The 115,343-nt window shown below is 48.9% G+C and carries 102 protein-coding genes (1 of these 102 only partly in view); 55 read left to right on the top strand and 47 right to left on the bottom strand.

The genetic code is table 11. The features are described from left to right. Together FW767_RS00690 and FW767_RS00685 are read left to right on the top strand one after the other, a co-directional pair. On the top strand, positions 1-142 hold the 3' portion of the coding sequence (locus FW767_RS00690; protein ID WP_121698036.1) for a toxin-antitoxin system protein. 116 nt of this gene lie to the left of the window's left edge; the window shows 142 of its 258 coding nt (coding positions 117-258); its start codon lies off the left edge, out of view; its stop codon occupies positions 140-142. Next, a complete protein-coding gene (locus FW767_RS00685) occupies positions 139-414 on the top strand; it encodes a type II toxin-antitoxin system YafQ family toxin (RefSeq protein WP_121698037.1) in 276 nt (91 codons plus the stop codon). The genes FW767_RS00690 and FW767_RS00685 overlap by 4 nt, the downstream gene beginning before the upstream one ends. A gap of 39 nt (positions 415-453) precedes the next feature. Here the strand turns inward: FW767_RS00685 and FW767_RS00680 are convergent, their stop codons facing one another. The 3 genes from FW767_RS00680 to FW767_RS00670 all read right to left on the bottom strand — a co-directional run bounded on the left by FW767_RS00680 (position 454) and on the right by FW767_RS00670 (position 3,511). After that, positions 454-1,455 carry a glycoside hydrolase family 43 protein gene (locus tag FW767_RS00680; RefSeq protein ID WP_121698038.1) on the bottom strand — a complete coding sequence of 334 codons (1,002 nt, stop codon included), beginning with the start codon at positions 1,453-1,455 and terminating at the stop codon, positions 454-456. A 235-nt stretch (positions 1,456-1,690) separates the two neighbouring features. Then, positions 1,691-2,464, bottom strand: a complete 774-nt coding sequence (locus FW767_RS00675; protein WP_121698039.1) for a CPBP family intramembrane glutamic endopeptidase — start codon at positions 2,462-2,464, stop codon at positions 1,691-1,693. Between the two features lie 372 nt (positions 2,465-2,836). Continuing rightward, a complete protein-coding gene (locus FW767_RS00670; RefSeq protein ID WP_121698040.1) occupies positions 2,837-3,511 on the bottom strand; it encodes a queuosine precursor transporter in 675 nt (224 codons plus the stop codon). Positions 3,512-3,625: 114 nt separating this feature from the next. Between FW767_RS00670 and porU the strand changes: the two genes are divergently transcribed. The 15 genes from porU (at position 3,626) to FW767_RS00595 (ending at position 21,890) form a co-directional block, all read left to right on the top strand. Next, the gene (gene porU / locus FW767_RS00665; RefSeq protein WP_121698041.1) at positions 3,626-7,000 is read left to right on the top strand and encodes a type IX secretion system sortase PorU; all 3,375 of its coding nucleotides are present in this window, start codon (positions 3,626-3,628) and stop codon (positions 6,998-7,000) included. Between the two features lie 199 nt (positions 7,001-7,199). Then, on the top strand, positions 7,200-8,804 hold the full coding sequence (locus FW767_RS00660) for a tetratricopeptide repeat protein (RefSeq protein ID WP_121698042.1): 1,605 nt from the start codon (positions 7,200-7,202) through the stop codon (positions 8,802-8,804). Positions 8,805-8,941: 137 nt separating this feature from the next. Continuing rightward, positions 8,942-9,313 (top strand): DUF3244 domain-containing protein, encoded by a 372-nt coding sequence (locus tag FW767_RS00655; protein WP_121698043.1) that lies wholly within the window; start codon positions 8,942-8,944, stop codon positions 9,311-9,313. A gap of 25 nt (positions 9,314-9,338) precedes the next feature. Continuing rightward, positions 9,339-10,298 (top strand): UDP-glucuronic acid decarboxylase family protein, encoded by a 960-nt coding sequence (locus tag FW767_RS00650; RefSeq protein ID WP_121698044.1) that lies wholly within the window; start codon positions 9,339-9,341, stop codon positions 10,296-10,298. Between the two features lie 24 nt (positions 10,299-10,322). Continuing rightward, positions 10,323-11,600: a radical SAM/SPASM domain-containing protein gene (locus FW767_RS00645; RefSeq protein WP_121698045.1), complete on the top strand. Its 1,278-nt coding sequence runs from the start codon at positions 10,323-10,325 to the stop codon at positions 11,598-11,600. Further along, entirely contained in the window at positions 11,593-13,695 is a 2,103-nt protein-coding gene (locus FW767_RS00640; protein ID WP_147438680.1) for an outer membrane beta-barrel protein, read from the top strand. The genes FW767_RS00645 and FW767_RS00640 overlap by 8 nt, the downstream gene beginning before the upstream one ends. Before the next feature lie 35 nt (positions 13,696-13,730). Beyond that, entirely contained in the window at positions 13,731-13,991 is a 261-nt protein-coding gene (locus FW767_RS00635) for a hypothetical protein (RefSeq protein WP_121698047.1), read from the top strand. Positions 13,992-14,078: 87 nt separating this feature from the next. Continuing rightward, positions 14,079-16,166 (top strand): TonB-dependent receptor, encoded by a 2,088-nt coding sequence (locus FW767_RS00630; RefSeq protein ID WP_147438681.1) that lies wholly within the window; start codon positions 14,079-14,081, stop codon positions 16,164-16,166. 320 nt (positions 16,167-16,486) lie between these two features. Continuing rightward, a complete protein-coding gene (locus FW767_RS00625; RefSeq protein ID WP_205523755.1) occupies positions 16,487-16,774 on the top strand; it encodes a hypothetical protein in 288 nt (95 codons plus the stop codon). A gap of 262 nt (positions 16,775-17,036) precedes the next feature. Further along, on the top strand, positions 17,037-17,339 hold the full coding sequence (locus tag FW767_RS00620) for an FtsB family cell division protein (protein ID WP_121698049.1): 303 nt from the start codon (positions 17,037-17,039) through the stop codon (positions 17,337-17,339). Then, positions 17,336-17,689, top strand: a complete 354-nt coding sequence (locus FW767_RS00615; RefSeq protein WP_121698050.1) for a hypothetical protein — start codon at positions 17,336-17,338, stop codon at positions 17,687-17,689. The genes FW767_RS00620 and FW767_RS00615 overlap by 4 nt, the downstream gene beginning before the upstream one ends. A gap of 108 nt (positions 17,690-17,797) precedes the next feature. Then, entirely contained in the window at positions 17,798-18,529 is a 732-nt protein-coding gene (locus FW767_RS00610; protein ID WP_121698051.1) for a type III pantothenate kinase, read from the top strand. Next, positions 18,516-19,760 (top strand): hypothetical protein, encoded by a 1,245-nt coding sequence (locus FW767_RS00605; RefSeq protein WP_121698052.1) that lies wholly within the window; start codon positions 18,516-18,518, stop codon positions 19,758-19,760. Before FW767_RS00610 ends, FW767_RS00605 begins: the two co-directional genes overlap by 14 nt. Before the next feature lie 18 nt (positions 19,761-19,778). Then, entirely contained in the window at positions 19,779-20,588 is an 810-nt protein-coding gene (gene lptC, locus FW767_RS00600) for an LPS export ABC transporter periplasmic protein LptC (protein ID WP_121698053.1), read from the top strand. A 9-nt stretch (positions 20,589-20,597) separates the two neighbouring features. Next, the gene (locus FW767_RS00595) at positions 20,598-21,890 is read left to right on the top strand and encodes a hemolysin family protein (protein WP_121698054.1); all 1,293 of its coding nucleotides are present in this window, start codon (positions 20,598-20,600) and stop codon (positions 21,888-21,890) included. Between the two features lie 88 nt (positions 21,891-21,978). Here FW767_RS00595 and FW767_RS00590 read toward each other — a convergent pair whose 3' ends face one another. From FW767_RS00590 to FW767_RS00535, 12 genes are all read right to left on the bottom strand, one after another. Next, positions 21,979-22,518, bottom strand: coding sequence for a 2-oxoacid:acceptor oxidoreductase family protein (locus FW767_RS00590; RefSeq protein ID WP_121698055.1), 540 nt, complete (start codon positions 22,516-22,518; stop codon positions 21,979-21,981). Next, entirely contained in the window at positions 22,515-23,285 is a 771-nt protein-coding gene (locus FW767_RS00585; protein WP_121698056.1) for a thiamine pyrophosphate-dependent enzyme, read from the bottom strand. Before FW767_RS00585 ends, FW767_RS00590 begins: the two co-directional genes overlap by 4 nt. Before the next feature lie 25 nt (positions 23,286-23,310). Beyond that, the gene (locus tag FW767_RS00580) at positions 23,311-24,402 is read right to left on the bottom strand and encodes a 3-methyl-2-oxobutanoate dehydrogenase subunit VorB (protein ID WP_121698057.1); all 1,092 of its coding nucleotides are present in this window, start codon (positions 24,400-24,402) and stop codon (positions 23,311-23,313) included. Positions 24,403-24,423: 21 nt separating this feature from the next. Then, positions 24,424-24,654, bottom strand: coding sequence for a 4Fe-4S binding protein (locus FW767_RS00575; RefSeq protein ID WP_121698058.1), 231 nt, complete (start codon positions 24,652-24,654; stop codon positions 24,424-24,426). A 229-nt stretch (positions 24,655-24,883) separates the two neighbouring features. Further along, the gene (locus FW767_RS00570; RefSeq protein WP_147438682.1) at positions 24,884-26,680 is read right to left on the bottom strand and encodes a T9SS type A sorting domain-containing protein; all 1,797 of its coding nucleotides are present in this window, start codon (positions 26,678-26,680) and stop codon (positions 24,884-24,886) included. Between the two features lie 519 nt (positions 26,681-27,199). Next, positions 27,200-27,961, bottom strand: coding sequence for a hypothetical protein (locus tag FW767_RS00565; RefSeq protein ID WP_121698060.1), 762 nt, complete (start codon positions 27,959-27,961; stop codon positions 27,200-27,202). 3 nt (positions 27,962-27,964) lie between these two features. Further along, positions 27,965-28,927 (bottom strand): DUF1848 domain-containing protein, encoded by a 963-nt coding sequence (locus FW767_RS00560; RefSeq protein WP_121698083.1) that lies wholly within the window; start codon positions 28,925-28,927, stop codon positions 27,965-27,967. A gap of 265 nt (positions 28,928-29,192) precedes the next feature. Continuing rightward, positions 29,193-29,414, bottom strand: coding sequence for a DUF2795 domain-containing protein (locus FW767_RS00555; protein ID WP_121698061.1), 222 nt, complete (start codon positions 29,412-29,414; stop codon positions 29,193-29,195). Between the two features lie 45 nt (positions 29,415-29,459). Beyond that, entirely contained in the window at positions 29,460-30,023 is a 564-nt protein-coding gene (locus tag FW767_RS00550) for a cob(I)yrinic acid a,c-diamide adenosyltransferase (RefSeq protein WP_121698062.1), read from the bottom strand. A gap of 173 nt (positions 30,024-30,196) precedes the next feature. Next, a complete protein-coding gene (gene xerA, locus FW767_RS00545) occupies positions 30,197-31,114 on the bottom strand; it encodes a site-specific tyrosine recombinase/integron integrase (RefSeq protein WP_121698063.1) in 918 nt (305 codons plus the stop codon). A gap of 3 nt (positions 31,115-31,117) precedes the next feature. After that, complete coding sequence (locus FW767_RS00540; protein ID WP_147438683.1) at positions 31,118-31,837, bottom strand: O-methyltransferase; 720 nt, start codon at positions 31,835-31,837, stop codon at positions 31,118-31,120. Then, positions 31,834-34,341: a glycosyltransferase family protein gene (locus tag FW767_RS00535; RefSeq protein WP_121698065.1), complete on the bottom strand. Its 2,508-nt coding sequence runs from the start codon at positions 34,339-34,341 to the stop codon at positions 31,834-31,836. Before FW767_RS00535 ends, FW767_RS00540 begins: the two co-directional genes overlap by 4 nt. Before the next feature lie 116 nt (positions 34,342-34,457). On the opposite strand from FW767_RS00535, the gene FW767_RS00530 reads away from it, so the two are divergent. Beyond that, positions 34,458-34,796 carry a hypothetical protein gene (locus FW767_RS00530; RefSeq protein WP_121698066.1) on the top strand — a complete coding sequence of 113 codons (339 nt, stop codon included), beginning with the start codon at positions 34,458-34,460 and terminating at the stop codon, positions 34,794-34,796. A 52-nt stretch (positions 34,797-34,848) separates the two neighbouring features. Next, a complete protein-coding gene (locus FW767_RS00525; RefSeq protein WP_121698067.1) occupies positions 34,849-37,161 on the top strand; it encodes a TonB-dependent receptor in 2,313 nt (770 codons plus the stop codon). 8 nt (positions 37,162-37,169) lie between these two features. On the opposite strand, the gene FW767_RS00520 is transcribed toward FW767_RS00525, so the two are convergent. Next, on the bottom strand, positions 37,170-38,246 hold the full coding sequence (locus FW767_RS00520; protein ID WP_121698068.1) for a DUF4421 domain-containing protein: 1,077 nt from the start codon (positions 38,244-38,246) through the stop codon (positions 37,170-37,172). 113 nt (positions 38,247-38,359) lie between these two features. Continuing rightward, positions 38,360-39,418, bottom strand: coding sequence for a linear amide C-N hydrolase (locus tag FW767_RS00515; protein WP_121698069.1), 1,059 nt, complete (start codon positions 39,416-39,418; stop codon positions 38,360-38,362). A 144-nt stretch (positions 39,419-39,562) separates the two neighbouring features. Between FW767_RS00515 and FW767_RS13430 the strand changes: the two genes are divergently transcribed. From FW767_RS13430 to FW767_RS00500, 3 genes are all read left to right on the top strand, one after another. Next, on the top strand, positions 39,563-41,383 hold the full coding sequence (locus FW767_RS13430; protein ID WP_121698070.1) for a Na/Pi cotransporter family protein: 1,821 nt from the start codon (positions 39,563-39,565) through the stop codon (positions 41,381-41,383). A gap of 149 nt (positions 41,384-41,532) precedes the next feature. Continuing rightward, positions 41,533-41,997 (top strand): response regulator transcription factor, encoded by a 465-nt coding sequence (locus FW767_RS00505; protein ID WP_121698071.1) that lies wholly within the window; start codon positions 41,533-41,535, stop codon positions 41,995-41,997. 9 nt (positions 41,998-42,006) lie between these two features. Next, a complete protein-coding gene (locus tag FW767_RS00500) occupies positions 42,007-42,615 on the top strand; it encodes a ribonuclease HII (RefSeq protein WP_121698072.1) in 609 nt (202 codons plus the stop codon). A 48-nt stretch (positions 42,616-42,663) separates the two neighbouring features. Here FW767_RS00500 and FW767_RS00495 read toward each other — a convergent pair whose 3' ends face one another. Further along, entirely contained in the window at positions 42,664-44,097 is a 1,434-nt protein-coding gene (locus FW767_RS00495; protein WP_121698073.1) for an alpha-amylase family glycosyl hydrolase, read from the bottom strand. A gap of 90 nt (positions 44,098-44,187) precedes the next feature. Here FW767_RS00495 and FW767_RS00490 point away from each other — a divergent pair, with 90 nt between their 5' ends. From FW767_RS00490 to FW767_RS00470, 5 genes are all read left to right on the top strand, one after another. Then, the gene (locus FW767_RS00490) at positions 44,188-46,581 is read left to right on the top strand and encodes a TIM-barrel domain-containing protein (protein WP_121698074.1); all 2,394 of its coding nucleotides are present in this window, start codon (positions 44,188-44,190) and stop codon (positions 46,579-46,581) included. Positions 46,582-47,000: 419 nt separating this feature from the next. Further along, positions 47,001-48,005 carry an ATP-binding protein gene (locus tag FW767_RS00485; RefSeq protein ID WP_205523754.1) on the top strand — a complete coding sequence of 335 codons (1,005 nt, stop codon included), beginning with the start codon at positions 47,001-47,003 and terminating at the stop codon, positions 48,003-48,005. A 331-nt stretch (positions 48,006-48,336) separates the two neighbouring features. After that, positions 48,337-49,497 carry a DKNYY domain-containing protein gene (locus FW767_RS00480; RefSeq protein ID WP_205523753.1) on the top strand — a complete coding sequence of 387 codons (1,161 nt, stop codon included), beginning with the start codon at positions 48,337-48,339 and terminating at the stop codon, positions 49,495-49,497. Next, the gene (locus FW767_RS00475; protein WP_121698428.1) at positions 49,490-49,930 is read left to right on the top strand and encodes a hypothetical protein; all 441 of its coding nucleotides are present in this window, start codon (positions 49,490-49,492) and stop codon (positions 49,928-49,930) included. The genes FW767_RS00480 and FW767_RS00475 overlap by 8 nt, the downstream gene beginning before the upstream one ends. A 26-nt stretch (positions 49,931-49,956) precedes the next feature. Further along, positions 49,957-50,160 (top strand): hypothetical protein, encoded by a 204-nt coding sequence (locus tag FW767_RS00470; protein WP_147438709.1) that lies wholly within the window; start codon positions 49,957-49,959, stop codon positions 50,158-50,160. Between the two features lie 50 nt (positions 50,161-50,210). On the opposite strand, the gene FW767_RS00465 is transcribed toward FW767_RS00470, so the two are convergent. From FW767_RS00465 to FW767_RS00445, 5 genes are read right to left on the bottom strand one after another with little or no spacing between them, the layout of a single operon-like run. Then, a complete protein-coding gene (locus FW767_RS00465; protein WP_121698427.1) occupies positions 50,211-50,690 on the bottom strand; it encodes a PH domain-containing protein in 480 nt (159 codons plus the stop codon). Between the two features lie 40 nt (positions 50,691-50,730). Then, the gene (locus tag FW767_RS00460) at positions 50,731-51,078 is read right to left on the bottom strand and encodes a GntR family transcriptional regulator (protein WP_121698426.1); all 348 of its coding nucleotides are present in this window, start codon (positions 51,076-51,078) and stop codon (positions 50,731-50,733) included. A gap of 8 nt (positions 51,079-51,086) precedes the next feature. Beyond that, complete coding sequence (locus FW767_RS00455) at positions 51,087-51,872, bottom strand: hypothetical protein (RefSeq protein ID WP_147438708.1); 786 nt, start codon at positions 51,870-51,872, stop codon at positions 51,087-51,089. Next, on the bottom strand, positions 51,856-52,710 hold the full coding sequence (locus FW767_RS00450) for an ATP-binding cassette domain-containing protein (protein WP_121698424.1): 855 nt from the start codon (positions 52,708-52,710) through the stop codon (positions 51,856-51,858). The genes FW767_RS00455 and FW767_RS00450 overlap by 17 nt, the downstream gene beginning before the upstream one ends. A 10-nt stretch (positions 52,711-52,720) precedes the next feature. After that, entirely contained in the window at positions 52,721-53,578 is an 858-nt protein-coding gene (locus FW767_RS00445) for a TraB/GumN family protein (RefSeq protein WP_205523752.1), read from the bottom strand. 233 nt (positions 53,579-53,811) lie between these two features. Here FW767_RS00445 and FW767_RS00440 point away from each other — a divergent pair, with 233 nt between their 5' ends. The 11 genes from FW767_RS00440 (at position 53,812) to pfkA (ending at position 64,960) form a co-directional block, all read left to right on the top strand. Beyond that, positions 53,812-54,366, top strand: coding sequence for a DJ-1 family glyoxalase III (locus FW767_RS00440; protein ID WP_121698422.1), 555 nt, complete (start codon positions 53,812-53,814; stop codon positions 54,364-54,366). A gap of 27 nt (positions 54,367-54,393) precedes the next feature. Continuing rightward, on the top strand, positions 54,394-55,584 hold the full coding sequence (locus FW767_RS00435; protein ID WP_121698421.1) for a glycosyltransferase: 1,191 nt from the start codon (positions 54,394-54,396) through the stop codon (positions 55,582-55,584). 2 nt (positions 55,585-55,586) lie between these two features. Next, positions 55,587-56,588 (top strand): radical SAM protein, encoded by a 1,002-nt coding sequence (locus FW767_RS00430; RefSeq protein WP_121698420.1) that lies wholly within the window; start codon positions 55,587-55,589, stop codon positions 56,586-56,588. A gap of 7 nt (positions 56,589-56,595) precedes the next feature. Beyond that, positions 56,596-57,687 (top strand): glycosyltransferase family 4 protein, encoded by a 1,092-nt coding sequence (locus FW767_RS00425; protein WP_121698419.1) that lies wholly within the window; start codon positions 56,596-56,598, stop codon positions 57,685-57,687. Between the two features lie 41 nt (positions 57,688-57,728). After that, a complete protein-coding gene (locus tag FW767_RS00420) occupies positions 57,729-58,121 on the top strand; it encodes a hypothetical protein (RefSeq protein WP_121698418.1) in 393 nt (130 codons plus the stop codon). Positions 58,122-58,143: 22 nt separating this feature from the next. Further along, positions 58,144-58,596 carry a hypothetical protein gene (locus FW767_RS00415; RefSeq protein WP_121698417.1) on the top strand — a complete coding sequence of 151 codons (453 nt, stop codon included), beginning with the start codon at positions 58,144-58,146 and terminating at the stop codon, positions 58,594-58,596. Between the two features lie 27 nt (positions 58,597-58,623). Continuing rightward, entirely contained in the window at positions 58,624-58,974 is a 351-nt protein-coding gene (locus FW767_RS00410; RefSeq protein WP_121698416.1) for a translation initiation factor, read from the top strand. 13 nt (positions 58,975-58,987) lie between these two features. Then, positions 58,988-62,275 (top strand): UvrD-helicase domain-containing protein, encoded by a 3,288-nt coding sequence (locus FW767_RS00405; RefSeq protein ID WP_121698415.1) that lies wholly within the window; start codon positions 58,988-58,990, stop codon positions 62,273-62,275. A gap of 56 nt (positions 62,276-62,331) precedes the next feature. Then, complete coding sequence (locus tag FW767_RS00400) at positions 62,332-63,333, top strand: lysylphosphatidylglycerol synthase transmembrane domain-containing protein (protein ID WP_205523751.1); 1,002 nt, start codon at positions 62,332-62,334, stop codon at positions 63,331-63,333. A gap of 19 nt (positions 63,334-63,352) precedes the next feature. Continuing rightward, a complete protein-coding gene (locus tag FW767_RS00395) occupies positions 63,353-63,886 on the top strand; it encodes a hypothetical protein (protein ID WP_147438707.1) in 534 nt (177 codons plus the stop codon). A 93-nt stretch (positions 63,887-63,979) separates the two neighbouring features. Beyond that, complete coding sequence (pfkA, locus tag FW767_RS00390; RefSeq protein ID WP_121698412.1) at positions 63,980-64,960, top strand: 6-phosphofructokinase; 981 nt, start codon at positions 63,980-63,982, stop codon at positions 64,958-64,960. 67 nt (positions 64,961-65,027) lie between these two features. Here pfkA and queG read toward each other — a convergent pair whose 3' ends face one another. Genes queG through FW767_RS00355 form a run of 7 tightly spaced genes read right to left on the bottom strand, consistent with a single transcriptional unit; the run spans position 65,028 to position 72,835 of the window. Continuing rightward, entirely contained in the window at positions 65,028-65,963 is a 936-nt protein-coding gene (queG, locus tag FW767_RS00385; protein ID WP_121698411.1) for a tRNA epoxyqueuosine(34) reductase QueG, read from the bottom strand. Further along, positions 65,938-66,555: a polysaccharide deacetylase family protein gene (locus tag FW767_RS00380; protein ID WP_150980256.1), complete on the bottom strand. Its 618-nt coding sequence runs from the start codon at positions 66,553-66,555 to the stop codon at positions 65,938-65,940. The genes queG and FW767_RS00380 overlap by 26 nt, the downstream gene beginning before the upstream one ends. A gap of 22 nt (positions 66,556-66,577) precedes the next feature. Further along, on the bottom strand, positions 66,578-70,039 hold the full coding sequence (locus tag FW767_RS00375) for a glycosyltransferase family 117 protein (protein ID WP_121698409.1): 3,462 nt from the start codon (positions 70,037-70,039) through the stop codon (positions 66,578-66,580). A 16-nt stretch (positions 70,040-70,055) separates the two neighbouring features. Further along, positions 70,056-70,865, bottom strand: a complete 810-nt coding sequence (locus tag FW767_RS00370; protein WP_147438705.1) for a hypothetical protein — start codon at positions 70,863-70,865, stop codon at positions 70,056-70,058. A gap of 13 nt (positions 70,866-70,878) precedes the next feature. Beyond that, the gene (locus tag FW767_RS00365) at positions 70,879-71,331 is read right to left on the bottom strand and encodes an ExbD/TolR family protein (RefSeq protein WP_121698407.1); all 453 of its coding nucleotides are present in this window, start codon (positions 71,329-71,331) and stop codon (positions 70,879-70,881) included. Positions 71,332-71,344: 13 nt separating this feature from the next. Continuing rightward, entirely contained in the window at positions 71,345-72,073 is a 729-nt protein-coding gene (locus FW767_RS00360) for a MotA/TolQ/ExbB proton channel family protein (RefSeq protein WP_121698406.1), read from the bottom strand. Positions 72,074-72,121: 48 nt separating this feature from the next. Then, positions 72,122-72,835: a pyridoxine 5'-phosphate synthase gene (locus tag FW767_RS00355; protein WP_121698405.1), complete on the bottom strand. Its 714-nt coding sequence runs from the start codon at positions 72,833-72,835 to the stop codon at positions 72,122-72,124. A 146-nt stretch (positions 72,836-72,981) separates the two neighbouring features. Between FW767_RS00355 and FW767_RS00350 the strand changes: the two genes are divergently transcribed. The 10 genes from FW767_RS00350 to FW767_RS00305 all read left to right on the top strand — a co-directional run bounded on the left by FW767_RS00350 (position 72,982) and on the right by FW767_RS00305 (position 85,671). Continuing rightward, positions 72,982-73,521 carry a hypothetical protein gene (locus tag FW767_RS00350; RefSeq protein WP_121698404.1) on the top strand — a complete coding sequence of 180 codons (540 nt, stop codon included), beginning with the start codon at positions 72,982-72,984 and terminating at the stop codon, positions 73,519-73,521. A gap of 4 nt (positions 73,522-73,525) precedes the next feature. Continuing rightward, positions 73,526-74,389 (top strand): NAD kinase, encoded by an 864-nt coding sequence (locus FW767_RS00345; RefSeq protein WP_205523750.1) that lies wholly within the window; start codon positions 73,526-73,528, stop codon positions 74,387-74,389. A gap of 2 nt (positions 74,390-74,391) precedes the next feature. Then, positions 74,392-75,102: a M48 family metallopeptidase gene (locus tag FW767_RS00340; RefSeq protein WP_121698402.1), complete on the top strand. Its 711-nt coding sequence runs from the start codon at positions 74,392-74,394 to the stop codon at positions 75,100-75,102. Positions 75,103-75,207: 105 nt separating this feature from the next. Then, the gene (rsmA, locus tag FW767_RS00335; RefSeq protein ID WP_121698401.1) at positions 75,208-76,005 is read left to right on the top strand and encodes a 16S rRNA (adenine(1518)-N(6)/adenine(1519)-N(6))-dimethyltransferase RsmA; all 798 of its coding nucleotides are present in this window, start codon (positions 75,208-75,210) and stop codon (positions 76,003-76,005) included. Then, the gene (mgtE, locus tag FW767_RS00330) at positions 76,002-77,372 is read left to right on the top strand and encodes a magnesium transporter (protein WP_121698400.1); all 1,371 of its coding nucleotides are present in this window, start codon (positions 76,002-76,004) and stop codon (positions 77,370-77,372) included. Before rsmA ends, mgtE begins: the two co-directional genes overlap by 4 nt. 97 nt (positions 77,373-77,469) lie before the next feature. After that, on the top strand, positions 77,470-78,039 hold the full coding sequence (locus FW767_RS00325) for an FKBP-type peptidyl-prolyl cis-trans isomerase (protein ID WP_121698399.1): 570 nt from the start codon (positions 77,470-77,472) through the stop codon (positions 78,037-78,039). A gap of 430 nt (positions 78,040-78,469) precedes the next feature. Continuing rightward, positions 78,470-78,985, top strand: coding sequence for a sigma-70 family RNA polymerase sigma factor (locus FW767_RS00320; RefSeq protein WP_121698398.1), 516 nt, complete (start codon positions 78,470-78,472; stop codon positions 78,983-78,985). 48 nt (positions 78,986-79,033) lie between these two features. Continuing rightward, entirely contained in the window at positions 79,034-80,266 is a 1,233-nt protein-coding gene (locus FW767_RS00315; RefSeq protein WP_121698397.1) for a DUF4959 domain-containing protein, read from the top strand. Positions 80,267-80,303: 37 nt separating this feature from the next. Continuing rightward, positions 80,304-83,612, top strand: a complete 3,309-nt coding sequence (locus FW767_RS00310; protein ID WP_121698396.1) for a SusC/RagA family TonB-linked outer membrane protein — start codon at positions 80,304-80,306, stop codon at positions 83,610-83,612. Between the two features lie 22 nt (positions 83,613-83,634). Beyond that, a complete protein-coding gene (locus FW767_RS00305; RefSeq protein ID WP_121698395.1) occupies positions 83,635-85,671 on the top strand; it encodes a RagB/SusD family nutrient uptake outer membrane protein in 2,037 nt (678 codons plus the stop codon). 820 nt (positions 85,672-86,491) lie between these two features. Here the strand turns inward: FW767_RS00305 and FW767_RS00300 are convergent. Beyond that, a complete protein-coding gene (locus tag FW767_RS00300) occupies positions 86,492-87,178 on the bottom strand; it encodes a tetratricopeptide repeat protein (RefSeq protein ID WP_121698394.1) in 687 nt (228 codons plus the stop codon). Between the two features lie 209 nt (positions 87,179-87,387). Between FW767_RS00300 and lysS the strand changes: the two genes are divergently transcribed. Genes lysS through FW767_RS00285 form a run of 3 tightly spaced genes read left to right on the top strand, consistent with a single transcriptional unit; the run spans position 87,388 to position 91,522 of the window. After that, entirely contained in the window at positions 87,388-89,118 is a 1,731-nt protein-coding gene (gene lysS / locus FW767_RS00295) for a lysine--tRNA ligase (protein WP_121698393.1), read from the top strand. Further along, positions 89,115-90,119 carry an NAD(P)H-dependent glycerol-3-phosphate dehydrogenase gene (locus FW767_RS00290; RefSeq protein WP_235897904.1) on the top strand — a complete coding sequence of 335 codons (1,005 nt, stop codon included), beginning with the start codon at positions 89,115-89,117 and terminating at the stop codon, positions 90,117-90,119. The genes lysS and FW767_RS00290 overlap by 4 nt, the downstream gene beginning before the upstream one ends. 53 nt (positions 90,120-90,172) lie before the next feature. Continuing rightward, complete coding sequence (locus FW767_RS00285; protein WP_121698392.1) at positions 90,173-91,522, top strand: glucose-6-phosphate isomerase; 1,350 nt, start codon at positions 90,173-90,175, stop codon at positions 91,520-91,522. A gap of 83 nt (positions 91,523-91,605) precedes the next feature. Here FW767_RS00285 and FW767_RS00280 read toward each other — a convergent pair whose 3' ends face one another. From FW767_RS00280 to FW767_RS00240, 9 genes are all read right to left on the bottom strand, one after another. Beyond that, a complete protein-coding gene (locus FW767_RS00280) occupies positions 91,606-92,727 on the bottom strand; it encodes an esterase (RefSeq protein WP_121698391.1) in 1,122 nt (373 codons plus the stop codon). Positions 92,728-92,795: 68 nt separating this feature from the next. Further along, entirely contained in the window at positions 92,796-93,419 is a 624-nt protein-coding gene (locus FW767_RS00275) for a GIN domain-containing protein (protein WP_147438704.1), read from the bottom strand. 49 nt (positions 93,420-93,468) lie between these two features. Next, complete coding sequence (locus tag FW767_RS00270) at positions 93,469-93,666, bottom strand: hypothetical protein (RefSeq protein WP_121698389.1); 198 nt, start codon at positions 93,664-93,666, stop codon at positions 93,469-93,471. 6 nt (positions 93,667-93,672) lie between these two features. Beyond that, positions 93,673-95,865: a peptidase domain-containing ABC transporter gene (locus FW767_RS00265; RefSeq protein WP_121698435.1), complete on the bottom strand. Its 2,193-nt coding sequence runs from the start codon at positions 95,863-95,865 to the stop codon at positions 93,673-93,675. Then, positions 95,862-98,465 carry an outer membrane beta-barrel protein gene (locus FW767_RS00260; RefSeq protein WP_205523749.1) on the bottom strand — a complete coding sequence of 868 codons (2,604 nt, stop codon included), beginning with the start codon at positions 98,463-98,465 and terminating at the stop codon, positions 95,862-95,864. Before FW767_RS00260 ends, FW767_RS00265 begins: the two co-directional genes overlap by 4 nt. A gap of 524 nt (positions 98,466-98,989) precedes the next feature. Further along, complete coding sequence (locus FW767_RS00255; protein ID WP_121698387.1) at positions 98,990-99,442, bottom strand: hypothetical protein; 453 nt, start codon at positions 99,440-99,442, stop codon at positions 98,990-98,992. Between the two features lies 1 nt (position 99,443). Beyond that, positions 99,444-100,721: a radical SAM/SPASM domain-containing protein gene (locus FW767_RS00250; RefSeq protein ID WP_121698386.1), complete on the bottom strand. Its 1,278-nt coding sequence runs from the start codon at positions 100,719-100,721 to the stop codon at positions 99,444-99,446. A 39-nt stretch (positions 100,722-100,760) separates the two neighbouring features. Then, positions 100,761-101,129, bottom strand: coding sequence for a hypothetical protein (locus FW767_RS13080; RefSeq protein WP_121698385.1), 369 nt, complete (start codon positions 101,127-101,129; stop codon positions 100,761-100,763). A gap of 164 nt (positions 101,130-101,293) precedes the next feature. Continuing rightward, positions 101,294-103,063, bottom strand: a complete 1,770-nt coding sequence (locus tag FW767_RS00240) for a tetratricopeptide repeat protein (RefSeq protein ID WP_121698384.1) — start codon at positions 103,061-103,063, stop codon at positions 101,294-101,296. 183 nt (positions 103,064-103,246) lie between these two features. On the opposite strand from FW767_RS00240, the gene FW767_RS00235 reads away from it, so the two are divergent. Next, the gene (locus FW767_RS00235) at positions 103,247-103,900 is read left to right on the top strand and encodes a CatA-like O-acetyltransferase (protein WP_121698383.1); all 654 of its coding nucleotides are present in this window, start codon (positions 103,247-103,249) and stop codon (positions 103,898-103,900) included. Further along, on the top strand, positions 103,897-104,268 hold the full coding sequence (locus FW767_RS00230) for a DMT family protein (RefSeq protein ID WP_121698382.1): 372 nt from the start codon (positions 103,897-103,899) through the stop codon (positions 104,266-104,268). Before FW767_RS00235 ends, FW767_RS00230 begins: the two co-directional genes overlap by 4 nt. Before the next feature lie 27 nt (positions 104,269-104,295). On the opposite strand, the gene FW767_RS00225 is transcribed toward FW767_RS00230, so the two are convergent. The 6 genes from FW767_RS00225 to FW767_RS00200 all read right to left on the bottom strand — a co-directional run bounded on the left by FW767_RS00225 (position 104,296) and on the right by FW767_RS00200 (position 109,929). Further along, positions 104,296-106,512, bottom strand: coding sequence for a glycoside hydrolase family 3 C-terminal domain-containing protein (locus FW767_RS00225; protein ID WP_148464268.1), 2,217 nt, complete (start codon positions 106,510-106,512; stop codon positions 104,296-104,298). Between the two features lie 193 nt (positions 106,513-106,705). Next, the gene (locus tag FW767_RS00220) at positions 106,706-107,398 is read right to left on the bottom strand and encodes an MIP/aquaporin family protein (RefSeq protein ID WP_121698381.1); all 693 of its coding nucleotides are present in this window, start codon (positions 107,396-107,398) and stop codon (positions 106,706-106,708) included. 68 nt (positions 107,399-107,466) lie between these two features. Next, the gene (locus tag FW767_RS00215) at positions 107,467-108,144 is read right to left on the bottom strand and encodes a DUF2461 domain-containing protein (RefSeq protein WP_121698380.1); all 678 of its coding nucleotides are present in this window, start codon (positions 108,142-108,144) and stop codon (positions 107,467-107,469) included. A 5-nt stretch (positions 108,145-108,149) separates the two neighbouring features. Further along, positions 108,150-108,470 (bottom strand): DUF4834 family protein, encoded by a 321-nt coding sequence (locus FW767_RS00210; protein ID WP_121698379.1) that lies wholly within the window; start codon positions 108,468-108,470, stop codon positions 108,150-108,152. A 48-nt stretch (positions 108,471-108,518) separates the two neighbouring features. Further along, positions 108,519-109,229 (bottom strand): CDP-diacylglycerol--serine O-phosphatidyltransferase, encoded by a 711-nt coding sequence (gene pssA / locus FW767_RS00205; RefSeq protein WP_121698378.1) that lies wholly within the window; start codon positions 109,227-109,229, stop codon positions 108,519-108,521. 28 nt (positions 109,230-109,257) lie between these two features. Then, on the bottom strand, positions 109,258-109,929 hold the full coding sequence (locus FW767_RS00200; RefSeq protein WP_121698377.1) for a phosphatidylserine decarboxylase family protein: 672 nt from the start codon (positions 109,927-109,929) through the stop codon (positions 109,258-109,260). Positions 109,930-110,204: 275 nt separating this feature from the next. Between FW767_RS00200 and FW767_RS00195 the strand changes: the two genes are divergently transcribed. Both FW767_RS00195 and FW767_RS00190 read left to right on the top strand, forming a co-directional pair. Next, positions 110,205-112,931, top strand: coding sequence for a carboxypeptidase-like regulatory domain-containing protein (locus FW767_RS00195; protein ID WP_440137106.1), 2,727 nt, complete (start codon positions 110,205-110,207; stop codon positions 112,929-112,931). A gap of 21 nt (positions 112,932-112,952) precedes the next feature. Beyond that, complete coding sequence (locus tag FW767_RS00190; RefSeq protein ID WP_121698375.1) at positions 112,953-115,043, top strand: hypothetical protein; 2,091 nt, start codon at positions 112,953-112,955, stop codon at positions 115,041-115,043. On the opposite strand, the gene FW767_RS13075 is transcribed toward FW767_RS00190, so the two are convergent. Next, a partial coding sequence (locus FW767_RS13075) for a hypothetical protein (RefSeq protein WP_205523748.1) occupies positions 115,021-115,343 on the bottom strand: 323 nt, incomplete at its 5' end. The genes FW767_RS00190 and FW767_RS13075 overlap by 23 nt on opposite strands.

Raw genomic sequence — 115,343 nt, 5'->3', positions numbered from 1 at the left:
TCTGCTTATCGATGCCGCCTATCATACTCCTAACAAGGCAACACTTAAAGCGATGGAAGAGGTGCGTTCGGGAATGCTGCGCGATACTCCGGCTTTGGATATGTCTTCTATTGAAGCTATGGAGAAGTCGATGGGCCTATGAAGAAGCTAAGGCCGACTACACGGTACAAGAAGGATTACAAACGTTTCCGAAATAATCGGAGGAAGCTGGAAAAGTTGTTTAAGATACTTAAACTGTTACAGAATGAGGAACCGATACCTGCAGAAAATTATCCTCATATGCTTGCCGGTAACTATGCCGGCTATATGGAGTGCCATATAGAGAGCGATTTTTTGTTGATATGGTTTGACCCTGATACAGATAGTATTGATCTGGTGCGTCTTGGCTCACATTCCGAACTTTTTGAAAATTAATCATTGAGCGCGTAACCGTAATTTTTGTGACTATAACAGTCATTTACAGCCGCGGGGAACGGGACTGACGATGAGTCTGTCGCCCGATATGTCCACGTCGAAGAGATGGGGCACGCGGTGATAATATCCGTTTATGTTTTTATGGCTGTGTACCGACATCATCCACTTGCCGTCGAGGGTCTTGAAGAGCATTCCATGACCGAAGTCAGGGGGTGTCACCGGTTCTTGCTGCTGTATCCACGGACCGTCGAGAGTGCCTGACTCGGAGTAGGCCACGCCTTGTGTGTATTTGTCATATATCCAGCTTGTCCACAACATACCCAAGCGTCCTGTGCCGGTTCTGAACAGCCACGGTCCGTCGGTGACCTTGCTCGGGCTCTCTTTGCCGTCTATAATCTCGCGGCTCCACGGTGAGTCAAACGCCCGGAACAGAATCTCGCCCTCGCCTATTGTGCCGCTAAGATCGTCTTTCAGTCTTATGCGCTCTATAGTGCCGTTCCAGTTCTGTAGCCATTCACCGCAATATATCATATAAGGCTTGCCGTCGGTGTCAACCCAGAATGTGCCGTCGAGAGTCGGCCGGTCGGCCGGAAGATACGTCTTGTCAGCCATGGGGCGGTACGGTCCGTCGGGGGTGTCGCTTACAAGTACATGGCAGGCTCTGCGTTCTATTTTGTTGCCACGGTATTCATCGATTATTACATCGGGATTGGTAAACGTGGCGAAGTAATAGTATTTCCCCTTATATTCATGCAGTTCGGCAGCCCATATGGCGGGATGTGGACCCATCCACGATGCGGGGTCTGTATCGGCTACGTCGTACGGGCCGCTCCATCGGTCAAGATCTTTGCTCTTCCAAAGTTTCCCTCCCGTACCGGTCATGTAGTACATCCGGGTCGTGCTGTCGGCAAGAATTGCGGGGTCGCTCAGCACTATCGAATCGCGTGGCACATTGTGACATACTTCTTTCTGTCCTGCATTGATACATAGCGGAGCTATGACCGCTAACAGACCCGTTATCAATATGTTTTTTAGAACCATTACTTCAAAAAATTGTGATGATGACAAATTTAGCCGTTTCACAATAGATTGACAAGCAAGTTTAAACCAAAAAACATAGAAAACAGCTCATGTTACTAACGGAGTACAGCTTATATCGCCGAAAATGTGTAACGTTGAGTATTATAGTAAAGAAATGCCGTTGTGAGGGCACATATGCCCACAAGGACATAGCATTTGAATTATGAGCTTAGATACAACTCATAAGGAGTGACATCTAAAATTGCCAGATCGGATATTTGAAAATTCTGGTGGCGTTATGCCTCTTATACCATATTGTTAAGGTAATCGCCAAGAGAATGCTGATTACTCGTACTATATTTGAAATCAAGCCTCCGGCGGCAACCTCTGTCCCTTCCATTGTAAATATCACCCAAGCGCCATTCATCAATATATGTAACCCGACCGGAACCCACAGATTGAAATTCCATTCAACATACATCCAACTGAAATAAATTGCGCCTAAAAAGGTTATACCAAAGGCTGCGAGTGCAGAAATGGCATCGTGTCCTTGATAAAGATGCACGGAGCCGAAATAGAGCGCCGGCAATATAACGGCCCAAAAGAATCCTGTCTTTGCATATCGGAAAAGCATACCGAACATAAACGCCCTGAATACAAACTCCTCTTTAAAACCGGGAAGTATACTTTTTCGTAAGATCAAAGAGAGTGTGGTGTCTGTATTGAAAGAGCCAAAAAAAAGGAAAATTATATATAGGGGCAGCACACATAGAAACGCAATTCCAAGTCCTTTGGCAATGTTGCCGTTTAATCCGAGAAAAGCGAATATCTCTTTTGGTTTTATGATAATGGCTGTAAGTAGAAGACCCGCAAGAATAACGATTAAATCGCGACCAAGTTTATTGAGCAGAGAAGATTGAATATCCAATAACGCTGTTACTTTCCATGCATTATTCCAAACAAGTACGAGAAGGACACTTGCGATAATTGAGTATATTATCTTTGCCGTTTTTGACGATAATGAAATCATTTCCAATGAGATTGGTTTACTTATTCAACTTACAAAAGTAGTTGATTTTTTTAGTATTTCAAATGTTTTGACTATCTTTAACGCCATGAAAAGGTTACTCACAGACCATTCTAACCCCCGCTCGATATAACTTCAAAAAAGATGATGAAAATGGCACAGCTTGGGATTTACCTCATGTTATAAATGGTCGGTGTAAAGAACTGCCGGACTATAAAAACTTTATAAAGGAGTATAAGGAAGCGCGTACGGAAGTCAAAGACTGGGCTGACGTGGCGCCTTTGATGGATATGTGCAAAGCATATGTGGATTATGTTACGGCTAAATAATTGTCATAACCCATACCGGCTTTATGATGTGCAGTAGACGAGCCCTTTACCAGAGCGAGAAGGTCACGCCTTCGTCGTAGGTGTCGAGCGACTCGATGCGTTTGAGGCGCTTTACGAGCATTATGGTTACCGGGAGTATAAGCACTTCATAGAGAGTTTTCAATAGAGCCTGAACTACGATAAGATGCGCTATCTCACTCCATGACAGAATGCCGCCGAAGGCAATCGGGAAAAATATTATCGAGTCGGTGCCCTCGCCCCAAAGTGTGCTTACTATGGCACGCAGCGAGAAGTTGCGTCCGCCCGATGCTACTTTCATTCGGCTCATGACCCATGCGTTGACCATAGACCCGCATATAAATGCGAGAAACGATCCGGCAAGTATGCGCGGAACATTGCCGTATACGGCCTGCATAGCCTCCTGTCCGCCCCACGATGATGCTCCCGGCAGTATGATGGCAAGTTGAAGCATAAGCGTTACGAAGAGGTTCATAATGAAGCCGAGCCATATGACGAGGCGCGCCTTTCTGAAGCCGTATACCTCCACGAGACAGTCATTGATTATGTAACTGACGGGAAAGACGACCATACCTGCCGTCACAGTCAGCGGACCGAGCGCCACTGTCTTGATTTCGACCAGATTGGCCACTATGAGACACACACAGAAGAGCACTGTGAGTACCAAAAAAGGTAATGTGAATTTTGTTGAGTTTTTAGTCATGTTTCTTGTTTTTTACGAGGTAGCAAGCACTCAGTGTTGTTTTCGGGTGCAAATTTAATCAAAATTTCTCAGCCGGCGAAAAAATATACTTACTTGCAGCTACGTTATAAGGTTATGATACTCCGACACGGTGCGATACATGCGGCTTTTGTCGCGGTGTGTCTTGTCGCGGCCTTATGGCTTGCGCCGGGACTTTATGCCTTTTCGCCCGACACCTACGCCGCCCGCTCCGTATTGTCTTCAGGACGTTGGGTGAAAATAAAGGTCAGTAATTCCGGACTGCACCTTATAACCCGTGACCGGCTTCGGCAATGGGGCTTCTCCGACCCCGCAAAGGTAGCGGTATATGGCTATGGAGGCTTTCCGATAAGCGACAGGCTCACTCTTGCGGGATACACTGACGATGTGCCGCCGGCTCTCACCGAAATGACTCCGGAGGGCATTGTGTTTTATGCCGCGGCAGGCATGAAATGGAAGGCTGACTATAACGGACGCATCGACCGTGAACGCAATTACTATTCTGACGAAGGATATTATTTTATAACCGAGACCGATTTGCATCCTGAACGTACCGTTGCTACCGGTTTGCCCGGAGTCGACGGCGAGGCCGCCACTACATTTGCCGCTCCGTTGCTTCACGAACGCGAATTGGTGTCTGGTGGCAATACGGGCCATACTCTGCTCGGCGAGGACTTCTCGCGCAACAGGTCGCAGACGTTCTCTTTCGCACTTCCCGATAACGCCGGCGGTGAGTTATGGCTCAATTGCGCATTTGCCACCAAGACAGTGGGGGGCTCGTCGTCGGTAAGATTCTCTGCTAACGGCACTGCGCTTCCGGTGACCGAAGCGGCTGTGATACCCTCTACACCCAACGATCTTGAGAGTCACTACACTCTGCGTGAAATCGACGCTACTGCTGAAGTAGCCGGCGAACGTCTTGACCTTACCGTGACATTTACTCCCGAGGCTTCTGTAAGACTCGCGCGCCTCGACTATATCACCGTCAACTATCGACGTCGGCTGAGACTTCGTGACGGATACCTGTCTTTCAGCTCTTCGACGCCTCGCATGTCACTTGAAGGGGTCGGCGAGGGCACCCTTCTGTGGGATGTCACCGATGCCGCATCGGTAAAGCCTATCCGCTACTACGCTGACGGTTCACGCGCTTTGTGGACGGCCACCGAGTCAGGCCGCCGCGATTATGTGGCATGGTTACCCGGCGCTCCTTTACCGGCTCCGGAGTATGTCGGTGAAGTGACTCCACAGGATCTTCACGGCACATCCGTTCCCGACATGGTTATTTTCACTGTCAGCGAGTTTCTGCCACAAGCCCGGCGGCTTGCCGAGCTGCACCGCGACAATTCTGATGATCCGCTTGACGTGAACGTTGTCACCGACAGGGAGGTCTACAATGAATTTTCGTCAGGTACGCCTGACTTCGGAGCTATGCGCCGTATGCTTAAAATGTACTATGACCGTGGCGGCGCCAAACTGCGCTATGCGCTTCTGTTAGGACGCGGCATCCATGACCACCGCCGCCTGACTTCGGCCTCGGCCGTGGACTATCCGGTGCTGCCCCTATGGCAGACCGTCGAAGGCGATAATGACTATATATCCTACACCGGCGACGACATGCTCACCTTGCTTGCCGACGGTGCCGGAGCAGCGCCCGGGCGCGACAGGCTGTGCATAGCAGTAGGGCGCATACCCGCCACATCGCCGCATGAAGCCGACGCTGCAGTGGACAAGATAGCCGCTTATATGTCCGATAAAGACAACGGTGACTGGAAACATCATGTCGTGTTGGCAGCTGATGACGGTGACAACGGTACTCACCTTTTGCAGATGGACTCCGTATACCGTGCCATGCGCGCCGGCGACAGCGCCGACAGGAGGCTGTATACAAAGGTATACGTCGACGCGTTCAATATCGTCGACCGCGTGGCCCGTGATGCACGCGACCGCATGTTCAGGCGGCTGCGGCAGGGAGCCTTGTGGTGGTGGTATACGGGGCATGCCAACACTTTCAGCTGGACTTCCGAAGGGTTGCTTGACAAGGCCGATCTCGATGATCCCGGTTTCCGTTATCCTCCGGTGCTTTATGCCGCTACGTGCAGTTTCCTGCATTGGGACACTCCTGAAATATCCGGCGCCGAACAGCTTTTCTTTAACCCCGACGGCGTAATTGCCGCTGTAGCCGCTACTCGGCCGGTGTATGCCGCACGCAATCTGTCGCTTTCTCTCGCCGTGGCCTCTTTGATGTCTGCTGCCGGTCATGACGGGCTGTCGATGCCTATAGGCGAGATACTCCGTCAGGCTAAAAACACTCTGCTCAACAACGACACCAACAAACTCCGTTACGTGCTCCTCGGCGATCCGGCACTGCGTGTAGCCGAACCTAAGCTTCACGCCGTTATCGACTCGATAGGCGGAGAGGTGCCCGATGCCGAGGCTCCTCCGGTGGTCGGCGCTCTGTCGCGTGTTACTGTGAGCGGTCGTGTCACTGATGCTGCCGGAGCTACCGTCAGGGATTTCGACGGTAAACTTCGCGCAACTCTGTATGATGCCGAGCGCAGTACAGCCGGACAAGGCCACGATGGTGCGCCGAGGCTTATATTTGAGGAGCAGGGCGACCGCTTATACGTATGTCGCACCGAGGTAAGCGGCGGCACTTTCTCATTTGACATAGCCATGCCTTCCGACATAGCCGGCAACTGCCGTCCGCCGGCGTTATCGTTGTATGCATCGGCCGCCGACGGCCGTGATGCCGCCGGTGTATGCCGCGACTTTTATGTATACGGCTATGATGACTCCGCTGCCGCCGACCGTGAGCCTCCGGTCATCACCTCTTTTTATCTTAACAGTGAGGCCTTCCGTTCCGGTCAGGCTGTCAACGAGTCGCCTGTTGTCATCGCCACTATAGCCGATAATGTAGGCATCAATATGTCAGGTGCCGGTATCGGTCATCAGCTGACTCTCATTCTTGACGGTTCTGTGCGACTGCCTGAGCCATATATGTACTATACCCCCGGTGACAATCCTGCTTCAGGCACGCTGCAATATCCCCTTGAAGGCCTGTCTGACGGATCACACACCCTGCTCCTGCGTGTGTGGGACACCTCAGGCAATCACTCCGAGGCGGTCATTGACTTCACGGTTGTCCGCGGGCTTGCTCCCGATCTGCTTGACCTCAGGGTCGATGTCAATCCGGCCGTCGACCGCGTCAACTTCTACATCAGCCATGACCGCCCCGACTCGCGCGTCAATGTCGCCATAACCATATATGACGTGGCCGGGCGCCTTGTGTGGTCTACCGTACAGGCCGGACGTAGCGACATGTTCACCACCGCTCCGGTCACATGGCCTCTTACCGACATGGCCGGCCGTTCAGTAGTCGGCGGCATATATATATGCCGCGCCTCCATAGCTTGCCGTGACGGCAGTTCTTCGCGTGCCGCTACCTGTAAAATAGCCGTATCTCCCCGTTGACGGTTCTGCGTCTTCACGCCGGCATTACCTGTCGTTTGACTACATTTTTTTACATTGAATTATGATTATGGATGCAATCTGTGAGTAAAAAGTGGACATTTAGATAAAAATGGAGTAAAAACAGAGAATTGGCGTATTGACAGTATAGTTAGTTTGTTTTTATCATTATCTTTGTAGCAACCTAAACGCACCAATCCGCATGAAAACTCTGCACACAGTCATACTGTCGGTTATCCTGCTGTCCCTCGCCGCCTCATGCAGCCGGCGCCACCGGGCCGTGCACCGCGAGATCGACCGCATAAGCGCCATAGCAGACGTCGACCCCGACAGTGCCCTGCGCCTGCTCGACTCCATGGCCCCCACGCTCGCCGCTGATGACAATCTGCTCATGCACCATCGGCTTATCCTTGTCAAAGCCCGCGACAAAGCCGACATGCCGTTTACCACCGACAGCCTCATCCGTCCCGTTGTTGACTACTATCGCGACCGGGGACCGAGCGACACCCTCCTGCCGCTCGCGCTTTACTACGGCGGACGCGCCTACACCGAGCTCGGCGACGCCCCTCGCGCCCTTGACTACTTCCGTCAGGCCCTCGAAGCCCTTCCCGACTCGGTCAACCCGCGCCTCCGCGGCTACATCCATGCCCAATCCGCCGGCATATACTATCGTCAAAATATGTTAGATAGAGCTCTCGCCGAAAACAAAAAAGCACTTGCCATATCAACATCACTGCACGACACAATTGCCATGGGATATGATTTAAAAGATATTGCGTATGCTTATATGTGTATTGGCTTCCCGGACAGTGCCATGCATTTCCTTGATCTTGCTTTTGAACTTTCTGCAACCGGCACCCCTGAGTGGCAGAACTTCATGCGCGGACAAATGGCCTCTCACTATTATATGACGGGCAATATTCAAAAAGCAGATTCTTTGATTCGCAACACGCTACAAGACACCATATCTCTTCCATTCAAAGATTCTATATACACCATCGCTACCGACATATTTATATCAGAGGAGGATTACACCTCTGTAGCACCTTATCTGAACTGGCTAAGCGACAGCGGCTCAGTATACGCCAAGCGTAATGCGGCACGTTGCTTGGCGCTTATTGAAGCTCGAAAATCATCATCAGACAGTATTCATGTCTATATAAATGACTTGTTGAAATATACCGACAGCATAGTCATGGTCGAAAATGCCGATGCCGTCATACGCATGAATGCCGTCTACGATTATTCAGTACGTGAACGCGAGAATCAAGAATTAAAAAACCGCACACTCACTCTTGAACGAAACCTATTGATAGCTTCGACCCTTGCGGTCGTTCTCATCCTTATATGCCTATTCAGTATAAGAAAAATGCGTACCAACAAAAAGGAACTCGAAAATTTAAATCTTAAATTCAGACTACTCCAAGAAAAAAACGCCGACAACTCCACTTCTCGATTCTCTTCCGACCAAGCATTAAAAAATGACGCTGCAGCAATCAACTTTATTGAAAAAATAAATCACAGTCAATACAAATTCAATGAAGTAGAATGGGAAGCCCTAATCAATGCGTTCGTCACTCACTCACCTCAATTCTCCTACATATTCTTCCAGAATAGAATATTGTCGGTTACAGAACAGCGCATAAGCATGCTCACAAAACTGAATGTACCCAACAAGACCATTGCTAAAATTCTATATAAAAGTGAGTGTACAATATCTTCAGCCAAATCTCGCTTATACAAAAAACTGAAAAACACCACCACGGCATCGGCCGCAGATCTAAACAATCTAATCGGCTTGTTATGAGTATGTTGCTCGGTGTTTGCAAACTTTTTGCAAACAAATTTGCTCATACTGAAACGCATTTGCGAACTTTTTGCAAATGATATCATTCAAATTTTTTCTTCCAAGAGTATTACATTTGCCAATAAACCAAAATCATCATGAAAAAAATTTCTACCGTTTTAATAGGACTATTTCTGTCAGCCACCGCTATAGCTGCCGGAAATACGATTGAAGTAGGCCGCACTGAATATACCAATCATCCGGGTCCTGTTCGTAAATCCGTCACCATTATACCGCAGGTAAGCTACGATGGCTCCATTTTCGCCGTAGATATACCCGTGGCCCTTGAGGAAATCTTTATCACAATATATAATGAATATGGCGATGTCGTTTACTCCTCTGCGTTGCCAAGCTCTGCGTCGCGAAGCCATACCTTCACCGTCACATCGCTTACCGACGGCGACCTCTACACTATCGACGTCACTATAGGCTCCGTAATCTGGACCGGCGACTTCATCTACGAGCCATAGAGATGCCCCCTTTCTCCCAGTTAATATGAAACGCAAACTCTCACTCGTCTTCGGCGGAGCCGGCTTCATCGGCTCTCACCTCTGCCACAGGCTTCTGTCGCTTGGACATGAGGTCATAGCCGCCGACAACCTGTCGACCGGCAGAGTTGAGAATCTCGCCGAAGTCGCGGCTATGCCTAATTTCCGCTTTATTCGGTATGACATAACCTGCGCGTTGCCTACGGCGCTCAGTTCATTAGGCTCCGTTGACGAGATTTACAACCTTGCATGCCCTGCCTCACCCCGTCAGTACCAAAGCGACCCTGTAAAAACACTGATGACATCGGTCGCCGGCTCGCTCAATCTTCTACAACTCGCTCGTACAACAGGTGCCCGTATACTGCTTGCTTCAACAAGCGAAGTCTACGGCGACCCGCTCGTGTCGTCACAAAACGAAAACTACTTCGGAAATGTAAACACTACCGGACCCCGAAGCTGCTATGACGAAGGCAAGCGTGCTGCCGAGACGCTGTTTAACGACTATCGGCGCATGTACGGTGTTGATACCCGTATTATACGCATATTCAACACCTATGGCCCCCGCATGAGCGCCGATGACGGACGCGTAATACCCGCTTTCATCACACAAGCGCTTAAAGGGCTGCCGCTTACCGTAAACGGCGACGGCTCGCAGACCCGCTCGTTCATGTACATCGACGACTTGATTGACGCCATAATACTGATGATGGCCAATTATATAACACACAGCCCCGTAAATATAGGCAACCCTGTGGAAACAACTATCATCGAACTTGCCGACATCATAAAACGCCTTACTGACTCAACCTCGGAAATCGGTTACCGACCTATGCCGCAGGATGATCCGCGCCGACGATGCCCCGACATTGCCCGTGCCCGTGATGCTCTCGGAGGCTGGCTCCCCACAGTAAATCTTGACGACGGACTCACCGCCACTATCAACTACTTCAAGACTTCAATAATCTAACCGTAACCTAAATACCTTAACCATATGAAACCAAGCAAATACAACTACTATCTACCGTGGGAAGACGGCCGCACACTATTCTTCAACGGACTGACGAAGCGCTTCTTTTTTATTTCAGACTACAATAAAGACTCTACTTGCAATCTGATTCAAAATCCTGACACAGACAATGCCGAATACACCTCTTTTTATGAAAAAATGGAGAATTACGGTTTCATCGTTAATGATAGTGATGACGAAGTTAAAACCATAAAATCGTTATATGACAGTCTGCGGATGCCGAAACATTATATGCTGATGATATATCCAACGTATAGTTGCAATCTAAGATGTTGGTATTGTATCCAAGAACATAGAAAAGTGTTTATGTCGGCCGATACTAAAAATCGATTGAAAGAACACATCAAAACATATATTGAAGAAAACGATATCAATGAATTGTATCTGTCTTGGTTTGGAGGAGAACCGCTATTATGCTATGACAGCATAATAGATATAAACTCTTACGCCAAAGATATATGCCAAAGTAAAAACGTACATTTTTCATCAGGAATAACCACTAACGCAACTCTGCTTACACCCCAACGCATAAAACGATTAAGTGAACTTGGCGTGGAATTTTATCAGATAACAATTGACGGATGTCGAGAAAAACATGAAAGTGTAAAATTCATGGAAGGAACATCTTCATTTGACCGAACACTTAACAACATAAAAGAGATTTTAAACATCGCTCCCCGTACAGAGTGTGTATTGCGAATAAATTATGATGAAAAAACGCTTGATGCCAAAAGCGTAATGAAAGATTTGGAACGATATTTTTCGCCTGAAATAAAATCCAAGCTATCAATTACCGCCAAGAAAATATGGCAGGTAGAAGAGACATCACTCCCCCCATACTATCTGTCAAAATTCAATAAAGCGCTCAATGACGGCGGCTACAATGTTCATCACTATTTCTTTGGCATGTGTTATGTGAATCATCATAATTTCTACACCATTTACCCTGACGGCTCGGTTGGCAAATGCGATAATGACCATATGGATGAAGCGCGGGGATATCTTGATGAGAAAGGAAATATTGTATGGAACAGTACCTATGCTTTTACTGACTTTGATCATTTTGAATCGGCCACAGAGTGTAGTACATGCAGGCATTTTCCTATGTGTTGGGGGCCATGTCCGAAAGTGCTTGAACGAATGCTTGCCGATGGCAACGGTATAACTTGCAATCAAACACTTCGTGATGAAAAAATCATATCGGATATTTATGATTATATTAAAGCCAATGAAAATGTTTAGATATTTTAATATTCTTACAGTGCTGATGACGATTTTGATGTCAGCGCCCGAACTATGCGCACAGGATAGTCTTCATCATGAACTTGGTGAAGTGGTTGTAAATGCAACTACAGTCAGCACCAGAGGCAATAAAACTACTTACCGGATAACGCGACAGATGCGAAAAGGTACCGTAAGTACAGCCGAAATGATTGGGCGGCTTCCAAGTTTCAACTTCAATCCCGCTACAAAAGAGGTGCGTTACAATAACTCCACAAGTATCGTGGTTCTTGTGGATGGCATCGAAAAACCGATAACCAACGTGTTTGACTTGGAGCACATTCGTTTTGACAGAATGGTATTGACCGATCGTCCGCAAGGTAAATATCAGGGTGCTGAAGTTCTGATAGAATTTTTTACAAAAGAAGATTACGAAGGCTATGAAGGACAGATAGGCTCGCTTGTCATGGGCCGCTTCAACGACAACGAAGACGAAACTATCGGCTGTGAAAACAGTTGGGTTTATGGTACTTTCACAAAAAACCGCTGGACAGTCTTTGCACGCGCCGCACATAATTGGGACGCTACCGTTACCGACCGGTGGGCTTCCACGCAATATCTTATAAACGGAATGACAGAAAATATATCGCCGGTAAAGGGCGGTCCACGCAATTGGGCCGGGTATCGCGGAAGTCTGTCGGCCTACGCAAGCGCTGACTACATGATTGACAGCAAAAGTTCTTTTTCAATAGTATATGCATATGACAACACCAACTCAAGAGACTATTTTAATCAGCATATCAAACAGACATTTGATAACTCATCTGCGGCCAAAGAGTTTATGCGGGACAATCGTACCCGTGCGACAGGCAACAGTCACGCCACGGCTGTATTTTACCGCAACAGCCGCCACCGTGTAAACTTTGATGTTGACTTCAACTACCGCTTCATGCCCTCCACAAGCCTTAACACAGTTACAGAGCCTGATATCAATATAAAAAATGACTTCCGCGACCGCATGAATTTCACCCGATTCAGAGCATCGGGAAATACACAGTTGAAAGATGGCCTCATAACTCTGACATTCGGCTATGAGAATACATGGAAAGACTACAATAGGCGACGCAACGAAAATAACGAGCTTTTGAGCACCAACAGTTATATGCGCAATAAACTTTATGCAGGAGTAGGCATGTCTGTAGGCAGGTTCAATTTCAATATCACCCCGTGGATTGAACAGGTCCATGCCAAAACCGACGGTAAATCGGAGGACACCTACCCGCTGGGGGGTAGCGCAATGGCTTTTTACCGGATTACTCCGGCAAATTGGATACGCTTTAACTACAGTTGCGGTACAAGCTACCCGGATCAAGCCCAGTCAAGCGAATGGGGCTACTTCACATCGCCACTCATATGGGAAGAGGGCAATCCGTTTCTTAAAACCAATGTCACCCACTCGTTGAATCTATGGCTCGACATGTGGCGTTGCTTCAACATACAATGCGGCATGTATTACAGCCCCAACAGTTATGGACTGATTTACGGGACAAAAAACGGCATGACTCCTGCGGGAGTTTCCGGCCCATACATTACTGCTATATACGAAAATTACAAGCATAAGACATACTGGACCTCTGCTTCAGTCACAAAACGGTTATGGAAAGACTTTGTGTATAAAGCCGATATCCGCTATAGTTATATGCAAGCCTACACTTCATTATATCACAATCGCGCCCATTCAATCGACTTCAGCACATCGCTTACATACTACAATACACGCCACAATTTCACAGCGCAGGTTGTATACGCCTATATACACGCCAACAGCGTAACTCCACAGTCAACAACAAAAAGCGGTTTTGAGAATCCTCAGATATCAATTACAAAAAGCTTTCTGAAAAGACGATTGACAATTGGACTTACCTATGCATGCTTCTTTCAATTTGCCGGAGGAAATAACACCGAAACTATTCTGGACACTCCCGGCATGAAAAGCGTATCGCTTGACAAGAACTTCAACCGCAGCAAAAACAGAGCATGGATTACCCTGTCCTACCGCTTCAGCGGCGGCAAGTCGGTAAGACAATACAACCGTGACCTTTCCAACGAAAGATAAATATCCCTTTTTGTTTAACTACTAACCTTAACCAAATGAAACCAAGTAAATACAACTACTATCTATCGTGGGAAGACGGCCGCACGCTATTCTTCAACGGATTAACTCAACGTTTTTTCTTTGTTGAACTCGCAAATAGTGACGAATTTAAAAAAGTTATTGAACAGCCCCATAATTATACCGAAAAGTATAATTCCTTTATTGAGCGAATGCAAGCATCTCCCGATATGCATGGGTGCATGTCCGAATATCGTGGACAAATCGCTCAAAGAGCACGGCAGATTAAAGTGCTATAAAGCTGATGCAGATGCGGATGCTGAAAATCATATAATTAATTTTGTCAATCGTACTCTTGCTTAATCATGAAAAATATAATTAAATTAATGTTCTTAATAACTGCTCTGTTGCTAAACAGCGTAGTATATGCATCTGAAAATGATTCGCTGTCTGTCAACCTCAAAGACGTAGTTGTCGAGGCAAGCAATATAAAGCAAGTCGGGAACAAACAGCTCATAACCATTACCCGTAATATGCGCAAAGGCAAGACGTCGACGGCTCAGATGCTCGGCGACCTGCCCAACTTCTATTACAATCCCGCCGACAGAACTGTCACGTTCAATAACTCGTCCAATATAGTGGTGCTTGTCGACAGCATCGAGAAGCCGACATCCGACGTGTTAAACCTGCAGCACATACGGTTTGACCGCATGGAAGTTGTACATAATCCCACCGGAAAATATCAAGGCTACGATGTGCTTATAAACTTCCATACCAAAGAAAACTACGAAGGCTACGAAGGGTATGTATTTCACAACAATATGCTCCATTTCAACAAGTATAATAACTCGACCCTTAATGTCGACAACGAGAACGCATCGTTTGCCTACACTAAAAACAAATGGAACATATATGCACGAGGCAACTATTACTGGGGCACGGGCTGTTATGATATCTGGACCGATAAAAAATACCTGTTCAGCGGACTTGAAGAAAAAGTGATTCCCAATCCCGACGGATCAAGAAATACCACCGGATATGAATGGAAGGCTGCCGGATATGTATCGGTCGATTACACGATTGACCCCAAAAGCTCTATTTCCGCCGTCTATACATATAATGGTGACGGAAACCGCAGCTATTATGACCGCCATATACAGCGGCGGCTCCCGTCGGCCAATATAGACGACATCGTACATCGCGACGAACGCACCTACAGGAAGGGCGAGGAGCACTCGTTAGGACTGTTTTACCGCAACACACGCGGTCGGGTAAAATTCGATACCGACTTCAACTACCGCTACCTCCCCTCGTCGTTCCGCAACTCCGTCGCCGACGACGGCACCATCGATGTCCACAACCGATTTCGCGACCGGATGAACCTCACCCGACTCCGCCTGTCGGCATACATCGAGTCTAAGGATGAAAGCCTGATTTTCGAATGGGGCTATGAAAATAACTGGAAAAAATATGAACGTATCGGCTACGAGAACAACGAGCGTCTAAACACAAACAGTTACCTGCGCAACCGTTTCTATTTGGGCTTCGGATATTTCCGCGACAAGATAAATATACAGATTGCACCGTGGATTGAAGCCGTTCACCTTAAGAGCAACGGCGAGTCTAAAAACCAATTCCCCGTAGGAGCCACAGCCATGTTTTTCTACAGACTCACCCGGCAAAACTGGATGCGCCTGACCTATACCTGCTCCACATCATATCCCAATCAGGGACAATCATGTGAATGGGGATACTTCTCTGAACCGTATGTATGGAACGGCGGTAATCCGTTTCTCAAGTCAAGTGTAAACCATAACGTAAGTTATTGGATCGACCTCTTCAGTTGCTTCAACTTCCAATGCGGTTATACATTCAATCCCGATAAATTCACAACTGTCGGCGAGGTGCGCGAAGGCATCTTGCCCTCGGGACAGCATGGCAAATACGTGGCTTTCACCGCTCAGAACTCACGTTTCAACAAAGTGTGGACATCCGTGTCGTTCACCAAACGCTTCAAACGCGATTTTCTTTACAAAGCCGATGCCGGCATATCTCACACCAAAGCTTCATGGGGAGACTTCTCCAACAGCGGAAACGGCTATACATTCCGCACATCGCTGAACTACTACAATACCCCCGTGCGCATGAATTTCAATGTCGTTTATGAATACAATCGCGTGTTGATACCGGCACCACAGTCCCTAACAAAGACCGGAGTGGAGTGGCCTGCAATAAGCATAAGCAAATACTGGCTGAAAAACAATGCGCTTGAAACTTCGCTGAGCTATGGCGGCTTCTTCCGCATGTTCAACGGCGACTCTCGCACATGGCTCAAAAATCCCGCACTCGAAAGCTATAAACTTGACCACGGCACCGCACGACAAGGCCAGCGACTCACCATAAGCCTGACCTACCGCTTCAGCGGCGGCAAGTCGGTAAGGCAATACAACCGAAGTCTGTCGACAGAACAATGATGTGTCTGATGCTTGACTCGTGCTCTGTCATGGATAAATTTGGCAGGGCCCCGGTTTAATCGTATCCTTCATACTCTTATGCCATTTAACCGAAAATCATCGGCATAGTGACAGCCACAGCCCGTTCCACAGCCCGACATGCCCATCGTAGACGGCCTCTCTCGATATGGGTTGCCTCTTACAAATGTGTCGCGTGAGTATCCATAAAGGCGGAGCCGGGAAGAAGCATATGCTCCGCCAAGTTTTTTATAAATAATTGTATTGATTGTCATGAATAGTTGTATCTTTGTATACTATAAATCCTTTTATATGAAAAAGTGATGACACATCATGAAAAAAGTAGTCAAATTACCCCCCCCCTATCTGTCGGGGCGCTGATATTCAATGAGTTAAAGCGTCAAGGGCATTCTGCCTCATGGCTTGCAGAAAAAATACACTGCGATCGTACAAACATATACAAGATATGCAGCCGCAATGCCATCGACTGCGAGCTTCTGTGCCGTATTTCGATTGCTCTTAATTATGATTTCTTCCGGTATTTCAGCATTCGATGCGGTTTTATCGGGCCTGATGAGGAGCCTGAGGACGGCGAAAAGGGAGTCATGTAGACATTACGGCTACGCTGTTTTTTGCAATAGATACTGTCGGTTTATTATTTTTGCGGATAAATCAATAAACACAAGAGTGATAGTATGCCGTCGTGTTGTGCGTTGACGCATGTCCGACGGCTTTGTTATTCAACGAGCGTTTTTTTCACTCAGATAAGATTTATGGATTTTGCAACGTTTGACTGTGTATTAGATACTCTCGCTCGGCAAAAGCAAATAAAATTTGCTTTTGCGCTCGACTTATTCGTATCTTTGCATTGTTATGAGTCAATCGTTCAACAATATCCTGACATGGTGTCGTCGCTACATATCGGTGACGTTCATAATCGTCATGGCGTTTATACTTATCGTGCTGTTTTTTAATGACAATTCAATACTGAAGTCGATAGAGTATAACCGCCAGATAACCGAACTTAAGCGTGAGATAAAGGCCAATCAGGATACACTCGATTATTATAAGGCTCTTAACCACAGCCTCGACACCGATCCCGAGACAATGGAGCGCATAGTCAGGGAGCAGTATCATATGCAGCGTGAAAACGAAGATGTATATATAATAGAATGAAAAGAATATGGACATGGATCATCACCTTGGGGATGATTCTTATAGCGATAGGAGTACTGATGCCTATTATGGGCTATGGAATGGAGCTGTGTCGGTGGATTTACGGCGCCGGCGCCGTATTGAGCCTGATAGGTCGTATAATGACGCCTTACAGAGGTCATAATATGAGAGTGAAGCGTCTTCACCGCATAGAGATATGGTCATCTGTGTTTTTCTGTGCGGCTACGTTCTTTATGTTTTACCAGACGGCAGGTGCGCGTGACTGGCTGGCCTTTACGCTTGCCGGCGGTGCGGTGCTCGTCTATACGTCTATTATGATTCCGCGAGCTGAAAAGAACCGTAGTAATTGAAAAATAGGTTAAAAAACGCACGAAACGGCCGCTAAAGCCGCGTTAAAGTCGAAAATAGTGAGGATTTAAGTTATTAATTCACGCGGAATTAGTAATTTTGTTGCCGCAATGGGTTACAATTTAGTTATAGACCAAGGCAATTCGGCTGCAAAACTCGCCGTGTTTCAAGGCGATGAATTTGTAAAGCAGTGGCGTTACGATGTGCTTGATCCTTCGCGTCTGGAGGAGATAGCCGCATTGTATAAGCCTGACGTGGCCATATATTGTTCGGTGGCATGCCGGGGTGAGGAACTCATCGTCACTTTGCGCGGCTTGTGTCGTAAAGTATATGAGATGACGTCGCTGTTGCCCCTTCCGATTACTATAGGATATACGACTCCGGTGTCGCTCGGGCGCGACCGCATAGCGGCTGTAGCCGGGGCCCGGGCCATTTATCCCGGACGCAATGTGCTGGTGGTGGATGCCGGTACTGCGGTGACTTATGATGTGCTTACCGCCGATGGTGAATTTAAAGGCGGCAATATCGCGCCCGGTCTGTGGATGCGGGCCGAGGCTCTCAACAAATTCACCAGCCATCTGCCGTATGTCGATACCGATACTCCCGGCGAGGTGCCTCTGTGGGGTACCGATACACGGCTGGCGATAAAGTGTGGCGTCGTGCGTGGTATAGTGGGTGAGATAGAGTACTACAGTTCGCTCATGCCGGCCGACTCGATCGTCATGCTTACCGGTGGCGATGCCTTGCGCTTGGCGGAGTTTGTGGAGTCGCAGGTGGAGGTCGACCCGTTGCTCGTATGTAAAGGATTAAACAGCATATTATTATATAATGAACAGAACTAAACGAATAATAGGTATATTGTCGGCGGTCATCATCGCCTGTGGAAGTGTTTTTGCCCAAGGCCCGATGACACCTTATTCGCGTTACGGCTACGGTATACTTAATGATAATGCTACTTCGGCGCAGCGTGCCATGGGTGGAGTGGGCTATGCCATGAGCTCCGGCCGTCAGATCAATGTCATGAACCCTGCAAGTTATGCGGCTATGGACTCGCTTACATTTTTATTTGATATGGGCATCACCGGTACTGCGTTATGGAGTACTGAGGGAGAGGAATCAGGTAAGGATTTCGGCGGCGGTCTTGATTATGTCACAATCCAGTTCCCGATATGCAAGAATGTGGGCATGAGCGCCGGTCTGCTTCCCTATACTTCGGTAGGATACTCGTTCGGCTCGAAAATAGACAACGGTTCAAGCTCACGCTCCGGTAACGGCGGACTTAATCAGGTGTATGTCGGTGTCGGTGCAAGTCCTTTGAAAGGCCTGTCGGTAGGAGCCAACATCAGTTATCTTTTCGGTACAAATATCAACGACACATATGTCGTAACCTCAGCCGGCTCTACAACATTGTTTGAGCGTGTGGTTCAGGTGCGCGACTATCACCTGCAGTTCGGTATACAGTATGCCTACAACATCAATCGTGACAATAAACTTACAGCCGGTCTTACATTCTCGCCCAAAAAGACTCTGCTCGGTCATGCATGGGGTGTTAATTATGACGTGTCGTCCGACACGGAGCCTGACACAATAGGCTACATGTCTATGCGCAATAACTTCTCGCTGCCTGACACATGGGGTTTCGGCTTGAACTATCAGTGGCGCGACCGTCTTATGCTTGAGGCCGACTTTACCTATCAGAACTGGAAAGACGCCAAATATACTCTCGTAGAGGATCCTGACCGCATGCAGGAGTTCAACAACCGGTGGAAGTTTGCGTTGGGCGGTCAGTTTACCCCGCGTCCCCGCGGTAATTACGCACAGCGTATCAATTACCGTCTCGGAGGATACTACAGCAACGACTATCTGAAGATAGGCGACAACAGTCTCCGCGAATACGGACTTTCGTTAGGTTTCGGTCTGCCTGCTCCGGGTTCAAAGACGGTCATAAATCTCGGTTTTGAATGGAAGCACCGTCAGGCCAATCCCAATCCGCTAATTAAGGAAAACTATTTCAACATCACGCTCGGTATAAACTTCAACGAACTTTGGTTCTATCAGCCCAAGATACATTAATCACCCTTGGCGTAGCTTATGAAGCGTAATATCGGTACATTGTTTTCAGGATTGCATGTGCTGCCGTCGGTCATATTGGCGGTTGCGATAGTCATTACGGCCTGTACCGAAGAGAAGACCGATGTCATACACCGTGAGGTTGACGGCAATTCTGTGCCTACGATGACAACCTATAATGTGGTGACCCTTATATCGGACTCGGGAGTCACACGTTATCGTATCACGGCACCTCTGTGGCTCGTATTTGACGAGGCCGAGGAGCCTCAGTGGCGGTTTCCGGAGGGGATGTTTCTGGAGAAGTTTGATGACAAATTTTCCGCCGAGGCTACCATAGTCTGCGACTCGGCCACTTATTTCAAAAATAAAGGCCTGTGGCGTCTTGACGGTGACGTAAATGTACTGAATACGCTTAATGAGAAGTTTTTGTCGCAGCAGATATTCTGGGATCAACGGTCGCGTAAGGTCTATTCTGATTCATTCATACATATTGAAAAAAGCGACCGTATCATTGAGGGCTACGGCTTCAATTCCAACGAGCGTATGACAACTTACTCTATTAACAAGCCCTCGGGCATATTTCCGGTGTCTGACTTCAAAGGACGTCGCGATTCCACGGCCGGTGCCGATAGTGTAAGGCCGGTCAGCGAAACTCCGGCACCTGTTGCAGCCGGTAAGGCAACTGAAGCTAAGTCTGTGCCCGTGAATAGTGCCCGTCCGCTTCGCAAGGCTGGTGCCAAGCCATTGCGTCCTCAGTCGCCTAAACTTGAGAAGAACGTGATGCTGGATCAGGCTACCTTGCGTACCGATACGTTTGTTAAAAAGAAGTAAACAAGGCTTATGGATGCATTGACGCTTAACTGGCTTATTATCGCAGTAGTATCGCTGGCGTTTTCTGCTCTGTTCTCGGGAGTGGAGATAGCTTATATCTCCTCCAACCGTGTCAAAGTGGAGATAGATGTCAAGCGGGGAGGTTTTATCGGACACATAGTCAATCTTTATTACAAGTATCAGGACCTGTTTATATCCACTATTCTTGTAGGCAACAATATCATGCTCGTAGTGTACGGCATGGGGGCGGCGGCGCTGTTGTCGCCTTGGCTTGAGAGTATATATCCCAACGAGATTTTTGTGCTTGTCATGCAGACACTTATCTCGACCGCCGTGATACTTATAACGGGTGAGTTTTTCCCAAAAGCCATATTCAGGATTAATCCCAACTCGTCGCTCAGGTATTTCGCACTGCCTATATTTTTCTTCTGGGTCGTGCTTTATCCCATATCCATATTTACGGCATGGCTGTCAAAGGCTTTGATGAGGCTGTGCGGCATAAAGGATGCCAACCGTTCGCTCGGAGTTCTCAGCATAGGTGAACTTAACCAGTATATACAGACTACCATTGACGATACAGCCGCTCAGGACAAGGTTGAGAATGAGGTCAAGATATTTCACAACGCCATAGACTTCTCGTCGACACACCTGCGTGACTGCATGACCCCGCGCAACGAGGTTGTGGCTGTCAATATAGACACTACCACGCGTGAGATGCTTTCGCAGCTTTTTACCTCGTCAGGGCGCTCAAAGATTTTGGTGTATAGCGAGGACATAGACAACGTGCTCGGTTATATTCACGTGAGCGAGCTGTTCAGGCCCGATTCTGACTGGAAAGCGGAGATAAAGCCGGTGATATTTGCTCCGGAGACATTGCTGGCCAATAAAATGATGCGTCGTCTGCTTGCTGAAAAAAGGTCCATGGCTGTGGTCGTGGATGAATTTGGGGGTACTGCCGGACTTGTGTCACTTGAGGATCTTGTGGAGGAGATATTCGGCGACATACAGGACGAGCACGACAACCGCCGTCTTACGGCACGTCAGATTGAACCCGGAGTATTTGAATTCTCGGGCCGGTGTGAGATAGGAGATTTGCGCGACAACTTCAATATCGACATTCCCGAGTCGGACGAGTATCAGACGCTTGCCGGTTTTATACTCAATAATCTCGGTGAGATACCGTCGCAAGGTTCGGTGGTTGACATCGAGGGTATGACTTTTACCATTCTTAAAAAGTCGGCCACTCGCCTTGAACTTATACGTATGGAGTTTTCCGCTGATGCGGACGATAAAAAGGACTGAACCTCTGTCCGATGGATATAATAAACATGGCGCCGCGATTGTCGCGGCGCCATGTTTATATACCTATTTTGTATGAGGCTGGATAGGCTTACTTGGCGGCGAGTGCTTGTCCGCGGCGTATGGCCTCCTCGTTGAGCGGCATAAGGTGGTGATGTCGCTCGGGGAGAGTCTTTTTGAGCCCGCGGAGCACAGCATCCATCGGCACGATGTCGCGCAGACCGAGCAGCGCACCGAGCACAATCATATTGTATATCTTCGAATTACCCATTTCGAGTGAGGCGTCCATTGCTTTTATCTCGTGTACGGTGATGTCACTGCGGGTGGGGCGGTGATGCACGCCGTAGGAGTCGTAGATGAGTATGCCACCGGGTTTTACTTTGTGTTCAAACTTGTCGAGACTCTGCTGATTGAGTACTACCGCCACGTCATAGCTGTCAAGTACGGGCGAGCTTACCGGACTGTCGCTAATTATTACGGTGACATTGGCGGTACCGCCGCGTTGTTCTGGACCATAAGCCGGCATCCAAGTGACTTCAAGCTCATTCATAAGGGCAGCGTAGGCGAGTATTTTGCCCATTGACAACACGCCTTGTCCTCCAAATCCCGCTATTATAATTTCCTCTTTCATTGGTCTGTTGTGTTTTTAAGATCGCCCAGCGGATAGTGGGCAAACATGTTTTCTTCCATCCATTTGTTGGACTCGGCAGGAGTCATTTTCCATCCTGAACTGCATGTGCTCACTACCTCCACCACTGACGTGCCGAGGCCTGCCATCGAATTTTGAAATGCCTTTTTGAGGGCGGCTTTGGTCTTGCGCACGTTGGCGGGAGTGTGTACCGACTGACGGGTCACATAGCAGGTGCCTTCGAGCATGGCGAATATTGGGCCTATCTTCAACGGGTAGCCGTTGAGGTCTATACGTCGGCCGTAAGGGGTGGTCGATGTGACCATGCCTTCAAGAGTCGTCGGAGCCATCTGTCCGCCGGTCATACCGTAAATGCCGTTGTTTATAAACACGATGACTATGTTCTCGCCGCGGTTGGCGGCGTGTATTGACTCGCAGGTTCCTATCGCGGCAAGGTCGCCGTCGCCCTGATAGGTAAACACCATGCGGTCGGGCTGCAGTCGCTTGACCGCGGTGGCTATTGCTGGTGCGCGTCCGTGAGCGGCCTCTATCCAGTCGATGTCGACATAGTTGTAGGCAAACACGGCACATCCTACAGGGGCTATGCCTATGGTGCGTTCCTGCAGTCCGAGCTCTTCCACTATCTCGGCAATGAGTTTGTGTACAACTCCGTGGCTGCATCCGGGACAATAGTGCATTGTATTGTCGGTAAGCAGTGCAGGGCGGCAATACACTTTATTTTCGGGACGTATTATATCGTTGTTATCCATAATCTTCTTCTGTTAGCGGGTTAGATTAAGATGCAGACTCGGGAAAGCGGTCGATGAATGCGTCAAGTACTTCCTGAGGATTGGGCACTATACCGCCGAGGCGTCCGAAGTGATGCACCGGCACACTGTCGTGACAGGCGAGGCGTACATCCTCGATCATCTGGCCGGCATTGATCTCGACAACGAGTATGCCTTTTACTTTTGCGGCAAGGCGCTTTACTTCATCAACGGGGAAGGGCCATAGTGTTATAGGCCGGAGCAACCCGAGTTTTATGCCTGCGGCACGGGCATCCTCGACGGCTTTATGACATATGCGCGCTATGGAGCCGAACGCCACGATGAGGTAGTCGGCATCGTCGGTGTCATAGGCCTGAAAGCGCACTTCGTTTTCTTCGATTATGCGGTATTTGGCCTGAAGGCGGTTGTTTATGACCTCCATTGCCGACGGTTCGAGCTCAAGAGTGGTCATGATGTTGCGCCCGCGGTGGTGCGGCTTGCCGGTGACTGCCCAAGGGCACTGCTCGGCTATCTGCTCGGGTGTGCGACGGGGTCTCTGTTCGGGGAGCACCACTTTTTCCATCATCTGGCCCACGATGCCGTCGGCGAGTATGATGGCAGGCGTGCGGTATTTGAAGGCAAGGTCAAAACCGAGGCCTACGAAGTCGGCCATTTCCTGAACCGATGAGGGCGCGAGGGTTATGAGCTTGTAGTCGCCGTGGCCGCCGCCTTTGACAGCTTGGAAGTAGTCGGCCTGCGAGGGCTGTATGGTGCCCAGTCCGGGTCCTCCACGCATGACATTTATTATGAGTGCCGGAAGTTCGCCGGCAGCTATGTAGCTTATGCCTTCCTGCTTCAGACTTACTCCGGGTGACGACGACGAAGTGAACACGGCACGGCCGCAGGCGGCTCCTCCGTACACCATGTTGATGGCGGCTACTTCACTCTCTGCCTGCAGCACAACCATACCGGTGGTGTCCCACGGCATGAGTTCTTCAAGGGTTTCGAGTATTTCGCTCTGTGGGGTTATGGGGTAGCCGAAGTATCCGTCGGCGCCGTATCTTATGGCAGCGTGGGCTATTGCTTCGTTACCCTTCATCAGTTTTATCTCTTCTTTCATAACAGGCAATTTAAAAAGTTGTTACTTGACGATTACTCGATATACTTCTATGCAACCGTCGGGGCACACAACCGCACAGTTGCTACACCCTATACACGAGTCGGGCCGGGCCATGTAGGCGAAGTGATATCCCCGGTCGTTGACCTCTTTTGACTGAAGCGCGAGAGTGTCGGTAGGACATGCCACCACACACAGGTCGCAACCCTTGCATCGCTCTTCATTTACCACTACGGCACCTTTTACTTTTGCCATAATCTGATTGTATTATCGTATATTTAAAAACGTTGAACAAGCAAATATAAGAATTAATTCCCACGTGTAACACCTTTTAACAAAACCTTAACCTATGGCACACAAATGCTTAAAATGTGCCATAACACCGCTTTCGCTGATAAATTAAACAGAAAAAAGGCTCTTTATATCGATATTTTAACAAAACGCAACATAAAAACGGGAAAAGGCAGCAGAGTGTATGTCCAGCTTATCGTGTCACTATAATCTTGACAGAAGTCAGGCTACCGTTTGTTCTTATTATATAGATGCCCGGAGCCATGTCGCTTATATCGAAATGCGTGCCGCGGCCGGTACGTGATGCCACAGCATGTCCGCCGAGGTCATACATTGTGAATCCGTCAATCTCCCGGTCGGCGATTATGCTTCCCGCGCAGTAACGTATCACTGCAGTGTCGGCTTGGGTCGCCTCGATGCCTGTAGAGCGCGAATCCACGTCGACGTTATACAAGCCGAGGGCGGCGTTTGGTGCATAAAGAAGCAGCATGCCTCCTTTGCCGTCAGTGGATCCGGGAAGATATTTTACGTCGCAGCCTTGGAATGCGTTGGTTGACATGCCTTTGTCGTCGCACAGACGCCACACCGTCCTGTGCTCTCTGAAATTGGAGGTATAGGATGGTGTAGCCATTATCTGCATGACGGTATTATCCTTTTCTTTAGCCACACCGTAGGCAATGAATCTGTTTCCGGATATCTCAAACATTGATATACCGGCACTGCCGTGAGCCGTAGGCGGTACTGCATCGCCACTGTCATCAAACGAACTTATAACCTCACATTCTCCGCCGTCGATAAAACGACAGAGCATGACCGACATCGTGGGTCCGGCAGGGGCCGTACGCCCCGTGTGCATGTAGAAGTACTCGTCGTCGACCGGATATACGCGCGCCAAGCCGAAACCGTTGAAGTCATTCAGGTCGGGAGTAAGCCATTTTATATCGGGCATAGAGGCCTTGGCGTGCTTTACCGAGCTGCCTTTTATGTTCCATCGGTGTACGGTGAAGCCCGTTGCTTTGGTGTCCACGTAGAAGTTTTCGGGTATGCTCCATAACGTGTATTCTCCGGAGGCTATGCTGCCGTCGACGGTGAAGAAGCCTCCTTGGTCGAAACCCTCGGGCATTGTCAGTGTTTTTATTTCGCGGGCGGTCACCTCGTCGGTGTCGGCTGTTATGCCGTCAAGGTCTATGGTGTAGATTGTCACTCGCCTCGGCGCTCCGTTATTGAGGCGCGATGTCGTGAAGTATATGGTGCCGTCGGCATCCTCGCGTATCCACGGCATCACCTCTTTTGCCGGATAGTCGCCTCCTCCGGGAGCGCGTACGAGCAGCAGTTTGTGCTCTTTCCCGGTCTTGAGGTCGTAACGTTCGAGCCACACTCGCGTCTTGTCGAGTACCCAGCCCGAGGTTGACAGACTGCCGCGGTTTATGTAGATGATGCCGTTGCGTACTACCGCACCGTGATTGTAGGTCTCGTTTATTTGTGCGTTGTTGCTGTTGGGGTGGTCGATTGATTTGAATATGTTGTTGCCGAGATTAAACGACCGCAGCCATAGTGAGGTGATGTTTATGTCGGTGTCTGTGTCGGGTTTGAAGGTTTCGTGTGCCGTTTCGTCCTTTAGAGTCAGGTCGGGTATATTCTCTTTTGCCGTACCGGTAAAGTCGAAGTATGTCCATTTGTCTTTTTGGGGTGCATATGAGCCTGTGGCGAAGTTGATGACGCGCCAATAGTATCTGCCCGATGTGAGGTGCGAGGGTTTCAGGGTCATTGTATGGCGCAGCCGATTGTCGCTTGCTTGTATCATCTTTGCGGTTGTGGCGCGGCTGAAATCGGGGTATAGCGACAATTGAAGCGATATCTGTCCGTCTTCACCATAGCATGTGAAAACATAGCTGCCGTTTGTGCTCGGACTCATGTTGGCTTGAGTTATTGCTGCATTGGACAGTAATGACATGACTATAGATAGTACAAGGAATGAAAGTTTTTTCATAAAGGATTGGTTATTCGTTGGTTAAATTAAATCTACTTCTGAATTGCGAGCAATAATATACAAATATATTCAAATGAATTAACTAATGCAAATAAATAAGTAAATATTTTTAAAGCCATTAACAATGCCTACTCTCAACTGGCAAGTGCAAAATTAGGGATTTGTCGGAAGAAAGCATTTTTAGGAGAGTCGAAATTAAGTTTCTTGCGAGGTCTTCGGATGATTTTGTGTTGGACTTTACGAATGAAAATAGACAAGTTTATTTTGCAGTGAAAGGATATAAAAAGCGATTGACAAGTTTATTTTGTTGCTTGCCAATCGCCTGTATTTAAGTTATTTATATCTTAAAATCGAGGAGGTTTTAGATCAATACTCCTCCTCGTTGAAGAATGGCTTTAACGCTGTATTTCAGTTATTTAACCCTTGCTAACCGACCTAAATACAAACATATTATGCCATTTGAGGTCATAAAACGCCTGTCCGGAATATTCCCATACAAACAAATCGGGGCATAGGTTGTCAGTAATACGAGCTGACAAAGATATATATCTGGCAACTATAAGGCTTATCCCAATCATCAGTGTGCTTCTCTAATTTGTATACCAATGAATACCCTTGAAGTTTGTCGCCAAACTCTTTTATTCTCTTACCGCGTGTTGCTTCCTGATAATAAGGGCTCACACATACGATTATGTTATTATGGGATTTATCTTCGTTTAACACCGATAAAACAGCATTGCCATCAAAATCATCTAAGTCTATTACATTGGAAAAAAGATGAATGACGGTTGTGGATTCCGGATTGATGTCATCTTTATTTATTTGGTTATCCTTTTTACAAACGGCTGATATTTTTGATTCACTAAAGAACGCATTTACATGGCCGATGCATCGTTGTAGATTTGTGCGTGAAGGTTCAATGAGGATAAAACCTTTGATGTGGTCATTATCAACATACCTCGAAGCCATATAATCTGACAAAACCATTTCAGCAATGCCTTGACCGCAGCCATAATCAATGACAGTAATGCCGCCTTCGTACCAAACTTTAGATGGTATCTTCTCGTATGCATGAAGCAATTTGGCTTGATGAATTTCGCCATACTTGGCTATGTAGGCATTTAGTTGACGAATATTAGTAAGGAGACCTGCTCCGTGCTCTAATTCGTCAATAAGCTTTTGCTGCTCTGTTTTTGAAAGCGAGGCAAACCACTCCTTTGCCTTTAGCAATACATTGGCAAAGGTTTGTGCAGATTTTCGAATGTTTGGTGTGTAGTTCATAGTTCAGATTATTAAGTCAGTAAGAGGATTTGTGGCGAATTCCTTATAATTTGCAAATGCCGAGGCAGAAGATGTGTTGGCATAGCAGTAGAGGCATCCGTGCGGGCAGGTGTTGTATGCGCCGATGTCTTTTGAGAGGATACAGCCGCATGCCTTTCGCTGCCCATTGTCAGTCTTGGCGTTATAAAGGAAGTTTTGCAAAATGGCATCATGAGGTGTAAGACGGCTTATCAATTCAGGGTCGATGCAGCGATTGTGCCCTATTCCATATTCTGAAAGGTCAATGCGTTCGGCGCACGTCGCGAGTCTGAGATTCCAGTTATCATGGTTCTTCGTCGAAAGTCGCGATGCGAATTCGCACATAGACTCTTCATCCCATTCGCGATAATTGATACAGCTTTGCCTTAGATTTCGCGATACTTTTTTATATGACTCAATGTCAGCGAAACTGAAAACGAGTTTTTCTGTATAGCCGGTCAAGGCATTGGCGATATGTGCGATTTTCTCAAGAAGAGTGTCAATATTGATTTTATCTGTGAGAATGAGTGGGTCAAAACGCCATACCACGGCTCCTCGGCCGAGAGCTTCAACTGCACGACGGAATGTTTCTATCCTCTGTGACAACGGAGGGACATTCTGCTCCAGCCCTTCAGCCTCGTAATCATTAAGCGTAAAATGGATATAACAGCCAATCCCTCGCTCCTTAAGCATAGGCAGATATGGCAACAGCGGAGCAGGATTCTTCGACCAGAAAACAATAAAACGTGTATTCTCGAATGAAACATAACTATCCTGCCCCGAGAAAGGATTCCGCCACCTGACATAACCCTTTTCAAGTCGACGGAAAAACCAGTCGGCATAAAATGCCGGAATGTCGGTACCCCTGCTCGCCGACACTATCACTGGTGACTGAGCTGAGACTTCTGTTCCGTTATCATCGCGTATGAATATGGCCTTATGTTTCATCATCTTAAAATTTCTAATGCACAAAGATACAATTCAATATGGGCAAGAATCCGACACATCGAAATTAAAAAGTTTTAAGACAGATGATATTCCTCCTCTATTGAGAATGTGCATAATTGCAATTAATTATATACAAACAAAAGTACTTTTCTCCTCAATTATACAAACAAATTTTGCCGTCTGAGACTATAAAACACCAGCCATACAAACAAATTACAACTGTTTATATGGCTGGTATCTAGTGTCTTATGTGAATTTCAGAAGCTCAATACTCCTCCTCGTTGAAGAAGAAGTCTTCTTTGCTGGGGTAGTCGGGCCATATGTCCTCCATGCATTCGTAGGTTTCGCCTTCGTCTTCCATTTCCTGAAGGTTTTCGATTACTTCAAGCGGAGCGCCCGAACGCATCGCATAGTCGATAAGTTCTTCTTTTGTGGCGGGCCAAGGTGCATCCTCGAGCTTTGATGCCAATTCCAATGTCCAATACATGATTATGAGCGTGTTTTTAGTTTATAATGTTGTCTTGAATTCTAATTAACAATCTTTGTCCCACAATATTTCATCAAACTGGTTGGCAACATTGTTAAAACGTGCAAAAACAAAGAGGAAGTCGCTGAGACGGTTGACGAATTTGAGCACATTGGGGTCGACATATGTGGTGTCGGCGAGGGCTACTATGCGGCGTTCGCAGCGGCGGCACATGGTGCGGCATACATGGGCTACAGCCGAACGGTGGGTGCCGCCGGGGAGTACGAAAGTATTAAGACGCGGCAACTCGGCATCCATTATGTCAATGTAGTGTTCGAGACGCTCTATGTCATCATGTGAAAGACCGCGGCACTCGGTTATGGCGTTGGTCGGATTGGGAGTGGCGAGATAAGAGCCTATATTGAAAAGTTTGTTCTGGATGCGGCGCAGAAGGTCAACATATTCAGGCTGCAGATTAGGGATTGCCACAAGTACGCCTATATTGGCGTTGAGTTCATCGACCGAGCCGTAAGCCTCGATGCGGATGTCGGTTTTCTTTACGCGAACGCCGCCCACGAGTGAAGTGGCGCCTGTGTCGCCTGTACAAGTGTAAACTTTGCTTTTTGTCATAATGCTGATCGGTTTAGTAAATGGGCGACAAAGATATAGAAAAAAAATGATTTCTACAACGAATTTTTAAGTTGCTGCTGGTCAGGACAAAATATGGTATTGTTTTTGATAACCGCTGCATTGTCGGGATGAGCGGTCAGGCGTCGTGTGCCATGGTGTGAGTGTCGGGGCGTTTAGCCGCGCATGTTTCGTGGATGATGGAGCAGAATCTCCTGCCGCAGCAGCCGTCGGTCCATGTGGAGGTATATCTCTGTGGTGGCTATCGATTCATGGCCGAGCATCTGCTGGATGGCTCTTAGATTGGCTCCGCCCTCAAGCAGATGTGTGGCAAACGAGTGCCGCAGCGAGTGGGGGCTTATGGTCTTTCTTATTCCGGCAAGTTCACAAAGCTTCTTGATGATGTAAAAAATCATGACTCTTGTCAGGTGACGTCCGCGGCGGTTCAGAAACAAGTAGCCCTCCTCGCCGGGCTTTATGTCAAGATCCGCCCGCTCTTCCAGATATAACCGTATTTCGCTGACCGCCACTTCCGACATGGGTACCATGCGCTCCTTTCCGCCTTTTCCTCTGACGATAATGTACTGTTCGTCAAGAAACACGTGTGCCATGTCAAGATTCACCAGCTCGCTTACTCGCAATCCGCACCCGTAAAGGGTCTCCATTATGGCCCGGTTGCGCTGTCCTTCGGGTGCTGACATGTCGATGCAGCTTATCATCTGGTCTATTTCGTTAACGGTCAGTATTTCGGGCAGATGGCGTCCCATGCGCGGCGTCTCGAGCAGTATCGTCGGATTTTCCTCAATGTAACCTTCGATTATCAGAAAACGGAAAAATGACTTTAGGCCCGATATGATACGTGCCTGTGATGACGGAGCTATGCCCAAGTCGTGAAGTTCGGCCACGAGATTATGCAGAGAGTCAAGGGTGATGTCGCGTAGTAATTCGGGCTCTTTACCGACATATTTTTTCAGTTTGTTCACGTCGTCGATGTAAGACTCGCGTGTATTGTCGGAGAGCCCTTTTTCGAGCATCAGATATGCTCCGTAGGCATCAGTCAGTTTGTCCCAGTCGGTTAAGACACGTGTTGTCATACGTCAATACCATAGAAGAAAGCTCTGCCTTGGCAAATGGCTGTATCCCACGATTACCGCGATATTGCCGTTGGTGAAGGTCATGCCGTGGTCAAGAGCGCCGTCAAGCGATGAAAGCAGGTCGGCGATCAGCCGCGATTTGGTGAGGTTGCGCAGTATGACCGTGCCGTTGCGTCCGAGCATGTCGAGCACAAAACTGTGAAGCCTGTCTTTCTCATCTTCGCTGTCAATGGAGTTGATGAGTATAAACGGACTTTTATCGTCGCTTAGCATGTCAAAATATGTCGATGTCGCTTCCGCAATGCTTCCGCACGGTGTTATGCGGTTGCCATAACGGTGTGTCACCTTATCATAAACGTCAGGATGAGCCGAAAGGCCGGGATATATTACGAGCCCGGAGCCTGATGACACGTCAAGCAGTGCCGTCGTCGATACTCCGTAAGAGGTGCCTATCTGCAGTATAGCCGCCGGATTGAAGAAGTTTGCGATGCGAAACAGCAGTTTGGCGTTTTTCATTGATATCACCCGCGGATGTCTTGCTATGTTGCGGGCAAGGTTGAGCGACATATGCCGCCTGAGCATAATCTCGGAGTACGCATAATATGGCAACCGCTCGTGCAGCACCCGCGTGATGAAGCGGTAGGCAAACGGCGAGTGTATGCCGAAGCCTTTGCTCCGCTTGTAGCGGCTCAGCGAGTTCATGTACAATCTTAACGGTTTCATTTTCGGGAGCGTTTCATGGGGAAGAAATAAAGAGCCATGGCTCCAAGTACCGACAGATATATAAGTATTATGGCTATATATGCTATTGTCGTGGTAGAGCTTATGGAGCCGGGTTCGAACCGCATGTCCACCACATGCTTGCCTGCAGGAACCTTTATGGCGCGCAGCAGATAATCCACTCTTGCCACAGGCACTTCTTTGCCGTCGACCGAGGCTTTCCAGCCCCATGGGAAGTAGACTTCCGAAAACACCGCCACTCCTCCGCGCGCAGTGTTGACGCTGTAGGTGAGCCGGTTGGGAGCGTATGTCGTCTCATATATGGTGTCGCCCGGCTCTTTCGGAGCTACTGATGTGCCGAGCATATCCTTAAACTTGTTGTCGCTGACGGCTGTAGTCGCCGGGTTTATGCTGTCAAGCGCACCCAGTTCATCATCGGCGCCGTCTACATATATTATGCGGTCCACGAGCCATGCGTTGCCCAGTGCGTCAGGATTGACAAAAGCTTTGTCGTCGCCTGTCACGATGTATTTGGCATTGAGCATATTGAGCACGTTCATGTCGGCTTGGCTTACGTTGCCCGACTGGAAGTTGCCGAGGTGACGGTCTATCATGTCCTGATAACGTGTCAGTTTGGCCGCATGATATCCGCCTATAGCCTTATGGCGATAAGATGGGGCGGCCTCGGCAAACCGCGGTATATCCATCACCCTGTAGTTCATAGCGGTGTCGGCGAGTATCTGACGGTCGGCGGCAGTGAGGGGGAACGGCTCGTCATGAGTAAGCCGCTGCGCCACAAAACTGTCGGTATCGAGGTAGCGTTTGTTGACCGAATACAGGTCGCCGAGTATTATGACCGTAATCAATACAAACATCACTTTCAGGTCAATCTTCTTGGTGAAGAAGAGGAATATACAACATGCTCCGGCAGCTACGATGAGGAAGCTGCGCAACGCGTCGTCAGAGACCATCGACATTCTTACGCTCTGTATGGCCGAGAACAGTTGTGGATACTGCTGTGCTATGCCGCCCACCACATAGGCCTCGTGTTCCTGAGCGCTAAGATATGAGCCGAATACCGAAGGCGCGGCTATGCCGAGGGCACATATGGCAAGACATAGTCCGAACGATATGAATATGGGGGTTTTGAACCGTTGCCACTCGTTGCGGTGGTCTACAAGCTCTTTAAGAGCAAGCATGGCGAGCAGAGGTATTGTGAACTCAGCCACCACGAGTATACTTGCCACCGTACGAAATTTGTTGTACATAGGCATGTGGTCTATCATCAGGTCGGTGAGCCACATCATGTTGTGTCCCCAAGAAAGCGCTATTGACAGTATGGTGACGATAAGCAGCATCCATTTTATAGGACCTTTGACTATTATGCAGCCCAAGATAAACAGAGCCATTATAAGCGCGCCCACATATACAGGGCCGTTGGTCATAGGCTGGTCGCCGAAGTATTGAGGCAGCTGCTGCAGATAGGCCGCCGTATCGCCGCTTATGGCTCCCGACTTCTGCAACTCTTCTGCCGCATCCGTTTCCGACAGGGCAAGCAGTTTGTTGCCACCTTTCTCGGGCTTTATTGTTGCTCCGCCTTTGACGTTGGGTATGAGCAGCGAGAAGGTCTCGCTCTTTCCATAGCTCCAAGCCGTTATGTAGTCCTTGTTCAAGCCTCCTGCGGAATTGACGCTTGCTCCGTTGCCGCCGTCGGACAATTCGCTGTGCGTGCCGCGCATGCTCTCCTTGGAATACTTGTATGTATTATAAAGGTTGGGGCTGTTGGCCGCCACAGCGAGTACCGCCGCCACAGCGAGCACTGCGTTGGCCTTCCACCAGCGTCGTCCTTTTCCTTGGCGAAACAGTATTATGCCGTAAGCTATGAAGAAGCCGGCCACTACCATGAGAAAGTAGTATGACATCTGGATATGGTTGCCCGATATCTGGAGCATGGCAAAGAGTGCGGCGGTAGCGCCTCCCGCAAGATACTTGCCTCTGTAGCACAGCACCATGCCGGCTATGGTGGGCGGTATGTAGGCGAGAGTTATGAACTTCCATATATGGCCTGCCCCTATGATTATTATGAAGTACGATGAAAAGCCGTATGCTATGGCTCCCGGAAGGGCCAGATACCACCTGACTTTCATAGACATCAGCAGTATGAAGAAGCCCGCCATCATCATGAACAGCAACCCGGCCGGTGACGGAAGCCACAGGCGGAAGAGGTCGCCGGCAAACCGTATGAGGCTGTTGGACGAGTAGGACGGGGTTATCTGGAAAGTGGGCATGCCTGAAAAAAGGGAGTTGGTCCACCATGATGTCTCGCCGGTTTCGGCTTTGTATTGGTTTACCTCATGGCTGAGCGCTATGCCCTGCTGTACGTCGTGTTGCATAAGGCCGTTGCCTTCAAACACGTCGGGATAGAAGTATACCAGCGACACAGCCGCCATTATTAGAACCGAGATGACACAGGCAAGTGCCGACTTGCTTTTCAGAAATTTCTTCATAGTCGTTGAATTATACGGCAAATTTAACGAAAAATCCCGTGATTATGCCCTTTCGTGCACAAATATGCTCCCATAAGGCTTGTTTGAGGAAAAATCCTTAACTTTGCAGCGTGAAAATGAGAGTGAACCGCTTGCTCAGTACGCTTCTATTATGCGTGTTTGTGAACTTCGTGTTCTCAAACACCGTGTTCATGCACTCTCATATCTCTGACGACGGCCGCACGGTCACCCACTCACATCCTTACATGCCGTCGGGCCATCACGCCCATTCGTCCGTATCGCTCGACCTTGTGGCTCAGTTCAATGCCTCGGCCGCATCGATGGAAAGCACATCGGCGGTTGTTGTGGACGGCGCGTATGTGCAGTGTAGTGAACTTGTATGTCGCGACATACAATCTTTCAGCCTTGCATGTGCCGGTGCATACACTCTCCGGGGTCCTCCCGTGATTGAATAGATACCTCTCCCCGTTTTGTAGACATCTATTCATCAACTTTTCACACAAAATCATGTTCAAAAAACTTTTTGTGGCGGCCTGTGCTGTGGCGCAGGGCTGCCTCGGCATGATTGCGGCTACCTCAGGAGCTGCAGTCACAGATGCCAATATAAGCGGCCATGTGGTCGATGCAGAGACAGGCGAACACATGCCTTTCTATTATGTCAGGATACTTGACACAAAATTAGCGACACTTACCGATGCCTCGGGGCATTATGTGTTTCGCGACCTTGCTCCGGGCGACTATACCCTTGAAGCCGTCTTCACAGGATATAAGACCGTGACACTTGACGTGCGTGTAGTCAAGGACCGTACCGTAGAGGCTAACTTCAGCGTGGTCCCCGATGCGTTTATGCTCGATCAGGTAGTGGTGACCTCGTCCAAGAGCGAGGTGAGGCGACGGGAGAGCCCGGCATTGGTCAATGTCATTACGGGTAAGTTGTTTGAAACGGTCGGAGCATGCTCGCTTGCCGACGGTCTTAACTTCCAGCCCGGTGTACGTGTCGAAAACGATTGCCAGAACTGCGGCTTCACACAGGTGCGCATAAACGGTCTTGACGGGCACTACTCGCAGATACTGATGAACTCAAGGCCTGTGTTTTCGGCATTGACCGGTGTTTACGGGCTTGAACAGATACCTGCCAATATGATTGAGCGCGTCGAGGTGATGCGTGGCGGAGGCTCCGCGCTGTTTGGCTCTTCGGCGATAGGCGGTACTATCAACATCATCACGAAGGACCCTATGACCAACTCGGCCCGCGTGGCCCACACCTTGTCGTCGATAGGCCTTTCGGGGGCGCTTGACAACAACACGACGCTTAATGCCTCGGTTGTGACCGATAACAACAAGGCCGGTATATTCATATACGGACAGTCGCGGTACCGCGACGGCTATGACGATAACTCCGACGGGTTCACCGAGATAGCGCAACTGAAAACACGCACCGTCGGAGCACGTGCTTTTGTGCGTCCGTCCGACATAAGCCGCCTGTCACTTGAGTACCACAACACGAGTGAGTACCGTCGCGGCGGCGACAATCTGGACCAGCCGCCCCATATGGCCATGATCGCGGAGCAGGCTGACCATGACATCCATGCCGTTGAAGCCACTTTTGACATATGGCCCGCTAACCGCCGTGATCATGTGTCTGTATTCGGGGCCATGCAGAATACCCGTCGTCAGAGCTATTACGGATCCGATATGGATCCTGACGCTTACGGACGTACCTCCGACATCGTTGTCACTTCGGGAGCGCAATGGACTCATCCTTTCGACCGGTTCATATTCATGCCTTCGGAACTTGTGGCCGGTGTGGAGTACTCGTTCAATCGCCTTCATGACGTCACTTTGGGCTATGATCATGACATACTGCAGAAAGTACATATATACAGCGGATATCTTCAGAACGAGTGGCGCAACAGCAGGTGGGGCTTTCTTGTAGGTGCACGTGTCGACAAGCACTCGCTTATCAGTGACCCGGTCATCTCACCGAGAGTCAATATACGTTACAATCCTGACGACAACCTTAACTTCAGGCTGTCGTATTCGACAGGCTTCCGCTCGCCTCAGGCCTACGATGAGGACTTTCATGTGGCTATTGTGGGCGGTGAGCGTGTGGTGACGGTGCTTGCCGCCGGACTTAAAGAAGAGAGTTCCCGCAGTGTCAGTGCATCGGCTGATCTGTATCATCGTTTCGGCAATGTTCAGACCAATCTGCTTGTAGAGGGTTTTTATACAGACCTGCGCGATGTCTTTGCTCTGCGTCAGCTTGAGGAGCCCGATGCCGCCGGCAATGCCGTACTTGAACGTTACAACGGTTCGGGCGCTCGTGTGGCGGGTGTCAATGTCGAGGCTAAGGCGTTCTTTTCAAGCCGTTTCGATCTGCAGTGCGGGCTTACGTGGCAACGTAGCCGCTACAAGCATCCCGAGGTGTGGAGCGACAATCCTGATGTGCCGGGTGAAAAACGCATGTTCCGTACACCGGACCTGTATGGCTATCTTACAGCCAATGTCGAGATAGTTCGTCAGCTCAAGGCCACGTTGTCAGCTACTTATACCGGACCGATGACCGTACAGCATCTCGCCGGTTCGGGCACACTTGTCGATGTGGCCGTGCGAACACCTGATTTTTTCGACGCTTCGCTGAAACTGACCTATACATTCAAGATATTAAACCGAGTCACGTTCGATGTATCGGCAGGAGTGAGCAACATATTTAATTCATATCAGGACGATTTCGATATAGGTCCGACACGTGACTCTGGCTATATATACGGTCCGGCTTTGCCGCGCTGCATCAATGCCGGAATCTCGGTTTCGCTCTGACCGTTGTGTCAGAACCGGGCGCCTACTACGAGACTGAGCGATTCGATGGAGTTCATGAATGTGTATGAACTGCCGAAATAAATGTTGCCGTCAAAGCGTCCGGTCAGCGAGGCGAAGAGGCTTCGGTGATTATAGACAACCGAAAACAAGCCGGTGACGTTGGTCGAAAACATGTCCTTTTTACCGTCGGTTGAATTTTCATAGGTGTGTCGGTAGCCTATGGCCGGGAGCACCGTGGCGTTGACAAGCCAGCGCCGCGGGTGCAACACCCAGTTGTAGGCGTATCCGCATATGATATTATAGTCTTTGTAGTGGAAAGTATAGCGGTCATGCTTTCCCGGCAGGTATGTGAGCATGTCCGATGGCAGAGCCGAGAAGTCGAGGTCTATGTTCTGCTTGTTGAAGTTTAGCCCCACTATAAGTGAACCGGCGCTTTTGAGCTGATACTTCGAGTAGCAGTAGGCTGCCGCCTGTGAGTACTTCCTGTGGTTGAAGAAGTAGTACATGTTGGCGCTGGTGGTCTCCTGTTTGACACTGTTGAAGTCAAACGAGTGACCTTGCAGGTTGAAATCGCCGAATTTTGTTATGCGTACTCCTCCATCGGTCGATGTGTAGTTTATCGAAGCGGCAAACAGCGCGCTTGTGAAACTGTAGTCCCAGTTTTTGCGTGAGGCTACGGGATTTCCGAACAGGTCGTTGGCATTGAAGGTATGGCCTACGTTCACTGCCATGAAACCGATTGACGCTCCTATGTCGCTGTATATCTCCGATATCATGTGCAGGCGTGTGTTGCCGGTAAACTGCATGAAGTAGCTTTCAGCCCAGTTATAGCTTTTACCGGTGATTTTCCAGTTCTTCCCGGTCGATACCACGTAGGTCGAGTCGTAGGAATTGAACGTGCGGTCGCCCCAGTCGTAGACTTTCAGGCAGAAGCGTGCGAATCGCGGGTAATTGATTGACGGGTCATGCAGCTTGAAACCGTTGTCAACCAGTTGCTTTATCCAGTTGCCGGAATGTTTTGGCCCTGATACGGGCATGATGCTGTCGGCCTCGGTCGCGCCAAGGGCGAGTGAAGCCGACGACATCAACAGTATTATTACAACGCGCAGTATGTGCACTTAAATCAATTGAGTGATAGTGATAGTACCCATGGCGGCTGTGCCGCATGGCAAACGGTATGCAAAGTAAATAAATTTATTTAATACATGGGTGTAAAAGGCGCATGTTTTACTAATAATGGAGTAATATCGCCTATTGCATCCGTAGTTTTTGAGGTGTCGAAACGCAGTACCGGGGCGCCTTTGCGCAGATCGCACTTTTTAAGGTCTATGTAATATATGCCTAAGTTGGTGGCTATGTCGAAGTAGTAGCGGCAGTCGCGCAGGTCCGCATAAGAACGCCATTGGGTCGATGATACATTGGCTTCGGTCTGTACCGTATAAAGATAAGGCACCGATACGTTGGCCATTATACTGCGGATTATGGCCAGACCCGTATTCAGGTCGTTGGTCTTCTCAACATGCTCTTGGAAGAAGTATCCGCGCACGAAGCGGTCGGGACTCTTCACAGTGCCCGGAAGCATGTTGGCTCCACCCACTTTCTGCCAATAATCGTTGATCGCTGTCATTGAAGGAAACTGCGGATCGTTGGTCATGGCCGGCATGTCCTGCCCCTCATAAACTTTTACGGTGCCGTGGTCAAACTCGAGTATGGCGCACCGGCCTTGCGCGTCGGTTATGCCCCAATGGAGTGTTGACACTGTGCCGCCGTCAAAAGTGGCTCCCGATATGCTGAAATTGTGTTCTTTGAGTACTTTGACCACTTCGGGGGTAGTGGCGTTCATGTCGAGGAGCCATCCGACAAACATGGACAGCGACATTCCCGGGCGTCCTGCCGTCTGTTCGTTGGCATATACGGTGCCTTTGCAGAACAGTCCGTTGATCACGAGTCCCTTTTCGTTCATGCCTTCGGTTATGCCGCCGTCATATCCCACGGCATATACGGCGCCGTATTTTGATGTCCATGTGACCGCTCCGGGTTTGTCATCGCCTTTCTTGAACATGCCGCGCGGATATACATACAAGTTGGTGGGTATAGGCGTTTTCCAGTCAAGTGAACGTCCTACTATGCGGAGCACATCTTCACCTGAAGCGGATGTAGTGTCGCCTACATATAATATACGTGAACAGGCATCGGACTTTGACGCCCCGAAGAGAACCGCCGATACAAGCAGACATGATAATACTTTAAATCTCATAACATAAAAAATTTACGATTTTTAATTTGAAACGCCTTTTGTCGCGGTTATGTTCATCATTAAAATATATTGACAATATTTATAAAATGCAAAAGATTTGTTATAACTTTGTCTCCGTAAAACGGACTCCATTTTACCACAGTAATGAACTATACATTTTTCGACTTTTTAGCTCTCCTTGGCTCTGTGTGCTTGTTCCTTTACGGTATGAAGGTAATGAGCGAAGGGCTGCAGAAAGCCGCGGGCGACCGTCTGCGCAACATCCTGTCGGCAATGACCCGTAACCGCTTTACGGGAACTCTCACCGGAATTGCCATTACAGCACTTATTCAGAGTTCATCGGCTTCCACCGTGATGGTGGTAAGTTTTGTCAACGCCGGCCTTATGACGCTCGGCCAGTCAATGGCAGTCATATTCGGCGCCAATGTAGGCACGACGTTCACCGCTTGGATTATAGCGCTGTTCGGCTTCAAGGTCGATACGTCGGTCTTCATATTGCCGCTTATAGCATGTTCAGTGCCGTTGCTTTTCAGCAAGAGGAGCCGTACAAAGTCCATCGGTGAGTTTCTTATAGGATTTTCGTTCCTGTTCATGGGGCTCAACATGATAAGCAACTATGTTCCCGACCTGCAGAGCAATCCCGATATGTTTGCGTTTCTTGAACGCTATGCCTCGATGGGCTATCTTTCGGTATTGCTTTTTCTTTTTGTCGGCATAATAGTGACGGCTATCATACAGTCGTCGGCAGCTACGTTTGCCATCGTGCTTATCATGTGTACAAAGGGGTGGATTACGTTTGACCTCGGATGTGCCGTGGTTCTCGGCAGCAACATCGGTACCACGATAACCCCGCTGCTTGCTTCAATGAGCGGAAATGTGGCCGCAAAACGTACGGCCATGGGGCATTTGCTTTTCAATATGCTGGGTGTGCTGTGGACGATGTGTGTATTCTATCCGTTTGTCAATCTTAATGTTTGGATTACCGAAGCCATGGGGCAGGGCAATCCCGAGTCATTGTTTGCTTTTGTCAATAATCTGGAAGCCACTGATCCGCAGCTTTACAACAGCCTGTTTGACGGGAGTCTGCCCGGCGAACATCCCGTGCTCGCCCGTATAGCCACCATGCAGTTCAGTGTGTCGTTCGGTATGTCGATGTTTCACACTGTGTTCAATCTCATAAACCTGTCTATAATGATATGGCTTACGGGAGTATATGTGAAGATTGTCGAAAAACTTGTGCCTGTCAAGCACAAGGAGGATGAGGAGTTTCAGCTCAAGTTTATATCCGGAGGTCTGTTGAGTGCCTCGGAGCTGAATATAGCTCAGGCCGAGAAGGAGATGACGGTATACGCGCAGCGTGTCAACCGCATGATATCTATGGCGGAGTCGCTTATACATGCCAAAGAGAAGAGCGAGGAGTTCTCGCAACTGTTCTCGCGGCTTGAAAAATATGAGGAGATTTCCGACCGTATGGAGATTGAGATAGCCAACTATCTCAACCGGTGTGCAGAAGGACGCCTGTCTAATGAAGGTAAGCTTCATATAGCAGCCATGCTCAACATTGTCAGTGAAATCGAGAGTATAGCAGACAGCTGTTTCGGATGCGCCAAGATATTGCTTCGCAAGCAGGAGAGCAGTGTGGAGTTTGACGAGCTGATTTACCGCAATATCGACACCATGTTCGGTTATGTAAAGGAGGCTATGGCCGACATGCTCATACTCCTCGGCGATGTAGAGAAGGTGCGCGAGGTCGACATAATACGATCTTACAACAAAGAGCGTGAAATCAACAATCTGCGCAATCAGTTGCGCTCCAACAATGTGGAGAACATCAACAACCGCGTATACGAGTATCAGTCGGGTATCTACTATATGGACATCATAAATGACCTTGAGAAGATGGGCGACTATATAATAAATGTAGTCGATACCATACGCGATCATTTCCGCCGTCATGCTATCTGATATCTTTACAAAGGAGTGGCAATGATGTTGCCGTTGTTACGATATCATTGAAGAACGGTTAAATATCCTTGTGGTGCTACAATCATGTTACCGGAGTTTGATTTAGTTAAAGGCTGTATCTATTTTTGTGTTATTAACATAGCACATTTATGACGGCTCAAGGCCCTCATGTGGATTCATTCATGAAGAAAATGCCTAAGACTATATCACATTCTCGCAAAACGGAAGTATTGCAGGACACACCCAAGCGGATTTTCATTGCCGATGAAGACCCGTTGATATGTGAGTTGATACGTTACAATCTTGAAGCGGACGGTTTTATCGTATCTGTGTTCAACAATGCAGATGACGCACTGGACGCCGATTTCACATTGTACGACCTCTTTCTCATAGACATAACGATGGACGGATTGAGTGGAATAAAGGTGGCGCAGTATCTTAAACAGAACAAGGCCACGTCACGTACTCCTCTTATATTCTGTGCGAGTCTTAGCGATGAAAGCGAAGTTATAGACGGACTTGACAACGGTGCCGACGATTACATACTGAAGCCGTTTTCCATGAAAGAGCTTAGGTCGAGAATTAATACATTGTTGCATCGCAACGTATATTAGTGAGCATAGATGACACCGATAGCACTTCCTGCATGTTATATAGCCGGACGCAATGAAGCGGGTTGCGACGAGGCCGGGCGAGGATGTCTTGCCGGACCTGTATATGCTGCCGCCGTTATATTGCCCGATGACTTCCGACATCCTTTTCTCAATGACTCCAAGCAGCTTACAGAGCGTCGACGCGACATACTGCGTCCGATAATAGAGGCCGAGGCTGTAGCTTGGGCCGTAGGCGTGGTAGATGCCGCCGAAATTGATGAGATAAACATATTGCGTGCCTCCATACTCGCCATGCACCGCGCTGTAGAGGCGCTGTCCGATGTGCCCGGGGCCATAGTTGTGGACGGAAACCGGTTCACTCCTTACAAAGACATTCCTTATGAGACTTTTGTGAAAGGCGACGGACGCTACGGCAATATAGCGGCCGCTTCAGTACTTGCCAAAACCCACCGCGACGAGTTTATGCGCCGCATACACGAGGAGTATCCGCAATATAGATGGAATGTCAACAAGGGCTATCCGACCAAGGATCACCGTGAGGCCATAGCCGATTACGGACCTTCGCCTTATCACCGTATGTCATTCAGGTTGCTTGATACACAACTCACCCTCTTCTGACCATAGCCGAAAGAGGGTGAGCCGTTTTATGGAGCGTGTTATACGTGACTATCTGTTTACGTAGACTTTGTATTCGCCCGGCATGAGCGACGAGGGAAATGCTTCAGTCGCACCGGTAAAGAAGTTTATAGTGGTTTCGTTGGGTGCGGGAGCGTTGCCGGTGTATTTTACTTCGGCATTTTCATTGCCGAGATTGACAAATACATATACACATGTATTGTCGACGGCGCGGCTGAATATGTACAGATTGTTGTCGGTTGTTGGATAGCGAACCATTTCACCCCCGTTTATACCTGCCTGCAGAGCGGGCTGTGTATGTTTCAGGTGATTGAGTTTCTTGTAAAATTCGAAGTAGCTGTTGCGGGGTTCCCATGTGGGGGGAGTGTCCTTTTTGAAAAACTCGAGGGCGCGGTTGAGGCCCGTCTCTTGGCCGGTATAGATGAGCGGCATGCCCGGAAGCGTGTAGCTGAGCACTGCAAACGCGTCGGTTAGATTGCCGAGACGCTCCTGTTCGGTGCCCTCCCATGAGTTGAGGTCATGGTTGGTTATCATATTCATCAGGTAGGTGTCGCGTGGATATTCGAGGTCCTGCAAGGAAAGCAGCGAGTCTATGTCCACGGCATGTTTTTTAGGGAACGTGCGCATGTTGCCTTGTGCGTCCTTGAATGTATATTGGCCTGCGGTGGCGGCTATTTCGCTGAAGAGGTCTTTCATAGGCCAGTTGTAGCCCATGTTGAAGCCGTTTTTCTGTAGCTCGGGTTTGCTTGCTTCGGCAAGCATGAATACTTCCTTTACGGAGTCGAGTTGCGGACGGGTCTTGTCCCAGAAGTCGGTGGGCACTTCGCCGGCCACGTCGCACCGGAAACCGTCGACATCGGCCTCTGTGAGCCAGAATTTGAACGCGTCGACCATAGCGGCACGCATATCATTGTTGTCGTAGTCGAGTTTGTAGACGTCGGTCCAGTCATAGGGTCCGTACATCTCGCCCGCTTCATTTTTTGCATACCATTCGGGATGTTCGCTGACCCAAGCGTTGTCGCGGCCTGTATGGTTGGGCACCCAGTCGAGTATGACTTTCATGCCGAGGTCATGGGCTTTTTTTACGGTGTTTTTAAATTGTTCTATAGTGCCGAACTCAGGATTAAATGCCTTGTAGTCGCGCACGGCATAGTAGCTGCCGAGCTCCCCTTTTTTACCGTCCTGTGATATAGGATATACGGGCATGAACCACAATATGTCGACGCCGAGTTCTTTTAGGCGTGGAAGCTCCCTGTCAAATGCCGTTATTGTGCCGCTGTCGGTGTATTGGCGCAGATTGACTTCGTAGATTACCGCGTTGCGGCTCCATTCGGGCTGTTTTACGGTGGTAAAGGTGCTGTCGGCGGAAGCCTGAGCTTTTTCTGACTTTTTCTTCTGTGTGCATGCAGCCGCTATGAAAGTGAACACACCGGCGGCAAGGAATAGAAACAAAATTTTTTTCATCTTTAAATCGCTTGATTATATGGTTAACATCACAAAGATACATTAAAATTCGTATATTTGCATGTCTCTATTAATTAAAGCCATAAATCGATGAATGTAAAAATGAAAATCACGGCAGCCATATTGCCGGTGATGATGCTGGCAGTTGCAGTCACGTCAAGGGCGGCTGTCACGGTTGACAGTGACAACTGTACGGTCACGGCAATTGCCGCCGACGGCCGTAGAGTTACGGTAAGAGCCGTTGACGATTTTATAATCCATGTGACAAATACCGCGCCGGGAGAAACCGCCGCCGTAACACAGGCCGTAGTGATGCCGCGAAATAAATGTGAAGGTACATTATCTTTAGGTCCTGAATCGGCAGTCATGACGCTTCCTTCAGGGCTGACGGCTACCGTCGATGCTGAAAGCGGTGCGGTGGTATTCGGCGCTGAAAGCGGTATCCTGCTTAGCGACGACGGTATGCGCGAAACCGCCGGCAACGAGCGTGTGCTTACTCTTGTGCCCGGTATGCCCGGACGCTTTTACGGTGCCGGCGAGCGCGGTCACAGCCTTGCGCTCGACGGTGACACTTTGGTTATGTACAATCGGCAGAACTACGGATATACCGAGGGCGATCCGCGTATAAGCCAGATGAACATATGCGTGCCCATGTTTGTAAGCTCACAAGGTTACGGGGTATTTTTTGATGATTATGCCGCCGCCCGGTTGACACTCGGCGATACGATAACTTACTCGACCGAGAATAAAGCTCCGGTTTCATATTATATGATTTACGGCGGCGGTACGATGGCGGGAGTCACCGACCGATACTCGGCTCTGACGGGTCGTCAGCCGCTGCCGCCGTTCTGGTCGCTCGGCTATATAACGTCAAAGTACGGTTACAAGACCGAATCCGAGACTCGCGGGGTAATCGACACGCTTAAAACAGCCGGATATCCTGTCGACGGTGTGGTGCTCGACTTGTACTGGTACGGCAAGGAGACCGACATGGGGCGGCTTGAATGGAACAAGGAGCAGTGGCCGCAACATGCAAAGATGCTTGCCGACCTTAAAAAAGATGGTGTGAACACTGTCATAATATCGCAGCCTTATATTAATAAAATCGGGGCTATCGACAATTATAACCTGCTTGCATCGCAGGGTATGTTGACAAAGAATGCGGAGGGAAATATAAACGACGTCACCACATGGGTGGGCGAGGCCGGTATGTTTGACGTGGCCAATCCCGATACCCGCCGCTGGCTTCGCGAGCGTTATCGTAAGCTGACCGACGAAGGTGTGGCCGGCTGGTGGGGCGACCTCGGTGAGCCGGAGGTGCATCCCGAGACCATCGTGCATGCCAACGGTGAAACCGCCCGTGAGTACCACAACGTATACGGCAATGTGTGGAGCTCGATAATATATGACCTGTTCCGCGACGAGTATCCCGACACACGTCTTATGACGCTCATGCGTGGCGGCACTGCCGGATTGCAGCGTTACAGTGTGTTTCCGTGGTCAACCGATGTGTCGCGTTCATGGGGCGGTCTTCAGCCTCAGGTGAAGATTATGCTTAACTCCGGACTGAGCGGTCTCGGCTACATGTCGCATGACGTAGGCGGGTTTGCCATTGACGAAACAGCTCCGATTGATCCGGAACTTTATGTGCGTTGGGTGCAGCTCGGCGCATTCTCTCCCGTACTGCGCACTCACGCCCAGCGTTTCGCCGAGCCGTACTGCTATCCCGAACAAGCCGATATTCTGCTTGATCTCGTCAAGACCCGTTACCGTTGGTTGCCTTACAACTACACTTTGGCTTATGAAAACTCGGCCAAAGGCTACCCGCTTGTGCGTCCGCTGAACTTTAACGTGGCGGCCGACTCGCTTCTTGACAATGTCACCGACCAATATCTGTGGGGCGACGAGGTCATGGTGGCTCCGGTGCTTGAAAAGGGGGCAACGTCGCGCAGTGTCATAATACCTTCCGGCGAGTGGGTCGACTACAACAATCCGTCAGCCACATATGTCGGTCCTGACACAATCGTCTACGAGGCTCCGCTTGACGTACTGCCGCTCTTTGTGCGAGCCGGCGCTTTCATACCGCAGGCTGATTATGCTATGGAAAATACCGGCGATTACGATGTCTCGCGCTATGCCGTGCTGTACTATCCGCGCGGCGACGTCGACAGCGAGTATATAATGTATGAGGACGACAGGATGTCGCCGTCATCGTTGGCAAGTGAACAGTATGTGCTGATTTCATTTGCCGGAAGTTCCGATAGCGGCCGCACCTTGATTGAGATAAATGCCGATGGAGCATATGCCGGAGCGCCCGATGTGCGTGAGTTTACATTTGTGCTGCCCGGTATGGCCGGGGCTTACAGCGGTCTGTTTGTCGACGGCAAGCGTCAAAGTTTCATGGACGATGAAAAAGATTGCATTTTTAAAATTAGATATGCTGCATCTAAACCATTGAAAATAGAACTGTTAAAGAAAAAATAAAAATATTTTTCAAAAAAAACGTCGGGACATATGAACCATTTATGCGCCCCGACGTTTTATAGGTACATAGCAAAATTACTTTTTCCATTGCAAGAAATGTGATAATGATTGGTTTATTATCAGGCAAGGCGATACCGGGATGGCATCGCCTCGCTTATTTTATGTGTATGCCCGAGCCGCAGACTCGGATGGCGCCGGCGATGCCACATACCCGGAACCCCGGCAGGAAATAGTGAATCAGTGGCAAAACCCGGTTGAAGTGTAAAATGCAACAGGCATGTAGGGGCGCCAGTAGTACGGCGCCCGCGAATCCGGATGGCCATACGGGTTGTAGCCTGACGCCGTACTACTGGCGTCCCTGCAACAAACATAGTCGTTGTTTAACAACCGTATTTTTACATTGGTCCGAAATAATGTCGATGATTCGCGATCAGTCATTTGGCATCCAGTCGCAGAAATCCATTCCTGACACCAACATCGATATGCTTAACCGTGATGCATTGACCGACTTCCGAGGCGAAGTGCGTCATTGGGGCTTGGTTTCACATCTTGACAGCGTGAGCGATGAGGATTTTTGTAAAGGTGTCGGAATCACCGACCATTCCGGCCAACTGACTTACGGCGGTCTGATAATGCTTGGCAAGAGTCCTTACACCTTCAACTTCGTTCCGACATTCTGCGCCGATTATGTCGAGATACCCGGTACGGGTCTGGAGGCAATGACTAAAAACTATACTTACCGCATCCCGGAACAGCAGAATCTTTGGGAAGCGAGCCGCGTTATTCTTCGTCGCCTCCGCACACTCGTCAATACTCCGATGGTTGGTATCAACGAGCGAGGACAGTCGGTAGAAGATTTCTCCGAGTATGACATACTACGCGAGGCAATGGCGAATCAGATGGCTCATGCCGACCACTTCAGCCCACGACGGAGTTGCATCCATGTTTTTGACGACCGCATCGAATTCCTAAATCCCGGCGGTATGCCGATGCCATTGGATGTAATGGAAAGCTCGTTTGAATCCCAGCCTCGCAATCCGGTGATAGCAAAACTATTCCGTCTTGCACATCTCTCAGAAAATCTCGGCTACGGACTCCGTAAGCTCAAGCGTTGGCAAGAAGTAACCAATCGCCCCATGCATATCGAGACAACAATTAATTCCGTCAAAGTAACTTTTGACCTACAAACCCGCGAAGCGGAAAAGACGGATGTCGCTAAAAATGTCGCTAAAAATTTAACCGAGCGGCAGCAGCAAATCATAGCTCTCATCAGCGAGAACCCGCAGACCACAAGAGCAGAAATAGCCTTCACAATCGGTGTTGCCACGAAAACAATCGAGCGCGAACTCGCCGCTCTATCCGATATAGTCCAGTATGTCGGTTCCAAGAAAGGTGGCCACTGGGAATTACAATACAATATATAACAAATATAACAATTATGCCAATTAAGGATTTCTATAACTCTCTACATTCAGATATGAAATCTATTCTTGAAAAAGCACTTTAAGAAGATGATTTGAATGATGTCGCTATTGCGCATTCATTCATGAGTGATTTTGGAGTAAGCATTTTTATGGTGGCTGCCGAGGAATGCGGATTTTCTTGCCCTATTATCACAGGGTCACGAATTTTTGTTGTAGCTTTGCATATGGCAACACTCTATAAGATACTGATTCTATGTGTTGGTTTTGCTCTCTCCAACAACCTCAGGGCGCAAAGTCGGTTGCTCATATTAACCTTAAAAGTCTGCAAGCTATGAAGAAATCAATCGTTCTTATCGCAGTAACTTTTGTATTGCTTACTTTCGTGTCATGCTCAATAGGATATAAAAACGACGGTAAAGAAGTGACATGGCACACATGGAACGAAGGTAGCGGGCACAATTCACAAAAGGTTGATGCCGACCCCGAAACATTTGAGATATTGAACGATGATTATGGCCGTGATAAAACATACGCATTTTATCGGGGGGATATCATAAGAGGAGCGGACTGCCAATCATTTAGAGTCTTGGAAAAAGGATTTGCTGTCGATAAATTTAACGTATATGATGAGGGGGTGTTGATGAAAGGAGCCGACCCGACCTCTTTCAAGATTCATTCTTATGAGTTGACCGAGGACAAAAAGGACTTTTATAACAATGGCAAAGCGCTAAATGTCAGAGATAAATCATCATTCGAAATTTTGAAAGATAAATCAGGTGAAAATACAAGTTGGGGAAAAGATAAGAATAATGGATATTATTTGAATGGAACGGTTATTCCAAATATTGATTATGCCACATTTCATCCCATAGACGCTGAAAGGCCGATTCAATCAGGGTGCTATGCCGCTGATAAATATAGAGTATTTTTTATGGGGAAGGAGATTCCGGAGGCTGATCCGGCGACATTCAAAGAGGTGGATTTCTATATAGGACAGGATAAGCATAGAGCCTACCAAAGAGAAATGCCTACACAGATAAAAGATTACACTAAGCTTTCTCAAATAGGAAGATTGATGTATTCTGACGGAATAAATATTTATGATTTAGACTTTCATATACTGCAGGATGCTGATGTCGCAACGTTCGAGCATATTTCCGACAACTGGTATAAGGATGAGTCACACGTATGGTGGAGTAATAAATTGGTTAACGGTGCAGATCCAAAGACATTCCGACCGGTACCGGTCTCATCATATTATTCCGGAAATAAAGGAACTATGGGAGGCGATTTCAATTATGGAAAAGATGACAAGCATGTATTTTGGAACGATTCTATAATTCCCGGTGCCGATGCAGCCAGTTTTGAAAAGGTAGATTTCCCGGATGGTGACAGTTGGACTGTATTCGATCGTAACCGTGTGTATAAAGGCAAAGATTCTCCGAAACTCAGGGAATATCTGAAAAAGAAATACGGCAAATTATATGAATAAGTGGCAGAAGATTGCAGGTATTATAGCTTTTGGAGCGATTGGCATTTGTTTTGGATGCAATCGTTCCATAGATTATACTGATGGCGAAAGGGTTGTATATTCCGATTTGCCAAAAGAAGTTCAGGACACGCTCATTTGGTGGGGAGAACATACGATAATTTCAATAGATGATACTGTCTATGTTGAACTGCCAGATATAATCTGTTATAAGTCGGATTATTCATTTCTACGCTCAACTTTCGGCCCTTGGATAATATCGCGCAGAATAAAGCGCAATTCTGACGGAAGAGAGTGGCGTTTTTCAGGGCGTATAAACATCCCGACACCAATTGTTGCGATTGGTGACACAATATATATTCCTTCGGAATACAATCTTGTTGTTAGTGCGGGAGTTGACAGTAATGCGGTTTTTATACGGCAGATTCTTAGATGAATCATAATTGAGATGTTTATACGTTCATGGAGCATATCAATTATTTTGCATCTCGGAACCGGGGGGCGGTATTGGGGCTGCGGCTGTTCCGTGGCGGGCAGAAAGTGTCATGCCGGCTCCGCTATGGTTCGGAAGATTCCAGAGATATAGACTATGTCGACAGCGACCATACTAACGGATTTCTTGGCTTTCTGTTTTTTGCAGTGCTTCTGATTATAATAGCCAAATAAATAATTTCAAATTTAATCCACGAAGGAAATACATTGACGGGTTGGATTGGTTATTTGATGTGGTTGTTGATGTAGTCGATGATGGATTGGGGGTTGCTGCATCCGAGCATGTAGCGGTGTCCGTCTTTGAGCGTGACGAGAAAGCAGTCCGATGCCCGGCCATAGTAGGCGAAGTACTTTCCGAGGTCGCGTTCGCTGAACCAGCCCCAGTAGCCAAACCATCCGCCACTGCCGCATATGCGCCGTTCACCCATGGTAGGTGGACATGGAACAACCGATGCTATGTTGTCCAAGGCTATGCTTTTGACTTTAAGCGGCCGGTTGATGCACAACTCACGGTCATTGACCGATATAGACAGCGGCATATAAAACAGTGCTGCCGAAAAAATGATGAGAAGCAGTCCTGCGAGAGTCCATACAAACCACATGTTGCCACGGTTCAGGTTTATCAACATCACCGCACCAATTACGATTAGTGCGATGATGTTGATGACTATCGAGTAAGTGCTTATTTTAACTTGCTGTTTCATTATGTACGGCTAATTATGTACTACTATTGTCATTTTTGACTTAATGGGAGCGGGCTATAAGGTCGTCCCATGTAAGGCCGAGCAGGTCCATCTCTTTCATTATTTCCGGTAAGGTCTCTTCAAAAAATTCAGCCCGTCGTTCGGTCAATATTATGTCGCGTGACTCCGGAGCCACGTAGTAGCCCATACCGCGCCGCTGGTATATCACTCCGAGCGCCTGCATGTCGTCATAGGCTTTCAGTACCGTGCGGCTGTTGACCACCATTGTGACCGACAATTCTTTTATAGAGGGAATACGGGCATCAGGCAACCATTCTCCGGCCATGATCTTGCCGTAACAATAGTCGATGATCTGCTTATATATGGGTTTGTTGTTAGAAAAATCCATAGTTCCCTTTACATTTGTCGGTTTTTGATGCTTTGGCAAGTCTTGTATAATGCAAAGATACAATAAATCAATATAACTACACTCACGATAGTCATGTAAGGTGTCATACCGTTAATAACCGCATTAGTTAATGCCGTAGTGTCGAGTTTGTCCACGCCGTACATTCCGTCCTTGAAGCCGATCTTGAATGCCATGTAAGCGCCGTAGACAGCTCCAGTAATACCTAATACGGTATTGTAGACAAATGTCCATACGATACCCATGACCACTCGGTTGTTTTTTAGTGCCATTACAGACCAAAGACATGTAATGGCCGGGGCGCAATATTGAATCAAGGATAACCCGTAGGTCTTCGAAATGAACATATTCTGTGACTTGGATATGAGCTGAATGATATATTCAAGTGATCGGTCCACAGGCAGTATGAAGTACATGAGCAGCATAGGCAGCAATATAAGGAGAGGTATCGCTACAAGCCCGTAAAAGAGTATGAAGGTGCACTTTTCGGTTGCCGTGGCCGGAAGTACAGTCTCTGTCTCAAGACCTTTGCGGCAGGCAAATGTTATGGGGCCGAAAGCTATCATGGCATTTATGGCCATGACTATGGGTGCGGTCAGCAGTTCAAAGCTTTCATAATTGGTGGCTATGACTATGCATATCGAAAAAAATACGGCTATCAATGGGTATACCAATATCTGTATGCGAAGCCGGGGATAATAGAAGCGGGCCACGGCCACGAAACGCCGCCATGAGAAGGAGCCGTTGACGGGTATGGAGTTAATCATGCTGTTCATTGTCGTTGTTGTTTAGCAGTTGGAGGAGGCGTGGGCGCGACGAAGCGTTCATTATGGCGTTATACAACAGTATATAGTCTATGTCGGAGTCCTCGCCGTCAGTATTTTCGACTATGGAGTGGAACATGTTGATACGAGTCTCGCCATATATCGGATTGACCGCCGGTATGGACGATACGGTGAATGTGACTCTCGATGTTATTTCGTTGGCATTCATGGCCATTAGCATGTGGCTGCGCGAAAGTACAATCACTCCGTCAAAGAGGTTTGTGAAGTCGTTGACCGTGTGGGTGGATATTATCACGGTCTGCTCTTCGTTCACGTTGGAGGCAATCATAGACTGAAGCGCTTGTTTGGCCGATATGTCCAGACCGTTGGCGGGCTCGTCAAGAAGTAGTATATCGGTTCTTAATGCCAGAGCATAGGCCACCTGTGACTTGTGGCGGTTGCCGAGTGACATTTTTGCTATAGGTTCATCGCCCGTAAGACCGAACGACTTGAGGTTTTCTTGAAGCTGCACGGGGTCAAACCCGGGATAAAACACGGCATGTATACGCGACATCTCATTGATGGTCTTGGCCGGGAAAGGCATGTTGTCACCGAGGAAAAACATGCGCGAGAGTTCTGAGGGCAGACGTCGCGAGGCGTCCTCACCGTCTATAAGGCACTCTCCCGATGAGGGATAGAGCAGGCCGGCCATCACATGAAGCAAGGTAGTCTTGCCGGCTCCGTTCTCGCCGAGGAGAAGGTGGATGCCGGGCCCTATGGACGCCGAGACATCTGTCAGGGCCTCGGCGCCCTTGCGGTAGCGGTAGGTTAGGTTATTTAGAACTATCATTATTGTATGCTTATTTTACAGGTGTTACTGTATAGCCTGCTTTCTGCAGTTCCTTGATGAGGCCTGTGTCACCGATGAGGTGCCCGGCTCCTACTGCTATGAACACACTTTCGGAGGGAAGTATGGATGACAGCTGCTTGAGCCAGTCGGCGTTACGGTCGTCGATGAGCATCCTGCGGGTCTTTTCGTCCATACCGAGGTCCGGGTCGAGAAACATTTTTTCGATTGTATTTATGTCGGCGCTCATGTAGGCATCGGCGAGTTTGTGGGCCTTGTCAGAGGCTTCGCCGTCTTTTCTTACGCTTTCCATCAGGTCCGATGCCTGCTCGGCCATTGAGCCGCCCATAAGCATGCTCATCTGCTGTTCGAGGGTTTCGAAGCCTTTTATGCTCTTGCCGAGTTCGCGTCCTTTTAACTGTATGGTGTTGTCAAGCTGCTCCTGTCCGTTGAATTCTGGGAAGGCAACCATGCTCTGAAGCATGCCGAGCTGAGTGTCGATCATGCGGGGCTTGAACATGGCGAGCTGGTCGAGTTTGAGCATGCCGTTGGTGTACTTGCCGAGTACGGCGTTTACAGAGTCGATCTGTTGGGCGGTGAGCAGTTTGGTGACTGTACTGTCGGCCGGAGCCATGGCTGCGCTCATGATAACCTGCTGGGCAGAGGGCGATGTCATCTCCGACATGTCTATCTCGCCATATACGGCGTCTACTCCGGCGATAGCGTCTTTAAGCCCGGCGGTGGTGTCGATTAACGACACGGGCGCTATGTGATGGGTGCCGAACAGGTAGGAGTCGCCTTTTGCGTCCTTACCGGAGATTTTCCACAGGAGTTGAGAGTTTGCTGCACCTGCTGACAGCAGGAGTGCCATTGCAAATAATACTTTTTTCATCATCATTAATATATTAGGATTATAAATTGTTTTTTCTGATGCGGTGTTGTAGTCATGTGCAACACTATCATGCTGCAAAGGTATAATAAAATTTTAATATCAAAAAAATAATTATAGGAAATTTTATAAATATTTGTCGAGGACTATTGTGTTATATAATTTAATTGTCTAATTTTGAGAAACAACTAACCTAAACAAACACCTTTATTGAAATGAAAACATCTTATTTGTTTCTTGCCGAGGGCTTCGAGGATATAGAGGCTCTGGCAACGGTCGACATCATGCGTCGTGCCGGAATGGAAGTATATACGGTGTCGGTTACATCCGACAACAAGGTAAAGAGCGCTCACGGGGTTACAGTGACCGCTGACAAGACTGTCGATGAAATAGACGCTTACGATGCCGAGTGGCTTATAGTGCCGGGAGGCATGCCCGGGTCTACTAACGTGGCCGCCTCGGGAAAGGTGTGTGACATGCTTGGCAAGCAGTGGGTTAAAGGTGGACGCATAGCCGCCATATGTGCCGCTCCGGCTGTCGTGCTCGGGCCGCTCGGTATACTTCGCGGGCAGGAGGCCACCTGCTATCCTTCATTCAAGGATCAGCTTGTGGATAACGGCGGCAAATATGTCGACAACAGGGTGGTTATAAGCGGCAATCTTATAACGGCCAACGGTCCGTCATCGGCTTTTGTCTTCGGATTTGCCATCGTAGCCGAGACGCTTGGCGATGATGTGGCGTCGTCTGTGGCCTCGGGCATGTTGGTATAATCGGGTATTTGGACTATTTTTGTGCCGATGAAAAAACGGATTTTGCTTGTCAATAAGTTTTATTATCGGCGCGGCGGTGACTGCGTTTACACGCTTGCTCTCGAGCGGCTGTTGCTCAGTCACGGTCATGATGTGGCCGTATGGTCCATGAGCCACAGCCTTAATCTGCAGTCAGACTATGCATCTTTGTTTGCTCCCGGAGTCGGTTTTGACGGTCCGTGGCGTGGGCGTCTACAAGCCATGGCTCGCACGTTGGGATATGCCGGTGCGAAACGCTCGTTTGCCGCTATGCTGGACGCTTTCCGCCCCGATGTCGTGCACCTCAACAATATACATTCCTATCTGTCGCCCGTAATTGCGGAAGTAGCTGCCCGGCGTGGCATAAAAACGGTGTGGACGCTTCATGACTACAAGCTCGTGTGTCCGTCGTATTCCTGCCTGTGCAGGGGCGAGATATGCGAATCCTGCTTTGCCGACAGGACCGCTGTCATGCGGCGCCGTTGCATGAAAGGCTCTTTGGTCGCGAGCGCTGCCGCTTTCATCGAGGCGCTGAAGTGGAACCGGCAACGCCTTACGGAGTCGGTCGACCGTTTCATATGTCCGAGCCGGTTTATGTACACCAAGATGCTTGGTTGCGGATTTTCTGCCGACAAACTGGCTGTCATCAACAACTTCGTGCCGTATGATGCGGCCGCCATGCTGCCGGTATGCGATGATGCCGCACGTGAGGACTACTGCTGCTACGTAGGCCGGCTGTCGCCTGAAAAAGGGGTGGTAAGGCTTCTTGAAGTGTTGTCGCGTATGGACTTACGCCTGCATCTGATTGGTGACGGACCTTTGGCCGACGCTCTGCGAGGGCGTTATGCCTCTTGTGGCAATATACGTTTTTTAGGCAATTGCGATGCTGCGGAGGTGGCACGGCAACTGTCACATGCCAAGTTTTCGGTGATGCCATCCGAGTGGTACGAAAACTGTCCTCTGAGTGTCATCGAGTCGTTATGTGCCGGCACTCCTGTCGTGGGGGCGAAAATAGGGGGCATTCCCGAGCTAATCGATGACGGCGACGGACTGTGCTTCAATCCCGGTGACGAAACCGCCCTTTCAGCCGCAGTCATGGAGGCTTCCTCACGGCATTGGAATTATGACGCCATAGGGCGCCGCGCTTTCTCGCGTTTTTCCGCCCAAAGACACTATAATTCATTAACGGACATTTATTGATTATGAAAGTTCACGGTCCTACCGACGCGTCGGTCATACTTACTTACCGATGTCCTATGCGGTGCCAGATGTGCAACATATGGAAATACCCTACCGACAGCGCCGATGAGATAAAGGCTTCCGATCTTGTGTCGCTGCCGCGGCTTAAATTTATCAATCTTACGGGTGGTGAGCCGTTTATACGCGAGGACCTGCCGGAAATAATCGAGGAGTGTTACCGCCACACCGGACGCATTGTCATATCGACTTCCGGGTGGTACGATGACCGGGTCTTGGCGATTGCGCGGCAGTTTCCCGACATAGGCATCAGGGTGTCCATCGAAGGAATGGCGGAGACCAATGACGAATTGCGCGGCCGCGCAGGTGGCTTTGACAAGGGCGTAAGACTGCTTCGAGCGCTTAAGGATACGGGGTTGCGTGACATAGGCTTCGGCTGCACTGTGTCGGACCGTAACTCGGGCGATATGCTGAGGCTTTATGATTTGTCGCGTGAGCTGGGGCTCGAATTTGCCACAGCCGCCTTTCACAACTCCTATTACTTTCACAAGTATGACAACGTCATAACCGACCGCCGGCGTGTAACCGGCGACTTTCATACTCTTATCGGACGGCAGCTGAAGGAGTACAGTCCCAAGTCATGGTTCAGGGCTTATTTCAACATGGGGCTTATAAGATATATCGAAGGCAAGTCGCGGCTGTTGCCGTGCGAAGCCGGTTCGGTTAACTTTTTTATTGATCCGAAGGGTGACATATATCCGTGCAACGGACTTGAAGAGCGACTGTGGAAAGAACCGATGGGCAATATACGCGCCGGAGGCTTCGACGCGGTGTGGCGCAGTGAACGTGCCGCAGCCGTGCGTGACAAAGTAAGACACTGCCCCAAAAACTGTTGGATGGTCGGTACTGCCGCTCCGTCGATGAAGAGGCACATAATGGCGCCGGCGCTCTGGGTGATTGAAAACAAACTGCGTGTCATGGCAGGACTGAAACCGACAATAAAATAAGTATACGATGAGGATTGCTGTTACGGGCACACGGGGTTTTCCCGGCATTGCGGGCGGAGTGGAGACCCACTGCGAGGAGCTTTACCCGCGTATTGCCGCCATGGGCCATGAGGTCATTGTCATGCGACGTACTCCGTACGTTACAGACAAGAACCGCATTAAAGAGTACAAAGGCGTGAAGCTGGTCGATATATATGCCCCTCGCAGAAAGTGTTTTGAAGCTGTGGTGCACACATTCTTGTCGGTGTTGGCAGCCAAAAAGATGGGTGCCGAACTGCTTCACATACATGCCGTAGGACCGTCTTTGCTGGTGCCTTTAGCCCGACTGGCAGGGCTAAAAGTGGTCATGACCGATCACGGACCCGACTATAACCGGGCCAAATGGGGCCGTATGGCCCGATGGATGCTCCGGAGCGGAGAACGTTTGGGCATCCGGTACAGCCATAGCGTTATAGCCATATCGGAACTCATTGCCGAATTGATACGTAGTGATTACGGGCGAGAAGATATAGAGGTGATATTTAACGGGGTCAACAGCCCGTGTAGGGTGACGGATACACGGTTTTTAGATAAAACAGGAGTCAGCCCGGGCCGATATATACTGGCTGTGGGGCGCTTTGTGAAGGAAAAAGGATTTCATGACCTTGTGGAGGCTTACCGGCTATTGGGTGACTGCGGCATGAAACTGGTAATAGCCGGCGACTGTGATCATGAAGATGATTATTCTGCCAGTCTGAAGAAAACTGCGGCCGATGCCGGTGCTGTGCTTACCGGATATATAAAAGGACGAGAACTTGCGGAGGTCATGTCGGGCGCGGCGCTTTTTGTATTGCCCTCCTATCATGAGGGACTGCCAATAGCTCTCCTTGAGGCTATGAGTTACGGCCTTGATGTGGCGGTCAGTGATATCGGAGCCAACCGGCTGGCTGAACTCTCGCCTGACGATTTTTTTGCCGTCGGCGATGTCGAGGAGATGGCCCGGGTGATAGAACGCAAGCTGCGTGACAGGTCTGTGCGCTCTTATGACATGTCGCGTTATGACTGGAATGCCATAGCCCGGCGAGTGGAAAATGTATATCACGGTCTATTGCATCAATGAAAATATTTTACGATATTTGTGTTTATATATAAAAACACTATATGAACAAAGTATTGTCGATAGCGGCTGTATCATGTTTGTGCATGTCGTGCGGAAATCTGTCACCGGAGGCGAAAAAAATGACGGGGGACTACTACAATACCCAGATATCGTCAGAGTTGCCTGTATTTGAGCTGAACGGCGACGGTACATGTATAGTGCGCAACATACATCCCGATGTGCTGATGATGGAGGTAGCCGGCACATGGAACGTTGAGAACGACTCGCTTGTAATAGTCAATGACCTCGCCAGCATAAAGACCAAGGGCGATACATCGATTATGGGTGACGTCGTGCCTCGGCTGACACGCAAGGTCGTGTCGCACGACAAGTCGGTCCTGATTCTGGAGAAGGACGGCATAGAGTATCTTTATAGCCGAAAAAACACGAAATAACCGTTTATAAACGAAAGTATATATGAGATTTTTATATATTGTCATACTGCCGGTACTGTTCATGCTGTGTAGCTGCGGTTCGGCAAGCGTGAGCGAGAGCATGGAAGAGGCCCGTATGGCTCTCGACCGTGACGACTACAGGTCGGCAAAGAGCATATGCGATGACTTGCGTGAGAGCAAGACCGACTCTATAAGCGAAAATATAGGTGTGCTCTGCGACCTGTCGATATTCTATATGAAGATAGCCGACTCGGCAGGACGTGATGACAACATGGATATCGCCAAGCAGTGTTATATAAAGGCGTTCAGCATCAATCCTGTTGCCGCACGTGATTATTACAGCCGTCTTGATGTCGACGACATGGCTTACGGCGCTTTGCTTGAGTCGATGGTAGGCACGCCGGAGAGTCCTGTGGACGAACTGTCGGAGATGCCGGCTGCTGCGGTCGACAGCTTGGCCGCCGAATATGATTGATGAATTCTTATTAAACCGTCCTTTTAGATGAAGACCAACGATATGCAGGCTGCCATGCAGGCCTTTCTCGCCAATAATCCTGACCTGCCGCAAGGCGACGAGACCCCTGCCGAGGTGTTGCATGAAGATAAGACGGGAGTGACTGACTTCCGCCTCGACATAATATTGGAGAAAAAAGGTCGCGGAGGCAAGCAGGCGACCATTATAACCGGATTTCAAGGGTCTGACCAAGACCTGCTTGAGCTTGCCGCTCTGCTCAAACGTCGTCTTGCTACCGGAGGGTCGGCCCGCGGAGGGGAGATACTTATACAGGGCGACCGCCGCAAGGAGCTCCTCGAGCTTCTGAAGTCGTTGGGCTACAAAGCCCGCATTATTTAGCACCATCCTGTTTATGCTGCAGATACACAAGGCTTCGGCCGGCTCGGGAAAGACCTATACGCTTGCCTACAATTATATAAAACTGCTTCTCGGTTATAAAGACGAGAACGGTGTCTATCGTCTTGCCCGCGACGGAAAACGACATAGGTCGATACTCGCCATAACGTTTACCAACAAGGCCACGGAGGAGATGAAGCGCCGCATTGTGCACCAGCTTGCTCTCTTGGCCGGCAAAGGAGAGGGCCGCAGTGACTATGAGGAGCGTATGTGCACGGAATTCGGATGCTCGCCCGATAGTCTGCGTAAGAGTGCCTCGGCCGCTTTGCAGTCTTTGCTCGGCGACTATGGCAACTTTAATATAAGCACGATTGACTCATTTTTTCAGACTGTACTGCGTACGTTTGCCCGCGAAGCCAACCTTACCGGCAATTACGATGTGGACCTTGATGACGAGAACGCCATAATAGTGGGGGTGGACTCGATGCTCAGCTCGATAAACAGGGCCACTGCCGAAGAGATGTCAGGCAACAGGCGCATACGTCTTCTTGAAGTATGGCTTAAGCAGTTCATGCGTAAACTGATGCGCGACGGCAAAGGCTTCCTGCTGTTCAACCGCCGCACGAGGATAATCGAGGACCTGCATAAGTTTGTGCGCAGCGCCTTATCGGAGACATATAAGATACATGCCCGCGAAATCGATGCGTATCTTGATGACAGCAACCTTATACACGGCTTCATGAAGCGTCTTGACAAGGTGACCCGCGAGTACCCGGCATTGTTGCGAAGCTATGCGTCGGAGAGAGATGCGCTTCTCGAAGCGGCGGGAGTATACGGCAGCATGACCCATCATCTTAAAAACCGTATAAAAAAGTGGGCTTCGGGAGTGCCCGATGCAAGCGGGAAAACAGTGGCTTCGTATATTGACAACCATTACTCGGGCTATAAGAAGAACGCTTATCCCGGAGCCGGATCTGACAGTCTTGTCAGCGCTACCGTCAATGAATGTGTGAGGATGTGCCGCGATATAGAGTGTCTGTCGCTAATAAGAGACCAGATATACTTTATGGGGCTGCTTGGAGAGGTGCAGCGTTATATAAACGAGAATCAGAACGACAACAACGCCATACTGCTTCGCGATACAAATGACATACTGAGGCGTATAATCAGCGAGGAGGAGGCTCCATTTATCTATGAGCGCATGGGTGTGAGGCTCAGGCACTTCCTTATCGACGAGTTTCAGGACACGTCGCGTCTGCAGTGGCTGAATATCGAGTCATTGCTGCGCGAGAGCCTGTCGACCGACAATGACAATCTTATAATAGGCGACGAGAAGCAGTCGATATACCGTTTCCGTAATTCGGATGTCGATCTTATTGCGCGCGATGTGCCGCGTGAGTTTGCCCGTCAGAGCGAACTTCACGGCAATATACCGGAAGAGAATACCAACTGGCGCAGTTCATCGGAAGTAGTACGTTTTAACAATACGGTGTTTCGTTTTCTCTCTTCGGCGAAGGGTGTCGACGATATATATGCCAATGTGGTGCAGCGTGTGGCCAAGAAACAATTGCGCGGCTATGTTAAGGCGGTACGTTATGACGATAATGAGGAGGTGCTTGATGTCATGGCCGGAGAGATAAAGCGGCAGCTTGCATCGGGATTTTCACAGGGCGACATAACGGTGCTTGTGCGTACTTCGTCGGAAGGAGCCGCGGTGGTGGCCGACCTGTTGCGCCGCAAGAGCGAAGACCGCGAAATGGCTGACATTCAGGTGATGTCAGAGGATGCGTTGCTGATAGGCAACTCGCAGTCGGTACAGCTGATAGCGAGTGTGATGCATGATCTCGCGGCGCGTCTGTCGCGCGAGCGTGACATATGTGCTGACGTACGCCGTACTCCGGAGGACATATACAGCCGGTTTCGCTATTTTATGTCGCGTGACGAAGACAAGGGGTGCGCTATATCGGAGGCTTTCGGCAGTGAAGAGGTGCCTGACGGGTTTTTGCGCGAGGTAGCCGGTCTTACCGGTTCGGGATTGCCGTCGATAGTGGAGCGGATAATACACCGTTACATATCGCACGAGCGTCTTGCTTCAGACAATGTGTTTATATGTGCCTTTCAGGATATAATACTCGGTTTCAGCGAAAAACCGGGTGCCGACCTGCGGTCGTTTCTGAAGTGGTGGGATACAAAAGGGGCGCGCTCTGAATCGCTTGCTCTGCCGGCCGATGTCGAAGCCATAAAGGTTATGACGGTGCATAAGTCCAAAGGACTTGAGTTTCCGTGCGTACATGTGCCGTTTGTCGACTGGCCTTGGAGCAATACCCGCTTCGGTGAACTTGTGTGGTTTGACACCTGCGATGACTCGGGAGCGCCGTATCGTATTTTCGCCGACAATTTCGAACCGGATGAAATACCGCCGTTTCTGCCGCTATTGATAAGAAAAGAGCTCACCGGCATGCCTTTTGAAGCACAGTCACGTGCTGTTATAGACAAACAGTGTCTTGATGTGATGAATTGTGCTTATGTGGCGTTCACACGCGCTGTCAACGAACTGTTTATAGGGTATAAATGCAAGGCCAAAGATGACGGACGCTACGGCGAGTCATCGGTAGGCTCCCTGCTTGCCACCGCGTTTAATACGGTAGGTTATGCGTATTGTTCTTCGGAGCCCTGTATATCGGACCTGCTGATGGTTCTTGATGACAAGATTGATGACAATGGCACGTTTACAGCCGGAACTCCCGTCAAGTATGAACGTGAGCGCACTGCCGGTGTCACAAAGGCTATGCCGGCCTACTACTCATATGATAATGAAAAGGTGTGGGAGATGAGTCGCATAGAGGACTTCGACGAGATGGCGTATCCGAGGCGAAAGGGTATAATATATCACGACATAATGAGTGATATACGCACTCCGGAGGATGTGGAGGTTGCCGTAAGGCGGAGGGTGATGCGCGGATTCATTCCGGAAGAGGAGTCGAAGTCGTATGTCGACGTTATAACCGGCGCATTGGCTGACAGTCGGGTATATGCTTGGTTTAACGGCTATCGGCGGCTTCTGACCGAGCGTACGTTTGTTGCCGCGGGCGATGACGATACCCGTCATTATCGTCCCGACCGGATCGTATGGACTGCCTACGGACATATCGACATTGTCGATTATAAGTTTGGAGAAGAGGAGTCGTCGCGCTACCTGCGTCAGGTAGGACGGTATGTGCACTACGTGTCCGGTATGTTTCCCGGCGTGGATGTGCGCGGCTATCTGTGGTATCCCCTTCAGGGCACTATAATTGAGGTGTAAGGGGTCGTATATTAGCCAAATATTACTATCTTTGCAAAATTAAAAGTACCTTGGTTTTGAAAAAGCAGACAAGCAAAATATTAAAGGACCTGCTCAAGTATATATTGCCTGTGGCCTTGAGTGCATGGCTGTGTTATTATCTATATACGAAGATCGACATCGCGACGATGAAAGCGGCCATAAACGACTGCGATTACAAGTGGATAGGTGTGGCTCTCGTAATCAGTGTGTTTTCCCACATATTCCGGGCTATGAGATGGAGCATACAGCTTGATGCTCTCAATATACATACTCCTCTGCCGCCGCTTGTGTGGAGTATATTCGGCACTTATGCCATAAATCTGCTTGCTCCGCGTCTTGGTGAAGTATGGCGTACGGGTTACATAGCCAAGCGTCAGAATGCCCAGTTCACTACGGTATTCGGCTCTATGGTGTGTGACCGTCTGGCCGATACGGTTACGGTATTGCTGCTTACTCTTTTTACGTTCTGCATAGCCCGTGAGGCGTTTATGGCGTTCGGACACAAGTATCCGGAGACTTATCAGGGTATTGTGAATATGCTGCATTCACCATGGATATGGACAGCAGGAGTTGTGGCCGTAGCTCTTATCGTATGGCTGTTTGTAAGCCGCACCGATAACAAATGGGTGCTTAAGGTCCGTGATGCGGTGCGCAATCTCTGGAACGGTTTTGCCGTGGTAGGCACGATGCCTCATAAGGGCCGGTGGCTTTTGCTTACGGTTGCTATATGGGGGTGTTATTTCACCCAGCTTTATGTGGCGTTTTTTGCATTTTCTTTTACGACGCATCTCGGCATAGTGTGTGCGCTTGTGGCTTTTGTACTGTCGAGCATATCAATGGGCATCCCCAGCAACGGAGGTCTCGGACCGTGGCACCTTGCCATAATATTTGCTCTCGGCATTTATGGGGTCGACATAAATCAGGGCGGTGCCTTCGCCATGATTGTGTGGGGAGCGCAGACGTGCCTTCTGGTGCTTCTCGGCATTTATGCTTTTGTGTCGATAGCTATGGACAAGCGTCAGAAAACCGTCAGATAATTTAGAATCACTATATAATATGGATTTAGATTCAAAACCCGATTATTTTATGACTGATGATCCGGAGCCTTCAGAGGACACCGGACAGAAACCGGTGATACAGTTTGGCTGCGGACAGAAAGAAGCCGCTGCCGGAGGAGGAAGTGAAGGAGCCGTGCCGTGCCGGCGTCGCCGTCATCCTATGCGTCGCATGATTCTGTTGTCGGTGCTGTTTGTCCTTCTTGCGCTTGGCATAGGCTTCTGGGTACGCTACTTGAATCCTTATGAGACTGACATGAATGAAGTGGGCTATGTCGTTGACCTGAAAAAGCAGGGTGTATTATTCAAGACTTGGGAGGGGCAGATGATAGTCAGAAGCGCGCTTGTTGATTCGACGAAAACATATTCACGCGATTTTACGTTTTCAGTAGACAGAGATGAACTTGCAAGAAGACTGTCGGAATTTAAAGGTACCGCAATCCCGGTAAAGGTTACTTATAAGCGGTATTGGGGCATGCTTCCGTGGCGTGGCGCCAATACATGTATCGTGACCGAGGTGGAACCGCAACGTTAAAAAAACTCTAAATTTTGTATCTGACGGCTCAAATGCTTATTTTTGCGGGTTGTATGCTGTAATATGTATTCACTTTAATAATTCTATTCAGATATGGGTCAGATTAAGACAATCGGTATTCTCACGTCGGGAGGCGATGCCCCGGGAATGAACGCTGCCATACGTGCGGTGACTCGTTCGGCTATTTTCAGCGGATTCAAAGTAAAAGGTATATATCGCGGTTATCGCGGTCTTATAACCAACGAAATCGTTGAGTTCAAGACACAGAATGTATCCAATATCATACAGATGGGCGGTACGATACTTAAGACCGCCCGTTGCAAGGAGTTTGAGACTCCCGAAGGCCGTCAGCTGGCTTATGACACGGTAAAGCAGCATGAAATAGATGCGCTTGTTGTGATAGGCGGTGACGGTTCGCTTACCGGTGCGCGCATATTTGCCACCGAGTTTAACTTCCCTATCATCGGCTTGCCCGGAACAATCGACAATGACCTTTACGGTACAGACCGCACTATCGGCTACGACACCGCTCTTAACACGATTATGGAGTGTGTCGACAAGATACGCGATACGGCTACAAGCCATGAACGACTCTTTTTCATCGAGGTGATGGGCCGTGATGCCGGTTTTCTTGCGTTGAACGGCGCTATCGCTTCCGGTGCGGAGGCCGCTATTATTCCTGAGATATCGACGGAGGTCGACCAGTTGGGCGAACTTATACAGAACGGATTCCGCAAGAGTAAGAATTCGTCGATAGTACTTGTGGCCGAGAGTCCTGTCACCGGGGGAGCCATGGCTCTTGCAGAGCGTGTGAAAAACGAATATCCCGGTTATGATGTGAGAGTGTCTATACTCGGACATCTTCAGCGTGGCGGATCGCCTACGGCCTCTGACCGTATATTGGCCTCTCGACTCGGTTCTGCGGCAATTGACGCTCTACTCGAGGATCAGCGCAATGTCATGATAGGTATATCCAACGATGAGATTGTGTACGTGCCTTTCTCCAAGGCCATCAAGAACGACAAGCCCATAAACCGCGATCTGCTCAACACCCTCCGCCGACTGTCAATCTAAATTCACTCATCTCTCCACGAAATATCCTGCCGGGGCTGTGTCACTTCACAATGATGCAGCCTCTTTTTCATATTGACTTTTTCTTGTCAGATATGAGCGTCAGATTGCGGAGCAGACCGCAAAGCTTGGTGCGTTTTACGGCGGAGTGACGAAACAGGATGTTGAAGCTTTCGGGAGTCAATGCAGCCAGCCGTTGTTTGTCAAGGGCAAGGAATTGGTCGGAAGGGGCGAAATCGGCTATCTCCGTGGGTTGTGCGTGTCGGTTATGGGGGCATACCTGCTGGCAGGTGTCGCAGCCGTATATGCGGTTACCGGCGGGAGTGTCGGCCGGCAGGTCGCCGCGGTATTCGATAGTGAGGTAGGAGAGGCAGCGTGAGGCGTCGATTGTGCCGTCGCCTTTTATGGCTCCGGAGGGACATGCACGCATGCATGCTCCGCAACGTCCGCAATCTGTGTCGCATGGCTCGGAAGGGGTGAAGTTGACCGATGTCAGCACTTCACCGAGGAAAAAGTAGGACCCTTGACCGGGTATAATGAGCTGTGAGTTGATGCCTTCGAAGCCTATGCCGGCCTTTTGGGCCCAGTATCGTTCGTGCATCGGAGCCGTGTCAACGCAAACACGTGTTTCACCGCCATAGTTTTCTTTTATAAAGTGGGCGAGCATGCCGAGCCGTTCGCGCACTACTTCGTGGTAGTCGCGGCCGTAGGCATAGTAGGCAAACTGAGGGTTTTCTGCCGGTTGTTGATGTCGTGGAAAGTAGTTGAAGGCAGCCACGATGACGGTTCTGGCCGATGGAAGAAGTCCGCGTGGGTCGTTGCGCAGGCCGGTGTTGCGTGCCATATAGCCCATATCTCCGTGGCATCCGGCGGCTATCCAAGCATCGTAACGGGCTGCTGCCGTTGTGTCGACCGGTTCCGCGCGAGCCAGTCCTATGGCAGTAGCTCCAAGGCGGAGTGCTTCGGAGGTGACTGCATCGCTACATATCGATGGCTTCGAATTCATAGCCTTGCTCTTTTAGCCATTCGATTGCGCGCGGAAGCGCGTAGCGTAAGTTGCGTTCGGCTTTCAGCGAGTCGTGAAATACGACTATTGAGCCGTTGCGAGCAAACTTCTTCACGTTGTTGAGCACCTGCTCTCCGTTGAGTTTCTTGGAGTAGTCGCAGGTTACGAGGTCATACATGATGATGTTGAAATGATCTTTTATAACCTTTGCCTGACTCCATCGCATTATGCCGTGCGGCGGCCGGTATAGGTTGCTGTCAATGAGGTTGTCGGCCTCTTTGATGTTGCGCAGATAGTTGCGCGAGGCAACTTTGAAGCCCTGCAGGTGGTTCATCGTGTGGTTGCCCCAGCTATGGCCCCTCTTCTTTATCTCTTCAAGAAGTTCGGGATGTCGTCTTACATTATCGCCCACGGAAAAGAATGTGGCCTTTATGTTGTAGTAATCGAGCACGTCGAGCACCCACGGCGTGACTTCCGGTATGGGGCCGTCGTCAAACGTAAGGTAGATAACCTTGCGCTTCTTGCGTTTTATACGCCATACCGCCTCCGGGAAAAGGATGCGGTACAGCAGAGGGGGTTGCTCGATAAACATAGTATACGGCGGGTATGACGCTTTATTCGACTTTAACAGGGCTTGTTTCGGGACTTTGCTTGTAGTAACGGCTGAAGTTGACTCCTTCGTTCTGCAGTTGCTTCATGAGTTCTTGGGCGTCGCCTCCGTTTTCGGCATAGGCCGATATCAGCGATACGAAGTAGGAGTCGTAGATGTAGCGGTCGGTACGTGTAAGTGTGGCAAACTTCGCCGGAGTCAGGCTCTGGAAGTAGAGCACATACTGCTTGTACAGGTCTATCTCGTCACGGAGTACCTGAAGCGCACGCTCTTGGTCGGCCTTGTTGTCGGTTATGTCACCGAGACGTCCGTATATGTCGGCTATCTGCAGTCCTATGGTGACTCCGTAGGGTGCGGTGTAGACCGGTAGTTTGTCCATCATGAGGTCCATTACGGTCTGTGCCTTTGCATATCGGTCGGCTATGAACGATGTTATCTTGTCGCGCTGCGGAGCATCCATGTTCACACTGTCCTGATGGAAGTATATCTCAGCTGTCACGCCTTCGTTATACAAGGCGGTGGCAAGGTCGAGCATGGTGGTGCGTGTGGTGGTGACCATACGACGCACTGTCTCGTCGAGATAAATGTCATCGGCGCTTTCGGCTTTGTCGAGGCCTCCCCAACGGAACTTGTTGACAATGTTATCGTATGCCTTGTCTGTATTTACCGCCATGTGGTAGCCGTCATACTCCTTGTTTTTTATGGGGCCGACTTCATAGGCCATACCGGTCGACCGCATGTAGGGCGACAGGTTCAGGTAGTAACTGTCAGGTACTGTCATGGCGAAGTACACGGGGCGTTTCCAGCCGTTGGCCGCGTTTGTGGCAAGCATGTCAAGCGCTATGACATTGCTGAGGCGCAGACCGCCGTCAGGCTCTTCGGTTTGGTTGAGGTCTATATACTCTTCAACCGCAGGCAGTTCATCTTCAGTGACACGGCCCGACTTCAGCATGTCGTCCTTGTTTATGGGGAGATACATGTTGGGATACTTGAATTCATACAAGCCCCACTCGTTTTTGTTTGCATCGTCGGCATACAGTGCCTTGAGGGCTGACAGCACGTTCACTTTGGTCGTGTCAGGCTGCAGGTAGTAGCTGAACTGGCGTTTGTCATGAGCGTAAATATCAGGCGTGGCCATCATGTCAATGGCGGGAGCGTTGTAAGAGGGAAGACGCATCTGGTCCACATACCAGTCGGTTGTCAGATAGGAGAGGTTGACTACCCTGACATCGGTGCGAAAGCCTTCGACTTCCTGCGCGTACCACAACGGGAAAGTGTCGTTATCGCCGTTGGTAAATACAATGGCATTGGGTTCGAGGCTCGACAGGTAGTTCATGCCGAAATCGCGGGTGGTATAGCGTCCGGAGCGGTCATGGTCATCCCAAGTCTGTGATACAACCTGAAGAGGCAGCAGTATGCCGGCTGCTACAGCAATGTAGGCGAGCATACGCGATACCTTGTCGCCTGCCTTTACTTTGTCGCTGAATAGTATGACAAGCAGACGCCATATGCCGGCGACTCCCATGCCCACCCATATGGCGAATGCGTAGAACGATCCGGCAAACGCATAGTCGCGCTCGCGGGGCTGATTGGGCGTCTGGTTAAGATACAACACTATGGCGAGGCCTGTCATGAAGAACAGGAATGCCACAACCCAAAATTGTTCGATACCGCGGCGTGAAGTAAATGACTGCCATATGAGGCCTATGATGCCGAAAATGAGCGGCAGCATGAAAAACACGTTATGGCCTTTGTTGCCTGCTCCGAGGTCGTCAGGCAGAAGCGACTGGTCGCCGAGGCGCAGGTTATCGATTAACGGTATGCCCGATATCCAGTTGCCGTGAGTAACCTCACCGTTGCCTTGAATGTCATTCTGACGGCCTGCAAAGTTCCACATGAAGTAGCGCCAGTACATGTGATTGATCTGGTAATTGAAGAGATATTGCAGGTTTTCGGCAAATGTAGGCTTGATTTTGGTCTGCGGGGAGCCGTAGGGACGACCGTTTTCATCAACATATGTGTTGACGTTTACCGGTGTTCCTTTCATTCCGGTCCAGTCGCGATAAGCGGCGGCATACTTTCCGTCATACATACGCGGGAAGAGCATGTCGAGTTCAGGATTCATCACGTAGTCGGTCTTGTGGCCGGTGACTTCGTAGCGGTCGGGCTCGTCGGGCGATTTTTTCACGGTCTTGCCGTAGAGAGTCTTGCCCTCTTTCTTTAGAGCCTGCGGGCGTCCGGAGGCGTCTACCTGATATACTATGCCGGAGTTGAAAGTCTGTCCGTAGAATAGGGGACGGTCACCGTACTGCTCGCGGTTGAGGTAGGAGCTCAGCGCAAACACGTTGTCGGGAGAGTTCTGGTTCATCGGGGTGTTGGCCGAAGAGCGTATCAGCAACAAGGCATAGGACGAGTAGCCTATGAATATGACAAGAATGCTCAGTACGACAACATTGAATATGCGTACAGGCACACGCTTCATGAACTTGAACAGATACAGGAGCAGTCCGATAAATACGACTACGGGTATGAACCAGCCGTCGCCTATAAAGGGTATGCCCGAAAGGAATACGCTCAGGAAGAACGATATTTTTATACGCAGGGCATTGTTCTGGCGATATAGTTCATACACGGCCCATATCATGACCGCGAGTGTAAGGCAGGTGTAGATTATAGGTCCGCTGTTGTAGCTCCATCCGAGTCCGTTGACACATAGAAGTTCGCAGTACTGTGCCATTTCTATAAATCCGGGAACGAGTCCGTAAAGAATAAGTCCCACGATGACAAACGATACGAACAGGGCCATAAGCGACCCTTTTCCGTCGGGATTTTTGAACTTCTTGTAGTAGAACACAAGTACTATGGCCGGTATACAGAGCAGGTTGAGCAGGTGTACGGCGATGGATATGCCTATCACGTAGGCGATGAGCACCAAGTAGCGGTCGCTGTGTGGCTGGTCAGCCCGGTTTTCCCATTTGAGTATGAGCCAGAATACGAGGGCCGTGCAGAATGAGGAGAACGCATATACCTCGCCTTCGACAGCGGAAAACCAGAACGTGTCACTCCAAGTGTATACGAGTGAGCCGCATATGCCCGAACCGAATATTATGAGCATCTCGGTCAGGGATATCTGTTTTGCGTCATCGGCAACGACAAGTCGTCGTACCAGATGGGTTATGGTCCAGAAAAGCAGCAGTATAGTGGCTGCACTCAACAGTGCCGACATGGTGTTGACAGCCATGGCCACGTGCTGTACATCGGGTGCGAAGTTGACGAAAAATCTCGCCGCAAGCATGAAGATAGGGTTGCCCGGCGGGTGGCCTATCTCGAGTTTATAGCCTTGTGATATGAATTCGGGACAGTCCCAGAAACTCGCTGTCGGCTCTATAGTGAGCAGATAGGTTACTGCTGCAATGGCAAACATAAACCATCCGAGCGAGTTGTTGATTATGCGATATTTCTTCATGCGTTTATAATGTGTCTTATTCAAATTTCCAAGTGATTACGCCGGTCTGTGTAGCCGGGGCTTCCAGATCGACAGAGAATTTGGATTGCTGCGAGGCTTTTATGCAGTTTTGCCGTACTGCCGCGTTGGCGGCTGCAGGCCCTTCTCCCCATATGTAGGAAGGGAGTCCTATTACCTGCCCTTTGCGGTTCACGGTGACACTTATGCGTATTGTGCCCGACAGTGTGCTGTTGGGGCGTCCCCATGCTTCGGCGGTGCGTCCTTTGAGGCTGTGTCCGGCCATGCCGCTAAGGGCTCCGGTATTGGAATTGCCGTTGGGTGAGCCTGACTCGCCTTTGCCTGCCTTTTTTGTATTGTTGAAGCCGGTGCGCATCTTGTTTTTAATACGGGCTTGCTTCTCGGCTTCTTCCTTCTCGCGTTTTATTCGTGCCTGTTCGGCAAGTTCTTCTTTTGTAGGGCCTGTTTTTTCAGGCTTCGGTTTCTCTTTGACCTTCATCGGCGACTCGTTGGCAGTGCTTACCAAGGGCGGTGTTTCGGCTACAGCCTCTCCGGCATCAGTCAGGTCGCTGCCTTCAAGTGCGGCATCGGCCGCGTTGTCAGGTACAGGCCTATTATCGGTTTCCTGAACCGGTACCGGCATGTCGCCGAGTTTTACAAATTCACCGCCGAATACGATTTCGCTTGAGTCCACCGGCGGCCAGCGGCGTTCCTCCATCGGAGGTATCGTGACGCGATAGTACAGGCAAGTCAAGGCAATGACAAGAAGTGTCATTACCGTAATGGTAATTGCTGAAGCCGTTATTCTGTCGCGTTGTTGCTGTGTCATTTTCAATGACTTGTTATTGTATTTGGTCTATCGACGGTGCGGCCGGTGTGTCCGGCAGTTGTGCGGGTTTTGTCGCGAGCACCATCTTCAGGTTGTTGCGGGCCCCCATGTCGAGCACCTCCACTATTTTTCCGTAAGTCACCTCTTCATCGGCATAGATGGCTATGAAGCCTTCGGGCTCGTTCTGCTGTGCGAGCTGCAGAAACGTAAGAAGCGACGTGGTGTCTATAGACTGGGGCTCTTCGTCGCCGAATGACGCATACAGGTTGTTGTCCTTGTCTATGTATACCCTTGTGCCGGGCTTGAGCGCCGTCTGCACCGAACTTTGGGGCAGGTTTACCTCAAGCGCCGTGGGAAATACAAATGTGGATGTTATCATGAAAAAGATGAGCAACAGGAAGATAACGTCGGTCATCGACGCCATCGAGAACATTGCCATCATGTCATGTTGACGTTTAAGTGCCATGTCTTGTCAGGTATTATGCCGGCTCGTTGAGCAGGTCCATGAATTCCATAGTTTTACCTTCGAGCAGCTTCATGACGCCGTTTAGTTTTGCTACCAGCGCGTTGTAGGCAAACAGGGCCACGATGCCTACGGCAAGACCGGCTACGGTGGTGACGAGCGCCTCGTAGATACCACCGGCAAGTACGCTGACATTGGCCGATGAACCTGCGTTGGCGAGTGCGAAGAAAGCCTCGACCATGCCCACTACGGTGCCCAAGAATCCGAGCATCGGCGCTCCTGCTGCGGCTGTGGCAAGCCAAGTGAGGCCCTTGCCGAGATTGGCTATCTCGAGGTTGCCGGTGTTTTCGATGGCAACAAGCACATCGTTCATCGGGCGTCCTATGCGACTTATGCCTTTGAGTATTAGCCGGCTGTAGGGCGTGCCGTCTTTCTTGCAGAGATTTTTGGCGCTTTCTATTTCGCCTTCATGAATGTAGTCTTTTATGCGCTTCATGAACGAGGCGTCCTCACGGGCCGCACGCTGTATGACTATGTAGCGTTCTATAAATATGTATATGCTGATTATAAGCAGAATAGCGAGGGGTATCATGATGAAGCCGCCTTTCATGCACAGTTCCCACATGGACAACTCCACCGGTTCGGGGGATACGGTCGCGGTGGGTGTCGCCACAGTGCTTATGGCACTTACCGTGTCGGCAAACTGTTCGGCACTCTGTGCGATAATCGAGTTGAGGATTGACATAATTATGATTATGAATGTTTTATGATGTGATTACTTGTCGATTGCTATTTATGAAAGGCACTCTTTGTATTGCTTTATCGTCTCTTTCAGGCCCAAGTACAGGGCGTCGGCGATAATGGCATGCCCTATGGACACTTCATTGAGGTATGGTACTTTTTCGTGGAAATATCTGAGGTTGGCGAGGTTCAGATCGTGGCCGGCATTGACGCCGAGACCGCAGTTGTGGGCCGCCTTGCTCGCTTCCACATATGGCGCCACCGCCTTTTCGGGATCGGACGGATACATGTCGGCATAGGGCTTTGTATATAGCTCCACACGGTCCGCTCCGGTCTTGGCTGCCGCTTTTATCATAGCTACGTCAGGATCGACAAACACCGATGATCTTATGCCGGCTTCACGCAGACGGTCAATTATCTCGGTAAGAAATTCCTTATGTTCTGTAACATTCCATCCTGCATTGGATGTCAAGGCGTCGGGAGCGTCGGGTACGAGAGTCACCTGTTCGGGCTTTACTTTGAGCACGAGATCCATAAATTCCGGGCTCGGGTATCCCTCTATGTTGAATTCGGTCTTTATAAGCGGACGCAGAGCAAATACGTCCTCATGCTTTATGTGACGTTCGTCGGGCCGGGGGTGAACGGTTATGCCTTGCGCACCAAACGTTTCGCAGTCAACTGCAACACGCTCCACATCGGGCACATTCTCGCCGCGGGCGTTGCGGAGTGTAGCTACTTTGTTGATATTAACACTTAGATTAGTCATTCTTTTTATTAATCTCAGTTTAGTCGTAATGTGTTGTTATAATAAAAAGTTACGTCTGTGTGGAGAAAAATCCGTATATTTGTAACCTATTATTGCAACAAATGCAACTGCAAAAATAGTCAGAAATAATAAAACCACGAAACGTTTTGACCGCAAAAGATATTATATCGCCTCAAATTATACCTATATCGGCCGTTTCGGGCCGTAATGACGGGCCGTATTCCGAAAGTAAGGCCGTTAAAGCATCGGCGCCGCTGTCGCTGGTGCTGGAGCATATGGCTTCGGGGGCCGAAGTGGTTCCTGTCGTTGACGACGATACTGGAGAGCGCTTGGGGGCTGTCGACAGCATGTCGATGCTTGTAGCATTGTCATCTCTGTTTCCTCAGCTTAATGAATATTCGGAGCTTATGGTGACCTGTCCGCCAAGCATGTACAGCGCTTCGGCCATAGCCCACGCCGTGGAGGATGCCGATGCGCACCTGCTTAATCTTAATGTGGTGGGCGGCACGGAGCCCGACAGCCCCACCACGATACTTATAAGGGTCAATCATTCGCGCGGTGAGTCGGTGGCGAGGTCACTTGCCCGTTATGGTTACGACACGCTTAGCATGACCGGCACTCCCGGTGCGTTCAATGCCGATATGGTCGACAGGGTCAACGCATTGCTCCATTATCTTGAAGTGTGATATTATGAGGATAGCAGTATTCGGAAATACTTATCAAGAACAGCATCTTGATAAACTTCTGCAACTTTTTGAGCGCTTGTCGCTCCGGAATGCGAGGGTTGAGATGGAGCGCTCGTTTTACGATTATCTGTGCCGCATGCTCCCTGCGCCGCCCAAAGTCAACGGCATCATAACAGGCGAAGACTTCAACGCCGCGATAGCGCTTAGCATAGGTGGCGACGGCACGTTTTTGCGCACGGCACAGCGTGTGGGCAGCAAAGAGATACCTGTTTTAGGGATAAATACAGGGCATCTCGGCTATCTTGCCGATGTGAAAGTCGATGAAATGGATGCAGGTCTTGATAATCTGTTCAATGGCGAATTCAGGGTGGAGAACCGTACGATGATTGAAGTGACCTCGCCCGAAATCATGATTGACTGCTGGCCGTATGCACTTAATGAAGTGGCGATTCTAAAGCAGGATACCGCTTCGATGATCAACATGAAGGCTTCTATAGACGGTGCGGGACTTGCCGATTACCGTGCCGACGGGCTTATTATATCCACTCCCACGGGCTCTACCGGATACAATCTGTCGGTTGGAGGGCCTATCGTAGCGCCTTCGGCGCCGGTATGGGTCATATCGCCCGTAGCCGCCCATTCGCTGACCATGAGGCCGCTTGTGGTAAGTGACGACAGTGTGGTGTCGGTCACTACGTTGTCGCGGACGAGTTCCTACCGTGTGAGCCTTGACGGTCGCTCGGTGACGTTGCCTGTCAATACTACTATTGTCATGAAGCGGGCGCCGTTTGTGACAAAAGTCGTGCAACGCCTTGATCACCGCTTTGTCGACACCCTTCGCTCCAAATTGCTCTGGGGAGCCGGATAAGCATGATACTTTCGCGCTGTAATATACGGCATGACGTACTGGGCGATGTATGTGTTTCAGAGCGTTCCGATGCGCGACGGTTTATAGCCCGTTGGCGCGACGGGGTGGTGCATCTGACGGTGCCTTCCGGTGTCGTGGACCGTGAGATACTCGATGTGCTTGACCGTCTTGCTCCGCGGCTTATGTCAAAGCGTCCTGCAGTGTCGTATTATGACGATATGGTCATTGCGCTTGACGGTTTTGTTTTTGAGATAAAAAGTCAGAGCCATCGTCCGGCTTCAATCCTTGCGACGGTCAAAGAAGACCGTGCTTACCTTGAAGTAGGCACCGATATAGATATGTCGTCGGACAAAGGCCGCTGTATGGTAAGCTCTATGATGTGCCGCGTGGCGGCGAAGGTAGCGCCTCGTATGCTTCTGCCTGCGGCGGCTGAGCTTGCCCGGCGCCTTGGTGTGGAGCCTGCTTCGTGGCATATAATGAGCGGTTACCGTACGCTCGGCAAGTGCACTTCGGCCCGGTCCATCCATCTCAGTCATGCGCTTGTGTTTTTGCCTCGGGAGCTTCGCGATTATATCATATGTCATGAACTCGCTCATCTTACCTATATGTGTCACTCCCGGCGTTTTCATGAACTTTGCGACCGTTATTGCGGCGGCCGTGAAGCAGCCTGCATAGCCGCTCTGAAGTCTTACCGCTGGCCTATACTTCGCTGAATGCAGCCGTTCATGGTTTCATTTTTTTATATTGGGCGGTTTTTCCTTGGGCTTTTCGAAAATTCTGGCTAAGTTTGTAGGTTAATTGATAAAATTTACCGGTCCATGCAGAAAGTTAAACCCAAAAAGGCTCTCGGCCAGCATTTTCTTACCGACAAGTCGGTCGCGGAGCGCATTGCCTCCACTCTTGACATGTATAAGGGTGTGCCTGTACTCGAAGTAGGGCCCGGCATGGGTGTGCTTACCGAGTATCTTATTGACGGAGGCCATGATGTCACTGTCGTCGAGATCGACAAGGAGAGCGTTGATTATCTGAATGAGAATTTTCCGGAATTGAAAGGCAGGATAGTCGACGGAGATTTCCTGCAGATGGACCTGTCGGTGCTGATGGGTGGACGCAAGTTTTGCGTCATAGGCAATTATCCGTACAACATATCGTCGCAGATATTTTTCAAGGTTCTTGATTATAAGGACTCCATACCATGCTGTTCGGGCATGCTGCAGAAGGAGGTCGCCGAGAGGCTTGCCGCCGGACCCGGTTCAAAAGTATACGGTATACTTAGCGTGCTGCTTCAGGCATGGTATGATGTGGAGTATCTGTTTACCGTGGACGAACATGTATTTAATCCGCCGCCAAAAGTGAAATCGGGTGTCATACGCTGCACGCGCAACTCGGTGACGAGTCTCGGCTGTGACGAACGTTTGTTCAAAACAGTGGTGAAAACCTCTTTCGGTCAGCGGCGAAAGACGTTGCGCAACTCATTGCGTGGACTTCTGCCTCCTTCGGTGGCGGTTGACGAGGACCCGGTCTGGGCCATGAGACCCGAACAGCTCGGTGTGGACCGGTTTGTGGAACTTACAAAAAAAATTGCCGCCATGCGTGACGGCTCTATGTGCCGATGAAAGAGTATACACCTGAATATCTCGAGCATATAACGGGCGTGATAGACAATCGCGACGAGGATACGGCACGGACGGAGCTTTCCAAACTTCATCCGGCCGATATTGCCGAGCTATATCGCGACCTTGATCTCGAACAGGCTGAATTTCTGTTTAGATTACTTGATGCCGACCAAGCCGCCGATGTGCTTATGGAGCTTGACGAGGATGACCGTCACAAGCTGCTTAGCGCCATGTCAAGCGAAGATATCGCCAAGCAGGTCATAGATCATCTCGATACCGACGATGCGGTCGACATCATTCAGGAGCTTGACGAGGAGGACCGTGACGAGATTCTGTCGCACATCGACGATGTGGAGCAGGCCGGCGACATCATAGACCTGCTGAAGTATGACGAAGACACTGCCGGAGGCCTTATGGGCACGGAGATGATCGTCGTAAACGAGAACTGGAGTATGCCTCAGTGCGTTCAGGAGATGCGTAAGCAGGCCGAGGATCTTGACGATATATATTATGTATATGTGGTGGATAATGATTATCGTCTGCGGGGTGTGTTTCCGTTGAAAAAGATGATAACCCATCCGTCGGTGTCCAAGATAAAGCATGTCATGGAACTTGATCCTGTGTCGGTTAAAACCGATACTCCGGTCGACGAACTGACACTCGATTTTGAGAAGTATGACCTTGTGGCTATGCCTGTCGTAGACTCTATCGGACGCCTTGTGGGGCAGATTACTGTTGATGACGTTATGGATGAGGCGCGTGAGCAGAGCGAGCGTGACTACCAGCTGGCTTCGGGTCTTTCAGGCGATATAGAGAGTAACGATACTATGTTTCACCAGACCAAGGCCCGTCTGCCATGGCTGCTTATCGGTATGCTTGGCGGTATAGGAAACTCGCTTATACTCGGACATTTCGAATCGGGTTTTGCCTTGAATCCCGCTATGGCGCTGTTTATACCGCTTATCGGCGGAACGGGAGGTAATGTGGGCATACAGTCGTCGGCTATCATAGTACAGGGTCTTGCCAACGGCTCGCTTGACATAAAGAGTTCGACCAAGCAGCTTTTCAAAGAGCTCGGTGTAGGACTGCTCAATGCGTGTATCATATCTCTGTTGGTGCTTGTCTATAACATATTCGCGCTTGGGCCCGCACAGGTGACCACTGTGGCGGTGTCGCTGTCGCTGTTTGCGGTGGTGGTGTTCGCTTCTATATTCGGCACATTCGTGCCACTCACGCTTGAGCGGTTTAAAATTGATCCGGCCCTTGCCACCGGTCCGTTTATATCGATAACAAACGACATTATAGGCATGGTTATCTACATGTCGATCAGTTCGGCACTTATCGCGGCTTTCGGCACGAGTATTTAGGCCGTCGTGCTGTTAAAGTATTATCTGACATCTTTTTTGGCCCGGTTTTTGTTTAATACAAAGTAATAAGTACATATTTAATATAATATAAACGATTATGGAAAAAATACAACCCGGCAAATATGTCGAAATGGTTTATGACTTGTATGTGGTGAATGACGATGGCCAGACCTTGGTGCATCAGGTGGATGCCGAAGATCCCGAAAAGATTATATTCGGGGTGACGCGCGGTGTTATAGCTCCGCTCGAGAAAGCTATTGACGGTCTTGCCACAGGTGATAAATTTGACGTAAAGGTGTCGGCGGAAGAGAGCTTCGGCAATTATGATCCGGAGCAGGTGGCTCATCTTGAAAAAGAGCTGTTTGAGATCGACGGCAAGTTTGATGTCGAGCATATAAAGCCCGGAGCCGTAGTGCCCATGATGACTCAGGACGGTTTCCGCATTTCGGGCAAGGTGCTCGAGGTTACCGATAAAGAGGTTGTGATGGACTTCAATCATCCGCTTGCGGGCAAGGACGTGCGGTTTGTAGGCAGTATCGGAGTAGTACGCGATGCCACTCCGGAGGAGCTTAAGCCGGCACACGGTTGCGGCGGCTGTGGATGCGACCATGACAGCTGCGGCGAAGACGGCGGCTGTGACGACGGATGCTGTGGCGGCTGTCATTAATATATGTAAACATTGACACTCTGCAATATGACGGGGCATGAGCCATACGGCTCGTGCCCCGTGTTTTTATATGCCATTTGGGCCGGCTTTTGTTTGTGATAATCTGTTTAAATCGGTGTGATAGTCTTGTAAAGGCGTGATTTGGGTAAGTGTTGAAAATAGTGAATTTTTTTGAAGTTTAAACTAAAAATGATCTTTGTCGTCCCTCTTGATTATAAGAGAAAGAGTCTCAAATTATTGTGAGACTAAAATCTCAAATTCTTAATGCGCTAAGCAATAATAATTTATAAGAAATATGTCTCAAATAATTAGTTGAGACATATTAGGCTTTTAAAACTTTTTTCACTTGTCGGAATTAACATAATTTTGCCATGTACCGATTGCAGAATCATGCTTTCGCTACCATGTGAAACATTAATTACTCCGACTCATGGAAAACCGGTCACGGAACAACGATTTGATAGCCCAAAGCTACGTAGAGTACTATAATGAGGTGCTCAACTACATATCTGTGCGTGTAACCGACATCTTCGATGCCGAGAATATAGCTCAGGATGTGTGGGTGCGTCTTCTTGAGTATGATAAAGAGCTTTCGGCCGAGTCGTTGCGCTCGTTTATATACACTGTGGCGCGCAATCTGGTTAATGACCACCTGCGTCATATCTATCGTGTGCGCGCTGTGGTAAACGACGACATCAGTGTGGCGGCAAACATAGTCGACCATACTACGGAGGCGATGATCGTGGCTCGCGATATAGCTCGGTTTGAGGCAAAGTGTGTGAAGGCTCTTCCCGAACGTCGCCGTATTATATATGTATTTGCACGCTTCGAGGACAAGTCGGCCGATGACATAGCTATAGGCATGAATCTGTCGCTTCGTACGGTAGAAAACCAGTTGTGCAGAGCGCGTCGTACTGTGCGCGGATTCATATCGGCAATAGCTTAGAAAATCAATCAGAGATAACTATACAATAATTAACTTTAAATTAACCGTATGAAACAAACAGTGCTTAATGTTTTTCGTGCTGCCTTCATTGCGACACTCCTTGCCGGGCCGTCGCTGATGTTATCGTCCTGCGGTGACGAGACCGAAGGTAAAGCAAGTATCAATGACGCTGCACCGGCCAAAGTGACCGATGTGAGCTCGGTTGCGGGTCCCGGAGAGGTCTATCTTACTTGGACCGTACCCTCCGACCCGAGTTTCATGTACACTAAGATAACCTATAAAAACGCTAAAGGCGAAGAGGTCTATCAGGTGTTTTCAAAGGATCACGCCGATGAGAACGGTGTCGTAAAAGCCACGATTAGCGGTTTTGTAGCCACTGATCCGGTGGATTTTAATTTTTACGCATGCTCTCTGCGCGGCAATAACCAAGGTGCGGTGACATATGCCGGCACTCCCGGAGCTCCCGCATTCATCGCCGTATCGGAGTCGATTACTGCCGAAAGCGCATGGGGCGGTATCTACGTCGGATATAAGAATGAGACTGTGGCCAAAGTTTTTGTTGAGGTCAAGTATACCGACAAGTCCGACGCCTCCAAGAGCGGTACCTATAAGTTTGAAGCAGCTCCCAACAGCGAGAGCAAAACGTTTGTCCATCTTTTCACTTCCGACAAAGAGTTTATCAACGGCTCCACTGCATCATTGTCGATTACCGCGCAGGATGCTGACGGCAACTCCTCCGATATCCGTTCGATGGAGGCATACGCCAAGAAGGTTGTCGCGCTTGACCGCTCTGCTTGGACATTCCCCGGCTTCACTCAAAGCAATGATCCGCAGATAGGTTATTCCTCACAGGAAGCCGTCGGCGAGAACGGAGGCAAGAACGGTCGTGTAATCGAGATGATTGACGGCAACGAGGGTTCGTTCTGGCATACGTCATGGAAGACACCTTCGGCTTATCCGCACTTCTTTATCATAGACATGGGCGAGGATGTGGATGTGTCCAATGTATCGATACGTCGCCGTAGCGGAAACAACGGCACTCATACAGGCCAGACATTCTATACATGCTCCGAGGCCAATGCCAGCGGTGCCGACCCCAACGAATGGAGCTGGGACAATCAGGGCTGGTATGCGTTTGACCGTAATGTGGACCGCCATCAGCTCTTCGGCATGAAAGAAGTCAGAAAAGCTCGCTATATCAAGGCTTATTTTGCCGAGACAGACAAGGGTGGTGACTTTGTTATGGTATCGGAGTTCAACGCGTATACTCCTGCCGAGTAATCTTAAATCGTAATAAATCAGTCAAAACAATTTTGCAATGAACAAGAAAGCATATCTGTTAGCGGCAGTGCTCACTTTGGGAGCCCCCGCGATAAGCATGCCCCTTTTCGCGCAGTCATCGGCTCAGACTCAGGCCGGTACCGTAAGCGGTACGGTAATCGACGAGCTCGGCGACCCTGTCGTGGGTGCCACGGTACGCGTCAAAGGCAGCAAAACCGAGGCTACGGCCACCGATATCGACGGTCGTTTCACCATCCGCGCCAAGAAAGATGCAGTGCTCGAAGTGTCCTATATAGGCTATCGTCCGCTCGCCGTGTCGGTTAACGGCAAAAATAACCTTGAGCTGCATCTCGTGCCTTCGGCCACTGCTCTCGATGAAGTGATCGTGACAGGTTATACCACACAGAAGAAAGAGTCATTGACCGGTGCCATTGCCCAGATCAAAGGTGACGAAGTATATAAGAACCGTGGTGTCACTAACACTACTACCGCGCTGCAGGGCGAAATCCCCGGTCTGACCGTGACCCGTAAATCTTCCCGTCCCGGTAGCGAGGACGCGTCTATGGAGATACGTGGTGCATACTCAATCAACGGCGGCGGTCCGCTTATCCTTATCGACGGGCAGTCGGCCTCGCTTGACGAACTCAATTCGATGGACGGTAACGACATCGCCAACATATCGGTGTTGAAAGACGCTTCGGCTGCCATCTACGGTGCACGTTCGGCCGGTGGTGTCATTCTCGTTACGACCAAGCGCGGACGCATAGGCAAGCCGCAGGTGACCTATTCGGGTAGCTACAGCCGCACTATCGACGGAGCCGATCTTCCCATCACAAATAATCAGGAGTGGCTTCAGATGTGGTTTGAGGGTCAATATAACGATACAAAAGCATCCAATCCCGGTATCACCGACCATGATGAGCTTATGAGCCGCTTCAACTGGTGGATATTCAACACATTCGGAGGTACTCCCGCACAGCAGAATCCCGAAACCGGTGTCTGGGAGGCTATTCCCGGTGCCGACGCGGTGATAGGTCAGTCGCTTTACGAATCTCTTGTCGCCGGAAAGACAATGACTCTTATGCGCGGTTCGTTCATCGACCGCTGGGAGCCCGACAATTATCTGCTAGACTTCCTTTACGGCAATGCCGATACATGGAAGCATAATGTCAGCATATCCGGTGGCGATGATAAATTCAATTATCGCGCATCATTGAACTACTCTACCGCCCAGTCGCAGCTCAAGATTGCAGAAGACGGTGAGAAGAAGTATGGCGCCCGGTTGAACGCCGACTATAAGCCCAACGACATGTTCAAGATTGAGACCGGCATGTCATATGAACGTCGCGTAGTGCGCAATCCCTCACAGGGTATAGGCCGTGGTTGGCAGGACCCGTGGTTCTGGGCCATTACCAATCAGAACGGTGATCCGTACGATACATTCTCCAGCGAGCGCAATCCTTACGGATGGTTTACTCAAGGCGGCAAGAATGAAGACCGCTGGAATACGTTCCGTGCCAACGGAAAAATCACACTTGACATTTCACGTTATGTAAAAGGTCTTTCATTTGCCGTTTCCGGAGCATATAAGCGAGTGGAAAAAGAGAACACCAATACCAAGACGGAGGTGCGTTTTTATGACTGGGCGGGCAATAATACCACGAAGGGCGGTGTGCTTAATTCGCCGTCAGGTATCAGCGAGTACCATCGCTATTGGAACAGCTATACACTCGGTGCATTTGCTTACTATAACCGCAAGTTCGGACAGCATCAGGTTGACGCCATGGTCGGTTATACCGGTGAAAACGAAGATTATAAGAACCTTGGCGCGTCGCGCTGGAAAGGCGAGACCTATCCCGGTTCGGGTCTGACCGATATGAACGTATTTGTCGGCGGCGACAATAACGGGGCTGACGGCGGTTCTCATTCATGGAGCTTCCTGTCATGGGTCACCGATTTACGATACAACTATGATGACCGTTATCTTGTTTCATTCCTCGGCCGTCGCGACGGATCATCCAAGCTGAGCCCAAAGCAGCGCTGGAAGAATTTCTACTCCGTATCGGGAGGTTGGGTCGTTTCAGGCGAGAAGTTCTGGGAAAACATAGGCGCCGCCAATTATGTGAACTTCCTGAAAGTTCGTTATAACTATGGTAAGACCGGTTCTGTCAACGGCATAGGCAATTATGAATCGTTCTCGACCATAAGCACGGGCAGTGTATATCTCGGCACAACGAAGTTGCCGACCATGTGGATCAACGGCATGACTTCGAGCGACCGTACTTGGGAAAGTCTCATATCGCACAATGCCGGTATCGACTTCGGCTTCTTCAATAACCGTCTGCGTGCATCGTTTGACTGGTTCCAGAAGACCAACGACGGTATGTTTATCGACGTTACATATCCGGCCGTACTCGGTGCCTCGGCTCCGAAGACCAACAACGGTAAGCTACGTACCCGCGGTTGGGAGATTGAAGTAAACTGGCGCGACCGTATAGGTCAGGTCAACTATAATGTCGGTTTCAACGTGTTTGATGCCAAGACCAAACTTCTTGAACTTACCAATAACGAGAATGTTCCCACTGCCGGTATCAATTCCAAGCGTCTTATCGGCAAACCTATCAACGCCATCTATGTATTCCAGACCGACGGAGTATTCCAGACTCAGGAGGAGGTCGACGCATATTATGAGATGTATTACTGGAATGCCGACCATTCAGGACCTAAACAAGGCAACATTCTTCCTGCGCCTATCGAAAACTCGGTTGACCGTCTTCGTCCCGGTGCCCGCAAGCGTGTCGATGTCAACGGCAACGGAGTTATCGACGAGCATGACCTGTATTATGCCGGCGACACGGCTCCCCGCGTATCGTTCGGTATCAAAGGCGGCCTCGAATGGAAGGGTATCGACCTTTCTGTATTCTTCCAAGGTGTGGGCAAGCAGACCATTCTCCGTTCAGGCAATATGTATGCTCCATTCGTGGTTAACTACTGTTTGCAGAACAACACCTTCATCGGTAAGACATGGACTGAAGAAAATCACTCCAATGAATATACCATTCTGTCGCGAAGCAATAACTTCAACCGCTTCAACTACGCCAACTCCGACGTGTCGGTCAACAACAACCGCTATATACGTCTGAAGAATCTCGTGGTAGGTTACACGCTTCCCCGTCAGTGGACCTCGAAAGCCGGTGTGGAAAAATTCCGCGTTTATTTCTCGGGCGACGACCTTTGGGAGTGGTCCAAAGTACATGACGGATATGATCCCGAGTATGGTGAGGCATCAAGCAGTATCTTCCCCTTCAGCCGTATGCTGAACTTCGGTGTTGAACTTACTTTCTGATAACCGTTAAAGACATAAATATATGAAACTATACAATAAATCCATATTGATGCTTGCCGTCGGCCTTACAATGACGGCATGCTCCGACTTCCTTGACAAGGAGCCTACCGATCAGGGAACCGAAGCCATAACCTTCAAGACCCCGGAGCAGTTTGAACAGGCTGCCAACAGGCTTTACTGCTTCGGCGGCAAGTGGGATGTGAAATTTGAACTCAACCTTGACACATCAGGCATCGGAGCCAACGATGCCGGTACTACCGGAGAGAGCCACGGCACATGGGGTTTCGGAGGACATCGCGAATGCAATATCCTTCTTGAAAAGGCGGCCTCTTATGCCGGACCTCTCGAAGACATGACTGCCTCACATCCTATCGCCACTTCCGTAGGCACTGCATATTTTTTCCGTGCATGGCATCACTTCAATCAGCTTCGTACATTCGGTGGTGTGCCAATAATAGACCATGTGATCGATACAAGCGATCCTGTTGTTTACGGTAAGCGCAACAGCCGCTATGAAGTTGCCTACCTTGTTATGAACGACCTGAAAAGAGCCGTTGACCTGCTGCCCAAGCGCAGTACTCTCTCCGGCCTTGAAAACCGGGGTAAACTTACTCGTGAGGGAGCTCAGGGCTTTCTTGCACGCGTGGCTTTGTATGAAGCTACATGGGAGAAATATACTCCTTCTATAGGTATCGATCTTGACGGTGACGGAGAGAGCGTTGGTGCCGGTAAATTCAAGCCTGAAGGATATCCTTCGGTTGAGGAGTGGCTTGCATTGGCCCGTGACATGTCAAAGGCTGTCATAGATGAAGCCGAGCGCGGTACTTTCGCCCTCTGGGACGAGTGTTCCGACACGGGTCTGAGCTACTATTATCTTTTCAACCTCGACGATGCCAACGGCAATATAGCCAATTACAAAGGTGTAGGCAAAGCTACCAATAAGGAGTTTATTATAAACAATCCTTATGATGTGGACCTTAAAAAGGGCGGTAGCAACCTTGCATACACTGTCACTACAGGCCAGTCAAGCAATATTAGCGCATGGTTTGGCGAATCATTTGTATGCTCCAACGGTCTTCCGATTCACTTGAGCACATCTTCGAGCTATCAGGATGCTTATTATAACGAGGAATTTGGCGGATATGACACATTTGAGGGAGAGTTCGAGAACCGCGATATGCGATTTATAGGCTGTATAATACCTCCCTATAAAGTCACATGGACTGCCGCCACCGAATACGGCGACCCTATGACTGCTCTGGGCAATCCTTATCCCGAACCGCTTTTCCCGGAACCGTCCGACTCGTGGAATCCCTCTGACCCTGCAAATGTCAGCAAGCGTGGTGTCTATACTCCTATGATCGGTGTAAACTCCACCCACAATGGCTATGGATGCCGAAAGTATCTTATCGAAGGTGCAGGACGTTCTACCAATCAGGAGTCTGCCGACTGGCCCGTACTCCGTCTTGCCGAGGTACACTGCATATATGCCGAGGCTGTATGTGAACTTGGCAACGGAGCCATCTCCGACGCCGACCTCGACTTCTCTATCAACAAGAATAGAGCGCGTGCCAAGGTGGCCCGTTTGACCAACTCTCTTATTGCAGGCAAATTTGATGCAGGCTGGTTCAACTTCGCTACCGGAAGCTATGAGTGCCATGCCATGACAATGCTCGACGAGATACGCCGCGAGCGCACCTGCGAGCTCTTTGCCGAAAACTTCCGTATGGATGACCTCAAGCGCTGGGGTATAGCTCATATTAACCTTAACGGTCGTAAGCTCGGCCGTCGTATACTCGGTACCGCATATACCAATCCCGCCAACACGGTCAATGGCCCGAGCAATGTGTCAAACTATTACGGCGAACCGGCTTATAACCCTCAGACCCGTCCTCTTCAGTATGGAATGGCGTCGGAGGATCCTGCAAGTCCCGATTACGGCCGTCCTATAGCCACGCGCGCAGAAAATTGCTTCTGGAATGTAAGACAGTATCTTGATTTTATTCCTGAAGGTCAGCGACGTCTTAATCCCAATCTTACCCAAAACCCCGGATGGTAAAATATAAGGTTCATACAGAATCCCGATTGGTGTAAAAATCCCTCGTTAGAATTACTGCAAGGGTATGGGGCCGCGAATGACTCGCGGCCCTTTTATATTATATGTCTGTCACTGCAGCCGGTGATATGTTTTTAAATGCACAGCCGTGTCGTTATTGTATTGACTGTCTTATGGCCCAAGAGTCTTTGTGATGTTAATAAATCGTAAAACGCGGCATTTAACTAAAAGTGTGTTTATACAGATGGACTGTTCGTAGGGCTATTTATGGCAAAATGATATGAAATGCGTTGATAACAAATGATTTGCGTGTATTGTTTATGGTCTGCATTCATTTTAGATTTATTTCGTATGGCTTTATGAATCAATTCAATAGTAAGCGGTAACTTTGCATCGGCTTGATGAAAGTCACAGGCTTGGGAAAACACAGTCATCTCTCCTTATTATCATATACATCTACCTTCTGTTTTGACTGCGGTTCCCGGGTCATATAACGATTGTTGGCTTTAGTAGACAACAGATTGTTAGACGACAAGAAATATATACTTGAATTTTGGTTATGAGGGAGTGTGCTGCTGTGAAGTAGCGCACTTTCATTTTTATAAATCAATGTAAAAATGCGGTTGCTGACGAATGTTGGTAGGAGCGCCAGTACCACGGCGTCCGGCTACGAGCCGTATGGTATTCTACAACCGCCCTGCTTGTATGGCCTTCGGATTCGCGGGCGCCGTACTACTGGCGTCCACCGGCGTTGACCTATTATAATGAAGCCGCTTGACTTTTGGGTCAAGCGGCTTCATTGTATTTTCGTATCTGGTTGCGATTACTTGCTCTGACCGGCCTGATACTCGGCGCGGGCTATGTATTTGTCGATGTCCACGCGGTATTGGGCGGCGTATTCGGGATAGTCATTCTTGATAGACTTCAGTACCTTAAGCTCGCCGGCATAGTCCTTGAGTTCGCGGAGTACGGTGGCTTTCTTAAGCATGAAAAGCGGAGTGTAAAGGGCGTTGTCATCGCTCTCCTTTATGGCTTTGTCATAAGATGACAGGGCTTCGTTGTATTTTTTGAGATTTACGTAGCAGTCGCCTTCAAGTGACTTGGCGGCGGCGCCTACAATGCTTTCCTGAGGGTCATAGCCTTTCAGGTCATTAAGGGCGGCCTCATAATTGCCGTTCTTGTAGTTGAGAGTGGCTGCCATGAGTGCGGCGCGGTTGCCTGCGTCATATCCATATTTATCAGCCACTTGCTGATACTGTGTCAGGGCAAGAGAGTCGTTGCCTTGAGCGAGGGTGACATCGGCCTGCGATACAGCCTCGTTGCCTGACTTGATGCCGGGATTGCGGACCGCGAAGATATAGATTATCACGATGATGGCGATTGCTGATACTGCAATCATGAGCCATACAAGATATTTTTGACCGAGGGTCACTTTTTCTTTTAACTCTTTGTTGTCTTTTTCAACCTCTTCGAGAGCGATAGGTTGGTTGTTTTGGTCTTTTTCAGCCATTGTATAATTAATTTTTCTTTTATAACAATTTAAACCTGACTTTCGGTCATTATCGGCTGCAAAATTAACCCAATTTCCCCATACCTCAAAATTTTTTGAATATATATATTTGTATAAAGCGGCGCGGAAGTGTGATTTTAATGCCCGGATGATGGATAAATGGCATGAATTGATTAATTTTGCAGACAATTGATAAACAGAAGATAATTATGAATATACTTGAATTGAGCGAACAAGAAATAGTGCGTCGCGGAAGTCTTGACGAAATGCGTCGCCTCGGTATTGATCCATATCCTGCCGCCCTATATCCGGTCGACGCTTACACTGACGGAATCAAAGCGTCGTTTGACGATAATGCCCCGCAACGCGACGTGTGCGTTGCCGGTCGCATAATGAGCCGCCGTATCATGGGCAAGGCTTCTTTTATCGAGCTTCAGGACGCCAAAGGCCGTATTCAAGTTTATATAAGCCGCGATGACCTTTGCCCGGGAGAGGACAAGGACTTGTACAATGTAGTGTTCAAGAAACTTCTTGACATAGGCGACTTTATCGGCATAAAGGGCTTTGTGTTCCGCACCCAGATGGGCGAGATTACCGTTCACGCACGCGAGATTACCGTATTGAGCAAGTCACTGCGTCCGCTGCCTATCGTAAAGGTTAAGGATGGCGTTACCTATGACGCGTTTGACGACCCCGAACTCCGTTATCGTCGCCGTTATGTCGACCTTGTTGTTAATGAGCAGGTCAAGGACATATTTATAAAGCGCACAAAGGTGTTTAACTCTATGCGCGACTACTTCAACTCGCACGGTTATATGGAGGTTGAAACCCCTATACTCCAGTCGATACCCGGAGGAGCTGCCGCACGTCCGTTTATAACCCACCATAATGCACTTGACATACCGTTGTATCTTCGTATTGCCGACGAACTTTATCTGAAACGTCTTATAGTGGGCGGCTTCGAGGGTGTATACGAGTTCTCGAAGAATTTCCGCAATGAGGGCATGGACCGTACCCATAATCCCGAATTTACCTGCATGGAGATTTATGTCGCCTATAAGGACTACAACTGGATGATGGACTTCACCGAGCGCATGCTTGAAAAGATATGTCTTGACGTAAACGGCACAACCGAAGTGAAGGTCGGCGATAATGTCATCAGCTTCAAGGCTCCGTTCAAGCGTATCACTATGATAGATGCCATAAAGGAGCACACCGGCATCGACATAACCGGTATGGATGAAGAGCAGTTGCGTGCCACCGCTTCTAAACTCGGTATAGAGGTCGACGAGACAATGGGTAAAGGCAAACTCATCGATGAGATTTTCGGCGAGAAGTGCGAGGGTACATATATCCAGCCTACGTTCATAATCGATTATCCGATAGAGATGTCGCCTCTGACAAAGCGTCATCGCAATAACCCGGAGCTTACCGAGCGTTTCGAGCTTATGGTCAACGGCAAGGAGCTTGCCAACGCCTATTCGGAGCTCAATGACCCGATAGACCAGTATGAGCGCTTCGTAGAGCAGATGCGTCTGGCTGAAAAGGGCGACGACGAGGCCATGATAATCGACAAGGATTTTATAAGAGCGCTTGAATACGGTATGCCGCCGACATCAGGCATGGGTATAGGCATGGACCGCCTTGTAATGCTTATGACAGGACAGACTACCATACAGGAAGTGCTGCTATTCCCGCAGATGCGTCCTGAAAAGACGCAGACCCGCGACAAGGCCGAGGCATACACTGCGCTCGGCATACCGGAAGAGTGGGTGGCTCCATTGCAGAAAGCCGGTATACTTACAGTGGCTCAGCTTGTCGGTGCTAATCCCGGAAAACTGTTCCAAGACCTGTGTGGAATAAACAAGAAGTTCAAGCTTGAACTTAAGAATCCCGGTCAGGATGAGATAAAGGCTTGGATATCGGCGGCAGAGCAATGAAAACAACCTGTACTGACCGTAAGATAGCCGTCATGGGCGGGGGCTCATGGGCGACAGCGCTGGCCAAACTGCTTCTCGAAAACTGCCGGGAAATAATCTGGTACATGCGTCGTGATGACCGTATAGAAGCGTTCAAGCGTCGCGGACGCAACCCTGCCTACCTTTCCGACGTGGAGTTTCCTGTTGAGCGCATAAACTTTTACAGCGACATAAACGAGGCATGCCGTGCCGCCGATACATTGTTGATGGCCATGCCGTCGCCATATTTCAAGGCTCACCTTGCCAAGCTTACCGTAGACATATCGGACAAGGATATCGTCATAGCCACCAAAGGCATCGTGCCTGATGAAAACGAGCTGATAAGCGACTATATGGAAGCTCGTTACGGCATCGACCCGCGACGGGTGACTGTCATATCAGGACCGTGTCATGCTGAAGAAGTGGCTCTCGGACGTCTAAGTTATCTTACCGTGGCTTGTAGCGATATAGACCGGGCGATCGCTTTCACATCGCTGCTCAACGGCAGGTCCATGAAGACTTTCGTTTCGACCGACGTAAGGGGCATAGAGTATGCCGGAGTCCTTAAAAACGTTTATGCCATAGCTTCCGGTATGGTACACGGGTTCAAAGCCGGCGACAATTTTCAGGCGATACTCATATCAAATGCGGTCAGGGAGATGCGTCGGTTCGTAGATACGGCGGTGCCCGACCGTAGGGACACGGATGAGTCGGTATATCTCGGCGACCTTCTTGTCACGGCATATTCGCGTTTCTCACGTAACCATAATTTCGGTTCCATGATAGGCCGCGGAAGTGCCGTCAAAAGAGCCATGATGGAGATGGAGATGGTGGCCGAAGGATACTACGGAACGAAGTGCATCAAAGAGATCAATGACAGATATGGAGTCGACATGCCTATTCTCGACAATATGTATGACATACTTTATCGCGACTTACCTGTCGAGATAGCCATAGACCGTATGGCCAACAGTTTCTCCTAATAATTGTTATAACTTGATAACCCAATATTTTTGTCGAATCAATACTTCCTATTATGAAAAAGATTCAAGTAAACATCAATTCAGTGCTCTCGACCGTATCGGAAAAAGATATTCATGCCCTCGAGACTTCCACCGCTGCCGACGCCCTTGAAAAACTGCGTGAAGGTACCGGTGAAGGCAATGATTTTCTCGGATGGCTCGATCTCCCCTCGCGTACACCCATGCATCATCTTGACGAAATCATCGCTGTGGCCAATGATCTGCGCAACTCGTGCGATTATGTGGTGTCGGTAGGCATCGGAGGCTCCTATCTCGGTGCCAAAGCTGTCATCGAGGCACTGGGCAACTCCTTTGACGCATACACTCCTGCTACTCCCGGAAGTCCCAAGGTGCTCTTCGCCGGTCAGAACATAGGTGAGGATTATCTGCACGAACTTCAGGCATTTCTTGCTGACAAGCGTTTCGGCATCATCGTTATATCGAAGTCCGGTACTACTACCGAGCCGGCCATAGCTTTCCGTCTGCTCAAGGAGCAGCTTGAAAAGCAGGTGGGTAAGGCCGAAGCATGCAAGCGCATCGTAGCCATAACCGACGCCAAGCGCGGAGCTCTGCGTCAGCTTGCTACTGAAGAGGGTTACAAGACATTTGTTATCGATGACAATGTGGGCGGACGCTTCTCTGTGCTTACACCCGTGGGACTTCTTCCTATAGCCGTTGCCGGATATGATGTGAAGAAACTCGTCAAAGGCGCTCTCGCCATGCAGGAAGAGTGCATGACCTCTTCTGAGGCAAATGTATGCCAGCTTTATGCCTCTACACGCAATCTGCTTTACCGTGCCGGCAAGAAAATTGAGATTCTTGTCAACTACAATCCCAAACTCCACTACTTCGGCGAATGGTGGAAGCAGCTTTACGGCGAAAGCGAGGGCAAGGACCACAAGGGCATATTCCCCGCAGCTGTCGACTTCTCTACCGATCTTCACTCGATGGGCCAGTGGATACAGGACGGTGAACGCTCTATATTCGAGACTGTGATCTCTGTCGAGACTCCTGATAACAAGACCGTGATACCTTCCGATGACGCCAATCTCGATGGCCTCAATTACATAGCCGGCAAAAGAGTGGACGAGGTCAACAAGATGGCCGAACTCGGTACCCGCATAGCTCACGTTGACGGCGGTGTGCCTAATATCCGCATAACTGTTCCCGAGCTCAGCGAGGAGTATCTGGGCCAGCTTATATACTTCTTTGAGTTGTCATGCGGTATGTCAGGTTACATTCTCGGCGTGAATCCTTTCAATCAGCCCGGTGTGGAGGCTTACAAGCGCAATATGTTTGCCCTTCTTGAAAAACCCGGATATGAGGAAGACACCAAGGCTATTCAGGCCAAGTTAAATGATTGATTTACGGTTTACAAGCATAAATGAAAAAGGGCCTCCTGTTTTGGAGGCCCTTTTTCATTTATGATGATTGTATGGTCAGGAGTTTATTCCACTTTCTTTCTTTCGGATACAAACAGCGATTTCAGCAGTTCGGCCAAGCAGTATCGCGCATGCATCCATGTGTGATGCTGTTCGGGCCGCTCTATGTAGGTGGCCTTTATGCCTTTGTCATCAAAATACTTTTTATTGCGCACGACTTCAGGATATAGGAAGTCGTCGGTGCCTACGCTCATCCACAACAGGCTCATTGCATCGGCGGTGTCGGCGGCGTCGGGGAAGAAGAAGTCAAGAGTGGCGGGAGTGAGATAAGCGCTGAAAGAGCCGAGCCATCTGAATTTATCAGGGTATTTGAACGCGCAGTACATGGCTTGGCCGCCTCCTCGCGAAAATCCGGCAATGGCGTTGTGTTCGGGGCCTGACAGGGTGCGGTAATATGTCTCGACATAGGGTATGATATTTCCTGTGAGTTCTCGTGAGAATGCCTCGTACATCAGAGCCGCCTCGGGCGACGATGGCTGCGGTGTCTCGCCCATGTTGCCGTACGGCATCACTATGATCATAGGTATGGCCTCGCCGGTGGCTATGAGGTTGTCGAGAATGGTGTTGGCGCGTCCTACTTTAAACCAAGTCTCTTCGGTGTCGGTCGTGCCGCTTATAAGATACAGAACTGGGTACTGTTTTATAGGGTTTGCGTCGTACTCGGCCGGTGTGTAGACTATGATGTTGCGTGTCACCCCCAGTTCGTCGGAGTCATAGGTGCCGTAGTGTACCTTACCGTGCGGCACCTCGCGCACGGTATATAGTGTCTCGGTTCCCGGTATCTCAAGCAGGCTCGCCTTAAAGGTTTCGTTAGGAAAGGTATTGGGATTGCCGGGGTCTGACACGTCCACATCGTTTATGACGAAGTTGTAAGGGTAAATGTCGGGTTCTGGCAGCGGCAGCGTAAGCGACCATATGCCCGACGGATTTCTTTCCATTGGCAGTGTGCCCTCCATGAATTGGCCCTTCACCGCCACGCTTGTGGCATGTGGTGCATAGATGCGGAATGTCACGTCGGTGTCGGTGACTTCGGGCGAGGTAAGTATCTTGAAAAAATTGTCGGGTTCGGCGCCGTACATTGTCATGGCGGCCAATGCACCCGATAAAAGTATTGTAAGTCGGTTCATAATCGTAAAATTCAGGTATTTGCGAATATAAGTTAAAAAAACGACATCCCCAAATCTCCGCCGCACTATTATCTATATCCCCGTGTGGTATGTTTTTTCGTATCTATGTTTTTCCCTGCTATGCTGATGTATGCATCGGTGTATGACTCTGTTTTGAGCGACGTGGCATGTATATTTCCAATACTGATTTCAGATTGCTGGTAGGCCGATACCGACAGTCTTGAGGTCCTGACATCGGAAAGCTTTATGGAAGAAGCTGAATACGCTCTGATGTCAAGAGACTTAGGAATGTTTATGGAATCCGGCACAATGACCGATGCTCCGGCCATGGCCTCTATCCGCTGCACATAAGGCGCCGTTATCCATACCTTGACAGACTGTGACTTGTATATGACGTCAAACTTGTCGCTGTTTTCTATTTCGATAATAAGCCTGTTCAGTGCATCAGATTTTATATGGAGTGCATCCACCATGTTGGACGGTCCCTCCGCTTTCACAGATGTATGCTTTTGCTGTGAGTAATATACGGTTATGTACTTCGACGCGGCAGTAATGTCTGATATTTTATTGAAATAATAATTTTTTGTGACAATATTGTCTGACGGCTTTATCGATCTTTTATCGCACGATACGATTATCAGGGCAGAAGCTATAGCCAATAACGTTGCTGCCGTTTTTTTTACTGTAAACATAAGATGAAATTGTTATTTTGATGAGTTTTTATTCGGTTACTTATATGTTTTATCCGATGAAGTGATGCAGTATTGACTCGCCGTCAGAGTACGGGTATGGCAGCAGGCATATGGCGCCCAACAGAGCCGTAAATACGATGACTATGATTGCGATGCCCGTACGTACCAATGACGGAGGTATCTCCCCCGTTAGTTTGCTTACTTTTTCAGAGCGAAGCTCTGTCTTGTCGGTATTCTTTGTATCCATTGTCTGTTAGTTTCCGAGTTCAAGCTGATTCTTGACGAGGTTATAATATGCCCCTTTTGCCGCTATCAGCGATGCATGGTTGCCGGTCTCGACTACCTTGCCTTCGTCGATTACTATGATTTGGCCGGCATTTCTGACTGTTGACAGGCGGTGGGCCACTACGACTACAGTGCGTCCTTTGTAAAATTCATCAAGGTTCTCTACAATGGCCCTCTCGTTCTTGGCATCGAGGGCGTTTGTGGCTTCGTCAAGAAATATAAAGTCGGGATTCTTATATACGGCACGGGCTATGAGTATGCGTTGCTTCTGCCCTTTGCTAAGCCCGACTCCGTCGTGGCCTATCACTGTATTGTATTTCAGAGGAAGCCCCGTTACATAGTCGTGGATGTTGGCTATACGGGCGGCTTCTTCCATGCGCTCCACATCAATCTCTCCGTCATCGACCGCTATGTTGCGGGCTATAGACTCGGAGAATATCACTCCGTCCTGCATGACGACCCCGCAGTGGTTCCGCCACCATTTTAGATTGTAGTCACATATGTCGTGTCCGGCTATGGTTATTGTCCCCGACGTTACCGGGTAGTATCCGAGCATCAGCTTTATCAATGTCGTTTTACCGCTGCCGGAAGCCCCTACGATTGCGGTCACTTTTCCCTGCGGTATGTCAAACGATACACTCTCAAGGGTTTTCCTCAATGCGTGAGGGTCGTACTTGAAGTCAACATCTTTGATGCAGATTGACTTCTCTGTAGTAAATGCAGTAAGTCGGTTCTCGTCAGTCTCCTCATTCTTGCCGGTGTGGACTTCATTGATGCGTTCAAGCGATATTTTCACATCCTGCAGTGAATATATAAATGCCATAAGCTGCTCCACAGGCGAATTCAGCTGTCCGATTATGTACTGCACGGCGAGCATTGCGCCGAGAGTCATCTGCCCGTTTATTACCGCAGTAGCCGCAAGTACGGTTATGACTATGTTTTTCACCTCATTTATAAATATGGAGCCGGCTTCCTGAGTCTGCTGCAGCTTCAGCGACTTCATCTGCACATTAAAAAGGTCAGCCTGCGTATCCTCCCATTCCCAACGTCGCCGCCGCTCGCAATTCTGTAGCTTTATCTCCTGCATAGAAGTAATGAACTGATACGTCTTGTTCTGGTTTATGGCCTGCACCTCAAATGTTTCATAGTCCAGAAGTTTTCTTTTTTTTAGAAACGAGACAATCCAGAAACCATATGTGACACTCCCTAAAATAAAAATGATAAAAATAAGGGGGTTGTAAAAATACAGAACGAACCCAAATATGAAAAAATTAAAGAAAGTAAAAAGGGCTCCTAACATCTGTTTAGTCAGGAAGGTCTCCACCCTCGAATGGTCAGCCATTCGTTGCAGTAAATCACCGGTCAGTTTTACATCAAAAAAAGACATGGGTAGTTTTAGCAATTTAATAAAAAAATCACTGACAAGCGAAATATTAATTCTCATGGAAATGTGTAGCAATATCCAGCGGCGTACAAAATCAGTAGCGGTTTTACCTGTTATAATCATCAATTCTCCCAATAGAATAAGCCAAATAAGACCTATATCTTGATGTTTTATGCCTATATCTACAATAGATTGAGTCAGGAATGGCATTATCAGTTGTAATATACATCCCAGAAGTAATCCTAAAAATATTTGGATAAAGTGTTTTTTGAATTGGTTGAAATAGAGAAAGAAAAATTTAAATGATTTTTTATTTTTTGAAGCATCTGCTGTTACGTGTCCGAATCTCGGTGTTATTTCAATAATCATAGCTAATCCGAAATAAAATGCATCTTGCTGAATTAAGCACCAATGCTTTTCGAATTCACGAGCGGAATATACTATATTGCCTTTAGCCGGATCGGTTATGTAAAAAGTATTTCCATCAGGGCTAACTTTATATAAAACTACAAAATGATTTTGATTCCAATGTAGTATGCAAGGAGATTTTATCTCTTTCAATGCGTTGATGTTACATTTTATACAGGTTGATTTAAGCCCTATTGCATTTGTCGCATCAGATAGTGCGGAAAATGATACACCATTGTTTGCGGTATGGCAGTATGTGGAAATTTGCGCCAAAGAGTAATCTTTTCCATACATTTTACATATAGTGGCAAGGCAGGCTGCACCACACTGCATGGAATCCAACTGGTGTACAATATTGCATTTTTTCATTTTGCGGTATTGAATTTCCATTGAAGTCCTAACATAAAATATTGAGGCAAAACGTTACGGTATGTTTCTGTACGTCCTTGAGCATTGACAGAATAAAAGACATTGCTAAGATTGTGTAGTATGTCATATCCGTCGAGAGTGAACAGCAGGCTGCCTTTTAACATACTGTATGATATACGGGCATTCCAGACATAATTGTCCGTATTAAGATTATTATCCTGATACCCTCTCCTGCTATATACCGTAAAGTCTGTATTTATACCTATCCCGTAGGGTAGTTTGAAAACGCCTTGTAGCCCGTAATTAAATTCCACGGTATTGAACGAGGAAAAATCCTCGGCATCCCCTGTGAAATGTGAATAATTTATATTGCCGGTCAGTGCTATACGCTGTCCGAATTGCGTAACTCCGAATGATAGGTTTTCATCGACCGAATATTGGTTGACTCTATTGGGGTGTGGAGTGTTTTCAGTCACGATTATGTCAATACTGCGTGTGTATTTGCTTGTCATTGCGTGTTTTATTGAAAACATATTCATCTTGCCAAAATCCAGACTTACATAGTTGCTTCCCGAAATAATTCGGTTGCCGTTTACATTATAGGGCTTTAATATCTTGATACCGGTTTCATAGTCATATGTAAGTCCTTTTGCCATAGCATTATGTACTGCTTCATAGTCAAAAACGACGGCAGCATATAATTTTCTGCGAGGTATTGACAGTGAATAACTTGCGTTTAATCTAAAAGTGCCGGAATTTTTAAGGTCAGGATTGCCTTTGGCAATGATAAGCGGATCGGTTGTGTCTGTTATATCAATCATGTCGAGTAAATCCGGTGCTTTGGTCGTATAGGTTGCTGATGCAAACCATGTACTGTAGCCGTACATGTATTGTATGAATGAATTTCTCGTTTGCTCAAACAATGTACTTGTTCGGCGCTTGGATGTGCTTATGAGTCCTCGCTCATAATGTAGGCGATCCGTTGATATAATTATCGGGAATGATAACTGAAACCAACAGTTTCCGATTGTTCCGGTAAATCCGGGAGATATTGAGTGTGTAAAGTTTATGGATTTCTGTTTATAGCTGTTATCTATATCAAGAATCATGGTTGACAAATTATAATAAGAAGGCGATTTATCGGTATCGTCATTATCTTTAGATGAGTGATACAGCATTGAATTCGCATTCTTGTCGCTATATGAAAACATATAGTCGAAATATAGGCTTAATTTTCGTCCAAGAACATGAGTATAGGATGCTTTTGCGCCAAGATCTTTTCTCCTGTCGGGAAAATTATTTATATGACGTAGGGTAGACCTGTTTAATGTCGGTGTATTTTTGAAATCCAGCGAGTAACTTTCATCTTTGTTTTCATGATTGTTCTCACCGCTGAACCGGGCTTCGAACAGCACAACATTAAATGACTCGGGAATCTTCAATACAATACCCGTAGCTACATCATAGTTGATTTTGTGCCCGTCAAATGCTTCATCTGACAGCTTTCGGTTTATCAGGCTTCGCAGATTTTTATTGTCGGAATATATGTTGCGAATAAATTCCGAACTCCAATTAGATTGTTTTTCCGAAAAGGCGGCTTGGGTCTCGGTCAAGTATGCATTCCACCTTTTGTATTGCAACGAAGGATTCAGCCACCAGAGTATTTGTTCTTTCTCCATCTTTATGTCATGTCGGGTAGAGATGTTTGTATTTATACGGTTGACTTTGTTGTGTGAATAATTGTATGTGAAGGTCGGTTGTGTGAAATTGGTTTGAGCTATGGATGTAGCGTCGTGATTATCGGCTTTGTTTATGATAAGGTCTCCTCTGATTTTCCACACATTGTCGGGCAGATCATAGAAATAATCAACTCCGCTGGAAATGGTTTTCTTGGTTCCGGTACCTATTTTTGACGGAGACCAGTCTAAAATACCTTCTCCCGGTTTACGGCTCTCATTAATGTTATTGGCATTTGTGAATATCGAGATTCGACTGCGTGGTGTTATACGACTTAGGAAGCCTCTGCCGATATATCTGTCTGATGTACCGTAGCCGGCCATGAAATTGCCCAACCATGAGTCCATATAGTCTTTTTTTAACCTGACGTCCATTACAAGCTCTTTTTGTCCGGTCACTTCTTGGCCTATATAACTGTCAATGGCGTTAAGACGTTCATATAATTTTATATCTTTTACCGTGTAGGCGCCAAGATTTTCAAGCATTATATTGTTGTTTCCCTTAAAAAAGTCTTTTCCGTTAAGAATCAGATTGTCGACAAATTTGCCGTTGACGTATATACGTCCGTCATCATGCAACTCCACACCCGGTAGCTGTCTTATGAGTGCGTCAAGCATACTGCCGTCTGCCAGAATAAACGCGTCTGCGTTAAATACTACCGTGTCGCCTCGATTGTAAAATTTTACTTTGGAAGCGGTTACTGTCACTTCCGAGAGATTGTGGACTTTACGCTTGAGGTATATGTTGCCTAAATTCAGTAATGAGTTATTTAATCTTTTTGAGTTGAGGTTGATATAATGTGTCTCATGTTCATAGTCGGAAAGTCGTAGTATATAGCCGATACTGTTGTATTTAATGTTCATCCCGAATTCGGAAGTATAAATAGTGTCATTTTGATTTACATACATTCGTGATGCGAAACAACTGGCAATAATGCTACTGTCATTTGTGCTTAGTAGATCAATGCGGCTTCCTACCAATGCCTCTTTAGTGACATTATCATATATCTTGCCGGTCAAAGCCGTTTCTTTTGCTTCGACATAAGTAGGCCTTAATAAGAATATTAAACAAAATATGATGATATAAACCAACGTCTGAGGCATATAATTTATTATAATTTTTAAATTTGGAAATCGAGACCACATGTTCTAAGTAATATATAATTATGTGGCCTCGACAAGATGCTGAGACTGCTATCAGACAATAGCTAAATGGTTAAGTGTATTTTCCGCAGTAGTTATTCCCATTCAAGCATTGTCCATTGCCATGTTTGTAGTACTCACGACATTCATTAGATTTATACCAAAATGTGGTATAAGTCTGGCATGACCACCCTCCTAGAATGCGGTCAGTTTCCTCACGGGTCATTTCGATCATTTGAGGTGCTTCAATTAATTTGATTCTGTTCATTGTTTTGTTTTTTAGTTAGAAAAATGGGCCCTATTTTTAGTTCTCTATCTTTCATCGGAGTTTCCAATGTCATTTTATCGGAAAAGTCAAAAACGACTGATTTGCGTTGATAGTATTTATTGTTTAGGTTCAATATGTATTTGGTCCTGAAATCGGGAATAACAAATACGATGCGTTCCATGTCGTGAACTCCGTCGTCGGAAGTCCAGCTTTCATAAGAGGATTCTCCTTTAGTTACAACTGTTGAATCTGATGCATTCATCAGTTTGAACTCCGCCGGTACGGCTTCTTGAGATATTGAGTCCTTTATTGATGTGATTATGAATACCCATTGGTTTTGTGGAGTAGAAGGCATTTCTACGCTTTGTCCGGCTGATTTCACTGGTATAAAGACGAGGATGCTAAGGATGCCGATAATTAGTTTATTCATATTAGTTATTTTTGGATAGATAATGACAATATAAAAGTTCGTCCATACCATCTTTCAATAGGTGACATGTTTCAAGATGTCGTCCTTCATATTTGTTTAACATTCTGACGCGTGGACAACCGCCGTCACAAATAGGAAGTAAACCGCAATCCACACATTTATTATCATCTAATTGGTCGATGCCTGTAGTGTATTTGAGCATTAACTCTCTGTTATATGAGGTGTCTGCCAGATTTCCGACAACATACTCTTTACGACCTACTTCTTCCCAACATTTGTAAAGCTCACCCTCCGGACCGATGACTAAGGAATTGATATTTCGGGCGCTACAGCTATTTCTCATTATGGATGGGAAAAATGATATAGGCTTGATGTGATGATTATGGAAAAGAGTGCACATAAAATTGACAATCTGTTTATTGTTAAATGCGCAGGTCGGTATATCGTGCTCTCTATCAACAATGAATCCCGGGACTACATCTACGCATTTTATGCCTTTAGAAACAAAATAATCATAAACCATAAGGTAGTCATCCATGTTATTGGCGTCAATATTGACTCGAATCACAATGCGTACGGATGGCGCATTCTCAATGCAATATGATATATTACGGATAATCCTGTCAAATGTAGGTGCTCCTGATTTGAGGCATCGCTTTTTGTCGTGAGAGTCAGCTAATCCATCCAATGTAATCTGGATCATGGATATCTTTAACTCCTCCAGACACGATACTACGTCAGGAGTCAGTAGATACCCTTTTGAAATCATAGATGCGGAATAGCTTGGTACTATATCGATTAGTCTTTTTGTCAGACTTTGTATTCTTCTGAATCCGAGTAGAGGTTCGCCTCCAAACCACATGATACTTAAATGTTTCAAGCTATCCTTGTGCTCTACAAAAGATACGATATTATTCTCTACCTCGTCAGTCATGAAGCTGTTGGGATGACTGGCTTCGAAGCAATAAGGACAATCAAAATTACAAGATAATGTAGGATTTATTGTCAGATGTAAGCTTTCATGGTTGAATTTACGTTGCTGGGATATAAAACGTATTTGATTTAGAACCATATCTTCATCTACATTTACAACTTGCATTTGGTTGAGAGTGGACATGACTTCACTGTCAATCTCTACCGCTTGATTGCCATCGCGAAGTTTAAGTAGGGTGCCATATGTATCTGAGTCCAATAAAGCAAAGCTATTGGATAGAGAGCTATACAAGAAGTGATGACCTCCTTTTCTGAATAAAAAGCTATATTTGGACCATGTAGCCATGTATGTGTATTTAAGTTAATGGATTACTAAGATGGTTTGTTACAGTTGGATTTCGCCATGGGCTATCCATGACTCAGTGATAATTTCAATACGGTATAGTCCGGAAGACGATATTGGGAACGAGGTGTTTATTTCAGAGTCATATCCTACCATGTTTTCATTTAAGTAGAGGTATACCTCTCCGTCAGTGTCACCGTTATAACATATATTGATGGTCCGGCTCTCTTCATCATAATATGCTTCTGTTGGAATACGCATAGGAGCACGATGAACTTTTGATGGGTGGTTGTTTTTCCGTCGTACTTCCAAATTTAACAATTTCAGGGAAGAGTTAGCATCAGTTTCCTCAGCGATTGACGGGAGAGAGAATGCTATCATTACGAGAATAAGTGATAAAATCTTTTTCATTGTTGGGTTTTGATTGATTTAACAATGCAAAATTACGATGACAGACTTTCACTCTCCAAAACAAAACTTTCATGTTTTGAAAAATTTTCTCGCGCTTATCTGCTGACTATAAGCGAAATATATTCAAGGTGTGATTTTGTTTCGGCGCAATGTTCCGCCGACTTTCATAATTCTTTAAGAAGTTTACGTACATAGATGCCTATGTTGGTTTCATGCTTGTCAATGCCGAGTTTTTTGCGGATGGCGCTGCTTATGTTGACATAACTGCGTTTCTTCATATAATTGCCGACCTCTTTGCCCCGTAAGCCTATCGCGTAAAGACATACGTAATTAATCTCCTTTATAGTAAGGCCGTGGTCTTCGAAGTATTGTATGAAGCGAGGATGCGACACCTGAAAGGCCTGCCGGTTGTTGTCCATGAAGCCGTCGGTGTCGTCGGTCAGCTCCCTTACCCAAGCGTCATAAGGCTTGATGTATTGATCATTGTCGGTAATATACCCGGCCAGCAGCGAGTTTAGCATCTCGATGCGTATACGTATGACGTCGCGTATCTCCTGCGGCAGCTCTTGTTGCGACTCAAGGAGTTGCTTCAGGTTTTCACTCTCATTTTCGAGTTGCTCGACTCGATGTGTGAGGTTCTCCGCCTCAAGTGCTTTTTTATCTCGCTCCGATTTTAGTCGCTCATTCTCCAGTGCTGTTGTCCTTGCTTTATGAAGTGCGAGTTCCTTTTTGGTCCTGTTGTTACGCACAATCAATAGTAGTATGAATATGCCCAGAGTCAAAATTATGATGCCGCCGATACACATCCATATGATGCGTGATTTTAATTCGGCATCGGCCTGAGCTTTTAGCTCTATCTGATTCTTCTCTTCAATGGAGCGTACTGTTTGATTGAATTTAAGCGCATCTATAGAATTTGTTATACGATTAAAATCGAAGTATGTTGACAGGGCCTCTTTATAATTGCCTATATCTTTATAAACAGTGCAGGATATGGCTTGGTATTTAAGTGTGTCATATTCAATACCGCTTTTATTTACATGATTAAGCATTTGCCTTGCTTTATCGTTGTCACCCAGTTTATTATATGCGAGGGCAAGATTCATTACCGCATTTGTATCTAACTCAAGTAAATTGACATGATAGTCTATTGCTTTTCTTATTTCATCATCGGAGCCAAATTCAATAGTGTATGATAACATGTAGTCTTTTAGCAAATAGCGTTGCTCTTCGCTTAGTTCATCGAAACCGGTGCATAGATTTAAAATGCTATCGGCCCTTGACTTGTCACTTAGTATAATGGTACCATTCAAGGCATTTAGCAGGCAATCAAATTCATAATCTTTGCGTGACACGCCTTTGTATGTATCGGCTGCCTTTAAATAGTTGTCGGTATAGCTGTCGAAATGGTAGAAGTCATGATAAAGATAGCCCAGAGAGACATAGGTTCGTGCTATAACTAATGAGTCGGAGCATTGAGGGGCTACGTCAATGGCTTTGGCAAATGTGTTGAGGGCATTGTCACGGTCGCCTTGATTCTGAAATATGCGGCCTTGGTAGTAGTATGTGCGGAGTTTTTCGTTGGGGGTGCCTTTGCTGAGATAGTAGTCGATTGCCGGCTGCAGCACTTTGAAGTCGGTAGTGTCGATGTAGTTTTTGTCCAGCGCCATGGACATAAGCAGGGCGTAGCGTGCCTGAGCGGGCTTTGAGTACAGAGTCGCCTGATCAATCGTTTCCAGTATGGCCATAGCGGAGTCGGGGTGTGTCTCCATTAAGGCCTCGGCGTGGTCGAGCGCTTTGTTTTCTACATGGTTGTAGCAAGATGACATGCTAAAGATCAGCGAAAGCGATATAAGTATATACAGTCGGCTCAACAAGCTGATTATGTGGCGGCTGCCGGTAGATATGGCCGCGTTGTGTGAACTGGTGTCCATAGATGATATGATTGGCGCAGTATTATTGTCGGTTTTTGCTTTCGCAAAGTTATAAAATTTTAGTAATTATGCCGACATCCCAATCGGATTATAAGCAAACTGCTTGATTTGGAGAGCCATTTGGACAAGCAATGTGTGAGAAACATAAGTTTTTTGTAATTTTGCAGCTCAAAATAATGGATTATGAAAACTATCGTCGATATCGACAATTGGCAACGACGCGACAACTACATGTTTTTCCGCGGTTATGTCAGTTCGTGGTATGCCGTGACTACCGAGCTTGACTGTACTGATGCTTTCCGTCGCAGCAAGGCTGACGGCAGCTCGTTTTTTCTGCGTTATCTTTATGCCGTGCTATGTGCGGCCAACGAGGTTGAGGCGCTACGTTACCGTATAGACCGCGAGGGGCGTCCGGTGCTGTATGACAGTATCGACATAATTACGCCCATAGCAGTGGCGGGGCGCTCGTTTGTTACGGTAAGAATACCCTATGTGGCTGACTTTGAAGGGTTCTGTACTGAAGCTACCCGTATTATATCATCGATATCGCCCGATGATAATCCTTATGGTGTAGAGGAGCGCATGTCGGCTGATGACGACTACGGGGTGATACATATGAGTGCCGTACCTAAACTTTATTTCACGTCAATCACTTATACCGTGGCCGGCGGCGGTCAGGCTTGCTCGCATCCGTTAAGCACTATGGGCAAGGCGGTGACGCGCGAGGGCGGCCGTATGGTCATGCCCTATTCGGTGTATGTCGACCATGCATTTGTCGACGGCTCTCATCTGACAAGATTTTTTGAACTTATACAGGAAAAACTCGCTCTGGTATGAACGGCTGGTTGACAATATTGCTGTTGGTCGTGGCCAATGTTTTTATGACGTTTGCATGGTATGGCCATCTGAAGTTGCAGGATATGAAAGTTATAACCGACAACACGCCTCTTTATATAGTTGTGCTTTTGTCTTGGGGCATAGCGTTGGCTGAATACTTTTTTCAGGTACCGGCCAACCGCATGGGTTTCGAGGGCAATGGCGGCGCGTTCTCGCTTATGCAGCTGAAGGTTATTCAGGAGGTTATAACTCTTGTGGTGTTCACTCTGTTTACAGTAGTGTTTTTCAAGGGCGAGGCTCTGCACTGGAACCATCTTGCCGCCTTTGTATGCCTTATCCTTGCCGTCTACTTCGTGTTTATGAAGTAGACGGCAACGGACAGGTCAAGTATAGTTTTATTTGTAGTCAAATGTGGCTTTGGCGCGTATGTCTGTCGACGAAGAACCTACGTATGCCGTGAACTTGCCCGGTTCGGCAATCCAGCCTTTCGTCGTTTCGTCGTAAAATTTAAGATCGTCGGGTGTGATGGTGAATGTCACGTTCTTTGTCTCGCCGGGAGCAAGGCTGATTTTGCTGAAGCCTTTCAGCTCTTTGAGCGGACGGAACACCGAGGCTTTGTCGTCGCCTATATACAGCTGTACCACTTCTTTACCTGCGCTTTTGCCCGTATTGGTGACGGGTATCGATAGGGTTATGGATCCGTCGGCAGCTATGGTCTTGGATGAGAGTTCGGCCTTGCCGTATGTGAAGTCGGTGTAGCTGAGTCCGTGTCCGAAACTGTATTTCGGCGCTATTTTCTTGGTGTCGTGCCAACGATAGCCAACGAGTATGTCTTCGAGATACTTCTCGTTGATGCTGTCGCCGGGATAGCATATGTCGCCGAAAGAGTGGGCGCCGCAGTCTTCGAGTTTCACCGGGAATGAGAACGGTAGCTTGCCGGAGGGATTAACCTTGCCGCTTAGCACATTAGCGAGCGATTGTCCGCCCATCGTGCCGAGATACCATCCCTGCACTATGGCAGGAATCTTTGCTTCCCACGGCATCTCCACGGCGTTTCCGCTAAGAAGTACTACAACGGTGTTGGGGTTGACGGCCTCGATGGCTGCGATAAGTTCGGGCTGTCCGAAAGGCAGGCCGTACTCTATGCGGTCGGCGGCTTCACAGTCCTGACGGGTGTTCTTGTTTAGACCGCCGAATATAACCACGAGGTCGGCGTTGCGGGCCATCTCCACCGCTTCGGCGCGCAGCGAGTCGGTCACGGACTGAGGTATCTCTTCGACTGCGTCATACATGGGGCGTCCGGCCTTGTAGCCTTGTGCGAATTTTACTTTGTCGCCATACAAGGATTTCATGCCGTCTAGCGGGCTTACCATGTCTTTTACCTTGAGCTCGCTGGAGCCTCCACCTTCGTTAAGCATGCGCACCGCGTTGTCGCCCACCACGAGTATCGAGCCGAAGCGTGAGGGGTCGATGGGTAGCAGGGGAGCGCCTTTTTTGGTGACGGGGGCATTTTTCAGAAGCACTATGGCTTCGTCGCCTATGGCTTCTGCTACAGCGTAATGCTCGGGTGAGTGTATCGAGCCGAAAGGTTTGTTGCGGTTCATGGCCGTGCGGAAGTTAAGACGCAGCAGACGGCGCACTTTGTCGTCGAGTGTTGACATGGGCACTTCGCCTTTCTGAAGCATCTCTTTGTAAGGATTGGCGAGGTAGTAATCGTCATATGTAAATGCGCTCTCGGAGGTGAGGCCGTTGGTGTATGACCCCATCTCGAGGTCAAGGCCGTAGAGTGCGGCTTCGCGTGTGTCGTGACATCCGCCCCAGTCGGTCACCACTACTCCGTCAAATTTCCAGTCGTCCTTTAGGATTTTGTTGAGCATCAAGTCGTTGTGGCAGGCGTGCTGACCGCGTATCTTGTTGTATGAGCCCATGATCGACCATACTTCGCCATCCTCTACCGCGGCTTTGAAAGCGGGCAGATAGATTTCGTTGAGCGCACGGTCGCTAAGCTCTACGTTGATGTGGCCGCGCCAGCGTTCCTGATTGTTGAGCGCGTAGTGCTTGACGCATGCCGATACTCCGTTCTGTTGCATGCCCTTTATGTAGGGTACGACAAGAACCGAGGCCAGATACGGGTCTTCGCCCATGTACTCGAAGTTGCGGCCGTTAAGTGGTGTGCGGTATATGTTTACGCCGGGGCCGAGCATCATGTCCTTCTCGCGGTATAGCGCTTCTTCGCCGATAGCGTTGCCGTAGGCCATCGATAGTTCGGGGTTCCATGTGGCGGCGAGTGCTGTCAGTGCCGGAAACGCCGTGATGGAGTCGTTGGTGTGTCCTGCGCTTCCCCAGTCGTTCCAGTTGATTTCGGCGCGTACTCCGTGAGGACCGTCGCTCATCCACAGGTCGGGTATGCCGAGCCGGGGCACTCCCGCGCTGGCAAATTTGCCTTCGGCGTGGCACATGGCGATTTTCTCATCCAAGGTCATGCGCGACAGAGCGTCTTCGACGCGTTGTTCGAGCGGTAATGATTCGTCAAGGTAAGCCGGTTTGTCGGCACCGGCGGCATAAAGGCCGCATACAGCTGCTGTGGCGGCGGCCAGATGTCTTAATGTCATGATTTTATTCAATGGTTTAGGGTTAAAATCCGTTGGTTTATACTGCAAAATTAGTGTTCGCGCGCGTAATACACATTATATAAATGTTTGCAAGATGGTAATATGCAACATTTCAGCCATTGATACATAACAAAACAAGGCTGCACCCTGCGGCGCAGCCTGTTGTAATTACTGTTTTACGGTAGAGATGGAGTTATTTTGCGAGGTAGGGTTTTACGGCTTTCCAAGCTACGGCGGCTATGAGAGCGCCTGCAAGCGGGCCTACTACCATGATCCAGAAGTCACCGAATGCCCCGGGGCTCCACAATGCCGGACCGAAGCTGCGTGCGGGGTTCACCGAACAGTTGTCGACAGGTATGCCTACTATGTTGACGAGGCCGAGTGCTATACCGATTGCAAGACCGGCAAATTTGCCGAAGCCGACTTTGTCATCGGTTGCGCCGAGGATGATGAACACGAAGAAGAATGTCAGCAATATTTCGGCGAGAAGAGCCATGCCTGAAGTGGCGCCGGGCTGAAGCACGTTGGTGGCGAGGTTGTTGGCGCCGGTGATGCCGCCGAAAGTATACTCGGGCGACATGTTGACAAACCAGAACAGGAAGCCGGCTCCGACGGCTGCTCCGACAAGCTGGAATGCCCAGTAGCACAGCATGTCCTTGAGGTTCATCTTGCCGCTGACCCACATGGCAAACGACACCGCCGGGTTGACGTGGCACCCCGAGATGTTGCCGATACAATAACACAGACAGATGAGGACGAGGCCGAAACATACTCCAATGCCGTAACCGCCGATTGACGGACCTGCCAATACCGCGCTTCCGCAGGCAAGCAGCACGAGGAACATAGTGCCTATTCCTTCAGCCAGATACTTTTTAAAATCATTCATGTGACTTTAGTTTTGATGTTAGTAAATAAAATGTATGTTAGGAAAATTAACTGTCGTGTGCGGTCTTGTCAGAGTTCCTCTTCGATAGAGTAGTTGATGAAGTCTATGAGCGGCTTGAGCAGCCTGAAGCGTTCCGACGCTATCTCGGGCCATGCGGGGTCGTTGAAAAACGTTTTGTCGCATGGACACCATTTGCCTATGTCCTTGAGGCGGAGTATATCGATCATCGGGTGGTCTTTAGGCCAGCCTTTGGGCGCGGTTTTCAGTCTTTCGCCTACCCAGCCGGGGAAATACCTGTTCAACTCCGGAGTTCGTGCTATCTCATGCCATTCGTCGTCGTTGTCGGTTATGGCCGTGCGCAGTTTTTTAAGCACCGGAGCTTCGGGATGCCATATGCCTCCGTATAGCCCGCTCTCTTCGGGCCTTATGTCGAGCTGCAGATAGTAGCATGCGCGGTCGGCATGTCGTCCGTATGCGCTGACAAGCGCTGAGAAGTATATCTTGTAGGGTGTCTTGTCGAGAGAGAACCGGGTATCGCGGTATATGCGGTAGGCGCATTCTTTGGCCGTGTATCTTTTAAGTGCCGTATCCCACTGTCCCATAAGGTCGATGAGCCGCTGCAGGTCATCGAGCCATAATCCGCGCAACTCGTCGTACTCGCTTTTGTGTGCGGCAAACCACTCGCGGTTGTTATTGGCTGCAAGGCGGGTCAGAAAGTCGTATAAACGCGGTATGTAGTATGACATATGTACTATTTTATTTCAGTCCATTCGGCATCGCTTATCTGCTCCTCCGTTTCATATTTCACATTTGTACGGTGCTCCGTGCCCGATGACGATGCCACCTCTTCAAATTCGACATATTCACCTTCCGACTTGTCAAAGATTTTTTTCTTACGTTCGGGGCGGGAGTGAGAATAGTGGCGGCTGTATGGATTGCCGTAGGAGTATGACCGCGACCGTCCGTAGTTATGGAAGTTGCGCCAGTTGCGCCATATACGCTGGATTATGCTTACGGGTACGGCTACAGCCAGAAGTATGAATAAAAAAAATATTACTGCTAAAAAACTCATATTAAGATAACGAAATTTTGGGGAGATTGTTGTGTCGCGGCCCTATGGTCAGGCTTGTGTCTTGGACGGCACCAACGACATGAGCAAATACAGAATTATGGTCCATGCGAGTCCGGGCACTCCGCAAAATACCACAAAGAGAATGGCCGCCATGATGATAATGTAGCGGCGAAGGTTTTCCCGAAGGCTGAAGTTCTTGAATTTCAGCGAGAACATCTTGAGGCCGGTGAGCACCATGAGCAATGACATGACTATGACTCCTGCCGACATAATGATGTCGCCGGGATAGCCGTAGCTGTTTATGGCGGCGCAGGCGCCTATCCAGAATATGGCATTGGCCGGAATGGGCAGTCCGAGAAATGACGTGGTCTGGCGGTCGTCGATGTTGAACCGCGCAAGCCGTAACTCGCCCATGACCGGTATGAACAGTGCTGTAAACGCAGGCCATGCGGCCTCTCCGTACAGGCTCATGGTATTGAATACCAGCATGCCGGGCGCTACGCCGAAGCTCACCAAGTCGCTCAGCGAATCAAGCTCTTTGCCGAGGGTGGAGTAAGCGTGCAGGGCGCGGGCGGCGGCTCCGTCAAGAAAGTCGCATACGGCAGCCACTCCGATTAATATAAATGCAAGCTGGTAGCCTTTCAGACTGCCGACAAGAATCGTGTCGTAGCCAAAGGAGGCTATTATAGCCATACAGCCACATACAAGGCTGAGACATGTTATGGTGTTGGGTATGTTGGATTTTATCTTGTCTAACATGGCCGTGAGTTGTTTTTATGTCCGGGGGTCATTGTCGCTTCAGACGTGCCACCTCGGTGACTCCGCCGGTGGTCTTGTCGCCGAGCTTGACGAGTATTTCGGCGTCAAGCGGCAGATACAGGTCTATGCGTGAGCCGAATTTTATGAAGCCCATATGGTCGTTTATGGATGCCTCGTCGCCGGGGCGGGCGTAAGTCACTATACGGCGTGCGAGGGCGCCGGCCACTTGGCGCATGAGTATGTTCTGTCCGTTAAGTGCTCTGATGACTACTGTCGACCGCTCGTTTTCGGTGCTTGATTTTGGCAGATATGCCGACAGGAAGCGACCGGAGTGGTGGGCTACATACATAACCTCGCCGTCAACCGGAAACCAGTTGGCATGCACGTTGAGCACTGTCATGAATACCGACAGCTGTATGCACCGGCAGTGAAGATACTCGTCCTCGAAAGTCTCCTCAAGCGCCACGACCTTGCCGTCGGCCGAAGCCACGACCACATTGTCGCGGTTGCCGCGGAAGTTACGTCGCGGTGACCGGAAAAAGTTGAGCACAAGCAGATATATTATGCCCGATATGGCCGAGAATGTAATCGGAATCGCTATAGGGCGAATAAACAACCATGCCGGAAAGTTTATAACCAGCAGTATTGCCAATAGTATTGCCAATATGTTAAGTCCTTCTTGGTGGATTTTTACTTTCATCTCGCCGCTACAATAATAATGCAAAGGTATAATTTCCTAATTATAAATACAAATTTAACATATAAGTAATGTAAAAAACTTTCACATTTCGTTTACTAAATTCAAATTTATTAGTACTTTTGTTCCTATAATATTAGGAATTGCCCGTAGAGCACAACGTGTTATTTTTCAGAATGATAAATTGTAAGGATAGCACTGTGGTCGGTTACGGATATTAAGTAAGAATACTAAAAACAGATACATTTATTAACATTTCAAACCAAGTCATTATTATGATGAAGAGACTACTTCTCTTGGCCGGTGCAATCTGGCTCATGTGTGCCGCGGCTATCGCTGCGGATATTAAGTGTAGTGGCGTTGTGGTTGATGATCAGGGTGAGCCCATTATAGGTGCCACCGTTTCGGTGCCCGGCACTAATATTGCCACCGCTACCGACATCGACGGACGTTTTGCGCTTAACGTGCCTGACGGCAAAAAAATACATATTTCATATATAGGCTACAAGCCTGTCGATCTCGCTTCAAAAGCCGATATGGGCGACATACAGCTTGAGATCGAGGCTCAGATGCTTAAAGACGTTGTTGTCGAGCAGTCGGCTGCAAGAACACGTCTTACTCCGGTGGCCGTGTCGACAATAGGCGCGCAGACCATCGACCTTAAGCTTGGCAATCAGGAGCTGCCTGAAGTGCTCAAGACCACTCCCGGTGTGTGGACCACTCGCGACGGCGGTGGCTTCGGCGACGCCAAGACCAACATGCGCGGCTTCAAGAGCCCCAATGTGGCCGTTATGGTCAACGGTATTCCTATCAATGACATGGAATGGGGCGGTGTTTACTGGAGCAACTGGGCCGGACTCGGCGACGTGGCCGCCAACATACAGACGCAGCGCGGTCTCGGAGCCAACATCGTGTCGACTCCTTCTGTAGGCGGTACTATCAATATCACCACACGCACCATCGACGTGGAAAAGGGCGGTGCCCTCTGGTACGGTATGGGCAACGACGGCATGAACAACTACGGTCTGAAACTGTCGACCGGACTCATGAAAAACGGATGGGCGGTGACCGTGCTCGGTTCGCGCAAGTGGGGCGACGGTTACATTCAAGGCACTCCGTTTAACAGCTACAACTACTTTGTCAACGTGTCGAAGCGCATCAACGAGAACCATCAGCTGTCATTGACCGCTTTCGGCGCTCCCCAGACCCACTACAAGCGTAACTCCAATTACGGCGGTCTTACCATCGAGGGCTGGCAGACCTACGGACGCCAGTATATGGGCGACGGCAACGCCATGTACCGCTACAATCCGGCGTTCGGTTACGACAAGACCGGCCAGATGCGCAGCTCTGAATACAACTTCTACCACAAGCCTCAGATTTCGCTCAATCATATATGGAAGATCGACGAGACCTCGTCGCTGTCATCGGCCGTTTATGTGTCGATAGCAAGCGGTGGCGGATACAGCGGTCAGGGTTCGGGGCTTGACGGCTACACCTATGCCGACTGGCGCGGCGCAAGCTACGGTGTGCTTAACATGAAGTTCCGCCGTCCCGACGGCACTTTTGACTATGCGGCCATTCAGGACCTCAACGCCAACTCGACCAACGGTTCGAAGCTTGTCATGTCGAAGTCTATCAACTCTCACAAGTGGTATGGTCTCGTGTCATCGTACAAGAAAGAGATCAATCAGACCAACGGCAACCGCCTCAATCTTACAGGTGGTATCGACCTCCGTTACTATGTGGGCGACCATAAAAACAAGATCAACGACCTCTACGACGGAGCATACTTCATAGACTACAGTACCCGTAAGGGCGTGGATCCCGCTCTCAATGCGGCTGCTGCCGACCCGGAGTGGAAGTTCCAGAAGCTCGGTGTGGGCGATATCGTGTACCGCAACTATCTCGGCTATACGGTTCAGGAGGGCATCTACGGTCAGGCCGAGTACACCATTCTTGACGGTAAGCTCAATACCGTGCTTTCCGGAGCGCTAAACAACACCAGCAACTGGCGCCGCGACATGTTCTACTACGACAAGGCTCATGAGCGTTCCGATACAAAGAGTTTCATCGGCGGAACCATCAAGGGCGGTGCCAACTACAATATCGACGAGCACAACAACGTGTTCTTCAATCTCGGCTACATAAGCCGTGCTCCTTTCTTCTCGGGCGGCGTGTTCCTCAACGCCACCACCTCCAACGCCATCAACAAGGATGCCGTAAACGAGAAAGTAATGTCATACGAAGTAGGCTACGGCTTTAAGTCGCGTACATTTGCCTTGAACGTCAACGCCTATTGGACCAAGTGGATGGACCGCAGCGGACTTTCGCGCCGCGGCGACTTCTCACAGGCCGACGGCAGCTACTATATGAACATGACCGGTGTCGACGCACGCCATATGGGTATCGAGATGAACTTCAACTGGGTGCCTGTGCGCTGGCTTAGCATCGAGGGTATGTTGTCTTGGGGCGACTGGATCTGGGACAGCAACGCACAGGGTTACTTCTATAACGAGCTCGGCCAGCCTATTCAGAACCTTACCACCGGCGATATAGCCGACGGTATAGGCGCTGAAAACCACCTCCACTCCACTCTTAACCAGAAGGGTGTCAAGGTCGGCGGTTCGGCTCAGACCACCGGTTCGCTCTCGGCAACCTTTATGCCGTTCAAGGGCTTCCGTATCGGTGCCGACTGGGTGATGAGCGCCCGTAACTACAGCGACTTCTATATAAGCGGAAGCTCGCTCGGCACAAAGGCCATCAACGTCAACAAACTCTGGGAGATACCTTGGGGACAGCAGTTTGACTTCAATGCAAGCTATCGCTTCAAGATAGGCGACATCAACGCCACCCTTTATGGTAACATCTACAACATCTTTGACTATAATTATGTCATGGATGCCGAGGTGCCCACCGACTCCAACGGTACTTGGCAGGAGGCTTACAGCGTGTTCTACTCGTTTGGCCGCACCTACTCGCTACGTATGAAGATTTATTTCTAATTTAACAGACTGTATATTAATATGAAACACAATATTTTCAAAGGTTTGCTCGCGTGCGGCGCAATGCTGGCGCTTGCCGGATGCTCCGAAAACGCTTGGAACGACGAGTATCTTGACGGCTTTGAAGTGCCTCCGGTTGATGATCGCATCGAGGAACTCACTTATGAGCTTACCGCCGACGACTATACGAAGATCGCCGCTGTTGACGCTGTTGTCGATTATGTAGAGAAGACTCAGGGCCTTTCGGAAAAAGATGCCAAAAGCGCATTGACCAAGTGGGCTGCAAACGGATATTTCACAGACCAGTATCCTGCCAATGACCTGCTGCCGCTGTGGATGAACTCCTACTCATTCCCTTACGTGGCCGCAAGCAACAAGTCCACACTCGAAATCACATATAAGGAGCAGGTGGCATCCGATCCCGTATGCGACGCTATATATAAAGGTAGGGTTATAACCCTTGAGAACGATGACTACATGAAGGCTTGGGGAGGCAATGACTTCACCAACGCTTTCACGCCCTCGATGCCGGCATCGAGCTATTTGCCCGCAATTCTTGCTGACAAATATACTTTAGTCGAGCAGGAAGCCGACTCCTATGTGCTTGTAAACTTCAATGTAGCGGAGTCCGAGCCGGCTTTTGAACCTGTTACCCTTACCGATATCGACAAAGTGGTTGTAAACGGTTCATACACCCTCTACGGTACGATTACAGCCATCTGTGCGCAGGGTTATATACTTACCGACGCTACCGGAAGCCTGCTCGTTTATTATGGAAAAACATTTACCCCCGATTCTTATAAAATAGGCGATATCGTTCAGGTGAGCGGTAAAGGTGCGCAGTACAATGGCGGATTGCAGCTTGCTCCCGAGGCTGGTAAGGAGAGTGTGCTCGGTGGTGAAATCTACAGCTATCCCACGCCGGTAGCTATGGACGGCGCCAAGATGAACGAGATGCGTGATGTTATTCTGGCAAACGGTACGAGCGGCACTATGCCGGTGTATGTGGAGTTTAGCGCATCTGTTATCTCTACAGGCAGCTACACCAATTTCAAGGTCGACGGTGGTGAGACAACCGGTAGCGCCTACCAGCTTACCGATGAGGCAAAGGAGCTTTTCGTGAAAAACGAGACAGCCGCCATCAAGGGCTATGTACTTTCGGTAAATACCGATCGCAACACCCATGCTCCCACATATGTCAACTTCGTGATAACCGAGGTCAATGGCAAGGCAGTAGCCGAAATGGCCGAGGACAAGCCCGTAGTGCCCGCTCCGGTAGAGATTGAGTCGCGTCCTGACAACGCACTTTATGTCTACAATGGCTCGGCATGGACCGAGGCTTCATCGGTCTATCTGATCAATCAGGATGAACTTGCCACAATGGGCATTACCAACGGCTATATGGCAAATGCCACCGCTTGGACCAACATCCCCATCTTCCTCAAGCAGACATTCCCTTATGCCGTAGCGGGCGACAGCAAGCTTGTGGCATTCCAGTCAGGAGCGAAGTATGCCAATTGCGGTCGTTTTGACTACGACGGCGCTGTTTGGACCAAATATGACAATATCGAGACAAAGACCGACGCTTATGCAAAGGCCAACAACAAGTGGATGTTCAATCCTGACAAACTGATGGTGCTTCCTGCCCGTTCAGAGGCTGCCAAGGCTTTCTATCAGGTGACTGTCGACTGGGTAAGCGCCAATGAAGGTTCCGGCTATATAGACCGTGGCAATTCGGAATTTTTCTCAGGTTGCTCCGCTTATTACGGCAACGTTAACCTCGATATTTCGCAGGTAGAGAAGTATGCCGCTTCGATGTGGCCCGATATGTCACAGAACGTGGTCATACCGCAGATGCGTCACAACTTCCTTTACGTCACCATGCCGGCGACTTTAAAAACACAGTATCCTAATGCCGACCTGATACCCGGCTATGAGGCTCCTATCATATATGAGATTGATTATGTGTCATATTACGGTAGCAGCGCTTTCGAAGGTCAGAGCGGTAACGTCAACGATACCGTGAAGTATGAAGTGGTAGGTCCTGCCGAGTTCAAGCTCGTCTACTCGACATGGCTTGGCGGTGAAGTCAAGGACACCCCCGCAGAATAATCTCTGCTGACACCAACGACAAAGGCATGGAGCGCACGCTCCATGCCTTTGTCGTTGGTGTCTTTTCCGCCCAATACCGATGTGTCTGTAGGGGCGCCAGTAGTACGGCGCCCGCCCACCCGTATGGCCCAATACCGTGGTGAATCCGCACGGCCCAATACCGATGAGAATCGGATGTGTCTGTAGGGGCGCCAGTAGTACGGCGCCCGCCCACCCGTATGGCCCAATACCGTGGTGAATCCGCACGGCCCAATACCGATGAGAATCGGATGTGTCTGTAGGGGCGCCAGTAGTACGGCG

It is taken from the genome of Heminiphilus faecis, assembly GCF_008728965.1.
GTDB lineage: Bacteria > Bacteroidota > Bacteroidia > Bacteroidales > Muribaculaceae > Muribaculum > Muribaculum faecis.
This window is presented reverse-complemented; position numbering and strand designations above follow the sequence as displayed.

What these genes read in the sequence shown, in the direction of transcription:
- FW767_RS00685 (WP_121698037.1), top strand. Translation starts at nt 139, where the DNA reads ATGAAGAAGCTAAGGCCGACTACACGGTACAAGAAGGATTACAAACGT.
- FW767_RS00680 (WP_121698038.1), bottom strand. Translation starts at nt 1,455, where the DNA reads ATGGTTCTAAAAAACATATTGATAACGGGTCTGTTAGCGGTCATAGCT.
- FW767_RS00675 (WP_121698039.1), bottom strand. Translation starts at nt 2,464, where the DNA reads ATGATTTCATTATCGTCAAAAACGGCAAAGATAATATACTCAATTATC.
- FW767_RS00670 (WP_121698040.1), bottom strand. Translation starts at nt 3,511, where the DNA reads ATGACTAAAAACTCAACAAAATTCACATTACCTTTTTTGGTACTCACA.
- porU (WP_121698041.1), top strand. Translation starts at nt 3,626, where the DNA reads ATGATACTCCGACACGGTGCGATACATGCGGCTTTTGTCGCGGTGTGT.
- FW767_RS00660 (WP_121698042.1), top strand. Translation starts at nt 7,200, where the DNA reads ATGAAAACTCTGCACACAGTCATACTGTCGGTTATCCTGCTGTCCCTC.
- FW767_RS00655 (WP_121698043.1), top strand. Translation starts at nt 8,942, where the DNA reads ATGAAAAAAATTTCTACCGTTTTAATAGGACTATTTCTGTCAGCCACC.
- FW767_RS00650 (WP_121698044.1), top strand. Translation starts at nt 9,339, where the DNA reads ATGAAACGCAAACTCTCACTCGTCTTCGGCGGAGCCGGCTTCATCGGC.
- FW767_RS00645 (WP_121698045.1), top strand. Translation starts at nt 10,323, where the DNA reads ATGAAACCAAGCAAATACAACTACTATCTACCGTGGGAAGACGGCCGC.
- FW767_RS00640 (WP_147438680.1), top strand. Translation starts at nt 11,593, where the DNA reads ATGTTTAGATATTTTAATATTCTTACAGTGCTGATGACGATTTTGATG.
- FW767_RS00635 (WP_121698047.1), top strand. Translation starts at nt 13,731, where the DNA reads ATGAAACCAAGTAAATACAACTACTATCTATCGTGGGAAGACGGCCGC.
- FW767_RS00630 (WP_147438681.1), top strand. Translation starts at nt 14,079, where the DNA reads ATGTTCTTAATAACTGCTCTGTTGCTAAACAGCGTAGTATATGCATCT.
- FW767_RS00625 (WP_205523755.1), top strand. Translation starts at nt 16,487, where the DNA reads ATGACACATCATGAAAAAAGTAGTCAAATTACCCCCCCCCTATCTGTC.
- FW767_RS00620 (WP_121698049.1), top strand. Translation starts at nt 17,037, where the DNA reads ATGAGTCAATCGTTCAACAATATCCTGACATGGTGTCGTCGCTACATA.
- FW767_RS00615 (WP_121698050.1), top strand. Translation starts at nt 17,336, where the DNA reads ATGAAAAGAATATGGACATGGATCATCACCTTGGGGATGATTCTTATA.
- FW767_RS00610 (WP_121698051.1), top strand. Translation starts at nt 17,798, where the DNA reads ATGGGTTACAATTTAGTTATAGACCAAGGCAATTCGGCTGCAAAACTC.
- FW767_RS00605 (WP_121698052.1), top strand. Translation starts at nt 18,516, where the DNA reads ATGAACAGAACTAAACGAATAATAGGTATATTGTCGGCGGTCATCATC.
- lptC (WP_121698053.1), top strand. Translation starts at nt 19,779, where the DNA reads ATGAAGCGTAATATCGGTACATTGTTTTCAGGATTGCATGTGCTGCCG.
- FW767_RS00595 (WP_121698054.1), top strand. Translation starts at nt 20,598, where the DNA reads ATGGATGCATTGACGCTTAACTGGCTTATTATCGCAGTAGTATCGCTG.
- FW767_RS00590 (WP_121698055.1), bottom strand. Translation starts at nt 22,518, where the DNA reads ATGAAAGAGGAAATTATAATAGCGGGATTTGGAGGACAAGGCGTGTTG.
- FW767_RS00585 (WP_121698056.1), bottom strand. Translation starts at nt 23,285, where the DNA reads ATGGATAACAACGATATAATACGTCCCGAAAATAAAGTGTATTGCCGC.
- FW767_RS00580 (WP_121698057.1), bottom strand. Translation starts at nt 24,402, where the DNA reads ATGAAAGAAGAGATAAAACTGATGAAGGGTAACGAAGCAATAGCCCAC.
- FW767_RS00575 (WP_121698058.1), bottom strand. Translation starts at nt 24,654, where the DNA reads ATGGCAAAAGTAAAAGGTGCCGTAGTGGTAAATGAAGAGCGATGCAAG.
- FW767_RS00570 (WP_147438682.1), bottom strand. Translation starts at nt 26,680, where the DNA reads ATGAAAAAACTTTCATTCCTTGTACTATCTATAGTCATGTCATTACTG.
- FW767_RS00565 (WP_121698060.1), bottom strand. Translation starts at nt 27,961, where the DNA reads ATGAACTACACACCAAACATTCGAAAATCTGCACAAACCTTTGCCAAT.
- FW767_RS00560 (WP_121698083.1), bottom strand. Translation starts at nt 28,927, where the DNA reads ATGAAACATAAGGCCATATTCATACGCGATGATAACGGAACAGAAGTC.
- FW767_RS00555 (WP_121698061.1), bottom strand. Translation starts at nt 29,414, where the DNA reads ATGTATTGGACATTGGAATTGGCATCAAAGCTCGAGGATGCACCTTGG.
- FW767_RS00550 (WP_121698062.1), bottom strand. Translation starts at nt 30,023, where the DNA reads ATGACAAAAAGCAAAGTTTACACTTGTACAGGCGACACAGGCGCCACT.
- xerA (WP_121698063.1), bottom strand. Translation starts at nt 31,114, where the DNA reads ATGACAACACGTGTCTTAACCGACTGGGACAAACTGACTGATGCCTAC.
- FW767_RS00540 (WP_147438683.1), bottom strand. Translation starts at nt 31,837, where the DNA reads ATGAAACCGTTAAGATTGTACATGAACTCGCTGAGCCGCTACAAGCGG.
- FW767_RS00535 (WP_121698065.1), bottom strand. Translation starts at nt 34,341, where the DNA reads ATGAAGAAATTTCTGAAAAGCAAGTCGGCACTTGCCTGTGTCATCTCG.
- FW767_RS00530 (WP_121698066.1), top strand. Translation starts at nt 34,458, where the DNA reads ATGAGAGTGAACCGCTTGCTCAGTACGCTTCTATTATGCGTGTTTGTG.
- FW767_RS00525 (WP_121698067.1), top strand. Translation starts at nt 34,849, where the DNA reads ATGTTCAAAAAACTTTTTGTGGCGGCCTGTGCTGTGGCGCAGGGCTGC.
- FW767_RS00520 (WP_121698068.1), bottom strand. Translation starts at nt 38,246, where the DNA reads ATGTCGTCGGCTTCACTCGCCCTTGGCGCGACCGAGGCCGACAGCATC.
- FW767_RS00515 (WP_121698069.1), bottom strand. Translation starts at nt 39,418, where the DNA reads ATGAGATTTAAAGTATTATCATGTCTGCTTGTATCGGCGGTTCTCTTC.
- FW767_RS13430 (WP_121698070.1), top strand. Translation starts at nt 39,563, where the DNA reads ATGAACTATACATTTTTCGACTTTTTAGCTCTCCTTGGCTCTGTGTGC.
- FW767_RS00505 (WP_121698071.1), top strand. Translation starts at nt 41,533, where the DNA reads ATGACGGCTCAAGGCCCTCATGTGGATTCATTCATGAAGAAAATGCCT.
- FW767_RS00500 (WP_121698072.1), top strand. Translation starts at nt 42,007, where the DNA reads ATGACACCGATAGCACTTCCTGCATGTTATATAGCCGGACGCAATGAA.
- FW767_RS00495 (WP_121698073.1), bottom strand. Translation starts at nt 44,097, where the DNA reads ATGAAAAAAATTTTGTTTCTATTCCTTGCCGCCGGTGTGTTCACTTTC.
- FW767_RS00490 (WP_121698074.1), top strand. Translation starts at nt 44,188, where the DNA reads ATGAATGTAAAAATGAAAATCACGGCAGCCATATTGCCGGTGATGATG.
- FW767_RS00485 (WP_205523754.1), top strand. Translation starts at nt 47,001, where the DNA reads ATGATTCGCGATCAGTCATTTGGCATCCAGTCGCAGAAATCCATTCCT.
- FW767_RS00480 (WP_205523753.1), top strand. Translation starts at nt 48,337, where the DNA reads ATGAAGAAATCAATCGTTCTTATCGCAGTAACTTTTGTATTGCTTACT.
- FW767_RS00475 (WP_121698428.1), top strand. Translation starts at nt 49,490, where the DNA reads ATGAATAAGTGGCAGAAGATTGCAGGTATTATAGCTTTTGGAGCGATT.
- FW767_RS00470 (WP_147438709.1), top strand. Translation starts at nt 49,957, where the DNA reads ATGGAGCATATCAATTATTTTGCATCTCGGAACCGGGGGGCGGTATTG.
- FW767_RS00465 (WP_121698427.1), bottom strand. Translation starts at nt 50,690, where the DNA reads ATGAAACAGCAAGTTAAAATAAGCACTTACTCGATAGTCATCAACATC.
- FW767_RS00460 (WP_121698426.1), bottom strand. Translation starts at nt 51,078, where the DNA reads ATGGATTTTTCTAACAACAAACCCATATATAAGCAGATCATCGACTAT.
- FW767_RS00455 (WP_147438708.1), bottom strand. Translation starts at nt 51,872, where the DNA reads ATGAACAGCATGATTAACTCCATACCCGTCAACGGCTCCTTCTCATGG.
- FW767_RS00450 (WP_121698424.1), bottom strand. Translation starts at nt 52,710, where the DNA reads ATGATAGTTCTAAATAACCTAACCTACCGCTACCGCAAGGGCGCCGAG.
- FW767_RS00445 (WP_205523752.1), bottom strand. Translation starts at nt 53,578, where the DNA reads ATGGCACTCCTGCTGTCAGCAGGTGCAGCAAACTCTCAACTCCTGTGG.
- FW767_RS00440 (WP_121698422.1), top strand. Translation starts at nt 53,812, where the DNA reads ATGAAAACATCTTATTTGTTTCTTGCCGAGGGCTTCGAGGATATAGAG.
- FW767_RS00435 (WP_121698421.1), top strand. Translation starts at nt 54,394, where the DNA reads ATGAAAAAACGGATTTTGCTTGTCAATAAGTTTTATTATCGGCGCGGC.
- FW767_RS00430 (WP_121698420.1), top strand. Translation starts at nt 55,587, where the DNA reads ATGAAAGTTCACGGTCCTACCGACGCGTCGGTCATACTTACTTACCGA.
- FW767_RS00425 (WP_121698419.1), top strand. Translation starts at nt 56,596, where the DNA reads ATGAGGATTGCTGTTACGGGCACACGGGGTTTTCCCGGCATTGCGGGC.
- FW767_RS00420 (WP_121698418.1), top strand. Translation starts at nt 57,729, where the DNA reads ATGAACAAAGTATTGTCGATAGCGGCTGTATCATGTTTGTGCATGTCG.
- FW767_RS00415 (WP_121698417.1), top strand. Translation starts at nt 58,144, where the DNA reads ATGAGATTTTTATATATTGTCATACTGCCGGTACTGTTCATGCTGTGT.
- FW767_RS00410 (WP_121698416.1), top strand. Translation starts at nt 58,624, where the DNA reads ATGAAGACCAACGATATGCAGGCTGCCATGCAGGCCTTTCTCGCCAAT.
- FW767_RS00405 (WP_121698415.1), top strand. Translation starts at nt 58,988, where the DNA reads ATGCTGCAGATACACAAGGCTTCGGCCGGCTCGGGAAAGACCTATACG.
- FW767_RS00395 (WP_147438707.1), top strand. Translation starts at nt 63,353, where the DNA reads ATGGATTTAGATTCAAAACCCGATTATTTTATGACTGATGATCCGGAG.
- pfkA (WP_121698412.1), top strand. Translation starts at nt 63,980, where the DNA reads ATGGGTCAGATTAAGACAATCGGTATTCTCACGTCGGGAGGCGATGCC.
- queG (WP_121698411.1), bottom strand. Translation starts at nt 65,963, where the DNA reads ATGAATTCGAAGCCATCGATATGTAGCGATGCAGTCACCTCCGAAGCA.
- FW767_RS00380 (WP_150980256.1), bottom strand. Translation starts at nt 66,555, where the DNA reads ATGTTTATCGAGCAACCCCCTCTGCTGTACCGCATCCTTTTCCCGGAG.
- FW767_RS00375 (WP_121698409.1), bottom strand. Translation starts at nt 70,039, where the DNA reads ATGAAGAAATATCGCATAATCAACAACTCGCTCGGATGGTTTATGTTT.
- FW767_RS00370 (WP_147438705.1), bottom strand. Translation starts at nt 70,865, where the DNA reads ATGACACAGCAACAACGCGACAGAATAACGGCTTCAGCAATTACCATT.
- FW767_RS00365 (WP_121698407.1), bottom strand. Translation starts at nt 71,331, where the DNA reads ATGGCACTTAAACGTCAACATGACATGATGGCAATGTTCTCGATGGCG.
- FW767_RS00360 (WP_121698406.1), bottom strand. Translation starts at nt 72,073, where the DNA reads ATGTCAATCCTCAACTCGATTATCGCACAGAGTGCCGAACAGTTTGCC.
- FW767_RS00355 (WP_121698405.1), bottom strand. Translation starts at nt 72,835, where the DNA reads ATGACTAATCTAAGTGTTAATATCAACAAAGTAGCTACACTCCGCAAC.
- FW767_RS00345 (WP_205523750.1), top strand. Translation starts at nt 73,526, where the DNA reads ATGAGGATAGCAGTATTCGGAAATACTTATCAAGAACAGCATCTTGAT.
- FW767_RS00340 (WP_121698402.1), top strand. Translation starts at nt 74,392, where the DNA reads ATGATACTTTCGCGCTGTAATATACGGCATGACGTACTGGGCGATGTA.
- rsmA (WP_121698401.1), top strand. Translation starts at nt 75,208, where the DNA reads ATGCAGAAAGTTAAACCCAAAAAGGCTCTCGGCCAGCATTTTCTTACC.
- mgtE (WP_121698400.1), top strand. Translation starts at nt 76,002, where the DNA reads ATGAAAGAGTATACACCTGAATATCTCGAGCATATAACGGGCGTGATA.
- FW767_RS00325 (WP_121698399.1), top strand. Translation starts at nt 77,470, where the DNA reads ATGGAAAAAATACAACCCGGCAAATATGTCGAAATGGTTTATGACTTG.
- FW767_RS00320 (WP_121698398.1), top strand. Translation starts at nt 78,470, where the DNA reads ATGGAAAACCGGTCACGGAACAACGATTTGATAGCCCAAAGCTACGTA.
- FW767_RS00315 (WP_121698397.1), top strand. Translation starts at nt 79,034, where the DNA reads ATGAAACAAACAGTGCTTAATGTTTTTCGTGCTGCCTTCATTGCGACA.
- FW767_RS00310 (WP_121698396.1), top strand. Translation starts at nt 80,304, where the DNA reads ATGAACAAGAAAGCATATCTGTTAGCGGCAGTGCTCACTTTGGGAGCC.
- FW767_RS00305 (WP_121698395.1), top strand. Translation starts at nt 83,635, where the DNA reads ATGAAACTATACAATAAATCCATATTGATGCTTGCCGTCGGCCTTACA.
- FW767_RS00300 (WP_121698394.1), bottom strand. Translation starts at nt 87,178, where the DNA reads ATGGCTGAAAAAGACCAAAACAACCAACCTATCGCTCTCGAAGAGGTT.
- lysS (WP_121698393.1), top strand. Translation starts at nt 87,388, where the DNA reads ATGAATATACTTGAATTGAGCGAACAAGAAATAGTGCGTCGCGGAAGT.
- FW767_RS00290 (WP_235897904.1), top strand. Translation starts at nt 89,115, where the DNA reads ATGAAAACAACCTGTACTGACCGTAAGATAGCCGTCATGGGCGGGGGC.
- FW767_RS00285 (WP_121698392.1), top strand. Translation starts at nt 90,173, where the DNA reads ATGAAAAAGATTCAAGTAAACATCAATTCAGTGCTCTCGACCGTATCG.
- FW767_RS00280 (WP_121698391.1), bottom strand. Translation starts at nt 92,727, where the DNA reads ATGAACCGACTTACAATACTTTTATCGGGTGCATTGGCCGCCATGACA.
- FW767_RS00275 (WP_147438704.1), bottom strand. Translation starts at nt 93,419, where the DNA reads ATGTTTACAGTAAAAAAAACGGCAGCAACGTTATTGGCTATAGCTTCT.
- FW767_RS00270 (WP_121698389.1), bottom strand. Translation starts at nt 93,666, where the DNA reads ATGGATACAAAGAATACCGACAAGACAGAGCTTCGCTCTGAAAAAGTA.
- FW767_RS00265 (WP_121698435.1), bottom strand. Translation starts at nt 95,865, where the DNA reads ATGAAAAAATGCAATATTGTACACCAGTTGGATTCCATGCAGTGTGGT.
- FW767_RS00260 (WP_205523749.1), bottom strand. Translation starts at nt 98,465, where the DNA reads ATGAACATTAAATACAACAGTATCGGCTATATACTACGACTTTCCGAC.
- FW767_RS00255 (WP_121698387.1), bottom strand. Translation starts at nt 99,442, where the DNA reads ATGAATAAACTAATTATCGGCATCCTTAGCATCCTCGTCTTTATACCA.
- FW767_RS00250 (WP_121698386.1), bottom strand. Translation starts at nt 100,721, where the DNA reads ATGGCTACATGGTCCAAATATAGCTTTTTATTCAGAAAAGGAGGTCAT.
- FW767_RS13080 (WP_121698385.1), bottom strand. Translation starts at nt 101,129, where the DNA reads ATGAAAAAGATTTTATCACTTATTCTCGTAATGATAGCATTCTCTCTC.
- FW767_RS00240 (WP_121698384.1), bottom strand. Translation starts at nt 103,063, where the DNA reads ATGGACACCAGTTCACACAACGCGGCCATATCTACCGGCAGCCGCCAC.
- FW767_RS00235 (WP_121698383.1), top strand. Translation starts at nt 103,247, where the DNA reads ATGAAAACTATCGTCGATATCGACAATTGGCAACGACGCGACAACTAC.
- FW767_RS00230 (WP_121698382.1), top strand. Translation starts at nt 103,897, where the DNA reads ATGAACGGCTGGTTGACAATATTGCTGTTGGTCGTGGCCAATGTTTTT.
- FW767_RS00225 (WP_148464268.1), bottom strand. Translation starts at nt 106,512, where the DNA reads ATGACATTAAGACATCTGGCCGCCGCCACAGCAGCTGTATGCGGCCTT.
- FW767_RS00220 (WP_121698381.1), bottom strand. Translation starts at nt 107,398, where the DNA reads ATGAATGATTTTAAAAAGTATCTGGCTGAAGGAATAGGCACTATGTTC.
- FW767_RS00215 (WP_121698380.1), bottom strand. Translation starts at nt 108,144, where the DNA reads ATGTCATACTACATACCGCGTTTATACGACTTTCTGACCCGCCTTGCA.
- FW767_RS00210 (WP_121698379.1), bottom strand. Translation starts at nt 108,470, where the DNA reads ATGAGTTTTTTAGCAGTAATATTTTTTTTATTCATACTTCTGGCTGTA.
- pssA (WP_121698378.1), bottom strand. Translation starts at nt 109,229, where the DNA reads ATGTTAGACAAGATAAAATCCAACATACCCAACACCATAACATGTCTC.
- FW767_RS00200 (WP_121698377.1), bottom strand. Translation starts at nt 109,929, where the DNA reads ATGAAAGTAAAAATCCACCAAGAAGGACTTAACATATTGGCAATACTA.
- FW767_RS00195 (WP_440137106.1), top strand. Translation starts at nt 110,205, where the DNA reads ATGAAGAGACTACTTCTCTTGGCCGGTGCAATCTGGCTCATGTGTGCC.
- FW767_RS00190 (WP_121698375.1), top strand. Translation starts at nt 112,953, where the DNA reads ATGAAACACAATATTTTCAAAGGTTTGCTCGCGTGCGGCGCAATGCTG.